Source organism: Shinella oryzae (assembly GCF_023038235.1).
Taxonomy (GTDB): Bacteria; Pseudomonadota; Alphaproteobacteria; order Rhizobiales; family Rhizobiaceae; genus Shinella; species Shinella sumterensis.
This window is the reverse complement of record NZ_CP081987.1, coordinates 279,277-393,429: the sequence shown is the minus strand read 5'-3', so window position 1 is coordinate 393,429 and position 114,153 is coordinate 279,277. Positions and strand designations below refer to the sequence as shown.

The window sequence follows — 114,153 nt, the reverse complement described above, 5'->3', positions numbered from 1 at the left end:
CCACCTTCTTGAGCATGGCCATGGCACGATCGCGCCGCTCCCCGGCCGGAACCTTGGTGTTGATGACCAGCGGCTCCGTGAGGATGTCACCGATCTTCTTGCGCGGATTGAGCGAACCATAGGGGTTCTGGAAGACGATCTGCACCTTGCTGCGCATTTCCGGCGTCAGCGGCTCGCTGGCGATGTCGATCCTGCGCCCGTCGATCAGCATTTCGCCTGACGTGACCGGGTCGATCATCGTCACCATGCGCGCGACGGTGGACTTGCCGCAGCCGCTCTCGCCGACGATGGCGAGCGTCTTGCCCTGCTCGACCTTGAAGCTCACGCCCTTGACGGCGTGAACGGTCTTCGACGGTTTCAGGAGACCACCGGGAATGTGGTAGTCGCGTTTCAGGTTCTTGGCTTCGAGAACTGGGGTCATCGCATGGCTCCCGCGAAAATCTCGGCGTCAGTCAGCTTTTCCGTGATCGTCGGCAGGCGTCCGCCCGTGGCGTTCTCCGGCAGGGCTGCCAGAAGGGCCTTGGTGTAGACGCTTTTCGGAGCCGAGAAGAGCGACAGCACATCGGCTTCCTCGATCTGGCGGCCCTTGTACTGCACGATGACGCGGTCGGCGGTTTCGGCGACGACGCCCATGTCGTGGGTGATGATGATGAGGCCCATGCCGTGTTCGGCCTGGAGCTTCATCAGGAGGTCGAGGATCTGCTTCTGGATCGTCACGTCGAGCGCGGTGGTCGGCTCGTCGGCGATCAGGAGCTTCGGATTGCAGGCAAGCGCCGTCGCGATCATCACACGCTGGCACTGGCCGCCCGACATCTGGTGCGGGAAATGGCCAAGGCGCTCTTCCGGGTTCGGAATGCCGACGGACCGGAAAAGTTCGATGGCCCGCTCCCGCCGCGCCCTGCGCGACAGGTCGGTGTGGATGCGCAGCACCTCCTCGATCTGGTATCCGACGGTGAAGCACGGATTGAGGCTGGCGATGGGCTCCTGGAAGATCATGGCGATGTCCTTGCCGATGATCTTGCGGCGTTCCGCGTCCGACATCGTCCGCATGTCGCGGCCGTTGAAGGTGAGGACATCCGCCGTCACCTTCGCCGTCCAGGGCAGAAGCCCCATGGCGGCGAGCATGGACACCGACTTGCCAGAACCGGATTCGCCGACGATGGCGAGAACCTCGCCCTCGTCGACCTTGAGCGAGACACCGTCCACGGCGCGGAAGGGGCCGGAAGCCGTCTGGAACTCAACGGTGAGATTTTTGACTTCGAGAAGCGACATCACGACCTCTTCAGCTTGGGATCGAGGGCGTCGCGCAGGCCGTCACCCATGAGGTTGATGGCAAGCACGGTGATGAGGATGGCAAGGCCGGGGAACGTGACGACCCACCAGGCGCGCTGAATGAATTCACGCGCCTCGGCAAGCATCGTGCCCCATTCCGGCGTCGGCGGCTGGGCGCCCATGCCGAGGAAGCCTAGGGCGGCCGCGTCGAGGATGGCCGCCGAAAAGGCGAGCGTCGCCTGGACGATGAGCGGTGCAAGGCAGTTCGGCAGGATGGTCAGGAACATCAGCCGCAGCGTGCCCGCACCCGCAACCTTCGAGCCGACGACATAGTCCTTCGACTTTTCGGTCATGACCGCCGCACGCGTCAGGCGCACGAAATGCGGCTGGTTGACGAGCGAGATGGCGATCATCGCGTTCAGCAGGCCCGGCCCCAGAACCGCCACGAGCACGAGCGCCAGCAGCAGCGAGGGAAACGCCAGGATGATGTCCATTATGCGCATGATGAACGTATCGACCTTACCGCGGAAATAGCCCGCGACGAGACCGATAAGAACGCCCGAGACCACCGACAGCGTCACGACGACGAGGCCGATGAACAGCGAGAAGCGCGCGCCGTAGATGATGCGCGACAGGATATCGCGGCCGACGGCGTCCGTGCCCAGTATGTGCCCCCAGGCCCCGCCCTGCTGGAAGACAGGCGGCATGAGGAGAAGTTCGCGGTTCTGGATGCTCGGACTGTGCGGAGCAACGAAGGGCGCGAAGATCGCCATGAACAGAATGAAGAGGAAAACAAAGAGGCCGATGACGGCGCCCTTGTTGCGCGAGAAGTAATACCAGAATTCGGAAAGGCCGGAGGGCGGCGTGCCACCCGTCTTGGTTTCGGCCGTGTTCTGAACGATGCTCATGGGCCGTCTCCTAGTGCCGGATTCGCGGGTTGATCCAGCCGTAAAGCAGGTCGACCACGAGGTTGACGATCATGATGACGCCGGCAATCAGCATCAGGCCACCCTGCACCACGGCATAGTCGCGCTTGAAGACGCTATCGACCATCCACTTGCCGATGCCCGGCCAGGAGAAGATCGATTCCGTGAGAATGGCGCCCGCGAGCAGCACGCCGACCTGCAAGCCGATCGTGGTGATGACGGGGATCATGGCGTTGCGCAGGGCGTGCACCCCGATCACGCGGAACGGCGAGAGACCCTTGGCGCGGGCGGTGCGGACATAGTCCTCGCCGAGCACTTCGAGCATGGCCGACCGTGTCTGGCGCGCAATGACGGCCAGCGGGATCGTGGACAGCACGACCGTCGGCAGGATCAGGTACGTCGCGGCAGACTTGAATGCGCCGGTCTGTCCTGAAAGCAGACTGTCGATCAGCATGAAACCGGTCACGGGCGGGAAGAAGTACATCGCAGAGATGCGCCCGGAGACCGGTGTCCAGCCCAGATAGCCGGAAAAGAAGATGATGAGCAGCAGGCCCCACCAGAAGATGGGCATCGAGTAGCCGACGAGCGCGACGCCCATGATCGACTGGTCGAACCAGGTGCCGCGTTTCACCGCGGCGAACACACCGGCGGGAATGCCGAGCACCATGGCGACGATGATGGCGCAGAGCGCCAGCTCCAACGTTGCCGGAAACAGTTGCAGGAAATCGTCCAGCACCGGGCGCTTGGTCACGATGGACGAACCGAAGTCGCCGGTGAGCAGGCCGGTGAGGTAATCGAAGTACTGGACGTACATCGGCCGATCGAGCCCCAGCTGGTGCATGATCTGGGTGTGCCGTTCCGGCGACATCACGCGTTCACCCGACATCAGCATGACAGGATCGCCCGGCAGAAGTCGAATGAAGGAGAACGCGATGATCGATACCCCGAGGAACGTGGGTATCAGGACGGCAAGCCGTCCGAAGATAAAGCGAAACATGGGAGCCAATCCCTTCTTATTTTTGAAAAACCGGCGGCCCGAATATCTTCGGGCCGCCGGCCATTGCACGCTCTTTGCGGCGTGCCGTTCTTCTATGCGATCTTACTCGGCGATATCGACACCGTCAAAGCGGTGAATGCCGAGCGGGTCCATCTTGAAGCCCGTGACCTTCTTGCTCATGGGAACGACGACGAGCGAGTGGTCCAGCGTGTTCCAGGGCGCTTCGCGCTTGAAGACGATCTGCGCCTGTTCGTAGAGCTTGGTGCGCTCGCCGATATCGGCGGTTTCCTTCGCCTTGGTCACCAGCGCATCGAACTCCTCGTTGCACCACTGCGCGCGGTTGTTGCCGCCCACGGCATCGCAGCCGAGCAGGGTGTCGAGGAAGTTGTCCGGGTCGCCGTTGTCGCCCGTCCAGCCGAGGATGGCCGCGCCGTCGCGGTCCTTGGCGGACGAGAGCTTCAGGTACTCGGCCCATTCGTAGGAGACGATCTCGGCCTCGACGCCGATCTTGGCGAGGTCGGCCTGCATCAGCTCGGCTGCGCGGCGGGCGTTCAGCATGTACGGACGGGCAACCGGCATGGCCCAGATCTTCATCTTGAGATCCTTGACGCCGGCGTCCTCGAGCATCTTCTTGGCTGCTTCCGGATCGTACTTGTCGTCTTCGACGGCATTGTTATACGACCACATGGTCGGCGGGATCGGGTTCTTCGCGACGGTGGCCGCGCCCTGGAAGACGGCGTCGACGATGGCCTGGCGATCCACGGCCATGTTGAGCGCCTTGCGGACCTCGACCTTGTCGAACGGCGGAACCAGCGTGTTGTAGGCGAGGTAGGCGACGTTCAGGCCTTCCTGCTCGACGACCGTCAGGTTCTCGTCCTTCTTCAGGTCTTCCACGTCAGCGGCGTTCGGATAGGCCATGATGTGGCATTCGCCGGCCTTGAGCTTCTGCGCGCGCACGGCAGCGTCCGTGGTGATGGCGAAAACGAGGTCGTCGATCGGCTGCTTGCCGTTCCAGTAGTCCGGGTTGGCCTTGTAGCGGATCGCGGCGTCGGTCTGGTAGGCGACGAAGGCGAACGGGCCCGTGCCGAGCGGCTGCTGGTTCAGCAGTTCCATCTTGCCGTCAGCCTGCAGCTTGTCGGCATATTCCTTGGAGAGGATCGAAGCGAAGTCCATGCCGAGATTGGCCAGGAACGGCGCTTCGGGACGCTTCAGCACGAACTTGACCGTGAGGTCGTCGACCTTTTCGATCTTCTCGATCAGGTCCGGAAAGCCCATGCCGGCGAAGTATTCCCAGGAAGCGCCGGCAACATACTTGTTCCAGGCATTGTCTTCCTTGTACTGGCGCTCGAACGAGAAGATGACGTCGTCGGCATTCAGCTCGCGTGTCGGCGTGAAATACTCCGTCGTCTGGAACTTGACGCCCGGACGAAGCTTGAAGGTGTATTCCTTACCATCGGCCGAAACTTCCCAGCTCTCGGCCAGGCCCGGCTCCAGCTCGGTGCTGCCATGCTTGAACTCGACGAGGCGGTTATAAGCGGTACGCGATGCGGCATCGAAGGTCTGGCCGCCCGTGTAGAGGCCGGGGTCGAAACCTTCCGGCGAGGCTTCCGAGCAATAGACCAGAGTCTTCGACCAGGCGGCCGTTGCCATCATGGAGGCAAGCGCCGTCGCTGCGAGGAGAGTAGTCAGCTTTTTCATAGTGAGCTTCCCAGGTTTGCTTTTTTGTTCTGTTGTCAGGCTCATGCGCATGTCCTGCGCCAGCCTTGGGCTGGATGGAACGACATTTGCCGGCGGATTGCAATAAGTCGGACCACAATTTTGTCCAAACGGAAAAAACCGGAAAAATATCCTTCTCCACAGCCTCGATATGGATCAAGTGCACTGCGGAACCGGGCGTTCCCCTAACGTGTTATGCTTCCGTGCCTGACCGGCAGGGCGTCAATACACCACAGGAGACGCCGGAAGGGCGCGACGCGAACGCATGTTAAATTGTACATAAAACTCAACGGATTGCGCCGATATCACCGCGAAAAAAGGAGAGACACCATGAATTTGTCCGGCAAAACCCTTTGCTGCCAGAGATTGCGGCGCTAGATTGCCGGCGTGGACTCTGGGGGTGGACGCCACGTGATTGCTTTGAACGAACATTTCAGAAGGTATGATTTTGAAAGCGACCTTGAGAAAGCTCTCAACCGCGTCGACTTCTTTCGTATCTTTCACACGATGGCTCTTCGCTACGGCTTCGAGCACTTCGGCGTGCTGCAGCTGACGAACGAGCACGAAACGAGCCTGCTGGCACAGCGGCTGACGCTGCACGATTTGCCCGCCGGCCTTGCCGAAGCCTATGACAAGCGCCATCGCTTCAACGATAGCGATCTCTTCAAGAGCTTCTATGTCTCAACGATCTCCACGGTCTGGCGTGACCGGGATCGCGCGGCGGACCAGGGCAGCCCGCATGACAGTTTTCTCGATCAGATCGGCTTCGACATGGCGTTGTCCGTGCCGGTGCACTCGGTCGCCGGTACGCGCTTCGTCGTGCTGTTTCTCGGCGATGGCGACGACATCGGCCGAGCCGAGCATTTCGAGATCTGCTACGAGGCGACCTGCGCCTTCGATTACTTCTATCGTCAGGTCCTCGCCAACAAGGCGGGTATGGGCCTGACACCACGCGAAACGGAAATCCTGCGTTGGATTTCCTACGGCAAGACCGCCAGCGAGATCGCGCTCATCGTCTCGGTTTCGGAGCACACGGTCAACTCGCACACCGCGACGATCCTGAAGAAGCTCGATGTGGTCAATCGCACGCAGATGGTGGCAAAGGCGATCCGCGAGCAGATCATCCAGTAATCCGTAAGAAAATGGCACAGCGTTTGGGATAGTAGACTTAGGGACTTGTTAATATTCACCGTCTGGACAAGAGTAGCCACGGCGAGACGAGAGCGTTCGCAAACAGGTTCATTCCCACCATGGCAGCACACGTAAATATTCTGCTCGTTGATGACGACCCGGCTGAAAACGTCATTCTTAGCGCCCTGATGCGCAAGGTCACGAGCTACGCAATCACCCTGCACTATGTGGAGACGGTCGACGGAGCGCTGGATTTCATCCGCTCCTCGGGCGTTACATTGGACATGATCCTGATGGACAACCGGCTTCAGCCGCAGGCCGACTTCCGGGAAACCGTGCCGGAACTGCGCCGCGCCGGCTATATCGGCCCGGTGGGCGTCATCTCGTCATCGATCAGCGATGCCTATTTCCAAAAGATCGAAGACTACGGGGTCGACTTCCGCATCGACAAGGCGGAGCTCGATCCGACAGCAATCGAGTTCCTGCTGCGGGAATACGTCCGGCGCGAGGCGAGCGCGGGATAGCGAGCAGTTCGTTATATTGGATTTTAATGTCAAGAGGCGATCCCCACGCCGGAGGAAGCGCCGAAACCAGCAGCCTGAATTCAGGCTGCTGGCTGGCGGGCCGCCGCCGTCGCTTCCAGACCGAGCAGCATGCCGATCTGCGGACGGGCCTTCACCAAATCATCGATCGTGTACTGCTGGAGCACCTCGAAGAAGGCGTTCAGCGCCTTGCGCAGCGCGGCGTTCAGACCGCAGCTATCGACCAGCGGGCATTCGATCTCGCCGGCCTCGAAGCATTCCGCCATGGCGAAGGAATCCTCGGTTACGCGCACCACGTCGAACAGAGTGATCTCGCTGGCGGGCTTGGGCAGACGCACGCCGCCATTGCGGCCGCGAACCGTCTCGATAATGCCTGCGCGCGTCAGCGGCTGGAGGATCTTGAACAGGAAGAGTTCGGAGACACCATAGGCTCGGGCAATCTCGGGAATGCGGCTGAGCCTGTCACCATTCGCCGCGCAGTACATCAACATGCGCACGGCATAGTTGGTTTGTTTCGTCAGACGCATCGGGAACTCCGAATCCGGGTTTCAGTGGGATCACATATAGGGCACTTCGTGGTTTAGAACAATTCCAAAAAGCGGAAAATCACAGTCATGTTATGAAGGGTACAGTTGACTGCGTTTGGCAAGCCTTTAAAGGAGAGTTTTGCAGTAAAGAATAATGCACCAGGAGGACCCGATGCAACTGCTCAAGACTTCCCTCGCCGCCCTTGCCCTCTCGGCCGCAGGCCTCGCCTTTGTGGCACCGGCGCACGCAGACGGCGAAGTCAACATCTATTCCTATCGCCAGCCGGACCTGATCAAGCCGCTGCTCGACGAATTCACCAAGGAAACTGGCATCGCCACCAACGTGCTGTTCCTCGACAAGGGCCTTGTCGAGCGCATCCAGGCGGAAGGCGCCAACTCGCCCGCCGACGTCATCCTGACCGTCGACATCTCGCGCCTCACCGAAGCCAAGGATGGCGGCGTGACGCAGCCGGTCCAGAGCGACGTCATCAACAAGGACATCCCCGCACAGTATCGCGATCCCGATGGCGACTGGTTCGGCCTGACGACCCGTTCGCGCGTCGTCTACGCCTCGAAGGATCGCGTCCAACAGAACGAAATCACCTATGAGGAACTTGCCGACCGGAAGTGGAAGGGCAAGATCTGCACGCGTGACGGCCAGCACTCCTACAATATCGGCCTCATCGCCTCCATGATCGCCCATCACGGCGAGGCCGAAACCGAGAAGTGGCTGACGGGCCTGAAGAATAACCTCGCCCGCAAGCCCGACGGCGGCGACCGCGACCAGGCGAAGGCGATCCTCGCCGGCGAATGCGACCTCGCGCTTGGCAACTCCTACTATGTCGGTCTCATGCAGACCAACGAGAAGGAGCCCGAGCAGAAGGAATGGGCGGCCGCCATCAAGGTGCTCTTCCCGAACGTCAACGACCGCGGCGCGCACGTCAACGTTTCCGGCATGGCCATGGCCAAGAACGCCCCGAACAAGGACAATGCGCTGAAGCTGATGGAATTCCTGTCGGCCGGCACCGCCCAGCAGATCTATGCCGAGCAGGTCTACGAATACCCGGTTCTGCCGGGCGCCGAGCCCTCCGACGTGGTCAAGGCCTTCGGCACACTGAAGGCCGATCCGCTGCCGCTCTCCGAAATCGCGGCCAACCGCAAGAAGGCCTCGGAACTCGTCGACAAGGTCGGCTACAACGAAGGTCCGTCGCAGTAATATCCCTGCCTCCCAAGGCGAATGGAAACGGCGGCCTCTGGCCGCCGTTTCTGTCTCCGATCCTCACTGCAGGATCGTGGGTTCCTTACTGAAGGTCCGGATCCGACTGCCCGGAGATGATCCGTGCGTAGTCGGTAATATCCTTCCTGCGCTCCGGCGTGCCCGGATGCGTCGAGAGGATGCTGGTATCCGACCGGTCACCCAGCTTGTCTTCCAGCAGGCCGAAGAACCGGGCGATCGCTGCCGGATCGTAGCCGGCCTTCGCCATCAGCTCGACCGAGCGCCGATCCGCCTCCGCTTCCGCCGCCCGCGAATAGGACAGCGCCAGAAGGCCGCCGCCCTGCACCAGCACGTCCTCCATCGCCGAGCCGACGTCGCCAGCGATAAGCATGATGAGACCCGTCATGCCCGCAGCGCGATAGAATTGCCGCAGGCTGTGCTCGAGTTCGACATGGCCGATCTCATGGGCCAGCACCCCGACCAGCATTTCCGTGTCGCTTCCCGCCAGTTCCACCAGCTGGTCGGTGATGACAAGCGTCCCGTCCGGCAGTGCGAAGGCGTTCGGGCCGATGATGCCACCATCGCGGAAGTTGAGGTTGTAGGCCTTGGCGCCGCGCGGCGACTGGGCCGCAATCCTCGCGAAACCGTCGATGATTTCCTTGCGGCGCGCCTCCGGCAGTTTTGTCGCAGAAAAGGTCGTCTTGTCGAGCGTCGCCAGTGTCCCCTGCCCCATGAGCTGCGGGACCATGGGCGGCGTCGTCAGGACGGCGACCTCGACCAGGGCGGGAACGCCCCAGCGATAGATGACGCCGCCGAGCGCGAAGGCGACGAGGACGAGGACAATCAGGCGCAAGCGGAACTGCTCCAGCCAGTGTACGAAACCGGCACCGCCCTTGCCCCGCGCGACGAGGTAGCGGTCTATGCCGTCATTGTCCCAGGTCTCGAAGACCGATCCATCGGGAAACGTCACCCTGCGGGGAATGGACCCGACGCGGCTGGATATGTCCAGCCACGAGAGGCCGGCGCCGGCAAGCGCCTTGCCGCCTGCGGCGGGCTGCGCAACGACCTCCCCCGCCGCTTCGACGAGCAGGGCTTCCACGGAGCGGCTGGAGCCGGCGGGATGCCAGTCCCCCTTGGCGATGGCCGCCCCACCGGCATTGGCAACGGTTTCAGAAGCCAAAATCGAAGCCCTCGAAGTCCATGAACTCGGCGCCGACGGCGGAACCCTGCGCCTCGATGGCGCTGAACAGCTCTCCGACATCGCCGACGAAGGTGACGCCGGTGTGTTCATAGACGTACCGCGCCAGGCGCACCGCCGCCCATGGGCGCATCAGGCCGAGGGTCAGGATCGTCACGATGACGTTCGAGACGGCGATCCAGATATAGCGCCCGCGCGACATGTCGCTCAGCAGCCTGTGCCGGCCATCGAAGGTCGTCGCCGACCAGACGATGTTGCGCACGGCGGCTCGATAGAACAGCCCGACCACACCAAACAGGACGAAGAAGCCGATATAGACGACGAGGATGACGTAGTGCCAGATGGAGAAGGTCATCTGGCCGGCTATGGCCGATCCCGCAATCGCATCGACAACCGCTTCGAAGTTCAGGGCGACGAAGCCCCCGACGACGGCAAGGACAGCCACAGCGACGCCGGCCGACATCAGCCATGCCTTGAACAGCGGGCCGAGCTTGGGGTCCGTGTCGAAAGCCTTGCCGCCGTAACGCAGGTTGGCGCCGACATAGCGTGCCACCCAGCGGCTGGCGAGCGGTGTAAGGATGCCAAGCGTGAGAGTGGCGATCACACTACCGAGAATAAAGGCCTTGAAGGCCCCGCCCGGACCGCCGACGAAATCGAAGCGCACGTTGCGGTAGCTCGTCACCCGCGCGCTGAAGCGCATGCCTCTGGCGACCAGCCACGGCAGCGCGATGAGAAAGGCGATGGCCGGCAACAGGGCCAGAAACGGGTTCAAAATGCTGACGAGGTTGAGCACGGCGACCGCGCCGATCACGATCAGGCGGCCGATAAGGATCTGCAGGCCACGCGCGTGATATTCGAAGGAACGGCCGAGCAGCACGGTGTTGCCGTAAAAGTAACGATTGCGCCGAACCTTCGCCCAGGCAGAATAGATGCCGAGCGTGAGGATCGTCAGGAGGACGTTGACGATCCAGATACCGAAATATTCCGAAGCCCTGCCGGTAAACCCGATGCGATGAAACGCGCCTGCCGTGGCGGCGGGCGGCGCAGTGTCTGCCGATGCCATATCCTGTCCCTTCCGAAATGCATGATCACGGGGGTAACGGGCCTGGCTTGCGCCCTATTCTTCGCAAAGCACAAAAAAGCGGCAATGCAAAAGGGCTCCCGCGAGGGAGCCCTTCATTGTCAATCCGGGTGGATCACTTCATCGTCGGCATGACGAACTCGGCGCCGTCCTTGATGCCCGACGGCCAGCGGCTCGTCACGGTCTTGGTGCGGGTCCAGAACTTGATGGAATCAGTGCCGTGCTGGTTCAGGTCGCCGAAGGACGACGACTTCCAGCCGCCGAAGGAGTGGTAAGCGAGCGGAACCGGGATCGGAACGTTGACGCCGACCATGCCGATATTGATGCGGCTAGCGAAGTCGCGGGCCGCATCGCCGTCGCGGGTATAGATCGCGACGCCGTTGCCGTATTCGTGCTTCATCGGCAGGTCGAGGGCTTCTTCGTAGTTCTTGGCGCGAACGACGGAGAGAACCGGGCCAAAGATTTCGGTCTTGTAGATTTCCATGTCCGGCGTGACGTTGTCGAACAGGCAGCCACCGACGAAGTAGCCGTCTTCATAGCCCTGCAGCTTGAAGCCGCGGCCATCGACCACGAGCTTGGCGCCTTCCTCGACGCCCTTGTCGATAAGACCGAGGATACGCGTCTGGGCTTCCTTGGTCACCACCGGGCCCATGTCGGCCTTCTCGTCGGTATAGGGGCCGATGCGCAGGCTCTCGACCATGGGCGTCAGCTTGGCGATCAGGCGGTTGGCGGTTTCCTCGCCGACGGGAACGGCAACCGAAATCGCCATGCAGCGTTCGCCGGCCGAGCCGTAGCCTGCGCCCATCAGGGCGTTGGCGGCCTGGTCGAGATCGGCGTCCGGCATGATGATCATGTGGTTCTTCGCGCCGCCGAAGCACTGCGCGCGCTTGCCGTTGGCGGCGGCCGTGCCATAGACGTAGCGGGCGATCGGCGTGGAGCCGACGAAGGAGATCGCGCCGATATCCGGGTGCGTCAGCAGGCCATCGACGGCGCTCTTGTCGCCGTTGACGACGTTGAGGATACCGGCCGGCAGACCGGCTTCGATCATCAGTTCGGCAAGGCGGATGGGCAGCGACGGATCGCGCTCGGACGGCTTCAGGATGAAGGCGTTGCCGCAGGCGATGGCCGGCGCGAACATCCACATCGGGATCATGCCGGGGAAGTTGAACGGCGTGATGCCCGCGCCGATGCCGACCGGCTGGCGGATCGAATACATGTCGATGTTGGGGCCGGCGCCTTCGGTGAATTCGCTCTTGGAAAGGTGCGGGATGCCGATGACGAATTCGCAGACTTCCAGGCCGCGGATGACGTCGCCCTTGCTGTCCTCGACCGTCTTGCCATGCTCCTTGGAGATCAGGACCGCCAGCTCGTCCATGTGCTTGTTCAGGAGTTCGACAAACTTCATGAAGACACGGGCGCGGCGCTGCGGGTTGGTGGCCGCCCACTTGGGCTGCGCGGTCTTCGCGCTGTCGACGGCGGCCTGGAGTTCCGCTTCGCTGGCGAGCGCGACCTGCGCCTGCACTTCGCCCGTTGCGGGGTTGTAGACGTTGGCGGTGCGGCCGCTGGTGCCGGGCACCTGCTTGCCGTCGATAAAGTGGCCGATCTGGTACATGGGGAGTCCTCCGTTGTTATAAGGAGATGATCGCACTTCAATTTGCACAACACAATCGCCTGAGGTAAGGAACCGTTGTGCAAGAATTGAAGTCGGAGGCCGCATGAACTGGGATGACGTGCGCATGTTCCTGGCAGTGGCCAGGACCGGCCAGATCCTCGCGGCCTCACGGCGGCTCGGCGTCAACCACGCCACCCTCAGCCGGCGCGTCAGCGCGCTGGAAGAGGCGTTGAAGACCCGCCTTCTCATCCGTCGCACCAATGGCTGCGACCTGACGGCGGAGGGCGAGACGTTCCTGCGGGCCGCCGAGCGGATGGAAACGGAGATGCTGGCGGCGCAGGCAAGCATCGGCCGCATCGATACCGCCGTCGCCGGCACCGTGCGCGTCGGTGCGCCGGACGGTTTCGGCGTCTCCTTCCTCGCGCCGCGCCTCGGCAAGCTGACGGCACGGCACCCGGAACTGAAGATCCAGCTTGTGCCGGTTCCCCGCTCCTTCTCGCTGTCACAGCGCGAGGCGGATATCGCGATCACGCTCGAGCGGCCCGAGCAGGGCCGCCTCGTCTCCTCGAAACTCACGGACTACACGCTCGGCCTCTACGCCTCGCGCGATTACCTTGCGGAGAACGGAACGCCGGAAACGGTGGACGAGCTGAAGGCGCATCGGCGCGTGGGCTATGTGGAGGACCTGATCTTCACCGCCTCGCTCAATTTCACCGGCGAGATCATGCGCAGCTGGGATGCGGGCTTCGAGATTTCGAGCGCCACGGGCCAGACGGAAGCCGTTCGATCGGGCGCCGGCATCGGCATCCTGCACGACTACATTGCCCGGCAACACAACGAGCTGGTGCGCGTCCTTCCGGCCAACATCATCCGCCGCGCCTACTGGACCACCTGGCACGAAAGCGCGCGCGACCTCGCCCGCGTGCGCACCGTCGCCGAATTCCTTCAGGAACTCGTGCGGCAGGAGCACGATATCTTTCTTTGACGAAACTGGACCGGTGGGACTGTGCGAAATCAGCACCCAGCCGCCGCCGGCGAACCTGTCTTGATTTTCAGTGCTGGAGAAGAATGGTACGGTTGAGTGGAGTTGAACCACTGACCTCAGGTGCCACAAACCTGCGCTCTAACCAACTGAGCTACAACCGCACACGGCGCGTCCTGCGCGCTTGGTGCGTCACATACGGGCAGCCGCACCTTTTTTCAAGCGTTTTTTACCGCGATCAAACGAAAATGACCGGGCGATGGCTCGGTCATTTCAAACCCTGCGGGCAGAAGCCTCGCGATGGGCGGTTCAGACGGCCTTGAAGGACTTCATGGCCTTTTCGGCGGCCGACTTGCCGGGAGCGGCGACCCGTTCGGCAACCTTCTTGGAGGTTTCCTGAAGGGTCTTGGCCTGCTCTACGGCGACTTCGGCCTGCTTGCGAAGGAAGGCGGTCTGCAGTTCGAACAGTTCCGCGACGGACTTCACGCCGAGCAGGGCTTCCATGTGCGACAGCGAGTTTTCGGCATTGGTGCGAAGCGCGTCGATGGCCTTGAGACCGAGTTCGACGGAGCCGGCCTGCGCGCTCTCAAGCGTCGATTCGACGGTCTTGGTGGCGTCTTCAGCGGCTTCCTTCATCTTGGCATAGGCTTCCTTGGTCTGCGCGGCGCCCTTTTCGGCGAAATCGCGGAAGCTTTCGGAAAACTTGCTCGGGTCGATGGATGCGATGGAGAATACGTCTTCGATCTTCTTGGTCGCCATTGTCTGCGCTCCTTGGATGTGGCCCTCTTTAGAAGCGCCATGTTTCGAGTGAGCTTGATATATGCGATTTCCTTTCGCATTGCAACATAATTGTGCAGCGCACAATAACGGCCGGTGTCGTTAACCCTTTCTCCTGAAAGCGTGGGGCCGCGGGCCGCCGCCGCTGGACCCTTTGCCGCCCGGCCGCTATTAATAAAGCGTTAATGGAAAGCCGGGGTGCCGGATCGAGATTCAGGCCTGAACATGTCCGCAAAACAGTATCCCTTTATCGACGTCGCCGTCCATGAACGGGTGCGCCTGCCGTTCGCACGCGGCGAGGCCGTCGTGCTGTTTTCGCAGGACCTGGACCGCGTGCTCTGGTCGAACGGTCGCGGGGCCACGCTTTTCGGCCATGACAATGTCTACGATCTCCTGGATGCCGGCCCGGATCGCACCGATGTCGCCTTCCGCCAGCTCGTCGCCACCGGCCGCCAGGTCCGCACGCCCGGCGAGCGGCGCACGCTGCTCATGCGCATCGGCAGCGGCTTCCGCAGCGCGAACGTGACCGCGACCGTCGAGGGCATCACGCTGCGTCCGGGCGAGAACGCCATCCTGTTCAGCGCGCCGGTTTCCGACACCGGGCAGAGCGCGGCGGAAGCCGCCGCGGCGATGATCGCGGGTCTGGACGATCCGGACACCCATATGGCCGTGCTCGACGGTGACGGCGCCGTTATCGCCGCCTCGGAAAAATTCGAGGCCCTGGCGATCAGCCCGGAGACGCGTCGCACCCTGGTGGAGGCCACCGGCCGCAGCGCCGACCATCTCGTCAAGCGCCCCATCGCCACGGGCCGCGGCCATCTTCCCGCCGCCATTGGCCGCATCTCCAGCGACCCGGCACTGCACCTACTGTTTGCCGTCGAGACGATCCTCGGCCATCTCGATCCCGATGAGGCCGGTGCCGAACCGCACGTAGAGGCAACAGACGGCGCAGCTATCGAAGCCGTCCCGAACGAAGCACCCGCCGACCTCGTCGCCGAAGAGGTTTCGGAGCAGCCTGTCGCTGCCGAGGACGATCGTCCTTCGAACGAGTCTCTTCCCGAAGCGACAATCGTTGCGCTTGAAAATACGGAAGCCATAACGGCTGAACCCGTGATCGATGAGACACCGGCGGAGACGGCGGACGAACAACCGACCGCGCTCGAAGGCGATGACCCATCGGCCTCGGACGTCGATCCCTCCGGCTTTGTCTTCAACCGGCAGGGCCGGCCCGTCCGCTTCGTGTGGAAGATCGATGCCGAAGGCCGGTTCAGCGAGATCTCGGAGGAATTCGCCGCCGCCGTCGGCCCGCGCGCCGCTGGCATTTCCGGCGAACGCTTCAGCGATGTGGCCGCCCGGCTCGATCTCGATCCCGATGGCAAGATCGGCGATCTTCTGCGCCGCCGCGACACATGGTCGGGCAAGACGATCCTCTGGCCGGTCGAGGGCACGAACCTCGTGGTACCGGTCGATCTGGCCGCGCTGCCGACCTATTCGCGCAACCGCGAATTCGACGGCTTCCGAGGTTTCGGCATCGTGCGGATCGCCGATGCGGTGGCCGACCCCCATGCGCGTGGCCTCACGCTTGCGACCGTCACCACGCCCACCGAACAGGACACGCTGGTGGAAGAGGTCCTGACCGAAGAAACCGGGGTGCTGCTGGAGAAGGCGGCCGACGAACTGGAGGCGGACAGCGATCCGGCACCGGCGGACGATACGCAGCTCCCTGCCGAAATCACGCCTGAAGCCAGCGAGGACGATGACGTCATCTCAGCCGCCGCACCGGAACCGGCGCCCGAGGACGAGGATGCGTTCCGTGGTGAGCGTCCGGCGCTTCGCCTGGTCGAGACGCCGGCCCGGCGTCATTCCGACAAGGTCGTGCAGTTCGAAAGCCGCCGCATGCGTGGCGGCCTTCTCGATGGCCTCTCCACCGGCGAGCAGGCCGCGTTCCGCGAAATCGCCCGCCAGCTCGGCGAGACCTTCGGCAAACGCAAGCCGGAAGACCGCCCGACAGACGATGCGTCGCCGGACGCGACGGACGACGAGACCGCGGACCGTGAGGACATGGCCGGCATCGACGAGACAGCCGAGGCAATAGTTCCCGCCGAAAACGAGACGGAAATGCCCGGCCTCGAAGTCGGTCCGCACGCCGACGACATGCTGCACGAGGAGCCGGCGAGCGAGCGCAGCGGCTTCGCCCCCTCGCGCCGGCAGATGGACTATGGCCTGACCGCCGCCGTGGTGGATGCCCTTCCCGTTGCCCTGCTTGTGCATGTCGGCGACCGGCTCATCCACGCCAATCCCGAATTCTTCCGCCTGACCGGTTATGCGGATCTCGGCGATCTGGAAGCCTCCGGCGGCATCGACATCCTGCTTGCGGGCCGGGACGAGGAGGCCGAGCACCATGACGGCGCGATGATGTTGCGCCACGCCGATGGGGAGAGCACCAGCACCGTTCGCGCGCGTCTCCAGTCCATCCGCTGGGAGGATGGCACCGCGCTGATGCTGGCGCTGACGCCGATACAGGAAAAGCCGGTGCTCTCGCTGGTCGAGACCGCGCCTGCACCTTCGGACACCGAAGCCAAGACTGAGGAACAGGCCGCCGTATCCGCCTTGCGCGTCGAGGTCAGCGAGCTTCGTTCCATCCTGGAAACGGCAACTGACGGCGTGGTGGTCGTCGGCCAGGACGGCGATATCCGCTCTATGAACCGCTCGGCCAGCGCGCTCTTCAACTATGACGAGGACGAAACGCGCGGGCGGCCGTTCGCCATGCTGTTTGCCCATGAAAGCCAGAAGGCGGTGCTCGATTATCTCACCGGCCTTTCCGGCCATGGCGTGGCGAGCGTGCTCAACGACGGGCGCGAGGTCATCGGCCGCGAGGCGTCCGGCGGCTTCATTCCGCTGTTCATGACAATGGGGCGCCTCTCCTCCTCCGCCGGCTTCTGCGCCGTGATCCGCGACATTACCCAATGGAAGCGCACGGAAGAGGAGCTGCGCAACGCCAAGCGCGCCGCCGAGACCGCGAACGCCCACAAGAGCGATTTCCTCGCGCGCGTCAGCCACGAGATCCGCACGCCGCTCAATGCCATCATCGGCTTTTCCGACATGATGGCGACGGAGCGCTTCGGACCGATCGGCCATCCGCGCTACATCGAATATGCCAACGACATCGGCCGCTCCGGCCGCCATGTGCTCGATATCGTCAACGACCTGCTCGACATTTCCAAGATCGAGGCGGGCGAGATGGAGATGGAGTTCACCGCCGTCGGCCTCAACGAGACGATCTCGGAAGCTGTGGCGCTCGTGCAGCCGCAGGCCAATGCCCAGCGCGTCATCATCCGCACCTCGCTGTCCACCAACGTGCCGCAGATCGTCGCGGACCTGCGCTCGATCAAGCAGATCGCGCTCAACATCCTGTCGAATGCCATCCGCTTCACGCCGTCTGGCGGACAGATCGTCGTTTCAACGGCCTATGAGGCGAATGGAAGCGTTGTGCTGCGCATTCGCGACACCGGCGTGGGCATGACGCGCAGCGAACTGGAGCAGGCGATGAAGCCGTTCCGGCAGGTGACGACGGGCGCGCGCAAGCGCGGCGACGGTACCGGGCTCGGCCTGCCTTTGACCAAGGCGATGGTGGATGCCAACCGGGCGAACTTCGCCATCAACTCCACCCCGAACGAAGGCACGCTGGTCGAGGTGATCTTTCCCTCGCCGCGTGTGTTGGCAGACTGACCGGATTGGTCTAGACCGGCACAAACGCCTTTCGGCCCTTCCGCGATGTTTTTCGGGACGCGCCGCATCGTCGAGGGAACGCAGTGCAGGTCCTTACTGAAAACGTACCGGCGCGCAGCCTGCGCCGCCGTTCCGGCGCCGCCCGACATCCGGTCCTTTCCGCCTCCGCCGTCCTGGCAGCGGCCATCGTGCTGATGCCGGCCATCGCCATCGTGGTGATCGCCGCAACCGGCGGCACCGACAACTGGCCCCACCTCTTCAGCAACGTCATTCCGCGCGCCACACTGCGCACCGTTACCCTGCTGGCCGGGGTCGCCACCATCGCGGCCGTCGTGGGCGTGGTGACGGCCTGGCTGGTGGCGAGTTGCGAGTTTCCCGGCCGCCGCGTGCTGTCCGGCCTGCTCGTGCTGCCGCTCGCCATTCCCGCCTATCTCGGCGCCTATGCGTTTGCCGAGTTCTTCTCCTTCACCGGGCCGATCCAGAGCGCCTATCGCGCGCTGTTCGGCTTCCAGACCAGCCGCGATTACTGGTTCCCGGAAGTGCGCACCACCGGCGGCGCAATGCTGGTGCTGTCGAGCGTGCTCTACCCTTACGTCTATCTCTCCGCGCGCTCGATGTTCCTGATGCAGGGCCGGGCGGCGGCGGATGTGGCGCGCACGCTCGGCGCGGGGCCGCTGAAGGTGTTCGCGCGCATCCAGATCCCCATGGCGCGGCCGGCGATCATGGTCGGACTGACGCTGGTGGCCATGGAAACACTGAACGATATCGGCGCGGTCGAATATCTGGGGGTCCAGACCCTGACCTTCTCGATCTTCGACACCTGGCTCAATCGCGGCAGTCTTGCAGGCGCCGCGCAGATCGCCTGCATCATGCTCGTCTTCGTCATCTGCCTGATGATGGTGGAGCGCGCCGCGCGCCGGCGGCAACGCTTCGCCAGCCAGAAGACGACGGCGGCGGTGCATGATTCCGTCCGGCTCAAGCTTGCGGGCTGGAAGCGCTGGGCGGCGAGCCTCGCCTGCCTGCTGCCGCCCGTCATCGGTTTCGCCATTCCCGTTTTCGTGCTCGGCGGCTATGCGCTGCGCCGCCTTGAGCAGTTCGCCTCTTCGCGGCTTCTCTCGGCGCTCTGGCACAGTGTGCTGGTTTCCGGATCGACCGCCATCATCGCCGTGCTTCTGGCCTTCCTGCTGGCCTATGCGGCGCGCACCACGCGCTCGCGGCTGAACGCCGCTGCCGGCCGCTTCGCCTCCTTCGGCTATGGCGTGCCGGGAACGGTGCTGGCGATCGGCGTGCTCATTCCGCTCGCCAATTTCGACAATGCGCTGGATGCCTTCCTGCGCGCGAATTTCAGCATCTCGACCGGCCTCCTGCTGTCCGGCACCGGCTTTGCCATCATCTATGCCTGCACCGTGCGCTTCCTCACCATGGCCGAAGGCACGATCGATGCGGGGTTCCATAAGCTTTCGCCGCATCTCGACATGGCGGCGCGCACGCTGGGGCGCACCAGCAGCCAGACGCTCTGGAGCGTGCTCGTGCCGATGATGCGGCCGGCGACGCTGACGGCGGCGCTGCTTGTCTTCATCGAATCCATGAAGGAGCTTTCGGCCACGATCATGCTGCGGCCGTTCAACTTCAACACGCTCGCGACCCTGGTCTACGAGGACGCTTCACGGGCGAAGGTGGAAGATGCGGGCGTGCCGGCCATGATCATCGTCGCGGTCGGGCTCATCCCGGTCTTTCTGGTGTCGCGCTCGCTCGACAAGGCGAACGGATAAAAAAAGGGCGACCCAAAGGCCGCCCCGATAGTTTGCATGCTGTCCAACGAAAGCCAGGGTGAACGGCATCATGCCATCGGGGTCGGATCAACCGATACGCCCGTCATCGGGCGCGCTCAAGTTGGTACGACCTTGTGCCAGCCCGCCTTAACAAATCCTTACCTGGCCGGTTCCGGCACAAAGCTTTCGTTCACAACTTCGCAATCTTGGTTAATTTGACGGGCGTCAAATCCTTAACGCGGGCGACGCTCACGATTTGAGCGCCTCGAGATCGGCAAACAGGTCGAGCGCTTCGGGATTGGCGAGCGCTTCCTTGTTCTTGACGGGCCTGCCATGCACGACCTCGCGCACCGCAAGCTCGACAATCTTGCCGGATTTGGTGCGCGGAATGTCCGCGACCTGGATGATCTTCGCCGGCACGTGGCGCGGGGATGCGCCGGTGCGGATCTTTGTGCGGATGGTCTTTTCCATTGCCTCGTCCAGCACCCTGCCCGGCACCAGGCGCACGAAGAGAACGACGCGCACGTCGTCATCCCAATCCTGCCCGATGCAGAGCGCCTCGACGATCTCCTCGAGCTGCTCGACCTGATTGTAGATCTCCGCCGTGCCGATGCGCACGCCGCCCGGATTGAGCGTGGCGTCGGAGCGCCCATGGATGACGATGCCGCCATGGCTCGTCCATTCGGCAAAATCTCCGTGGCACCAGATATTGTCGAAGCGCTCGAAATAGGCAGCCTTGTATTTCGCCCCGTCGGGATCGTTCCAGAACATAACCGGCATGGAAGGGAACGCCTTGGTGCAGACGAGCTCGCCCTTCTCGCCCCGCACCGGCTGACCGTCCTCGTTCCAGACATCCATTGCAAGGCCGAGGCCGGGGCCCTGAATCTCGCCGCGCCAGACCGGCTTCAGCGGTATGCCCAGCACGAAGCAGGAGACGATATCCGTGCCGCCGGAAATGGAGGCGAGCTGCACATTCGGCTTGATGCCCTCATAAACGAACGAGAACCCTTCCGGCGAAAGCGGCGAGCCGGTCGAGGTGAGAAGCCGCAGGCTCGAAAGGTCATGCGTCGTACGCGGCGTGAAGCCGCCCTTGCGCACCGCGTCGATATATTTCGCCGATGTGCCGAAGACCGCAAAGCGCTCGTCCTGCGCATAGTCGAAGAGCACGTTGCCGTCAGGATGGAAGGGCGAGCCGTCGAAAAGGCAGAGCGTGGTGCCCAGGGCAAGGCCGGACACCAGCCAGTTCCACATCATCCAGCCGCAGGTGGTGAAATAGAACAGCCGGTCGTTCTCCACGAGGCCGCAATGCAGGTGGTGCTCCTTGAGGTGCTGGAGCAGGGTGCCGCCCGCCGAATGCACGATGCATTTAGGCACACCCGTCGTACCGGAGGAAAACAGGATATAGAGGGGATGGCGGAAGGGGAGCCGGGCGAATTCGAGCGGCCTGGCCTCGAAGGGCGCCATAAGGGCATCGAGGGTGCGGCCATCCGGCAGGGCGGCGGTAAGCGCCTCGGCATCGCCGGCATAGTGCACGACGAGCACGGGAACGCCGAGCTTGGCCGCAACCGCCTTCACCTTGGCGGAAACGTCCTGCAGTTTGCCGGCATACCAGTAGGCATCGCAGGCGATGAACAGCTTCGGCTCGATCTGGCCGAAGCGGTCCAGGACGCCCTGCTCGCCGAAATCGGGTGAACAGGACGACCAGATCGCTCCGAGCGATGCCGCCGCAAGCATCGCCGCGATGGTTTCCGGCATGTTGGGCATCATGGCCGCCACGCGATCGCCTTCGCCGATGCCCATGGCGGCAAAGGCCTGCTGGAGCCTGGAGACGCGGGCGCGCAGATCGTCCCACGACCAGCGATAGGAAACCTTGTCCTCACCGCGGAAGATGATCGCGTCGCCTGCGCCGGTCTTCCTCAGCAGGTTCTCGGCGAAATTCAGCCGGCCCTGGGGGAAGAACCGGGCGGCGAGCATATCGTCGCCATTCTCGAGCGCCATCTGCCCCTTGTCGCCGATGACATCGCACCTGTCCCATATCGCGGTCCAGAACGCGCCGCGGTCCGCAACGGACCATGCGTGCAGATCGTCATAGGTCTCGAAATCACGTGCTGCCGCGGTGCCGGCGGCCTTCATGAAGAGCGCCATCGGGCTCTTGGTAAGAATGTCTTGCGAGGGTTCCCACAGGGGCCGTTCCGACGTCATGCTTGTCCTCCACTCCATGGCTTTGGTATATCATGGTGCGCCGCAATATAAAGCGGCGAACGCCGGATCGCGCCGTCTCCGAACGCAATTCCGCCATGGCGGGATTTGATTTCTTGCGCGCGACGGCCTATCCCGATTTCGCCTGAGATGAGAATGCCGCGGGCAGAGGAGCCGCGCCCCATGACCCTTCCCCGTTTGGTCCGATCGAAATTCTGGGTAAGGGCCATTCTGGTCGCGCTTGTCGTGGTCGCGGGACTGCGCATCTGCTTTTCCTTTCTCGTCCAGCCGGAGACGGTGGAGCGGGGCCTGGAACAGGCGCTCGAGAACTGGACGGGCGCGCAGGTCCATGTCGGCAAGGAAACGCATTTCAGCTTCTGGCCCTATCCCCGCGTGACGCTGCGCGACGTGCGCGTCGTGCCCGATGGCAGCGGAGAGCTCATTTCCGCCGAAACCGTCTCGGCGACGTTCGACCTTTTCGGCGCGGTGCGCGGACACCCGTCCTTCAGCGATTTCGAGCTTGTGCGGCCCATCGTACGCCTGCGCCGGGAGGCGGACGGAACGTTCAACTGGCGGCACAGCGGCTGGCTCGTCCAGGCCATCGATGCGACGAAGGCCGCCGGGGGCAAGCCGACATCCGAACCGTCCGATGAACGCATCGGCACGATCACGCTGGTGGACGGCGTGCTGGAGATCGTTTCGGGCGAGAGCCGTCCCTACCGGATCTCCGACATCGACGGCACCGTCACCTGGCCGACCCTGCGGCAACGCCTGACCCTGGCGCTTTCGGGTGTCAGCAACGGCGAGATGACGCGCCTGTCCTTCGATGCCGACCAGCCGCTCGCCCTGCTTGCCGGCCGCGATGCCACCGTTCGCACCAGCCTCTCGGCCGACCCGGGTGCCGTCAGCTTCGAAGGCGCGGCCAATCTTTCCGGCAGCGGCTTCGTCAATGGCACCGTGCAGCTTTCGACGCCCTCGCTCAGCCGCCTGCTCGCCTGGCAGGGCCGGGACATTCCGGCTGTCAGCACCATCGGGGAGATGACCGTCGAAGCGAACATTGCGACGTCCGGCTACGCCGCCAGACTGGAGAACGTCAAGCTGGCGCTCGACGGCACCAAGGCGACCGGCGTGCTCGACCTCAACATGCCACCGCAGAGCGTGCCGCGGATCGGGGGCACGCTCGCCTTCGACCGCATCGACCTGCGCGCCTTCCTCTCGGCCTTTTCGCCGCTTCCCGGCGCCGACCAGAACGCCCCGACGATCGATACCACGTTCATCCATCAGTTCGGCATGGACCTGCGTCTTTCGGCAGGAACGGCAACGTTCTCGCCCTTTGCGCTGAAGGACCTTGCCGCCGGCATGCGCATCGAGAACGGACGCGCGTCCTTCGATATCGGCGACAGCACCCTGCTGGACGGGCGCCTGACGGGGCGTATCGCGCTGGCCGAGGAAGGTTTCCGCGGCGGCGGCAAGCTGCAATTCTCGCTCAGCAATGTCGACATCGGCAGCATCGCCAGCACGCTCGCGCTGCCGGGGCCGCTGCCGTCAGGCATCGGATCGGCGGATTTCGAACTCTCGACGAAGCTGCCGCTGTGGGCAACCACGCCCTCCGACATGTCCGGAAAGTTCCGCTTGCGGTTGGGGTCCGGCACGCTCACGCATTTCAACCGACAGGCCTTCGAGAAACTCGCGGCACAGGGCAACTTCTTCAGCATGTCCGCGGCGGGAGACGGGTCGTTCGATTTCAACCGGGCCGATGTCGAAGCGCGTCTCGACCGGGGGCTCGCCGAACTGACAAAGGCCGAGATCGAAAGCAACGATGCGCTGCTGACATTGTCGGGAATGGTGCCCTACCGGACCGGCAGCCTGGCTTTGGCCGGGCTGCTGAAGGACAGGACGGCCGCAGATGCCACGAACGGCAAGCCGGGCCTCAGCTTCTTCGTCGGCGGCTCCTGGCCCGATCCGGTCATCTCGCCGGCCTCGGTCCTGACGGGACGGCAGCCCCGCCAGTAACGGCTCCCTTCGCCATCTCAGCGGCCGGCGATGGCCGCCTGCTCGTCGCGCTGGCGCTGCACTTCGCGCCGTTTCGTCATGATCGACGCGATGATGACGCCGATCGCGACAAGGCCGATCAGGATGGTGCAGGCCGCGTTGATCTCGGGCGTGACGCCGAGGCGGACCTGGCTGTAGATCTTCATCGGCAGCGTCGTGGCGCCTGGGCCGGAGGTGAAGCTGGCGATGACGAGGTCGTCCAGCGAAAGCGTGAGGGCCAGCATCCAGCCGGACAGCACGGCGGGCGCGATGACCGGCAGCGTCACCTCCAGGAAGGTGCGGACCGGTGTGGCGCCGAGATCCATCGCCGCCTCCTCGATCGAGCGATCGAAGGAGAGGAGACGCGACTGCACGACGACAGTCACGAAGCACATGCTGAAGGTGATATGCGCGAGCGTCACCGTCACGAAGCCGCGGTCGAGGCCGATGGCGACGAAGAGCAGCAGCAGCGACAGGCCGGTGATGACTTCCGGCATGACGAGCGGCGCATAGACCATGCCCGAGAAGAGCAGCCGGCCGCGAAAGCGCGTGTAGCGCGTCAGGGCCAGCGCCGCCATGGTGCCGAGCACCGTGGCGATGGTGGCAGACAGGAGCGCGACGCGGATCGTCACCCACGCCGCATCCATCAGGCCGCGGTTGTTGAACAGCGAGACATACCATTTCGTCGAGAAGCCGGCCCAGACCGTCACGAGCTTGGACTCGTTGAAGGAGAAGACGACCAGCAGCACGATAGGCAGGTAGAGGAACGCGAAGCCGAGAACGACCGAGACGATGTTGAAACGGGACCAGGTGTTCATGGCTTATCTCCCCTGCTCTTCGGCCTTGGCCTGCGCGTTCTGGAAGAACACGATGGGCACGACGAGAATGAGCAGCAGGATCGTCGCCACGGCAGCGGATACCGGCCAGTCACGGTTCGCATTGAACTCGTTCCACAATGTCTTGCCGATCATCAGCGTCTGCGATCCGCCGAGCAGGTCGGGAATGACGAATTCGCCGACGGCCGGGATGAAGACGAGCATGCAGCCTGCCACCACACCGGGCAGCGACAGCGGGAAAGTGATTTTCCAGAAGGCGGTGATCTGCGGGCAGCCGAGATCCTGCGCCGCCTCGATCAGCGTGTTGTCCATCTTCTCCAGCGCGGAATAGAGCGGCAACACCATGAAAGGCAGGTAGGAATAGACGATGCCGATATAGATCGCCCAGTTCGTGCCCAGAATGATCAGCGGGGAATCTATGATCCCCGTGCCGATCAGAAACTGGTTGAGCAGCCCTTCCGGCTTCAGGATCGCGATCCACGCATAGACGCGGATGAGGAAGCTCGTCCAGAACGGCAGGATAACGAGCATCAGAAGCGTCGGACGCAGCGAGCGGGGCGCCTGCGCCATGCCATAGGCGATGGGATAGCCGATCAGCAGGGTGGCAAGCGTGGAGACGCCGGCGATCCACACGCTCGACAGATAGGCATTGAGATAGAGCGCATCTTCGGTAAGCCAGACGAAATTGTCGAAGCTGAACTCCCCGATCTTAGCCCAGATACCGGAAAGGCCGTCCGCCAGCGCAAAAACCGGCTCATAGGGCGGCTGGGCGATGGCGGTGGTGGACAGCGAAATACGAAAGACGATCAGGAAGGGGACAAGAAAGAAGAACAGCAGCCACGCATAGGGGATGATGATGACAAGGCGGCTGAAGATGGCGGAGCCGAGCTTGCTCATGCGCTCAATCCTTCAACACGACGCCGGCTGTCTCGCCGAAGGAAACCCAGACCTTCTCATCATAGGCGATGGGGTTCTCCACCTCGCGCTGGGCGTTCAGCATTGAGGCCTTGACCACCTTGCCGCTGCCGAGCTTGACGTAGAAGACCGTCATGTCGCCGAGATAACCGATATCCCAGACCTCTCCTTCGGCCGCGTTGACGGTGGCGTCGGTTGGGGCGTTACGCGAGACCTTCAGCTTCTCCGGCCGGATGGCGAAGCCGGCGGCGCTGCCGCTCGCCGGTGCGCCCGCCGAGGCGGTGCGCACGGTAAAGCCGTCATTGGTTACCAGTTCGATCTTGCCGTTGCCGCTTGCGGAGACCTTGCCGTCGAGAATGTTCACGTCACCGATGAAATCCGCGACGAAGCGCGAATTCGGCGCTTCGTAGATTTCCGCTGGCGTCGCGACCTGGATCACCTTGCCGTGGCTCATGACGGCGATGCGGTCGGCCATGGTCATCGCCTCCTCCTGGTCGTGCGTGACGACGACGAAGGTGAGGCCGAGATCCTGCTGGAGATCCATCAGTTCGAACTGGGTTTCCTCGCGCAGCTTCTTGTCGAGCGCGCCGAGCGGCTCGTCGAGCAGCAGCACCTTGGGGCGCTTGGCCAGCGAACGGGCGAGTGCCACGCGCTGGCGCTGGCCGCCGGACAGCTGATGCGGCTTGCGCTTGGCGAACTGCTCCAGCTTCACCAGCTTGAGCATCTGGGCGACACGCTCGGCGATCTCGTTCTTCGGCATGCCATCCTGGCGCAGGCCAAAGCCGATATTGCTCTCCACCGTCATGTGCGGAAAGAGCGCGTAGGACTGGAACATCATGTTGACCGGCCGCTTGTAGGGCGGAATGCTCGCAATATCCTGGCCATCGAGAATGATCTCGCCGGATGTCGGCCGTTCGAAACCCGCAAGCATGCGCAGAAGCGTGGACTTACCGCAGCCCGAAGCGCCGAGCAGCGCGAAGAACTCGCGGTGGTAGATGTCGAGCGTGAGATTGTCGACAGCCGTGAAATCACCGAACTTCTTCGTGACATTGCGGAAGGTGATGAACGGCTTTGCGGCCGGGTCGGCCCAGGGCGCAAAGGAACGACGGATATTGCCGAGAGATTTCATGCCTGTCCCCATCTCTTTTTATTGGCAGCACAAATGAAATTGCCCGGAAGGTTCTTCCGGGCAATTTGCACTGGACCGATTACTGGCCGGTCACGACTTTTGTCCACGTCCGCGTGAACAGACGCTGCGTTTTGGAATCGAGCGCCGTGTTGGTGAAGAGCTTCTTCAGCGTCGCGTCATCGGGGTAGATCGTCGGGTCCTTGATGATGTCTTCCGGCAGGAGATCCTGCGATGCCTTGTTGCCGTTGGCGTAGTGGATGTAGGTCGACGCCTTGGCGATCACGTCCGGGCGCATGATGTAGTCCAGGAAGGCGTGTGCTTCCTCGACATGCGGCGCATCGGCCGGGATGGCCATCTGGTCGAACCACATCTGCGTGCCTTCCTTCGGAATGGCATAGCCGATCTCGACGCCGTTCTTGGCCTCGTCGGCGCGGTCGCGGCCCTGGAAGATATCGCCCGACCAGCCGATCGCGATGCAGATATCGCCATTGGCAAGACCGTTGATGAATTCCGACGAGTGGAACTTGCGCACGAAGGGGCGAACCTTCAGCAGCGCTTCCTCGGCCTTGGCGATATCCGCCGGATCATGGCTGTCGGGGTTGAGGCCGAGATAGGCAAGCGTGACCGGAATGATATCGGTCGGCGAATCCAGCATGTTGATGCCGCAATCCTTCAGCTTCTCGGCATTGGCCGGATCGAAGATCGCGCTCCAGCTGTCGATTTCGTCGACCCCGAGCGCTTCCTTGATCTTGGCCTTGTTGTAGCCGATGCCGATCGTGCCCCACATGTAGTTGATCGAGTATTCGTTGCCCAGGTCGAACGGCTGCATGCGCTCGGAGATCATGTCCCACATGTTCTTGAGGTTCGGCAGCTTCGACTTGTCGAGCTTCTGGTAGACGCCGGCCGCGATCTGGCGCTGCAGGAAGGTGTTGGTGGGCACGACGACGTCATAGCCGGTGCCACCGGCAAGCAGCTTCGTCTCAAGGATCTCGTTGGAGTCGTAGACGTCGTAGACGACCTTGATGCCGGTTTCCTTGGTGAACTCGTCGATGATCGAGCTATCGATGTAATCGGACCAGTTGTAGACGTTGACAACCTTCTCTTGCGCGAAAGCGCTGCCGGCCGCCATGAGCGCCGCGAGAGCGGCCGTCGCAAAAAGAGTACGTCTTACCATTGATTTTTCTCCCAGTTTTTTAACTGACCGATGCGTTCGCACGAACGTCTGTCGCCGATTATGGAGTTTTTTCAAGAGGCGACAAGCCGCATTCTACGTAAAGGCCCGACGAATTTTATATCACATTGTTCCCATTTCTATCATATCTCATCCGCATCTCCGACGGAAATCAAGTCAAAACTTACTGGAAGTCGAAAAGGCTGAGGCCCGCCACCATTTCGTCGAGCCCCAGCGGACGCGTGACCGGCGGCTCGGCGCGGGCAAGACAGCCCTGCCGCTCGCATAGCCGACATGCAGTGCCGACGGGCACGGCTGCGTCCCGACGCACCGCTTCCGCGTAAACCGTCTCGTCCGCATGGGCGCCGTCGCAGCCGATGAGCAGCGCCGTGCGGCGCACACGCTCGGCAAAGGCGCCCTGCGGCCCTTCCAGCGTGCGGGAGACGGCAAGAAATGCCGCACCGTCAGGCATTTCCACGCGATCGACGAGAATCTGCCCCGGCTGGGCGAAGGCCGCGTGCACGCCGAGCTTGGGACAGTCGCCGCCAAACCGGGCCTGGGGAAAACCCTGTGCGCCGGCCCGACGGAAACGGTGACCGGCATTGTCGATCTCCAGCATGAAGAACGGCACGCCGGCCCTGCCCGGCCGCTGGAGCATGGTCAGGCGGTTCGCCGCCTGTTCGTAGGACACGCCGAAGCGCGACCGCAGCATGTCGATATCGTAGCGCACGCGCTGTGCGGCGGCGTGAAACGCCTCATAGGGCATCATCAGGGCATGGGCCGCGTAGCGCGCCAGCTCGAAACGCGCGATGCGCTTTGCCTCCGCGGTGGAGAAGGCAAGCAGATCGAGTTCGGCGAAGATCTCGTCCTGAAGCGCCAGCTGCACCGTTTCCATGGCGATCTCGCGCAGCTGGTCGAAGGGCGAAAGGCGCTCCGAAAGGAAGAGGCGCATGGAGTGCCGATCGAAGCGGCGGCGCAGCGTCGGCATGGCATGCACGGGCAGAAGGCGCACGACGACGCCGTGTTGCTTGCGCAGCCAGCCCTTCAGCGCCGCGGCCAGCTCGTCGCCGGGTGCGAGCGCGGCGTGGAACCGTTCGGCGGCCTCATCGATGGCGCCGAAATAGTTGGGACGGTTTTCCAGCTTGTCGCGCACCTCGTCCATCGGCAACAGGGTGCCGGCCAGCATGGTGGCGCGCCCCTCGCGGGCCAGCATATCGGCAAGGTCCGTCAGGCGCGCGGCCTGCTCGCGGTAGGCGCGGTAGAGCTTGAGGATACCGCTCGCCACATTCGGCGCCGCGTCGGCGATTTCCAGAAGCTCCTGGTCTCCGGGCAGTTCGCCAGCCAGCAGCGGATCGGCGAAGACCTCGCGCAACTGGCGCGCGTTGCCGGCGCTTTCGCCCTGGAGATCATCGAGATCGACCTTGTAGACGGAGGCGAGGCGCAGAAGGAGTTGCACTGTCAGCGGTCGCTGGTTGCGTTCGATGAGATTGAGATAGGACGGCGAGATCGAAAGCCCCTCGGCCATCGCCGTCTGGGTGAGGCCGAGCGTGTTGCGGATGCGCCGGACTTTGGGGCCCGCAAAGATCTTGTTCTCTGCCATATGTCAAATCCTTTACACGCGCGTCTGCGCATCAGACTTTACAATTTTTACTTTTTTACATCGCCGATCTGTCAAAGACAACACATCATTACTCGATTTACAGCCTGATTTACCGGATTTTCCTCGCCGGATTGTGCGCTGCGATGTAAATACTGTCACATCAAATCGGGCAACAAGGAGCTGCGGCCCGATCCGGAAAACATCGCATTGGAGGATAGCATGACCGATTTTTACAATCTTGTTCCGAGCGCGCCCAGGGGCCGGTTCGATGGCATCGAGCGCCCCTATACAGCCGAGACGGTCGAGAAGCTGCGCGGCTCCGTCCAGATTCGCCATACGCTGGCGGAAAACGGCGCGAACCGCCTGTGGAAGCTCATCCACGAGGAAGATTTCGTCAACGCTCTCGGCGCGCTCTCGGGCAACCAGGCCATGCAGATGGTCCGGGCCGGGCTGAAGGCGATCTATCTCTCCGGCTGGCAGGTCGCCGCCGATGCCAATACCGCATCCGCCATGTATCCCGACCAGTCGCTCTACCCGGCCAATGCCGCACCGGAACTGGCCAAGCGCATCAACCGCACGCTCCAGCGCGCCGACCAGATCGAGACCGCCGAGGGCAACGGCCTTTCGGTCGACACCTGGTTCGCCCCGATCGTCGCCGACGCGGAAGCCGGTTTCGGCGGTCCGCTCAACGCTTTCGAGATCATGAAGGCGTTCATCGAGGCGGGTGCGGCCGGCGTCCACTTCGAAGACCAGCTGGCATCCGAAAAGAAGTGCGGCCATCTCGGCGGCAAGGTCCTGATCCCGACCGCCGCCCATATCCGCAACCTCGATGCCGCGCGGCTCGCGGCCGACGTCATGGGCGTGCCGACACTGATCGTCGCCCGCACCGATGCCGAAGCCGCCAAGCTTCTCACCTCCGATATCGACGAGCGCGACCAGCCCTTCGTCGACAAGGACAAGGGCCGCACGGTCGAGGGCTTCTACCAGGTCAAAAACGGCATCGAGCCCTGCATCGCGCGCGCCATTTCCTATGCGCCGCACTGCGACCTGATCTGGATGGAAACGGGCAAGCCCGATCTCGAACAGGCCCGCAAGTTCGCCGAAGCCGTGCACAAGGCCCATCCCGGCAAGCTGCTCGCCTACAATTGCTCGCCCTCGTTCAACTGGAAAAAGAACCTGGATGACGCGACGATCGCCAAGTTCCAGCGCGAGCTGGGCGCGATGGGCTACAAATTCCAATTCATCACGCTTGCCGGCTTCCACCAGCTGAACTTCGGCATGTTCGAACTGGCCCGCGGCTACAAGGAGCGCCAGATGGCCGCCTATTCGGAGCTGCAGGAAGCAGAATTCGCGGCCGAAATCAACGGCTACACCGCGACCAAGCACCAGCGCGAAGTCGGCACCGGCTATTTCGATGCCGTCTCCATGGCCATCACCGGCGGCCAGTCGTCCACCACCGCCATGCATGAATCGACCGAGCACGAACAGTTCCGCCCGGCCGCCGAGTAAACCCAGACCGTCCCCTTTCAAGAACCCCTGATTACAAGAGGAGAAATGCCATGACAGTCCAGACCCGCGTCAAGGAACGTGCTGAAGAACAGGCGTCCGCCATGACATCCGACCAGCAGGCCATGATCCGCATGGTCGCCAACGACCTGCATCGCCTCAACCAGTCAGTCATGAAGGCGGTCGACGCCGGCGTGTCGGTCGAGCTCGTCCGCTCCGCCCGTCACCATGGCGGCGAGGGCAACTGGGGCGACCTGCTGATCCCGGTCATCGTGACGCAGGGTCGCGGCTGACAGGCCTATATCCAGTCAAGAAAAACCCCCGGCGTCCCTGCGCCGGGGGTTTTTCGTTTCGGGGCAGTGTCCGGTGAAGAAGGCTCAAGACGCTGCGCCTTCAACATTGCGCAAAACCGTCAGGCCGCGCGGGCGGTCCGTCCGCCGGAATTGCGCTCTCCCGCTTCGAAACGGAACTGGCCGATAAGTGCCATCAGCTCGTCCGCCTGGCCTGCGAGCTGGCGGCTCGCGCTCGTCGTCGATTCCACCATGGACGCGTTCTGCTGGGTCATCTGGTCCATCTGGTTGACGGAGCCGTTGACCTCCTGCAGCGCTGCGGACTGATCCCGGCTGGCCGTCGCGATCAGGGCGACATGGTCGCTGATGCCGACAATCTGGCGGCTGATCGCTGCAAGCACCGCGCCGGTTTCCTGCACCAGACTCGCGCCCGTGCTGACCTCCTGCGTCGACTTGTCGATCAGGCCCTTGATTTCCTTGGCGGCCTCTGCCGAGCGCTGCGCCAGTTCGCGCACTTCCTGTGCAACGACCGCAAAGCCCTTGCCGGCCTCGCCCGCCCGCGCCGCCTCGATGCCGGCATTGAGCGCGAGCAGGTTCGTCTGGAAGGCGATGTCATCGATCACCTCGATGATCTGCTCGATCTTTCGCGAGGCATCTTCGATCCGCCCCATCGCCTCGATCGCACTGGTCACCACGGCGCTGGAACTGTCGGCGCTCGCTTTGGTTTCGGCGACCCGGCTGTTGGCCTCCTGCGCGCGTTCGGCGGAGGAGCGAACGGTAACGGTGATCTCGTCCACCGCCGCCGCCGTCTGCTCGAGCGAGGCGGCCTGCGATTCCGTGCGACGCGACAGATCGTCGGCGGACCGGCGCATCTCGGCACCGCTGGACTGGATCGCAACCGCATTGGCACGGATGCTGCCGAGTGTGCCCTGAAGGCGCGACAGCGAATCGTTGAAATCCTGCCGCAGCTGTTCAAGCCGGCCGGAGAACGGCACGTCGATCGTCTCGGAAAGATCGCCCTGCGCAAGACGACCGAGGCCGGCCGCCAGCTGGTTGACGGCGAAATCGATTTGCCGGTCCGTTTCGCGCTTTTCCGTGTCCACCTTTTCGCGCTCGGCTGCCGCCTCTTCATTCTGACGCTGGGCGACCGCCTCCATGTCGATCCGACGCTGCGCGTTTTCGCGGAAAACCTCCAGCGCACGCGCGATCTGGCCGAACTCGTTGGCCTTGTCCCGGCTGGGAATATCCGTGTCGAGACGGCCTTGCGCAATCGCGCCCACCGCACCGATCAGCGCGCGCAGCGGACGGGTCGCCCGGCGCACGGCGAGATAGGCAAGACAGCCGAAGAGCAGCATGGAAACGCCACCCGCGATGATCGCGCGAAGCTGGAGGTCATGGATCTTCTGGAAGTAAACCTCCATCGGAATACCGATGAAAAGCAATCCGACATTAGCGCCGGCGGCATTCTTGACGGGGAAGTAGCCGGTCATGAACTCACGGCCGAACAGCTGCGCGGGCCCGAAATAGGGCGCACCCTTGGCGAGCACGGCCTGCGCCGGATGATCCGCGGCGAGTTTCGTGCCCGTCGCGCGGCTGCCGTCTTCCTTCTTCACATTCGTCGAGATGCGGACATAGTCCGATCCCTGTTTCTCAAAAATCGTCGCGACGCCGGCAATGGACGTGGCGGTGCGATCGACAAGATCGTGGTTCGCAAGCTCCGGCATCGCATCGCTGCGCACGCCGGCAAGCGCACCATCCTTCAGCTCGATAGACGCCCCGTCGATCACGGCATCGTAGAGAACCGCCATGTTGCGTGTGGCGTCATGGGCGTCATTGGCCGCATCCTGGAGCACATAGCTTTTCAGATTGTAATGCATGACGCCGACGATGACGGCGGCGCTGAGAAAGATGAAGGCGAAGGTCATCGCCGCATACTGATAGGCGATCGAAGATCGGAATATCTTGCTCATTGTCGGGCTCCTGTTGTCCCGAAATGATAAAAATCAAGATATAAGAAAAGCTGAAAATCCGCCACCACATCCTGTAAATCGGGACGTCCAGGCATAAAAAAGGCCCGGAAAACCGGGCCTTTTTTGGTTAACAGCGGCGGCTCAATCAGGCGGCGCGGTAGGCGCCGTGATCGTGTTCTTCCGTTTCGAGGCGGAACTGCTCGACCAGCATCATCAGCGTGTCGGCTTCGCCCGCAAGCTTGCGGCTTGCCGCCGTCGTGACGTCGACCATCGAGGCGTTCTGCTGGGTCATCTGGTCCATCTGGTTGACGGAGCCGTTGACCTCCTGGAGTGCCGCGGCCTGGTCGCGGCTTGCCGTCGCCATCATGTCCACATGGTGGCTGACGGTGACGATCTGCTGGCTGATCGCGGCGAGCACGGCGCCGGTTTCCTGCACGAGATGCGATCCGGCATTCACCTCGCTCGTCGATTTCTCGATGAGCACCTTGATCTCGCGGGCGGCACTTGCCGAACGCTGCGCCAGCTCCCGCACCTCCTGCGCGACAACGGCAAAGCCCTTGCCCGCTTCGCCCGCACGCGCGGCCTCGATACCGGCATTGAGGGCCAGAAGGTTGGTCTGGAACGCGATGTCGTCGATGACCTCGATGATCTGCTCGATCTGGCGGGAAGCCCCCTCGATGCGCCCCATCGCATCGATCGCGTTGCTGACGACGCCGGCGGAATTGTCGGCGCTGCGCTTGGTGGCGCCCACGACGAGGTTGGCCTCATGCGCCCGCTCGGCGGAGGAGCGCACGGTCGCGGTGATCTGCTCGACGGCAGCCGCGGTCTCTTCCAGCGAGGACGCCTGCGATTCGGTGCGCTTGGAAAGCGCGTCGGCCGATTGCAGCATGTCGGCGCCGCTGCGCTGGATCGACAGGGCGTTGTTGCGGATCTGGCCCAGCGTGTCCTGAAGGCGCACGAGCGAGACGTTGAAGTCCTGTCGCAGCTGCTCCAGACGACCGGAGAAGGGCGTCTCGATCTGGCGCGACAGGTCGCCCTGCGCCAGGCGCCCGAGGCCTGCGGCAAGCGCGTTGACCGCGAAGTCGATCTGCTGGTCCATCGCCTGCTTTTCCGCGTCGTTGCGGCGCCGCTCGGCCTCCGCCTCGGCGCGCTGCTGTTCGCTTTCGGCCTCCACGCGGATCTTGGACAGGGCGTTTTCCTTGAAGACGCCGAGCGCACGGGCCATGTCGCCGATTTCGTCGGCACGGCTCTGGCCGGATATGCCGGTATCGAGGAAACCGTCGGCAAGGCGGCGCATCGCGCCGGTGATCTGCCCGATCGGTCCCTTGAGCGTCAGCACCAGCGCGATGCCGGCAAGCACGGCGATGGCCGCACCGACGACGGTCGCCAGTACCGAGACCTGGTTGGCCTTCTCGCGCTCCGAGCCGGCGCTCGTCTTCTGCTCCTCGGCAAACTGGCTGAGCAGGTTCCAGATGCTGTCGATGGACTGGCCGGCGACATCGAAGTCGGCCGTGCGCTGGGTGCTGATCTTGACCAGCGTGGCGCTGTCGGCGTTGATCTTGTCGATGACGGGCGTCACCGCTTGCCCGACACCATCGAAGAAGGCGAGGCCGTTGGCGCTGCCGCGCAGGGTGTCGATTTCGCTCGTCACGATGGACAGCGACGCCAGCAGCTTGGTGCGATTTTCCTCCGAGGTATCGCCGAGGAAACGGGCCGCGATGATTTCGGCGTCATAGATCGAATTGACCAGCTTGCGCGTGGCGGACAGAACGGCTTCCGACTTGATGATCGGCTCGTCGAGTTCGCCGAAGATGCGGGTCGCTTCGCGCATCTTCTCGCCGGCGCCGCCCTGCAGCTGGATGGCGATCTGGCGGAAGCGGTTGATGCGGCGCGCCACCTCGGGAACGACGACATCGGCCGTATCGCTGGAGGCCAGGTAACCGCCGAGTTCGTCGATCGTGGTGCGGATGGTGGTGGAGACGACCTTCTGGCTCTTCGGCAGGATGGCCGCAATCGAGCGTTCGGTCTTGGAAATCAGCGGGTAGCGCTCCTTGACGAGTTTCAGCTTTTCGTCCGGCGTCGGGGCCTTGGCGAAGTCGCTGAGGAAATCGGCAAAGAACCGGCCTGCATTGGTCAGGCGGTCGGCCTCGCGCAGCATGCTCTTTGCGCTGTTCTCGTCCTGGCGGACGGAGCGCTGCAGCTTGGTCGCCTCTTCAAGGATCTTGATCTGTTCGGCGGCAAGGTAATTGAGGTTCTTGCCCATCGCGTCATGCAGCCTGGTCTCGCGGGTATAGAGCAGCCACAGGCCCTCCATGCGCGCCTCGATATCCTTGGTCTGCTTCTGGGCGTCGAGCAGCTTCGAGGCGTCGACGTCGGGGGTCAGGCCATCCATCGTCTGGCGCAGCAGCGTGACCTGCGCCTTCAGGCGCTGGTTGACCTCGTCGCGGGTCTCCTTGCTGGTATCCTGCAGGAAGCGGTTCATGCTGGCATAGACGTCCTTGAAGCCGCTGAGCGACTGGAGGACGCTGTTGGAAATCTCCATGCGGCCCTGAAGCAGGCCGGTGGCATAGAGACCCGTGAAGCCGACGGCGCAAATGCTCAGAACGAACGGCAGGATGAAGACCAGAACCTTGGTCTGGATTTTGAAACGGGCAAGAATGCGATCAATAAACATGGCGGAACATCCGTTGTCGGCGCGCTCCACCCCTGCTCTCTTCCAGAGCCTCCCCAGGATTCGGACGCCGGATTACCGACTTCATGCGGCTGCAATGCCGCGTATCCGGGGGAGCATTCATTGCCAGCCGCAGGCATCCATCATGGGACACGGCTTCCGGAACCCTATCCAGAGATCATCGACGGCAATCTTTAAAATTCCCTGACTTTTTAAACCGATTTATCCCGGTCCGACCGTCAAAGGGCGATGAGCGCGAGTGCCGTCACCAGAATGGCGGCGAGCGCGCAATTGACGCCGATCGCCAGCAGACGGCGGCGGCTTTCTTCCGTTGCGGCGATGGCGATGGCACGGGCGGGGCGACGTGTGGCAGGCATGCGGCGATACTCCGTTACGTGGAAACAACAGGCAACGCGGATGATCCGGGTCTGCCGGCCCACATCATGTTGTCTCCCATCCCGAGAGCGGGAAACGCCGACATTTCGAGAGCATCCGCCCCGAGGTCTTAACGGACGGTAAAGGACCGTACAGGAATCACGCTTCCTGCCCCGCGGCATGGCCGGAGGCCCAGGCCCATTGGAAATTATAACCGCCCAGCCAGCCGGTGACATCCACGGCCTCGCCAATGAAGTAGAGCCCCGGCACCGCCTTTGCCGCCATGCTGCGGGAATCGAGTGCGGCCGTATCGACGCCGCCGAGCGTCACCTCCGCCGTGCGATAGCCTTCCGACGCCGGCGGCCGGAACCGCCAGTCGCGCAGCTTTTGCACCAGCGCATCGATCCGCTTTCCGGAGAGTTCGGCGAGCGGGCCGTCGATGCCCAGATCGGTGGCGACCAACTGCGCCAGCTTCTTCGGGATATGCTCGGCGAGAACGGTCTGTACCGCCTGCCGGCCGTTCTGCTTGCGGGCGGCGGCGATGATCGCGGCGAAGTCGAGATCGGGGCGGATATGCAGGCCGATCTCCTCGCCCTCGCGCCAATAGGAGGAGATTTGCAGGATGGCCGGGCCGCTCAGCCCGCGATGGGTGAAGAGTGCTGCCTCGCGGAACTCGGTCTTGCCATGGCGTGCCGCCACGTCCACCGCCACACCGGGCAGGCCCTCATGGGCGGCAAGTGTGCCGGGATCGAGCATCAGCGGCACGAGCCCCGCACGGGTTTCGATAACGGGCAGCCCGAACTGCTCGGCGACACGATAGGCAAATCCCGTGGCGCCCATCTTGGGAATGGACTTTCCGCCGGTGGCAACGACCAGCGAGGCGGCCTCGATCGCCCCCTGCTCCGTCGAGATGCGGAAGAACGTCCCGTCATGCGCGATGTCGCCGATCGCAGTGGAAAGCCTGATTTCGACGCCTGCCGCCTTCATCTCGGCCAGCAGCATGGCAATGATGTCCTTCGCGGAATTGTCGCAGAAGAGCTGGCCCAGCGTCTTCTCATGCCAGGCGATACGGTGGCGCTCCACCAGATCGAGGAAATCACGCGGGGTATAGCGGGCAAGCGCCGACTTTGCGAAATGCGGGTTGGCGGACAGGAAGTTCTTCGGGCCGGCATGGATATTGGTGAAGTTGCAGCGGCCGCCGCCGGAAATGCGGATCTTTTCGCCCGGCGCCTTCGCATGGTCGAGAACGAGCACACGGCGCCCGCGCCTGCCCGCCTCGATGGCGCACATCATGCCTGCCGCGCCGGCTCCGATAATGACGACGTCCCGCCGCTCTGCCACGTTGAAATCCTCTTTTTCCCTCTCTTTCGGCCATCGCAGCGGAATGTCAATCCGGGCACGAAAACGGGAAATAGAACGGAAATCACCGTTTTGAAGCGCAGGGGGGAGCTAGCCAAGCATCATTCTGTGTCTATGATGGCGCATCATCAACCAACCCCGGTGTGTCATGCCGTCCAGGAAGAAAGTCGTTACGCCCACCATAGAGAAAGCAGCACGCTCCACCAAAATACCTCCCGCCATCAGCGTGCCACGCGGAGTAAAGACCTGGAAGGACGCCGCAGACTGGCTTCGGGCCCGCGGCATTGAAGACATCGAATGCATCACGCCGGACCTCGCGGGCGTGCCGCGCGGCAAGATGATGCCGTCGTCGAAGTTCACGTCGAACACGTCGCTGGCGCTGCCTTCCGCACTCTATCGCCACACGATTTCCGGCGATTACCCCGAGGAGACCGGCAATTTCCGCTATGAGCCGCGCGACAGCGACCTCAAGCTGGTGCCGGATCTTTCCACCCTTTCCGTGGTGCCGTGGGAAACCGATCCGACCGCGCAGGTGATCTGCGATATCGTCGGCTCGACGGGCGAGAACGTGCCTTATACGCCGCGCAACGTGTTGAAGAACGTCGTGCAGATGTATCGCGAGCGCGGCTGGAAGCCGGTCGTGGCGCCCGAGATCGAATTCTATCTCGTCGCCGTCAACGACGACCCGGATTATCCGCTGCATCCGCCGAAGGGCCGCTCCGGCCGCGCCATTCTGGGCGGACAGGGCTATTCCATTGCCGGCATCAACGAATTCGACGAACTGATCGACGACATCTATCACTTCTCGGAAAAGCAGGGCCTCGAGATCGATACGCTGATCCACGAGGAAGGGCCCGCGCAGCTCGAAATCAACCTGCGCCACGGCGATCCCATCGAACTGGCCGACCAGGTGTTCCTGTTCAAGCGCACGATCCGCGAGGCGGCGCTGAAGCACGGCATCTATGCCACCTTCATGGCCAAGCCCATGCAAGGCCAGGCCGGCTCGGCCATGCATATCCACCAGTCGGTGGTGGAGCTCGACACGGGCCGAAACGTCTTCTCCAACCCGGACGGATCGCCCTCGAAGGAGTTCTTCCACTTCATCGGCGGCATGCAGGCCTATGTGCCGAAGACGCTGGTCATGATGGCGCCCTATGTGAACTCCTACCGACGCCTGACGCCCGACATGTCGGCGCCGGTCAACAATGCCTGGGGCTACGACAACCGCACCACGGCCTTCCGCGTGCCGGTGTCGGACGCGGCCGCCCGCCGTATCGAAAACCGCCTGCCGGGATCGGACGCCAATCCGTATCTCGCGCTCGCGGCCTCGCTCGGCTGCGGCCTGCTCGGCATCATGAACGGGATCGAGCCGAGCCCGCCGACGGAGGATACCGCCAACGAGGGCACGATCGATCTGCCGCGCGGCCTGCTCGAGGCCGTGTCGTTGCTCGAATCCGATCCCGCACTGGCGGAGGTCCTCAGCGCGGAGTTCATCGGGCTCTATGCCGGCGTCAAGCGCGGCGAGTTCGAGACCTTCATGCAGGTGATCAGCCCCTGGGAACGCGAGTTCCTGCTGCTCAACGTCTGAGCGGCCGGCGGTCCGGGCCGCCCGACACTTGAGCCCCGAAAGCGGCCGGCGCCCCGGTGCGCCGCCGCAGCCTCCTGCCCCATGAGTGTGCGCTATGCCCTGGCAAAGCCCGATTTCCCCCGGCGTCTCCTGGTATGAAGCAAGCGTCGGAGACCGCCCCGAATATGCGCCGCTCGACGGCTCGGTCGAGACGGATGTCGCCATTGTCGGCGGCGGCTTCACCGGTCTCCAGGCCGCCTACAACCTTGCCCTCAAGGGCGTGCGCGTCACGCTGATCGAAGCGCACCGCTTCGGCGACGGCGCGTCCGGCCGCAATGGCGGCCAGCTCGGCACTGGCCAGCGCACCGATGCGGAGGAACTGGAAGCCGAACTGGGCTATGAGCGCGCCAGGGCGCTGTTCGACCTTGCAGAAAACGCCAAGCATCACATCCACAATTTCGCCGCCGCGCAGAACCTCGACATCGACTACGTGCCCGGTCAGCTCAATGTCAGCCACAAGACAAGCTATGAGAAGGACTTCCGCGATCATATCGAGATCGCCGCGACCCGCTTCGGCTATCCGCACATGCATTTCATGGACCGGGCGGAAACCGAGGAACGCGTCGGCTCGAAGCGCTTCTTCTTCGGCATCCGCGATACCGGCACCGGCCATATCCATCCGATGAAGCTCATCGTCGGCGTCGCGCGGGCGGCGCAGGAGGCGGGCGCCAATCTCCACGAAAGAACCCCCGCCCTCAAGATCGAGCGGTCCGGCGGAAAGGCGGTGATCACGACGGCGCGCGGCACCATCCGGGCCGACAGAGCCCTGATCGCCTGCAATGCCTATATCGGCGATCTTGAGCCGAAGACGGCGGCGCATGTCATGCCGATCCGCTCCTTCATCGGCGCGACCGTGCCGCTCGAAAAATTTCCGTCGATCATCCCGGGCGGGGAATCCATCGCCGACACGCGCTTCGTCGTGCGCTACTTCCGCAAGACGCGCGACGGCCGGCTGCTGTTTGGCGGACGCGAGGCCTACACCTCCGACAATCCGGACGACATGACGCCGCCCATCCGCCGGCAGATCGAGGAAGTCTATCCGCAACTCAAGGGCATCGAACTCACCCATGCCTGGGGCGGCTCCGTCGGCATCACCATGCCCCGCAAACCCTATGTGCGCGAGGTCATGCCTGGTATCACGACGATCGGCGGCTATTCCGGCCACGGCGTCATGCTGTCAAACTACTGTGGCAAGCTCTATGCCGAGGACGTGACCGGCGGCAGCGCGGAGCTCGACCAGTTGAAGGCCCTGAAAATCCCGGCCTTCCCCGGTGGCTCGCGGTTCCGCTCGCCGCTTCTGTTCCTCGCCATGACGTGGTACGCGCTACGCGACAAGCTCTGATCGAGTCGAAGCGTCGAATTTGTTGCGTTGCACGCTGGCGTTTTTAAATCGATTAGATTATAACACCCGCCAACAGAACAGATCGAGATATCCGATGAGCAGCCAGATCATTCCCGTTGAGCCCTTTGACTATGTCGTCTTCGGCGGAACCGGCGATCTTGCGGAACGCAAGCTCCTTCCGGCCCTCTATCACCGGCAGCTCGCCGGCCAGCTTTCCGATCCCACGCGCATCATCGGCGCGTCGCGAACGGCCTTCACGGATGCGGAATACCGCAAGTTCGCGGTGGATGCGCTGAAGGAGCACCTGAAGCCCGGCGAATTCGAGGACGAGCAGGTCAAGATCTTCTGCGATCGCCTGTTCTACGTCTCGGTCGACGCGAAGTCCGACGCCGGCTGGGACAAGCTGAAGGAGCTGCTCGACGAGGGCAAGGAACGCGTGCGCGCCTTCTACCTGGCCGTCGCGCCGGCGATCTTCGGCGATATCTCCGAGAAGATCCGCGATCACAAACTCATCACCAAGCAGACGCGCATCGTTGTCGAAAAGCCGATCGGCCGCGACCTCGCGTCGGCGGACGAGCTGAACAACACGATCGGCAAGGTGTTCCGCGAAGAGCAGATCTTCCGCATCGACCACTATCTCGGCAAGGAGACGGTGCAGAACCTGATGGCGCTGCGCTTCGCCAATGCGCTCTACGAGCCGCTGTGGAATTCCGCGCATATCGACCACGTCCAGATCACGGTCGCCGAATCCGTCGGGCTGGAAAGCCGCGCCGGATACTATGACAAGGCCGGCGCGCTGCGCGACATGGTGCAGAACCATATCCTCCAGCTGCTCTGCCTCGTCGCCATGGAAGTGCCCTCCTCCATGGACGCGGAAGCCGTGCGCGACGAGAAGCTCAAGGTTCTGCGCGCGCTGAAGCCGATCGACCAGTACAATGTCGAGCGCCTCACGGTGCGCGGCCAGTATCGCGCCGGCGCGTCCGCCGGTGGCCCGGTCAAGGGCTATCTGGAAGAGCTGGACGGCGGCGTCTCCAACACGGAAACCTTCGTTGCCATCAAGGCCGAGATCGGCAACTGGCGCTGGGCGGGCGTGCCCTTCTACATCCGCACGGGCAAGCGTCTTGCCGCGCGCATGTCGGAGATCGTCATCACCTTCAAGCCGATCCCGCATTCGATCTTCGACCCCTCGGCCGGCCGTATCGAGGCGAACCAGCTCATCATCCGCCTGCAGCCCGACGAAGGCGTCAAGCAGTCGCTGATGATCAAGGATCCGGGTCCGGGCGGCATGCGCCTGCGCAACGTCTCGCTCGACATGAGCTTCGCGCAGGCCTTCGACGCCCGCAACGCCGACGCCTACGAGCGCCTGCTGCTCGACGTCATCAGGAACAACCAGACGCTCTTCATGCGCCGTGACGAAGTCGAGGCCGCATGGCGCTGGGTCGACCCGATCCTCAAGGCCTGGGAAGCGACCGGCCAGCAGGTGCAGGGCTACACCGCCGGCACCTGGGGGCCCAGCCAGGCCATCGCCCTCATCGAGCGCGACGGCCGCACCTGGCATGAAACGTAAGGAAGGCCGATGAGCGCGAGACTGCATGAATTCAAGGACGGCGCGGCGCTGGCCGAAGGTCTGGCGGATCGCGTGTCCGCAGCCCTTGCCGATGCCGTGGCCGCCCGTGGAAAGGCCACCATCGCCGTATCGGGCGGTTCCACGCCGAAGGCCTTCTTCAAGTCGCTTTCGACCCGCGAGATCGATTGGGCGAAGGTGACGATCACGCTTGTCGACGAGCGGTTCGTGCCGGCGGACAATCCGCGCTCCAATCATCTGCTCGTTGCCGAGAACCTGCTTCAGGGCAAGGCGCAGGCGGCGAATTTCCTGCCGCTCTACCGCCAGGCCGACAGCGCCGACGAGGCGGCCCGGATCGTCTCGCGGGATGCAGAAGCACTCGGCGCACCGTTCGACGTCGTCATTCTCGGCATGGGAACGGATGGCCATACCGCCTCGTTCTTCCCCGGCGGCAACAATCTGGCCACCGCGATCTCGGCTGAAACGCCGCGCGGCGTCATCACCATGGAAGCGGAAGGTGCCGGGGAAACCCGCCTCACCTTCACCTTCGCCAGCCTTCAGGATGCCCGTCTTCTGGTGTTGCATATCGAGGGACAAGGCAAGAAAGACGTTCTTGCCGCGGCGGAAGGTGACGGGCCGGAAACCGATATGCCGATCCGCGCCGTTTTGCGGCGTGCGGCAACGCCGGTCGATATCTACTGGGCGCCTTAGAGTGTTGCCCGACGCCGGAGATTTCTTCGGCTTTCAATGCTCTGGAGCGCGCTTAGCCGGCTGAAGCCGAACATGCCCGGCGCATGGCGCCATTGACCCGCGGATCGTGCAGCTTTCGCGCTCGCCCTGCCGTGTAAAAATGCAATCGAGGAAGTCAGGATAATCCCATGTCCGCCGACAAGCGCATTGAAGCCATTACCGCCCGCATCGTCGAACGCTCGAAGCCGCACCGCGAAGCCTACCTCGGCCGCGTGCGGGCTGCCGCTGCCAGCGGCGTGCACCGGTCCGTGCTCTCCTGCGGCAACCTCGCCCACGGCTTTGCGGTCTGTTCCCCCGCCGAGAAGGACGCGCTCGCCGGCGATCGCGTTCCGAACCTCGGCATCATCACCTCCTATAACGATATGCTCTCGGCGCACCAGCCGTTCGAGACCTACCCGGCGCTGATCCGCGAGGCCGCACGCGAAGCAGGCGGCGTTGCCCAGGTGGCAGGCGGCGTGCCGGCGATGTGCGACGGCGTCACCCAGGGCCAGCCGGGGATGGAGCTCTCGCTGTTCTCGCGTGACCTCATCGCCATGGCGGCCGGCGTGGGCCTGTCGCACAACATGTTCGATTCGGTCGTGTATCTCGGCGTGTGCGATAAGATCGTGCCGGGCCTCACGATCGCCGCGCTGACCTTCGGCCACCTGCCCGCTGTCTTCATTCCCGCCGGGCCCATGACCTCCGGCCTTCCGAACGACGAGAAGGCGCGTGTGCGACAGCTTTTCGCCGAGGGCAAGGCCGGCCGTGCGGAGCTGCTGGAGGCCGAATCCAAGTCCTATCACGGCCCTGGCACCTGCACCTTCTACGGTACGGCCAACTCCAACCAGATGTTGATGGAGATCATGGGCTTCCACATGCCGGGCGCCTCCTTCATCAATCCGGGCACGCCGCTGCGCGATGCCCTGACGAAGGAAGCCGCCAAGCGGGCGCTCGCCATTACCGCCCAAGGCAACGAATTCACGCCGGCGGGCGAGATGATCGACGAGCGCTCCATCGTCAACGGCGTTGTCGGGCTGCATGCCACGGGCGGTTCGACCAACCATACGCTGCACCTCCTCGCCATGGCGCGCGCCGCCGGCATCCTCCTGACCTGGGAAGATATTTCCGACCTGTCGGATGTCGTGCCGCTGCTTGCCCGCGTCTATCCGAACGGCCTTGCCGACGTGAACCATTTCCACGCCGCAGGCGGCATGGGTTTCCTGATCCAGGAACTCCTGAAGCACGGCCTGCTGCATGACGACGTGCGCACCGTCTACGGCCAGGGGCTCAACGCCTATACGGTCGATGCCCGGCTCGGCGCCAACGGCACCGTTCTGCGCGAGCCCTCTCCGAAGGTCAGCCACGACCCGAAGGTGCTTGCCAGTATCGAGACACCCTTCCAGCCCACTGGCGGCCTGAAGATGCTCACCGGCAATATCGGCAATGCCGTCATCAAGATCTCCGCCGTGAAGCCCGAGCGCCATGTCATCGAGGCGCCCGCCAAGGTCTTCCATGACCAGCTTGAGCTGAACGCAGCCTTCAAGGCCGGCGAACTCACGGGCGATTTCATCGCCGTCGTGCGCTTCCAGGGCCCGAAGGCCAACGGCATGCCGGAACTGCACAAGCTGACGACGGTGCTCGGCATCCTGCAGGACCGCGGCCAGCGCGTGGCGCTTCTGACCGACGGACGCATGTCCGGCGCATCCGGCAAGGTGCCGGCCGCCATCCATGTGACGCCCGAGGCCGTGGACAACGGCCCGATCGGCCGCATCCGCGACGGCGACATCATCCGCCTCGATGCGACCCACGGCACGATCGAGGTCCTGGTGGATGCCGCCGAATTCGCCGCCCGCCCGCAGGCGGCGGCCGATCTTTCCGGCAACGAATTCGGCATGGGTCGCGAACTCTTCGCCCCCTTCCGCGCGATTGCCGGCCCGGCGGACCATGGAGCGAGCGTGCTGTTCGCTTAAGTGGCGCCTCCTTCGGTCAGGCCTGAGCCACAAACTCAACGTCATCCTCGGCCTTGAGCCGAGGATCCACAGCCACAGGCAGTGGTCTGCGCTTGGACTTGATGCTCGGGTCAAGCCCGAGCATGATGGAGGGGGAGGTCGCGCCAAGCTCGATATCTGGCAGACATAAGAAGAGGAGCGTTTCGCCCCTCTTTTCACATCAGCCGTAGATATCCAACGTCCGGTTCTGGTGGTTGCGGTGCGTGGAGTAGACAAAGATGCGCTGCAGGTCCTTGTCGGAGAGCAGGCGCAGGAAGCGGGCTTCCACGACATCATTCGGATAGACGCGCTGCGTGAGGCAGCCGATCATCGGGATGCGGGCGCTGACGATGTCGAGGTAGAAATTGCGCGGAAGCTGGAACTTCGTCGTCATGGTGATGACGGCCCCGCTGCGCGACAGCTTGACGATGACACCGCGGCGAGAGACGAGATTGACGAGGCCACCCGTCTCGGTGAACTCGATGCGGGCCTCGTTGCAGGTGTCCTCCATCGGGAAGGTCTTTTCCCGATCATACATGAAGGACTCTTCCTTGTTCAGGTAGCTTCCCCGCGATACGTCACCGTAAAATCCCATCAGACTGCTCGCCCCGGCACTGCATTACCGGGAAATGCTACGGCGACAACGCTTAACATCGCGTTGAACGGCAGGCGAAAATCCTGCCATTCCAAAGGGCATCCGGTGCATTTTTTTGCAGACGCCGCGCCTCAAAGAGCCCTGTAGCTTTGCCCCGCGGCATTGAAGAGATGCAGCTTCGCCCTGTCCGCCGTGAAGCGGATCGTGTCGCCGCGCTTTACGTCGAGAATGCCGGGGATCTTGGCGATGATCGGCTCGCCCGGCACAAGACCCTCGATGTAAAGCAGCGTGACCTCGCCGAGCGCCTCGACGATGGATACCGTGCCCGCGAACAGGAAATCGTCGCCGGTCGAAATCTGCAGGTCTTCCGGGCGCACGCCGAAGCTCGCCGCCTTCCCAACCTCGGACGCCGCCGTCGCAATGTCGACGGTGACGGTGCGCCCGCCGGTCAGTTCCAGCGCGGTCGCCGCGCCGGCAGAAGTGATCTTGGCAGGAATGACGTTCATGGCGGGCGAGCCGATGAACCGGGCGACGAAGAGATTGGCGGGGCGCTCGTACAATTCGAGCGGGGCCCCGACCTGCTCGATGCGGCCGGCCGACAGCACGACGATGCGATCGGCGAGCGTCATGGCCTCCACCTGATCGTGCGTCACATAGATCATGGTCGTGTCGGCCATCTGCTCGTTGAGCTTGGCGATCTCGATGCGGGTGGCGACGCGCAGCGCCGCATCGAGGTTCGACAGCGGCTCGTCGAAGAGGAAGACCTTCGGATTGCGGCAGATGGCGCGGCCGATGGCGACGCGCTGGCGCTGGCCGCCCGAGAGCGCCTTGGGCAGTCGGTCGAGATAGGTGGTGAGCTGAAGGATATCGGCTGCCGCGCGCACGCGGCGATCGATCTCCTCCTTGCTTTCGCCGGCGATCCGCATGCCGAAGGCCATGTTGTCGTAGACGGTCATATGGGGGTAGAGCGCGTAGGACTGGAACACCATGGCGATGCCGCGCTTCGACGGCGGCACATCGTTGACGCGCTCGCCGTCGATCATCATGTCCCCGCTGGTGATCTCCTCCAGACCGGCGATCATGCGCAGCAGGGTCGACTTGCCGCAGCCGGACGGACCGACGAAGACGATGAACTCGCCCTGCTTGATGTCGAGATCGATGCCATGGATCACATCCACGGCACCGTAGGATTTGCGGATATCCTTGAGCACCAGCCCTGTCATGTCTCTACCTCCCCTGTTGTTCTGACCGGTCACACGAAGCGGGCGAAGAATCCGCTCCAGGCCGGAAGTTCGATGTATTCGTCATGCATGACGCTCGCGAAGCCATGCCCTTCCAGCGCCTCGAGCGTGCCGGACGGAATATCCGCCATGCGCGCGACCGGGCTCATGTTGAAGGCACAGAAAATCTTCTCGTTGCCGTGCGAGCGCACGAAGGAGAGGATGACGCCTTCCGCCATCTGAAACTCGATCTCGCCCTTGACGAGCGGCACGTGCTCCTTGCGGAAGGCGAGAAAGCGGCGGTAATGCGAAAGCACGGATGCATCGTCGCCCGCCTGCACGTCGACGGCGCGTTCCAGATGCGCGGGCGGTACCGGCAGCCACGGCTTGCCGTCGCTGAAGCCGCCGGTCGGGTCGTTGGTCTCCCAGACCATCGGCGTGCGGCAACCGTCGCGCCCCTTGAAATCGGGCCAGAACTGGATGCCGTAGGGATCGCGAAGATCCTCGTAGGCGATCTCCGCTTCCGGAAGGGCCAGTTCCTCGCCCTGATAGATGCAGACGGAGCCGCGCAGCGAAAGCAGCAGGCTCGACAAGAGCTTGGCATGCGCTTCATGATCATTCACGCCAGTGCCCCAGCGGCTGATATGGCGCACGACGTCGTGGTTGGAGAAGGCCCAGCAGACCCACCCTTCCGGGGCCGCCTTTTCCAGCGCATGCTGCGTGTCCGCCACGAAGGCCGGCGTCAGCGGTTCGGGCGCCAGGAACTCGAACGCGTAGCACATGTGCATCTTGTCGCCGCCGGAGGTATACTCGCCGGCGATCTCCAGACCGCGCTGGCTGTCGCCCACCTCGCCGACCGCGGCAATCGCCGGAAACTCCTCCATCAGCGCGCGGAACCGCTTGAGGAATTCCAGGTTCTCCGGCTGGTTCTTGTCGTAGATGTGTTCCTGGTAATTGTAGGGGTTCACGGCCGGCGCGGTCTGGGCATTGCGCCGCTCGGGCGCGAGCGCCGGGTTGTCACGCAGTTCCTTGTCGTGGAAGTAGAAGTTGATCGTGTCGAGACGGAAACCATCGACGCCGCGTTGCAGCCAGAAGCGGGCGACCGAGAGCAACGCATCCTGAACCTCGGGATTGTGCAGGTTCAGGTCCGGTTGCGAGGTCAGGAAGTTGTGCATGTAATATTGCAGGCGCGTGGGGTCCCACTGCCAGGCGGAGCCGCCGAAGATCGACAGCCAATTGTTCGGCGGCGTACCGTCGGGCCGCGAATCCGCCCAGACATACCAGTCCGCCTTGGGGTTCGTGCGCCGCGAGCGGCTTTCGACGAACCAAGGATGCCTGTCGGAGGTGTGCGACAGGACGAGGTCGATCATCACGCGGATATCGAGACGGTGCGCCTCTTCGATCAGCGCATCGAAATCCGAGAGCACGCCGAAGATCGGGTCCACGTCCTGGTAATCGGACACGTCATAGCCGAAATCGCGCATGGGCGAGGTGAAGAACGGCGATATCCAGATGGCATCGACGCCAAGCGATGCGACATGGGAAAGCCGCTCGGTGATGCCGCGGAGATCGCCGATCCCGTCACCATTGGTATCCTGAAAGGAACGCGGATAGATCTGGTAGATCACCGCGCCGCGCCACCAGTCCTTGTCCGGCTGGAGAAGCGTTGAACCCGACGTCGTCATTCTCATATGTCCTGTCTGGGCGTCCCGGCCCGATGCTGTGGCAGCGCCGGCCGGTCCGCATATTGCTGGAAATGGTTGTCAGCCGCCCTTCACCGACCCCGCCAGCAGGCCGCGCACGAGGTAGCGCTGCAAGCTGAAGAAGACGATGAGAGGCACGATGATGGTTATGAAAGCCGAGGCCGTGAGGATTTCCCAGTTGCCGCCGCGCGAGCCGAGCAGGTTCACCAGGCGGCCGGTCAGTACCAGCTCGTTGTTGCCGGTGCCCAGGAAGACCATGGCGACCAGCAGGTCGTTCCAGGTCCACAGGAACTGGAAGATGGCGAAAGAGGCAAGGGCCGGGAAGGACAGCGGCAGGATGATCTTCACGAAGATGTCGAAATCGCTCGCCCCATCCACGCGGGCCGATTCCATGATCTCGCGCGGCAGCCCGGCCATGTAGTTGCGCAGCAGGTAGACCGCGAGCGGCAGGCCGAAACCCATATGGGCAAGCCATATGCCCACATAAGTCTTGGCCGGCACGCCGAAGAAGGCGCCGACACCGTTGTAGAGCTTCAGGAGCGGGATCAGCGACATCTGCAAGGGCACGACGAGCAGACCGACGATGACGGCAATCAGGATCGCGCGCCCCGGAAAGGGCATCCAGGCCAGCGCATAGGCGCAGAAGGCCGCCACGAGGATAGGGATGATCGTCGCCGGGATCGCCACCGTCAGCGAGTTGATGAAGGACGCGCCGATGCCCTCGGCATTGAGCACCTCGCGATAGTTGTCGAGGGTGAAGCGCGGCGGCACTGCGGCCGTAAAGAAGATGCGCTGGCCGCGCGTGCCTTCCATCCGCGTAGGCGAGACGATCTCGTAGCTGCCGTCCTCGTTGACAGTCAGCGTCTGGCCGTCGCCGATATCAGCGGCGGTGCCGACCTCGAAAGCCGCGGGCTGCATGGGCCTGACGCCGAAGGCGGACACCTTGCTCGTGCCGCCTTCGATGAGGTTGCCGGCGATCACGAACTTGCCGTCCTTCTCGACCTGCGCATCGGGCAAGGCCGCGCGGCCGGTCAGGTTTTGCGAGGACGTGGAGAGCGCGGTCCACCAACCGGAGACGGCAAGCTGGTCCTTGTCACGTAGCGACGAGATCAGCAGACCCGCGGTCGGAAGGGTCCAGAGCGCCACGAGCAGCAGAACGGACAGGTGAACGACGATGATGAGGGGCGAACGGGACGTGGCAATCATCTCAGCGCTCCATTTCCCGGGTGGCGTTGCGGATGTTCCAGATCATGATCGGGATGACGAGGACCATGATCACGACGGCGATGGACGCACCGCGGCCGAAATCGCCACCGCCGCGGAACATCCAGTCGAACATCAGGTTCGCGAGAACCTGCGTCTGCCATTGGCCGTTGGTCATGGCGAGCACGATGTCGAAGACCTTGAGGACGAGGATGGTGATCGTCGTCCAGACGACCGCGATCGTGCCCCAGATCTGCGGCACCATGATCTTGAAGAAGATCTGGAAGCCGTTCGCGCCGTCGATGACGGCGGCCTCGATGGTCTCTTCCGGGATGCCGCGCAGCGCCGCCGACAGGATGACCATGGCAAAGCCGGTCTGGATCCAGATGAGGATCACCATCAGGAAGAAGTTGTTCCAGAAGGGAATGGTCATCCACGCCTCGGGCTGGCCGCCCATGGCCACCACGATGGCGTTGAGGATGCCGATCTGCTCGGACCCTTCCGAGCGGTAGTCGTAGACGAACTTCCAGATGACGGCGGCACCGACGAAGGAGATCGCCATCGGCATGAAGATCAGCGTCTTTGCGATGTTGCCCCACCAGATGCGGTCGGTCAGCGCGGCGATCACGAGGCCGAAGAAGGTGGACAGCGCCGGCACGACGAGCAGCCACAGGAAATTGTTGAAGATCGACTGGCGGAACTCGCCGTCGCCCAGCATCCAGCGGAAATTGCTGAGGCCGACAAACTGCTGGCCGGAACGATCGTGGAGGGAGAGACGTACCGATTCGAAGACGGGATAGACGAGGTAGATGCCGAGCGCGAAGAGCGCGGGCGCCATGAACAGCCATGGCCGGATGGCATTGGTGATCCGGAGGTTCTTCGAGGCCTGCGGCCCCGTCAGCCCCTTGGACGGGAAGATATTGTCGAGAAGCCAGTTCGTTCCGAAGAAATAGACGACACAGGCGAGAACGCCCCCGACCATCGTGAAGATGGCGAATAACAGTTGCTGCATGGCGATCCCTCCCCTGGAATGCATTACTTTCGCATGCTCAGGCGCGTCTGCCGCTCCCTTCTCCCCTCGGGGGAGAAGGGGGCAGACGGTCAACCCGGCAACCTATTTGATGGCGTCCCAGGCCTTCTGGATGCTTTCGGCAACGTCGGGAGCCGACTTGCCGCCGACGAAGTCGATCATGCCGGTCCAGAACGCGCCCGCGCCGATCTTGCCCGGCATCAGGTCCGAACCGTCGAAGCGGAAGGTCGTCGAATCCAGCAGGATTTCACCCTGTTTTTTCATCGGGCCGTTGGCATAGGCTTCCTTGTTGGCCCCCTTGAACGGCGTGAGGAAGCTCGACTGCGCCATCCAGACCTCATGCGCGATCGGCGTCTTGAGGAATTCGATGAAGGCGCGCGAGGCCGGCGTGTCCCTGGTGATCATGGCGAGCGTTCCCGCGCCGAGGACGGGGTTACCGAGTTCCGGCTTGCTGGCATAGGGCGGCATGTAGAAGAAATCCGCATCCTCGCCGACGACGGTGCCTTCCGGGAAGAAGGACGGGATGAACGATGCCTGGTGGTGCAGGTAGCATTTCGGCGGCGAGGCGAAGAGGCCCTTCGGGCTGTCGCGGAAGTCGGTGGAGGCAACGGCGGCGGCACCGCCATCGACGAACTTGTCGTTCTTGGCGAACCAGCCGAATTCATCGATCGCGCCGATGACCGCAGCATCGTTGAACGGGATCTCGTTCTTCACCCATTTGTCGTAGGTCTCCGGGCTCTGGGTGCGCAGCATAAGGTCCTCGACCCAGTCGGTCGCCGGCCAGCCGGTGGCCCCGCCCGAACCGAGGCCGATGCACCACGGCGTGCCGCCGTCGGCGACGATCTTCTCCGTCAGCGCCTTCAGGTCCTCCATGGTCTTCGGCACCTCGTAGCCGGCGTCCTCGAAATTCTCCGGCACATACCAGACCAGCGACTTCACGTCGATCTTGTAGGGGAAGGCATAAAGCGCGGCATTGCCGTCCTTGCCCTTGAAGGTCGAAAGATCGACCCAGGACTGGCCGGCGGCATAATTGTCCAGAAGCCATTTCTGCGTCTCGTCGCCGAGCGGCGTCAGGTAGCCCTTCGAGGCGAGGTCGGCGATCAGGCCCGGCTGCGGGAGGATCGCGACATCGGGCGGGCTGCCGGCCTGCGTGTCGATGACGATCTGCTGTTCGTAGTTCTCGGACGAGGAATACTTGACCTCGATGCCCGTCGCCTCGCTGAAATAGGCAAAGACGGCCCTGAACAGCGTTTCGTCCTCGCCGCGCCACGGACCGAAGATCGTCAGCGTCTGTCCCTTGAGGTCGTGGCCCTTCTTGAAGTCCTCGAAACTCTGCCAGTTGAACTTCGCGTCCTCGCCGGGCTTGAATTTCAAGTCGGCCGCGACGGCGCTGCCTGCCAAAACGAGGGCGAGCGCAGCCGTCATCAACAGTGTCTTTTTCACCTGATTTGCCTCCCTAAACAAACCGCCCTCTCCCAGGGCCGGCATTTCCTAAACAGCTCAAAATTCAAAGCGCTTTGGATTTCCTTTCATCCCACTTCCCCGTCGCCCTCGTCAAGCCCCCTGCAAGCTGCGCGAACACAGCGCCGAGATGATGCAGCGCAGCGTCATTTTGCGCTGCAAAACGACCGAAACCGCTTTTTTCATGTGTTTTTCTGATGTTACATGCTCCGCGTCGCGCGGCATCCAAAGCGCTTCGAATAATTCTGGAAAGCCAAGCACGTGAACCTCAAGCAATTATCGCAATTGCTGGGCCTCTCCCAGACTACCGTCAGCCGGGCGCTGAACGGTTATCCGGAGGTCAATGCCGAAACGCGCCAGCGGGTGCTCGATGCGGTGCGAGAAACGGGATACCGCCCCAACCGCGCCGCCCAGCGCCTGGCCACCGGCCGCGCCGGCTCGATCGGCCTTGTCATGCCGACGGCCGACGGCATCGAATCCGACGTGCATTTCGGCGAATTCCTGGCGGGCCTCGGCGACGAAGCGGTCAGGCACGATTTCCATTTCGTCATCAATCCGAGCCACCCGGAAGACGAAGTCGCCACCTGCCGCAGGCTTGTGGCAAGCGGCAATGTGGACGCGCTGTTCCTGGCGTATATGCGGGAGAAGGATCCGCGCATCGCCATGATGAAGTCGCTGAAGACGCCGTTCATCGTGCACGGGCGATCGATCGGCATAGCGGATGACTATCCGTATCTGGACATCGACAATACGGGCGCGTTCTACGATGCCGCACGCCTGCTGACGCAACTCGGCCATCGACGCTTCGCGCTCATCAATGGCCCGGATTATCTGGCGTTTTCCGTCAGGCGCCGGAAAGGCGTCGCGCGGGCGCTCGCCGAGCTTGGGCTTAGCCTGCGCGAGGAATGCGTCACGCATGCGCAGATGACCGACGAACACGGTTTTCGCGCAATGCAGGCTTTCCTGCGGCTTGAGGCACCGCCGACGGCGGTGCTCTGTTCCAGCACGGTTCTTGCGCTCGGCGCCGTCAGGGCGATCAACCAGGCGGGGCTGAAGATCGGCGCGGATATTTCCCTGATCGCCCATGACGACGTGCTGCCGATGCTGAAACCGGAAAATTTCATGGTGCCGCTGACGACGACGCGCTCATCGCTGCGCGCCGCCGGCCAGCGCATCGCCCGCCGGCTGATCGCCCAGATCCTCCAGCTGGAAACGCTGCCCCAGCAGGAACTCTGGAAGGCCGATCTCATCGTGCGCGCCTCGACGGGCGCCGCGCCGCCCGATAGATGAAGCAGCAGAAATGAAAAAGGCGTCCGCGGGCGCCTGTCTTCCTGTCGGATCAGAATTTCGGCGGGGTCCGTCCGGCCTTGCGATAGGCCGCGATCACGGTGTTGGCCATGAGCATGGCGATGGTCATCGGGCCGACACCACCGGGCACCGGCGTGATGACCCCCGCCACCTTGGCGCATTCCTCGAATGCGACATCGCCGACTAGGCGCGACTTGCCCTCGCCCTTCTCGGGTGCGGCGACGCGATTGATGCCGACGTCGATGACGGTCGCACCGGGCTTTACCCAATCGGCCTTCACCATTTCCGGCCGGCCGACGGCGGCGACGAGGATATCGGCATTGCGGCAGACGGCGGCGAGGTCTTTGGTTCGCGAATGGGCCGTCGTGACGGTCGCATTGGCGGCCAGCAGCAGCGCCGACATCGGCTTGCCGAAAAGATTGGAGCGGCCGATCACCACGGCGTTCAGCCCCGACAGGTCATCGCCGTGGACGCGCCGCACGAACACCATCGCGCCGGCGGGCGTGCAGGAAACGAGGCCGCCGTCGAGATCGCCCGTCGCGACCTTGCCGGCATTGACGACGTGCAGGCCATCGACATCCTTCTCCGGCCGGATCGACTGGATGATCGGATCGGAGTCCAGGTGTTTGGGGAGCGGCAGCTGCACGAGGATGCCATGAATGCTTTCATCGGCATTCAGCGTCTCGACGAGACGGGCGAGCTCTTCCTGCGTGGTTTCTTCCGGCAACGTGTGCTGGATCGAATTGAAGCCGCACTCCTTGGCCATGCGGCTCTTGGAAGAGACGTAGGCGTGGCTCGCCGGATCGTCACCAACGATGACGACGGCGAGGCCGGGCTTGACACCTGCTTGCGCCTGAAGAGCAGCGGTCGCGGACTTCACGGCGTCAATCACGGAAGCGGCAACCTGCTTCCCATCGATAATGGTTGTCACGTTTCTCTCCCTGCAATGATGCGCTCACCCTAACGGCGCGCCGGCACGGTGCGATGGCCTTTTAACGCCCTATGCTGTCGAAAACACATAAATTCAAGCGCCGAGGCTGCGAAAGAAGACATGCCGCGCGAGGTGAATGCATTTTTTCGTCACACGGAATGGCACATGCCGTCCCGCCATTCTGGTTATCAGGACCGGATTGGCGGAAGCAACCATGTAATAAGTCATTGTTTTTAAAAGCATTATGGAAAGGTTTACAGTGTGTGAAAACGCGAGCCGGCCTTTTCACGAATTCCTTAAACGGCCTTTCAGGCAGAGTTGCTACATGACGACGATCAATGCGAGCCCCGAGACAAGCATGACGCCCGACCGTATCCGTTCCGCTGACCGCCAGAGCCCGGCGAGCCGCAAGGCTTCCGTCGCGCGCGTATCCCGGCAAGGCCGCGTCCGTGGCGCCAACCCTGTTCCCGCCGCCATCGCTCCGGCACGGCGCGATATCCTGGGCCTCGACATCTGCGACCTCGGATGGGCCGAAGCGCTGGCTTTCGCCGGGGAACGGGCCACGATGCCGTTCGGGCAAAGCATCATCGTCTTCGCCAATACCGACAGTGCCAACCGGATGATGCGCGATCCCGATTATCGCGCGGCGCTCTCGCGCCAGACCGTGCTGCCGGAAGACCGGGGGATCGACCTCGCCGCCCGGCTGCTGCATGGCCAGCGTTTTCGCGCGCGGCTGGCCGGCACGGATTTCGTACCGGCCTTGCTCACCTATATCGCAAAGCCGATGCGTATCGCGCTGGTGGGCGGGCATGCGGCCACCCTGAAAAAGGCTGCCGAGGCGCTCAGCCGACATGCGCCGTGGCACAGCATCCTGCCGATTGCCGACGATGCCTTCGATCGCCAGCAATCGGACGCGGTCATGGAGCGTGTGGGCGCCGCCAATGCCGATATCCTGCTGGTCTCGATGGATAGGCCAGCCCAGGAAAAATGGATCGACCGTCATGTCGGCCCGGGTCATGCGAGACTGGTTCTGGGTGTCGAGCGCCTGTTCGAAACGCTGTCGGGCGAAGCACGGCGCGCGTCGCCACGCAGGTTCGGGCTCGGTTGGCTCTCCCTCCCGGCGTGGGGCGCATCCCGCAAGCGGGAGACGGAAACCGTTGGTCCGCTCTTCCTCTACCATGTGCTGCGCTACAAGTTCTCCGGTGCGAAGGCCGAAAGCAAAAGGCCGGAAATGGCAAAGGCCGGCTCGCTCTGAGCGGCCGGCCCGGTCACAGCCCTTTCGAGGGTCGGTTCAGTGGCCGCCGCTCTTTTCCGCCGGTTCGGCAGCGGGGACCTCGCCCTTGACCAGGGTCTTACCACCCTTGGGCGTCGGATCCTCCACTGCGGCGGTCGTCAGATAATCGATCTGCTCGATATAGACCTCCTGAATGACGTCGGCACCGAAGCGGCGGTTGAGCCCCTCCTTGACGACCCCGCGGAAGGCATCGAGATCAAAATGCCCGGCATCGGCCACGTCGATCATCTTCTTGCCGACGAGCAGCGTATAGAGTTCATCCGTGATCATGTCCGGCAGCGGCACGACCTGCTTGGCCGCCAGGTCCTTGTTCGCCTTGTAGGCGAGCTTGGTCAGGAGATAGCCGCTGACGCCGGCCTCGCCGATCACCGGAATGGTGGTCGTGTATCCCGTGACGAATTCCATCGCCGCTTCGTGTTCCGCGGCGGCGGTGTCGACCTTCGGGGCTGACGCCATCTTCAGCGAGAAATAGACCGAGGCGAGCGTGACGAGAAGCACCCAGACGCCTGTGCCGACGAGCTTGATCATGTACCGTAACCCAGGCGGAATTGTTCCTGCGAATAGGTGCCGTCGGCCTCGAGATCCTGCACGGCGTTCTTCAGGATGCTGACGACCTCACGCACGGCCTCGAGATGGGCCGAGACGCGCTGCGCATTGGTGGCGAGCTTTTCGCGCACGCGGCCGAGTTCGCGCGAGAAGGTCTGCGGCACCTCGTCGGGCCGCACGTCGCGCGACAGCATGGCCAGCTCATAGAGGCAACGGCTCTTGTGCGCATTCGAGGTCGACAGGTCGAAATGGGGATCCGTACCGATATTGTCATTCTCGTTGTCGATGATCGTCTCGAGCCTGCCGAGAACGGTGCGGATACGCAGTTCGTTGTTCGCCTGTTCCATTGTGTTGCTCTCCGCTTATGCTTTCTTGTCGTCTTCCTTGATGCCGGGCGTCAGGTCAGCAAAGGCCTGACGCTGCATGGACTGAACCATGCTTGCGGCGATCCGGTCGTTATCGTTCGTGTCCCTGGGATGCGAGGTGACCCCGCTCTTGCGGGCCAGGCTTTCGGCGAGCCCGATGCCGCCGCCCTTGGCAAGCGCTTCGCCGAGCTGGTCGGCCATCATGCCGCGCCACATCTCGCCGGCCGTGCCCTTGCCGTAAATCTCTTCGCTCTCTTCGGGCATCATCGACTTCACGAAGTTCTGAAGCACCATCGTCTCGAACTTGCGCAGATGCTCGGGAACGGCTTTGCCGCCCACAGCCTCGACACCCTTTGCCGCCTGGCTTGCAACCGAATCACGGTTGAGAATGCCGACGGCGGCCTGGAAGCCGGCGCCGGCCTCGGCAAGGCTCGTCGCCTCGAAAGCGGCGCGGTTTGACTTCAGCTTGGCCTGCGCTTCCTGGACCTGCGTCGGATCGGCCGCGCGCACGACATCGAGCACCAGATCACTGGGGGGTGAAATTGCCACGTCTCAGAACCTTTCGGGTGATCCTCAACTGCCGATCCCGTCCTCATGGCGGTCCACCGGCTCTTGACCATTCCGGACAGGTGCGCGCGCCGCATCACGGCGGCATCGGCGAACCTCTTCATCGTCCTGATGCGACTATCGCTGCTCAACCTTACGGGAGGCTGGTGCCGGATGACGAAGCCGTGACGTTGCCGCCCACGTCCTCCAAGTTCGCACAAGCTTGATCAGGCGACGTTAAATCACGCCTTTTTACAGGTACTTATGCTTGTCAGCCCGGCTCGCCCTTATAGGCGAGATGCTGGTCGATGAGATCGTAGATCGAATCGTCGGCCGCCACGCGCTCCTCGTCGTCGCGCGCCTCCTTCATGCGGTCTTCCATGCGGTCGCCCTTGGTGCGTTCGCGCACCACCCGCATTTCATGCATCTGCTGCACGTTCGACAGCATCTGGTCCTGCTGCTGGAGCTTGTTGTAGTGGCCGGAATAGTGGCGCGAGAAGGTGCGGTGCACCGGATTGAGCGAATTGATCGCATCGACCACGGCATCCATCGTTTCGGCGATCTCGCGGCGCTGGCTGGTCGTGGTGGCGAGGTCGATCTCCGCCATCTTCTCCAGATGGCGCTGCACGGTCACCAGACGCTTGAGCTTGTCGGAACGGTTCTGCGCCATCATCCCCCCTGGAAGACCGGCATGAAACCGGCCACGAAGATCTGCAGGAGCGAAGAGATGCCGAAATAGAGCAGCAGCATGCCGCCGATGATGAGATAGGGCAGCGAGATGAAGTAGATCGGGATCTGCGGCGCCAGCTTGTTGATGAGACCGATCGAGACGTTGAAGACCAGGCCGTAGAGAATGAAGGGGCTAGCGAGCCGCAGCATGATCATGAAGGTCTGGGACAGCGTGTCGGTGAGCGTGATCAGGGCGCTCTGCGGATTGAAGCCTGCGCCGAGCGGCATGACGGTGTAGGAATCGACCAGCGCCCGCACCACGACGTGATGGAAATCCAGAAGGAAGAGGATGAGCAGGCCCGCGAAGGAAAGCAGGTTGGTCAGCTGGTTTTCGGCTGCATCTTCCAGCACGTCCTGCGTCGGCGGCGCATTGAAGCCCATCATCATCGTCAGCACCGTGCCGGCGAACTGGAGGCCGAGCACATAGTACCGGGCGATCAGGCCGATCACCACGCCGGTCAGCGTCTCGAAAACGATGAGTTTGAGATAGGCGTCAAGCGAGCCGGAGGCGCGCGGATAGATCGTGTCCCACATGATCGGCAGGATCGCCATGGAAACGGCCACGGCGATGGAGAGGCGGATCTGCATGGAGATGCGCGCCGAGGAGAAGCCCGGCAGCAGCATGAAACACCCGCCGACACGGCAGAAGGCGGCGAACAGCGCCAGCACCGTGCCCTGCGGGTCCGTGATCATGAAATGGAGCCGAGAATCTTGATCTCGATGCCCTTGGCAAGCTCGACATGCGAGAGAACCGGCAATGTGGCGAAGAGGCGCTCGATGATCATGCGCACATAAGAGCGGGATTCGGGCGACGTGACCAGTACAAAGGGTGTGCCGCGGTCAAGAAACTCGCGGATAACCCGGGTGGCCTGCTCGGAAAACTCCTCAAGCTGGCGCGGGTCGATGTCGAATTCGACGATTTCGCCCTTCGTGTCACGCTTGAGCGCCTGGTGGAACACCATGTCCCATTTGTTGCCGAGGCGCAGCACCGGCAGAACGCCGTTCTCGGCAAGGTCGCCGCAGATCTGCTGCGACATGCGGATGCGCACATGCTCGACGATCTGCTCGGTCTTGCGGACATGCGGGGCAAGTTCCGCCACGGCTTCCAGGATGAGGTGCAGGTTGCGGATGGAAACGCGCTCGGCCAGGAGCAGCTTCAGCACGGCCTGAAGGCCGGAATAGGACATGTGCGAGGAGCAGATCTCGTCTGCGAGCTTGCGGTATTCCGGGTCGAGCCGCTCGATCAGCACCTTCACATCCTTATAGGAGAGAAGCTGCGGCAGGTTGTTTCTGATGACTTCCGACAGGTGCGTAAGAACGACCGAAACGTTATCGATGGGATGGAAGCCCTCGCGACGCAGGTCATCGGCAAAGGTCTCGAGGATCGAGACGGCCGGCATGCCGAACGCGGGTTCGCGGATATCGTCGCCCGGCACGCTCGGCTTGCGGCCACCGCCGGTGACGACGAGCACTTCGCCGACGCGCACGATGTTCGAGGCGATCGTCGTGCCGTGAATGCGGATCTGGTAGGACTTGTCGGGGATGGCGATGTCGTCCGAGACCTTGATCTCTGGCACCACGAAGCCGTACTGGGCGGCGAACTTCTTGCGCATCTTGCCCACGCGGAACGCCAGTTCCTGATGCGCGCCGAGAAGCCGCGTGGAAACCTGCTTGCCGAGAAGCAGTTCGATTTCGGCGGTCTTCAGAACGGACTTGACCGAATCCTTCTCCTGGTCGCGCGTCGCCTGGACCTGCTGGGCCTCGGCCTCGCGCTTGACCCGGTTCTCCTCCTCGATGCGGCGCGGGATGATCCAGCTGCCGAAGGCCATGACACCACCAAGCGCCATGAACGGCAGGAAGGGCAGACCGGGAATGATCGCGAGGAGGAACATGAGCGCGGCAGCGACGAGCAGTGCGCGCGGATAACCGGACAGCTGGTTGATGACCGCCTGGTCCGTGGACCCCGCGGTGCCGCCGCGCGACACGATGAGGCCGGCTGCGAGCGAGACGATCAGGGCGGGGATCTGCGAGACGAGACCATCGCCGACGGAAAGCTTCACGAAAACGTCGGCGGCTTCGGAAAGCTCCATGCCGTGGCGGAAGTAGCCGATGATGATGCCGCCGAAGACGTTGATGGCCGTAATGAGGAGGCCGGCAATGGCATCGCCGCGCACGAATTTCGAGGCACCGTCCATCGAACCGAAGAAGGAGCTTTCCTCCTCCAGTTCGCGCCGTCGCAGCTGCGCCTGCTTCTCGTCGATCAGGCCTGCCGAAAGGTCGGCATCGATCGACATCTGCTTGCCGGGAATGGCATCGAGGGTGAAGCGGGCGCCGACTTCGGCGATACGCGTCGCACCCTTGGTGATGACGATGAAGTTCACCACGATCAGGATCATGAAGACGATCAGACCGATGACGAAATCGCCGGACATGACGAGGCTGGCAAAGCCGGCGATCACGCCGCCGGCGGCGTCATGGCCTTCATTGCCGTGCGAAAGGATGACACGCGTCGTGGCGATATTGAGCGCCAGGCGGATCATCGTCGCGATCAGCAGGACTGTCGGGAAGGACGAGAAATCGAGCGGGCGCTGGATCCACAGCGCGACCATGAGGATGAGCACGGAAAAGGCGATGGAAAACGCCAGGCCCATATCGATCATGAAGACGGGGATGGGCAGGAAGAGGATCGACAGGATCGTCAGGATGCCGACGGCGAACGCGATATCGCGGCCGCTCGGGCTGACCTTCGGAATGCTGATTGCCGGTACTTGCGCCATCTGAAAGATTCCCGTCTCGTCATGAGAGGCTGCGCCGCGTCACACGCGTCGCCCATTTTCGCCGTCAGACGTACAGGGCGAAGCTTGCGCGAGGGTGGCAGGAGGCGGGAAAGCGCGCGAACGGCTCGGGCGGAGCCGCGCTAGAACCCGGTCTGGATGCGGGAAAAGACGAGATCGGTAAAGATGGAAATCTGAGCGCCGATGAAGGGCGCCGAAATGGCGAGCGTGACCATGATCGCCAGGATCTTGGGGACGAAGGTCAGGGTCATTTCCTGCACCTGCGTCAGCGCCTGAATGAAGGCGATGACGACGCCCACGAGCATGGCGGCAAGAACGGCCGGGCCGGACGCCACGATGACCGTCCAGATGGCTGACTGCGCAATATCGAGGGCGTCTGCCTCATTCACGGATGGGGTTCACTTTACGGTTACGCCGGGCCCGATAACCATCTTCTCGCCCGAATCAAGCGTCGCGACAATACCGTCGTTATATAGCGTGACTTCCTTGACGACGCCAGAAATCGCGCCATCATTGCTCGTGACCGTGCGCCCGATCACGGAGTTGGCCTCCTGGAGGGAGGTGCGCTGCAGCATGCTCTCCAGGTTCTTGTTCGTCTTGATGGTCTGCTCGACCTGCGAGAAGGTCGCAAGCTGCGCCATCTGCTGGGTCGCGTCCATCGGCTCGGTCGGATCCTGGTTCTTCATCTGCGCCACGAGCAGCTTCAGGAAGCTCTCGTAGTTCAGCGTTGCCGTCTTGGTGTCCTTCGCCGATTCGGCGCCGGTCACCGTCGGCATGTAACCGGACGACGTGTTGTTGTTGACAGCGTCTACCATGGTGCGATCTCCCTGCGGATCTGCTCGATCGTCGCCGGCGTCATTTCCTGGTTGTTCAGGATGCGATCCTCGATCGGGTAAAGCCCGCGGATCGCCTTGAGAGCCTCGAAGGCGCGGCCCTGGGTGACAAGCGCATCCACCCGCTTCAGCTCGGCCAGCACTTCCTCGTTCTTGAAGCACGAAAGAAGCATGATCACCGACTTGCGGAACATGGCGATCGACTGCTCGGCGCCTTCCGGATTGATCAGCGACATCTGCGCGATGAAATAGAGCTGACGGAGCGGCGTGGTCGCCTGTTCCGGCTGCAGGACATGGTTTTCCAGAAGGAAGGTCACATCGTTGAGAAACTCGATCGCCACCTTGCGATCGACCCTCAGAACCGCGCCATTGACGAAAATGCGCTCACCGGACTTCAGCGATATACGCAGCGTACTTTTCATTTGAGGCCATCCTTGATGATGGTGGTAATGTCGATAATGCCCTGGAAATTCTCGGACTCGCGTTTGCGGATCTTTTCGATTTCCTTGAGAATCCAGATGGCTATGGAAATGAGGTTGGCCCTGAGCTCGTCTTCCAGCTCGTTTTCCGGGTTGCCGAGATCCTCGATGAAGCGGATCCAGACGCGCCTAGTGAAATAGACGGCTTCCACCGCCTCCTTGCCGTAGGAACCGGCGGCCACTGCGGCTTTCAAAAGCGCAATCGACCGCTCGAGCACCTGCCGTTCCCGATCCTTCGAGACGGCAACGCCCTCTTCCATGATCTCGGCATATGAAAACTGGTACATTCAGACATCCTTCATGTGTGTCCGTACCCTCTGGTTCATCAGAGGTAGTTCAGCAGACTGAGATTCTGGATTCTCGAAGTCAGCGTGTATGCAAGGGAAAGCTGCGACTCGAGCGTCGTGACGCGTGTCGCGGCCTCGTATGTGTCGATGCCCTCCATGTCCTTGATGCTTGTGGTCAGGATGGTGATCTGCGCGTCGAGCGAGGTATTGGCCTGGGTGACACGCGACTGGGAGATGCCGAGCTTGGAGCGCTCGCCATCCACGCCGGAGATGGCGCGGCCCATGTAATCGATGGCGGAATCGCTGACGACCTTGCGCGAGGCCTCACTAAGGCCAATCGACAACAGTTCCTGGCCGACGACCAGTCCGAGCGCCAGATACCGCATGCCAGAGGCATTGACGTTGGTTGAACTCTGGACGGTCTCGGCCGCGCTGATACGGCTCTGCATGTTCTCATCGGACGCGTTCGACCAGTCGGTCTGCCAGTCCGGCCCCATGAAGCTCGTTTCGAGATCGGCGATGAAGGCCTGCATGTCGGCCGGCGCAATCGTGGAAACGCCGGGATCCGTCTGCGTGAAGCCGAAATGCGCGAGGAAGGCCTGATCGAACGCGACCTTCGCATCGCTCGGCGGGGTCTCCTGGAGATAGTCCTTGAGCGGCGTGACGTCGGAATTGATGCCGGCGAACAGATATTCGCCGCTGAACGAGGTGTTGGCCGCGGCCGTGAAGGTGGACAGCGCGTTGCCCATGTTCTGCTGCGCCAGCTCCAGCTGATCGGAAGAGGTCATGCCGGAGAGCGCGATGAGCACTTCCATCGCATCGTTGGCGGCCGACGACATCAGACCAAGCGCCTCCTGCGAGGCGGCGAGGCGCTGGGTGGTCAGCGCATTGGTGCTCTTCAGCGATTCCATGCGCTGGAGGTCGCGGTGCAGGTCGAGGGTACGCGAGGTCTTGGCGCCGAGAACCGCGCCGACATCCGCATGACGGCCGGTGACCGTCTCCTCCTGAAGCTGCACCATTTCCTTCTGCGCGCTTGCGACCGTGATGCGCATCGCATTCTGCAGGGAAACGTTGGAAACGAAAGAAGCCTTCATGCCTTAGCCCGCCGCTTGGAGAAGAGCGGTGATCATTTCATCGACCGCCGCGACCAGTTTCGCCGATGCCTTGTAGGACTGCTCCAGATCGAGGAGCAGTGCGAGTTCCTCGTCAAGGCTGACGGATGTCACGCTCTGCAAGGCCTCCTGCGTGCGTGCGAGCAGCGCATTCTTGTCGTCAGCGGCCGTCGTCGCCGCGCTACGCAGCTGCTCCAGCCAGCCTACCGAACCGCTCGAGAAAGCCAGCAGCGAAGCGTTCGTATCGATGGCCGCAGCCGGATCGAACGTGACCGGTGTCTCGAATGCAGCCGCATAATTGTTCAGCAGCACCGAGAAGCTGGCATTGTTATCGATGTTGAAGGTCTCGTTGATGCCGTCGCGCAGCAGCTTGGCATTACCGCCCTGATTTGTGATGACAGCCGGATTGACCTTGATGACCGTCGAGAGGCCGGGCACCACCGTGTCGACGGTGAGATCGTCACCGACGGCCACGCCGTTGCGGATGAACAGGCCGTCCATCGCGCCGCCGACCGTGTCCTCGGAGAACATGTTGATCAGGCTGCGGGCGGTTTCGTCGAGCTGGGCCTGGAAGGTCGGCGCGGCATGGTCGCGAATCTGCAGCAGGCCAGCGATCGTGCCGCGCGCGCTGGTGTTGCCGGCCGCGCCCATCTGCACCGGCACGCCGTCGATCAGGACCTGGTTGCCCGTCACGGTGGCGGTATAGGTGGTCGTGGGAACGAAGCTGACGGTGCGCGCCTCGGTCTCGAACAGCACCGTTCCATCGCTGGTGTAGAGCGCCAGGTCGTTGTTGGTGCGGTTGACGGTGGTGACACCGACGAGGCCGGAAATCTGCGTCAGCAGCTTGTCGCGCTGGTCGAGCGCGTCGTTGACGTCGGTGCCGGCCGCCGTGCCCTGCCGGACCTGGTCGTTGTAGGTCTTGAATTCCTTGAGAAGGCGGTTGAGGTCCTTGACCGCGGTGTCGATGTCGGCGTCAGCCTCCGACCGCAGTTTCTGGAGCGCTTCGGACGTGCTGTTCAACGACGTCGCGACGTCGATGGCATCCGCCACCACCGTTTCGGCAAGCGAGACTTCGTTCGGCTTGTCGGCGAAGGTCTGGAGATTGTCACGCAGCTTGGCGAGATAGGTGGAGGGGGCGAGTTCGTAGTCCTCGCCACCCAGCATCATCTTCATGCGCGAGAGGCCGGCCAGAACGGTATCCTGGGCCGAAGCCTTCGAAATGCTGAGCAGGTTCTGCTTCAGCAGCGCTTCGTTCTGCGCGCGCTGCGTTTCGACGACGGTGGCACCGGAGCTCGCCGTGGCGAGGATCGCCGCACGGCGCGCATAAGCCGGGTCGCTTGCATTGGCAATGTTCTTCGAAACGACGGCCGATTGCAGGCCTACGTTGGAAAAACTTGACTGAGCAGTCTTCATAGCTGCTGTAAGCGACATCAGTTCTACCTAACTTTCGAGTGCACGCCGAACCGTCATGCGACCTTATCTCTTGAGGTTGACGAGGACTTCCATGAGTTCGGAACCGGTCTGGAAGACCTTCGAATTGGCCGTGTAGTTGCGCTGCGATTCGATCATGCTCGTCAGCTCTTCGGCGATATCGACGTTCGAATCCTCCAGCGCGCCGGACAGGATCGTTCCGAAGCCGCCGTTACCGGCATAGCCCATGACGATGACGCCCGAATCGTTGCTCTGGGAGTAGACGTTGCCGGCGAGCGGCTTGAGGTTGTCGGGGCTCTGCACGTTCGCCATGGCGAGACGGTACTTCGGGGCGAGGTCGCCGTTTTCGTACTTGAGATAGACGATACCGTCGTCGCTGATCTCGTAGCCGGAAACACCGCTCGGACCGATGCCGTCGATATCGCCCTTGGCCGCGAAGGCCGACGCGAGCTGCGTGCTGCCGCCCGTCGCGCCGCCGATCGAAACCGTCAACGACTTCAGGACGGCGCCGTCGATCGGAAGTTCGTCCAGGACGAGGTCCGCAGGGCTTGCCGGCGTCTCGAGCTTGCCTTCCGCATCGAAGGTCAGGGCCTGGGGCGTGGCGTCGTCGACGCTGGCGACGATGGACGGCGGAGACGCACCGCTCATCATGTCGTAGATGTCGCCCGTCTCCGGATCGGTATAGGTGACCGTGACTTCCCATTCGCTGGTCGGCGGCGGGCCTGCGGTCGTGCTGACTTTCGTGTAGTTGAAGTCGAGCTTGCGCGTGTTGCCCAGGCTGTCATAAGCGACGAGCGACGTCGCCTTCTTGTAGCCATCAGCCTCGTTCGACGGCAGGTTGACATGCAGGTAGCCCTTTTCGGACGCCTTCACGTTCAGCTCGCCGGATGCGAGGTTGATCTTTTCGAGACCTGCAAAGCCGTTGATGACAACGGTCGGGTCTTCCGTCGAGGAATAGGGATATCCCATCAGCGTGAAGCCGGCGGAGTTCTTCAGCGTGCCGTCGCTCATCGGGGTGAAGGCGCCGGCGCGCGTCAGATACTCGACACCATCGGAACCCTGGACGATGAAGAAGCCCCGGCCGTTGATGGCAAGGTCGGTCGCCGACGTCGTGTAGGTGAACGTTCCCTGCGAGGAGATGGAGTAGCGGACATCGGTGGTCACACCGCCCGAATTGTACGCGCCGCCGGTCGTGGGAAGAATGAGCGAAGAGAACTGCGTCGCGGCCTTCTTGTAGCCCGTCGTGTTCGCGTTCGCGATGTTGTCGGCAACCGTGCTCAGGCGGTTCGCCTGAGCGTTCATGCCGGAAACACCCGTTCTCATCGTGCCGTAAAGACTCATGTCAAATCCCCGTTCGTCTCGTCTTAGCGACCCTATGGGACGGGCCTTGCGTGAAGCTGGCTGCCGGGGTCCGCCTGCCCCGCCCGCCGGCGGTGATCTTCAGCCCTGCCAGTCGATGCAGTAGCCAAGGAAGCGCTTGGAATCGATCGGGTCGAAACCAAGCTTCTTGCGCAGCTTCTTGCGCAGTTTGCTGATGTGGCTTTCGACGACGTTCTCTTCGACGTCCTCATCGAAGATGCCGTAGATCGCGTTGAAGATCTGCGACTTCGAAAGGCGTCGGCCGCGGTTGGCGACCAGGTATTCGAGGATGCGGCGCTCGCGGCGCGGCAGGGCGAAGACGTCGCCGGAAATTTCCGGGTCGCGGCCATCCGAGAAGACCCGGATCGGGCCGATGTCGGTGTGGTTGGCGAGCGCCTTCAGGCGACGACGGATGGCCGCCGCACGGGCCAGGATCTCACGGGGGTGAACCGGCTTGCGCACGACATCGTCGACACCGCTGTCGAAGAAGGCAAGCGTGGTTTCCAGGGACGGCGTGTCGCTGACCGCGATCACCGGCGCCTGCGAACGATCACGGATCGCCCGCGGCAGCTCCATGGAGAGCTGGCACTGGCCGATCAGGAACGCTTCGACCGCGTCGATATCGGAATCGGCGGCGGTGTTGACCCACTCGCCGAATTCACGGGGATCGAACCCCGTCGAGGGCACGCCCTCGCGACCAAAAAGAGAAGTATAGCCGTCTTTAACGAGCTCGCGCTCATCAACCACTACGATCATTCGTCCGCCTCCGAATCAGTGTGGTGCTTCGTTAAGGCAGTGGTACGAATCGGGCGAATCAGCAGCAACTAGAGAAAGTGAGTGGGTGGAATTAACAGTTGATTAACCAATGCGTGCCGATTTGCTCTAGATGTAGTGGCTAATGAGCCATTTTACCACTACTTTCTCGTGGAAAAGTTAACAAAGGTTAACGCGCGTCCTTGCCCTGCCCAAAACGCGGCACATTCCCGCCACATTCCGGCACACATCGCCTCATGGCAACTATTCAACTTTTAGTCGAATTATTGACAGAACTGTTTCGCGTTCTGCGTCCAGCTCCCGTAGCCGGTTGCAACCAGGTTTGCGATCACCCGGCAGACATAGCGCTTCTGCGCAGGGTCGTTGTTGGGACCGGCGTGGTAGCGTGCAACGGCCATCGTCCACGTTTCGTGGCGGGCATGCAGCCGCGCGAGGAATGCGGCTGCGTATTCGACATTCTTGCGCGGATCGAACATCTCCGCCGGCGAGGTGAAGTGCTCGCCGTGGAAATGGTGGTTGATCTGCATGCAGCCGAGATCGATCAGCTTTGCACCGCGCCCGCGGGCAGCCTGGAAAACCTCGAGCGCCTCCTCCCGGCTGCGGCCGAAATAGGCCTTGCCTTCGATGTTGAGGGCGAAAGGCTGGAGCGACCCCTTCCGGCCGGTCTCCGTCAACCCGACCGAATAGAGGATGCCGGCCGGAATGTCGTATTTGGCGGCCGCGGCCAGGATCTCCCGCTCGCAGCTGCCGACGGCAGCCTGCGCGTCAGAGATAGACGCCGCCAGGCCGATGAGACTGGCCACCAGAAAGGCCAGGCGCGTTGTCCGTCGTATTGTCCTCACGGGAGCCTCCCTGCCCTGCAAACGAGCCCGAACCTTCACCACCGCTCCGGCGGCCGTCTTCGCGCGCCTGCGGCTGGTTGGAGAATTGTGGCTGCTGATCGCCACCGCCCTGCGTATTGGCGCTGCGGTCGACAGGCGAAAGCTGCACGCTCACCTGATCCACCGCAAAGCCCTGTCCGCGCAATGCGCGCACGATGGCGTCCTGATCGTCGTTGAGTTGGCGATAGGCCTCGCCCGTCTCCACCTGCAGGGAAACGACCAGCGCATCGCCATGCAGGCGCAGCGTCGCCGTCACGAGGCCGAGCTCGATCGGGTTCATCTGGATCTTCAGCGTATTGACGACCTTGCCCGTGGCGGCCTGCTCGTGGCCGATGCCGCTCGTCGCGCTCAGCGAGGTCGCCCATTCGGGGTCCTGTGTGATCGCCGTCGTTACGGCGGCCGCGTTGCTGGTCTGCGCCAGGCCGATATAGCGGCGCGCCTCGACAACGGTGACGGCCTCGCCCCTCGGACCGGTCGGATTGGCGTCGCGCAACGTCGCGCGGTCACCCGAACCGGAAAGGCTCAAATCGAGGTCGCGTCCCTTGCCATCTGCGCGCATGATCCGGAAAAGCTTGTCCGTTTCGGACTGCGGCAGCTCGCCGCCATCGGTGTCGGCGAGGGCCGAAGCGTCGCCCTTTGCGGCGCCGTCGGCGGAAGCCGCGACCTTGCCGGATTTCACGCCCGGTTCGCCCCGTCCCTCGTGGGCCGGGCCGGAAATGGATTTCGCGGCACCCGCCAGGGCTGCCTGCGGCATCGCGTTCTGCGCGCCGAGCAGTTCGAGCAGATTGCCGACATCGGTCTTTTCTGCGCCTTCGGCTTTTGCCTCAGGATGCTCTTCATCCTCGACCGGCACGATTTTCCCGTCGTCTTCGGTGGTCCGCACCTTGCGGCCGGACGCGGCAGCGCCCAGAAGGGCTGCAACCTTCTCCTCGAAGGACACATCCTCCTGCGGTTTGCTGTGCGTTTTGGCGGGCACCGTCATATCGTGGCGGCCCACCTTCACACGGGGATCGGCAGCCTCGTCTTCGCCCCGCTCGCCTTTGCTCGATATGGATATCCGAGCGCCCTTGTGACCGCTCTGGCCCTCGCGCCCGTGAAGGCTGGCGATCGCGTGGGAAAAGCCGTTCTCGTCCGCGCCGCCGGCGCCGTTGCCGTCGCCCGCCTTGCCCTTGCCGGGAACAGACCCCGACACGATGCCCAACACACCGCTACCGATCGTGCTCATGTGCCTTCTCCCTCCAGTAGCTTGTCGATCTCGTCCAGCTTCGACCGGCCGTCCGATACGAAGCTGTCGAAGGCGGGATCGACACTCGCCCGCTCTTTCTGGTCTTTTGCGTCTTTCTGCGGCTCGCCCGCAGCGCTGTCGGCCACGGCCGCGTCGTCCGTCGGCATTTCGCTCGGCCGTGCAGCCGTCTCCGCCGCGTCAAGGCTGTCATAGGACGCGTCCTCGCCCTCCGGCACCGTCGTGACGAGAGGCTCGGCCTTCTGGGCGGACGCGACCGGCGCGCGCAGAACCTCTTCGGCGACGGCGCGCGCGGCCTCCTTCAAGGCGCGGTCCTTGACCGAAAGCTTGTCATCGGGAATGGCGACGATCGTCTCCATGGCCGAGGCGACATCGCCCGAGGGCACAGACGCCAGGCCCGAATAGAGATCCGCCAGCACTTTCGGCACGCTCTCGCCGTCTCCCGACAGGATCTGGGCGCGTTCGGCCGCCAGCGACGCGAGCTTTTTCTGGCCGGAGATCGCGGCAAGCCGCGCCATGCGCAGATACACCTCCCGCTGGCGCGGCACGTCCATGAACGACAGGACCTCCAGAATATCCTTCTCGTCGAGCTTGTCGAAATGATCGACCGCCAGCGTCACGAACAGATCGGCGAACTGGCTGGCATAGGGCGAGCGCAGGTATCGACGGGCATAGCGGTTGGCATAGGCCATGCTGCGGTCGACCCAGCCGGCCTGGCTGGCAATATAGATGGAGCGGCGCAGCGCCGCCTCCTCGACGATGGTGCCCGGCGCGACGAGCCGCGCCCAGTCGAAGTAGCTCAGCGCCAGCGCCGGGTCCTTGCGCAGCACGGAGTTGGCCGAAATGAGCGCCAGATAGGGCCCCACCCGCGAGCGCTTGTATTCCGGGAAGATTTCGGCCAGCGACTTCACGCTCTGGCTGCCGGTTCCGCTGAGATAGTTGCGCAGCGCGTCTGTAAGACGGGAATCGAAATGGCCGTCGACATCCTTCCTGATCAGGAATTCCAGCGTATCGGGATTGCCGCCGCTCATGGCATAGACCAGCGCGGCATCGACATTGCGGGGATCGTCGAAAATCGTGGATTCCGCCGTGCGCAGGCGCTCGTCGATGGTCGTCAACAGGAAGCGCTGCATCTCCATGGCCGAGTGGTCGCCGAGCACCACCGTATCCTGCACGAACTGCAGCGACCGGATCATCTTGTAGGGCGCCAGGTCGTCAGGGCTCTGGGCGCGCGCGGGCACGACGGCCGAAAGGCCAGCCGCCAGAACCGTTCCCACCAGAAGGAGGCGCGCGAATGGCTTCATCGTCTCAGCCACCCTCGGCCTGAATGAGGATTTCGATGCGGCGGTTGGCGGCGGCCATCGGATCGTCTGCCACCTTCAGCCGGCGATCGGCAAAGCCGGTAACCTGGCTGACGCGCTTTTCCTCCAGCCCGCCGCGGACCAGCATGTAATAGGCGCTCTGCGCGCGATCCATCGACAGCCGCCAGTTGTCGTTCTTGCCGCCGGCAAAGGGTCTCGCATCCGTATGACCGCGAATGGCGATCGCACCCGGCCGTCCTTCGAGGATCTTGCCGATCTTCTCCATGGCGAGCACCATCTCCTGCCGCGGCACGGCCGAACCGATGTTGAACATCGGCGTATCGAGCTGGTCGGTCAGGCTGACGAGAAGGCCGCCTTCCGTGGGCGTGACGGTCAGGCCTTCGGCAAGCTTGCCGATCGTGCCGATCTGGCTGGTGATCTGCTGCTTCAGCTCTTCCGCCTGCTTTTCCTCCGTCGCCTTGGCTTCCTCAGCCTTGGCGGCCTCCTCGGCCTTCGCCTGCGTTTCGGCATCCGCCTGTTTCAGCGCATCTTCCACCGTGCGATCGGTATCGACGGCAGCCATCTGCGTGGCGGACTGGTCCTTGTTCGGGCTTGCTTCGCTGCCGGCATCGGTCGCCTGCGAGATTTCCACCTGCTGCGTCCAGAAATCGGGATCGAACGGGTCGCGGTACGCCTCGCCGCCATTCGCGCCCGTGGCGGGACCCGAATTTGCGGCGCCGCCGTCGCCCTTGGCGCTCACATTCGCCTGCTGGCCGACCTCCTGCGCGATTTCGGACAGGACGGAATAGGGATTGTTGAAGAAGTCCGCCTCGGAATACTGCGTCTCCTCGCCGGCCGTCGTCTTCTTGTCCTTGCCGTCTTCCGCGGCGTTGCCGCTTTCCTGCTTCTGACCCTGTTCCTTGGACTTGTCCTGCGTGGCCTCGCCTTCGGCCGTATTGGCAGGCTTCTTGACCGATTTCTCGGCCGGTTTGTCGTCGGTCAGCTTGATCGGATTGAAATAGGAGGCGACCGAGGCTTTCGTTTCCTCATTGGCCGCATTGACGAGCCACATGACGAGGAAGAACGCCATCATGGCCGTCATGAAGTCGGCATAGGCGATCTTCCAGGCGGCGGAATGATGATCCCCGTCATGGTCGCCGTGGCGTTTGACGATGATGATCTCGTTCTTGCCGTGGTGATGATTTTCGCCGTCGCTCATCCAAGCACCTTGCTGACGGTGTCGGCCCAGGCGGCCATCCGCGTTACCAGAACGGCGTCACCGAATTCCACCGTCAAATCCACATCCTGCACTTCGATGTGCCGGAAGACCGGCATCGGCTCGTTGAAATGCGATTTCAGCTGGTCGAAGAGGTCCGCCGGCCCCTTCACCGTGATCGTCACGCCCTCGCCTTCCTGCAGGCCTTCGGCGATGACGCGGGCGAGATCGGAAACCGCACCCTGCGTCAGCACCTGGCTCATGACCGGTGCCAGCACCTGGGCGGCCTGGGCGGCAACGCTGTCGGCCACCGCGGCGGTGAAGGCGGAAAAGCGCTCGGCCAGCGCCTCGGCATATTCCTGTTCGTATCGCACCTTGAGCGATTCGAGCGCCGCCTGATGCGCGCTTTTCAGGGCCGCCAGCTCGGCCTCGTGCCGCGCCAGAAGCTCCGCCTCGGCAGCCGATCGGCCTTGTTCGAACGCGTCGGCCCGCTCGGCCTCGACGTCTACGGCAGGCAAGGCAGGCGCGATTGCAAAGGGCTCCGTCGCTGCGCCGTCATCCCGCTGCGCGAAGCTCGACGGCTTGAAAAGCGGCGCCGGCGGGCGGGCGGGTGCGCTGAAATCCTTGAGATAACGGGCGAGATGCACACTCATGCCGGCACCCAAGAAACCGCATCGTGCCCGACGAACGTGCAAAAGGCCCGGCGGGGGGACCGCGGACCGCTTGAACGCTCGCTCTCGAAAACACTTGTACCTGACAACACCGGTGACCTGTCTCCTGGACATAGCGCCCTCCGGGAGGCGGAAAGCGCACAATCTTCCTGATCGTGCCATCGAGCCTAGGGGTTCAAACTTGTGCGAGGATGAAGGGTGCTGGGCCGCGCCAGGGCAAATAGCGCGACCCAGCCGCCCGTCCGGCCGATGACCTGCGGCCGGGCGGATGGAAACCTCTTGGGCTCTTACTGGCGGAAGAGCTGGAGGATGTTTTCGGCGCTCGAATTGGCGATGGACAGCGACTGGATGCCGAGCTGCTGCTGGGTCTGCAACGCCTTGAGGCGGGTCGATTCCTCGTTCATGTCGGCGTCCACCAGGCGACCGATGCCCTTGTCGATCACGTCGCCGAGCGTGGCAACGAAGCTTTCCTGCATTTCGATGCGCTTGGTGATGGCGCCGAGCGTGGACGCCGCGTTGGTCAGGTCCTTGAGTATGAAGTCCGTGACGCTGATCATCGCGTCCAGTTCCTCATAGGTCGTGTCGTTGGTGATCTCGATCTCGGTGCCGGTGTCGGGCGTGGCCGAGTCGATCGTCTTGCTCATGTCGATCAGGTAGTAGTCGCCCGTGAGCGCCGTCGGATCGGATGCCAGCGTCGAGGCGTCGATCGCCTTTGTCAGATAGCCGTCGGCGGGGTTCTCGACATCGATCAGCACGGAATTGGCGGTGTCGAAGTCCAGCGTGGCGACCTTGACGTTGCCGTCGGCCGAGCGAACGAAGGAGGCGACGACGGACTTGATGCCGAGCGCATCGGTGCCGGCGTTGTAAAGCCAGTTCTCGCCGGAGAAGGACGCGGACTGCGCGGCCGAGACCAGCTGGTTCTTCAGCTCCTTGATTTCATCGTTGATCTTCGTCTTGTCCACGCCGGGCTCGCGGGCGGCGACAAGCTTCGCCTTGATCTCGCTGAGCACGTCGATGACGTTTTCCAGCGCCGTATAGGCGGTATCGACCTTGGCGGCGCCGAGGCCGAGCGCGTCGGCGACGGTAGAGATGGCGCGGTTGTCGGACCGCATGGTCGTGGCGATCGACCAGTAGGCGGCATTGTCGGCGGCGGTTTCGACGCGCAGGCCGGAGGAGACGCGCGCCTGCGTCGTCTGCATGTTGGTGTCGATGGAACGGAGCGTCTGCAGCGCCGCCATGGCGGCGGAGTTGGTCAGAATACTGGTCATTGGCACTTGCCCTGAAATGAAGTGTCGGGGACATGCCGGAGTGAGGCGGGACCGGTAACGCGGAGGGGCTTCATGCATCCGACGCGCTTGTTTGCCCTGGCGTCGGTCCAACGTTCTTAAGCATTGGTTAACGGGGAAAGGTTAACAAATGGTTAATGCCGTTAAGGAAAGCTTAAGGGAGATTACGGAAGCGTAAATTCGAACGATGTCAGGACGTTCTACAGCGCACGCGCGTGTGCAAAACAAAAACGACGCGACCGAGGTCGCGCCGTTTGTGTCGTTGGATGCTGCCGGGGCAGCGAGGGCTCAGGCGTTGCTTTCGGCGTAGGCCGCGATCACCGCGAGCAGGACGTCGTTCTGCATGGCAGCGACCTGCTGGTCCGTGAAGGACTTGATCTGGGTTTCGCCGAGTTCTTCCACCTGCTCCACGGTAAGACCGGAGACCGCCTTGACATTGATCGCTGCGATCTCGTCATCCGCGAAGGTTGCGAGGGCGGTCTTCGTGAAGGCGCCGATCGCCGTGGAGGAGAGAACTGCGATCTGGTCCTTCGTGAGGGCGGTCGCCTGCGCGTCGCTGAACTCACCGATCTGCGTTGCGGTCAGCGCTGCGGCCTGCTTGGTGGTCAGCGCCGCGACCTGGGCATCGGTCAGAGCCTGGATCTGCTCGACCACCAGAGAAGCGACCTGCGCGGTCGTCAGGGCCTTGACCTGCGTTTCCGTCAGATTTGCGATCTGCTCGGTGGGATCGAGTGCAGCGACCTGCGTCGTGGTCAAGGCGGCAAGCTGCTTGTTGTCGAGGTAAGAAACGTCGATGGCCTTGATCCGATCGGCATCGAGGCCGGCAATCTGCTTCGTCGAAAGTGCCTTGACCTGGGCTTCAAGCAGTTCCTTGACCTGCGCGTCGGGGTCGAGCGCGTTCAGCTGCGTAACGTTCAGCGCCTGGATCTGCTTGTCCGTCAGCGCCTTGAGCTGGGTGGCATCGAGACCGGCGATGTGCTGGTCGCTGAGGCCGGCGAGCGACTTCGGCTTGATCAGGGCGATTTCGGCATCCGTGAAGGTCTTGAAGTCTTCAGCGGAGATGGCGGCGAGAGCCGTGGCGCTCAGAGCGGCGACCTGGGTTTCCGTCAGGTTGGTGGCGAGGTCACCGGTGAGCGCGGCAGCCTGTGCTGCCGTGATCGAAGCGACCTGCTTGGTGGTCAGGTCGTCGATGAGGGTCGCATCGATCGTGGCGATATGGGTGGCGGTCAGGCCGGTGAAAGCCTTGACGCTAATGGACTGAAGCTGGGCGGCATCGAAATTCTTGATCTGGTCCGCATCACCGAGAGCGGTGATGGCAGCGGCGTTGAGGCCGGCGATCTGCGGAGTTGTCAGGTTCTTGACCTGCTCGTCGCCCAGGGCGCCAAGCTGGGCCGGCGTGAAGGCCGCAACCTGCTTCGGCGTCAGGTCCGCGATCTGCGTGTCGCCGATCTTGGTGACATCCAGGGCCTGAAGCTGCGCCGTCGTCAGAGCCTTGACCTGGGTGGCGTCAAGCGCCTGCACCTGGGTAGCGCCGTCGAGGTCGCCGATCTGGGCAACCGTCAGTGCAGCGATCTGCTTGGCGGACAGGTCCGTGATCTTGGTGCCGAGATCGGTAACGTCGAGAACCTTGACCTGTGCGGCAGTGAACGCCTTGATCTGCGTGGCGTCGAAGGCGCCGAGCTGGGTGGTGGCATCGAGAGCGGCGACCTGCGTATCCGACAGCGCAGCGATCTGCTTGGCAGTGAGGTCCGTTGCCTTGGCGCCCAGAGCCGAGATATCGATCGACTTGACCTGAGCGGCGGTGAAGGCCTTGACCTGCGTGGCGTCGAGGGCAGTGAAGGCGTCGGCGTCGAGCGCGGCGACCTGCGTGGCGGTCAGAGCGGCGATCTGCTTCGTGCCCAGCTTGCCGGAGGTGACGAGCGTCGTTGCGTCCGCATCGGAAAGGGCGGCGATCGTCTTGGTGCTGATTGCGGCGATTTCGTCGTCGGCAAGCGCGGCAAGACCACCGGTCAGCGCGATGATGCCGCTGATGGCCTTTTCGTCGAGCGCCTTGATATGCGTCTTCGTCAGAGCCGTGACCTGGGCGACGTCGAAGGCGTCGTCGTTTTCAGCGTAGATTGCCGAAACCTGGGCGGCGGAAAGGTTCGAAACGCCGGTGCCGATCGCGGTGATCTGTTCATCCGACAGGCTCTTGACAGCCGAGACGGAGATGGCCTTGAACTGAGCGGCCGTGAAATCCTTGACGCCATCCTTGTTCAGGGAGGCGAGCTTTTCGCCGTCGAGCGTCTTGATCTGCGCTGCGGACAGCGACTTTACGTCGTCAGCCGTCAGGCCGGCGAGAATAGTCTTGTCGAGAAGGGCGAACTGGGCGGGCTTAAGGGCGGAAATAATCGACATCGTGTCTACCTCGGTGCTTGGCCAAATGTGATTCTTCGCAAGACACAGCCGCAGCATGAGGACAACGGTCTCTCATGCTTGCTCCAAGGATCGCTCCGGACGTGTGAACGCCAGGAATCCTGCAAGACGAAGAATGTTTAAGGAGGACATGGCTCGCACGAGCCTGCGCATCGGGGCGTCATGCTTCCGGGCGCTTCGAATGAGCCCGATCCCTATGCCAGCAGCCGCCAGTTTCCGCGACTGGTGCCAGTGTTAGAATACAACCTTTAATTTCCGATTAACGGCGCATGCCATGATCCCAAAAACGAACAGGGGCGGCCAGCCCGAAGCAAGTCTGGGCGGCTATGACGGCAAGACCCTTCAACTGCCCAAATCGGGCTGAAAGGCCGATGCCGACAGGATGCCATGACTGCCAATTCCCCCGTAGACGCCGTGCCGGGCAACCCGCTTCTCGAACTCATGGCGCGCGCCCGCAACCAGCAGCTTGCGCTTGCCGACCTTTTCCAGTCTGCGGAGAACCTTTCGGCGGCCGGGCATCGACCCGCGGCCGCGGAGATCTACAAGCTCTGGATCGCGTTCAACGACAAGAATCCCCTGCTGCATCTCGCCTATTTCAACTACGCCGTCACGCTTTCGTCGCTTGGCGATACCGCTGGCGCCATGCATGCGCTGCGCGCCGCGATCCGCATCGAGCCGCAATTCGGCCAGGCCTATATCAATCTTGGTCGGACGCTCGAGGATTGCGGCCTGATCGGACCGGCCGTCGAGCAGTGGCAGGCCTATGCGGATGCGACCGCCGACGTCACGCCGGACAGGATCACCCACCGGCTGCTCAGCCTGCAGCATATCGGCCGCGTGCTGGAGGGGGCGGACAGGCTGGAGGAAGCCGAAGCCGCGCTCTGGCAGGCGATGGAACTTGCGCCGACACGGCCGGAAGCGGCGCAACACTGGATTTCGCTGCGCATGCGCCAATGCAAATGGCCGGTGTTGCAGCCTTCCCTTTATGTCACGCCGAAGCAGTTCATGGAGGCGATGTCGGCGATGTCGATCGCCTGCTATGCCGACGATCCCCTCTTCCAGATGGCCAAGGCCTATCGCTACGCCCGCACGACCGTTGGCCGTCCGGCGGACCTGGCCGCGTTCAGCCCCAAGCCGGTGCGGCAGAAAACCGGCACCGGGAAGCGGCTGCGCGTCGGCTACCTCTCCTCGGACCTGCGCCAGCATGCCGTGGGCTTCGCGCTGAGCGAGGTGCTGGAGCTGCATGACAAGGCAAGCGTGGAAATCTACGCCTATTATTGCGGCGATCCGGCGCCTCTCGATCCCACACAGGCGCGTATCCAGCGGGCCGTGGATCACTGGCGCGACATCGCCAAGCTGAACGACCTTGACGCCGCGCGGATGATCGCCGACGACGAGATCGACGTGCTGATCGACGTCAACGGCTATACGAAACACGCGCGCACCGCGATCTTCGCCTACCGGCCGGCACCAGCGATCGTGAACTTCTGCGGCTATCCTGGCACCATGGCGAGCCCCTACCACCAGTACATGATCGCGGACGAGCGCATCGTGCCGCCGGAAAACGAGCTTTATTATACCGAGAAGGTTCTGCGCATCCCCTGCAACCAGCCGGTGGACCGCGCGCGCCTCGTCAATCCCCGTCCCACGCGGGCGGAAGCGGGGCTGCCGGAAGATGCGTTCGTCTTTGCAAGCTTCAACGGCATGCAGAAGATCACCGCCCCCTGCTTTGCGCGGTGGATGACGATCCTTGAAGCGACCCCCGGCAGCGTGCTGTGGCTGCTCGCCGGCGACGACGTAGCCAACGAGCGCCTTCGCAGCCGCGCGGCAGAAAGCGGTATCGCGCCGGACCGCATCATCTTCGCCGGCAAGGCGCAGAACCCGGATCACCTGGCCCGCATCGGACTTGCCGATCTTTTCCTCGACACCTTCCCGTACGGCGCGCATTCGACCGCCGCGGACGCCATTACGCAGGGTCTGCCGGTGCTGACCGCGGCGGGCAAGAGTTTTGCCGCGCGCTTCTGCGCCAGCATCGTGGCGGCCGCCGGGATTCCCGATCTGATCTGCAACGGGCCGGACGATTATGTGCGCGCCGCCATCGCGCTGGCGCAGGATCCGGGACGGCTTTCGGATATCCGACGCTCCCTCGAGGAGCAGCGCGAGACCTGCGCATTGCGCGATACCCCAGCGCTTGCGCGCCGGCTCGAGGCGATCTTCTGGCAGATCCAGGGCGAGGCGGAACGCGGTGAAACGCCGATACCGGACCTGCGCAACCTCGACATCTACCACGAGATCGGCACCCAACTGGCCGCCGCGGAAATCGAGTTCGAGGATGACGCAAGCTACCGCGCGCGCTACCGGGCCGAGCTCGCCGCACTCGACGCCTATGCGCCGCTTCAGCCGGATGCGCGCCTGTGGCCCGCGAACGCAACGACCTGAAACGGGGACGGCGGATGCGGGCGAAGGACAGGATACTCGTCGTCGGCGCCGGGCTTTCCGGTGCCATCATCGCCCGGGAACTGGCGCAGGAGGGGTTTCAGGTCGAGGTCATCGATGCGCGCGACCATGTCGCCGGCAACTGCCATACGCAGCGCGATCCCGATACCGGCGTCATGGTGCATGTCTATGGGCCGCACATCTTCCACACCGACGACACGCAGGTGTGGGACTATGTCAACGGCTTCCAGACCTTCCGGCCCTACAAGAACCGGGTCAAGACAGTGAGCGGCGGGCAGGTCTATTCACTGCCCATCAACCTGCACACGATCAACCAGTTCTTCGGGACATGCTTTCGCCCGGACGAGGCGCGCGCCTTCGTGGAAGCGCAGGCCGATACCTCCATCACGGAGCCCAGGAGCTTCGAAGAGCAGGCGCTTCGCTTCGTCGGCCGCGATCTCTACGCGGCCTTCTTCGAGGGCTACACCCGCAAGCAGTGGGGCTGCCCGCCCGCGGACCTGCCGGCCGCCATCCTCAAGCGCCTGCCGGTGCGCTTCAACTACGAAGACGACTATTTCTCCCACGCCCATCAGGGCATGCCGGAAGACGGCTATACCGCCATGGTCGACAACATCCTCGATCACCCTGCCATCACGGTGAAGCTGGAGACCCGCTTCGACCGGACGCAGAGCGATGGCTTCGCCCATGTCTTCTACTCCGGCCCGCTCGACGGCTATTTCGACTACGGCCATGGCCGGCTGGGCTATCGAACGCTGGATTTCGAGCGCTTCACCCATCAGGGGGATTACCAGGGCTGCGCGGTGATGAACTATGCCGACCTCGCGGTGCCCTATACCCGCATCACCGAGCACAAGCATTTTTCGCCGTGGGAGGTTCACGAAGGATCGGTTTGCTACCGGGAGTTCTCGCGTGCCTGCGGTCCCGACGACATCCCATACTACCCGATCCGGCTCGTCGAGGAGAAGGCGCTGCTTGCCGACTACGCGGCGCTCGCCGAGCGCGAGACCGGCGTCACTTTCGTCGGGCGGCTTGGCACCTATCGCTATCTCGACATGGACGTCACCATCCGGGAGGCGTTGGATACGGCGTGCCTTTACCTCCAACGGAGGGCAACGGGCGGCGTGATGCCGGCCTTTCTTCACGCGCCACTCTGACGGGCGCCCCGAAACGGCAAAGGCCCCGGCTGAGCCGGGGCCTTCGAAACTGCGTCAAACTTTCTATCCGTCTTCCGATTAACGGAAGAGCGAGAGAATGCCTTCCGACGAGGAGTTGGCGATCGAGAGCGACTGGATGCCAAGCTGCTGCTGGGTCTGAAGGGCCTTGAGGCGGGTGGACTCTTCGTTCATGTCGGCATCGACCAGGCGGCCAACGCCCTTGTCGATGGCGTCCGTCAGCTTGTTGGCGAAATCTTCCTGCAGGTTGATGCGCATGGAGATCGAGCCGAGCTGCGAAGCAGCCTTCGTCATCTGCTGGAGGCCGGCTTCCACGAGCGACAGGGCGTCGGCCATGTCGGCGTCCGTGTAGTCGGTGATCGTCATGTTGACGATGGTCGTGGCAGCATCCCAGTCGGCGGAAGCAGCCGTTACGCCGAGATCGTCGATAACCGAGCCGAGGATACCGCCGGCGCTGGCCGTATGATCGTCGGTGTCTACGGTCGAGAACAGAACGTTGGAGTTCGTGCCGGCGCTAACGTCCGGCAGATCCTGCAGGGTGTAGGTCGTGGTGCTGACCTTGACTGTGCCGTCGGCGCTGCGGATGAAGCCGGAGACGACGGTCTTGTCGGCAACGTTGGTCGGGTCGGTGTTGGTGTTGTCGTATACGAGCCAGTTCTGGCCGTTGAATGCGGCGCCGCTGGCGATCGAGACGAGCTGCTGCTGCAGCTGCGTGATTTCTTCCTGAACCTTGGCCTTGTCGACGCCCTGTTCGGTGGCGGCGGTTACCTTGGCCTTGATTTCCTTGACGACGTCGATGGCGGCTTCCATGCCGGCATAAGCGGTATCAACCTTGGCGGCGCCGAGGCCGAGAGCGTCCTGAACAGCGGAGAGAGCCATGTTGTCCGAACGCATCGTGGTCGCGATGGACCAGTAGGCGGCGTTGTCGGAGGCTTCGCCGACGCGCATGCCCGAGGAAACACGATCCTGCGTGGTTTCCATGGAGCTGCCGATCGAACGCAGGGTCTGGAGAGCGGACATAGCCGCGACGTTGGTAAGAATGCTGGTCATGAGATGCGTGCCCCTTGAGTGGCTGACTGAGGAAGGGCATTCCGGATGTTAGCCGGGGAACGGTGGTCAGCATCATGCCTGCTAACCGGTTAAGTTTCTTGGTTAACCCACCGTTTCGATGGGCCAAGAAAACCGCAATAAAGTTAATGAAGTCTTGAGCGCGGAAAAAAAATGCAAAAAGCCGCCCCCGTCACCGGGAGCGGCCTTTTCGAAGGTGGGGCGCGGGTCAGCCCTCCGCGCCTTCCTCCATCCGTCTATTAACGGAAGAGCGAGAGGATGTTCTGCGAGTTGGAGTTCGCGATCGACAGCGACTGGATCGCCAGCTGCTGCTGGGTCTGCAGGGCCTTGAGGCGCGTGGACTCTTCGTTCATGTCGGCGTCGACGAGGCGGCCTACGCCCTTGTCGATGGCGTCGGAAAGCTTCGAAGCGAAGTCTTCCTGAAGCGTGATGCGCTTGGACAGCGAGCCGAGCGTCGAGCCGACGGTCTGCATGCTGGACAGGGCGGTTTCGACCGTGTCGAGGTGGGTGGCCATGGCGGCGTCATCTTCGGTGCCGTCGAGTTCGATGGCCAGGACGTTGGCGAGGATGCCCGAGGCGTCGTCGACCGTGCCGGTGGCCGGGTCATAGGCGCCGAAGAGCGAGCCGGCCTGGGCGTCGTAGGTCGCGGTCGTGACCTTGACGGTGCCGTCGCTGCCGCGAACGAAGCCGGTTACGACAGTCGCGTCGTCCGCACCGCCAGCCAGCCAGTTTTCGCCGTTGAACGTGGCGCCGGCGCCGATGCTCTTCAGCTGTTCCTGGAGCTGCTTGACTTCTTCCTGGACCTTGACCTTGTCGACGCCCTGTTCGGTTGCCGTGACGAGCTTGGCCTTGATTTCCTTGACGACGTCGATTGCGGCTTCAACACCGGCATAGGCCGTGTCGACCTTTGCGGCGCCGAGGCCGAGGGCGTCCTGAACGGCGGAAAGGGCTGCGTTGTCGGAACGCATGGTGGTCGCGATCGACCAGTAGGCAGCGTTGTCCGAAGCCGCGCCAACACGCATGCCGGACGAGATGCGGCCCTGCGTCGTTTCCATGTCGTTGTTGATCGTGCGCAGCGTCTGAAGAGCCGACATTGCAGACGTGTTGGTGAGAATGCTCGACATTGTAGTTGTCCCTTTGAACGAAATACTGGTGGGGACATACCGGACTGAAAAAAACTTACCGGTTACGACGGTCGGCCTCATGCCAACTCGGTGCTTCAACGCAGTGAAGGGAAACCAAACCCGTCGTGTTGAGGCAAAAGTCGCAGCCAATCCTTGCCAACTCCTTAAGTCGGAAGGAAGCATTCAACCCGTTGAAAAACAGGGTAAATAGCCGGTAAAGCGCTATGGTTAAGAGGGTCTAACTGAACGACCGCACGAGGCTGCCGACAAGCAGGTTCCAGCCGTCGATCAGCACGAAGAACAGGATCTTGAAGGGCAGCGAGATCGACGTCGGCGGCAGCATCATCATGCCCATCGCCATGGTGATGGTGGCGACGATCAGGTCGATCACGAGGAAGGGCAGCACGACCAGGAAGCCGATCTCGAAGCCGCGGCGGATCTCCGAGATCATGAAGGCGGGAATGACGACGCGCAGGTCCGCGACATTGTCCTGGACGACCGTCTGGCCGCGTTCTTCGGCGAGCGAAATGAAAAGTTCGATGTCCTTGTCGCGCGTATTGGCGACCATGAATTCGCGGAACGGCTCGGCGATGCGTTTGGCAGCCTCCGTCTCGTCGATCTGATTGGCGATCAGCGGTTCGACGCCGTTCTGCCATGCGCGGTCGAAGGTCGGGGCCATGACGTAGAAGGTCATGAACAGCGCAAGCGAGACGAGAATCATGTTCGAGGGCGTGGTGGCAAGGCCCATGCCCGAACGCAGGATCGAGAAGGCGATGACGAAGCGCGGAAAGCTTGTCACCATGATCAGGATACCGGGCGCGACCGACAGAACGGTCAGGATGCCGAAGGTGCGGATGATCCAGGACGCCGCCGAACCGTCGATGGGCGCATTGAGGAGACCACCCGGCAGTTGCAGCTGCTGCTGGGCATAGGCCGCACCGGTCATCGCCATCATGGCGACAAAGGTCAGGAGGACGCGAATCATTCGATCACAAAGGTTCGGAACATAACGTTGGTTACGCGCCCTTCGGACCTGAGGTCAACCCGCTCCTGGAGGTCATCCCGGAGATATTGGAAGCCGCGTGGTCCCTGCACCTGCTGGAGCGACACCGTGCGCATATAGGCCAGGATATCCTGGTGGATTTCCTCCGCCAGGGCGACATCCGGCGCGTCCTTGAACATCAAGGCGACTTCGAGCCGCACGCGGTTATCGGAGGGATAGGCGAGATTGCTGGTGATCGGGTCGAGAAGCACGATGCCGTTCGCGGGCGTGGAGATGTGCGGCACCTCCTGCCCCTCCGCGCCCTTCCCGCCGCCACCGTGGCCGCCCCCACCATGACCGCCCTCGGCGGCAGCGGCTGCCGGCTCGGCCTTGGCGACCTCCTCCGCGGGCGGTGGGGCGAGCATGTTGCCCACAAGCCAGCCGCCGCCGCCTGCCAGGAGCGACAGCACGGCGATGACCGCGATGGTGATGACCGGAGAGGACTTCTTCTTCTCTGTGCCCTGATCGTCGTCCGCCATGTGTTTCTTTCCGTATTCGAGCGTCAGATCGGCGAGAACAGGTCGAGCGCCTGCTGGCCCCATGGCGGCTGCTGCACCTCGGTCAGGCGGCCGCGGCCGCCATAGGAGATCCGGGCCTCGGCAATCCGCTCATAGGCGATCTGGTTGTTGGCATCGACATCCTGCGGCCGCACGATGCCGGCGACGTTGAGAATACGCAACTCATGGTTGACGCGCACTTCCTGCGAACCGCTGATGAGAAGGTTGCCGTTCTCGATCACGCCGGTGACGACGGCGGCAACGAGCAGGTTCAGCTTTTCCGAGCGTTCGGTCGAGCCGTCACCCTTCGTGCTCGTCGATGACCCGAATTTCAGATCGCCTTCGGCATCCACGCTGCTCGAGCTGGTCTGGCCGGTGAGGCCGAAATTGATGCCGCTCTTGTTGGTGCGCGAGCGGTCGGTCTTGTTGTCGAAGCTCGCCTTGTCATTGACGCGAATATTGACCGTCAGGATGTCGCCGATCTTGAAGGCGCGCGAATCCTTGAAGAGAGCCGACTGCTGGTCGCTCCAGATCGAGTAGCCGGAAACCGCCGTGCGGGGCTGCTTGGGATACATGGCCATCTGCGGCGTGGCGGCATAGTTGAGGCCGCTGCCGATGGGGCTCATCGCCGGCGCCTTGCCGATCTCCTTGATCGCCTGGTTTGAGCAGCCGGACAGGGCCAGCGCCACGGAAAGTGCGACGGCTGTCTTCTTCATGACGGGTCCTTTGACGTGTTCGCATCGCTCGCAGACGCGATGATGCGGGTGAGCATGGCGGCCTTGTCGGCCGGCATTTCCCCCAGAATGGTGCTCGATTGGCGCGGCGGCAGCTTCATCACGATGGCCGAAGCGATCTCGGGATCGAGTTCGGCCAGCTGCGAAGCCGCCGCGTCCGGCTTCATCTTGCGGTAGATTTCGACGAGGTTCGCCTCGGCGGACTTCAGGAAGTCGTTGCGCCGCTTCAGCCAGTCCTCGTATTCGGCCCGACGCGCCTCCAGCGTCTTGATGCGCTCGTCGACGCCCTTCTGGAGGTCCTCGAGTTCCTTCTTCTGGAGAAGGTAGCGCTGGTCGCGCGCGGCATCGGCGATGTTCGTGCAGAACTCGCGAATCTCGTCGGCGCTTGCCTTCGTCGTCATGATGACCGGGCGCTCCTCGGCGTAGGCGCCGGGAATGGCCAGCAGCACGACCGCGGCGAATGGCAAGGCCAGTCGCCGCAGAAGAGTGGATGTGGTCGTGCCTGTCGTCATTGCAGTACCAGTTCTGCCTGGAGGGCCCCTGCGGTCTTGATGCTCTGCAGGATGGAGATGATGCCATCGGGCTTGACCCCGATGCTGTTGAGGCCGGAGACCAGCGAGCGGAGGCTGGAGCCGTCGATCATCGCGACGTTGCCGCCTTCCTGCTGGACGAGGATATCCGTGTTCGGCTGCACCGCGGTCACGCCGCGTGAGAACGGCTCCGGCTGCACGACCTGCGGCATCTCGTTGACCTGCACGGTGAGCGTGCCATAGCTGACGGCGACGGGCGAGATGCGCACATCCTGGCCGATCACGATGGTTCCGGTCCGCTCGTTGATGACCACGCGCGCCGGCACGTCCGTCTCGACGACGAGGTTTTCGATATCCGCCATCAGGCGGGCGAGATCGGCCATCTTCGGCTTTGCGATATAGACCGACTGCGAATCGCGCGATTCGGCGATCGGCCCGCCGTACTGGGCGGCTGCATAGCGGTTGATCGCGTCGGCCATGCCGACGGCCGTGGAGAAATCGGGGTTGCGCAGTTGCAGCACGAGGTCGGCCGCGTCCTTGAAACGCGAAGGCAGCTCACGCTCGATGATGGCGCCGTTCGGCACGCGGCCGGCCGTGGTCACGCCCTGCTGGACGGTCGCGGCATCGCCGGCGGCGCTGACGCCGGTCACCACGATCGAACCCTGCGCGACGGCATAGATCTGCCCGTCGGCGCCGGAAAGCGAGGTCATGACAAGGGTGCCGCCACGCAGCGAAGCGGCGTCGCCGAGCGAGCCGACCGTCACGTCGATCCGGCTGCCGGGGCTGGCGAAGGGCGGCAGGTTCGCGGTCACGAGAACGGCGGCGATGTTCTTGGCGCGCGTCTGCGTGCCCACCATCGAGATGCCGAGGTTCTGCAGCATCGCGCGCATGGACTGTTCGGTGAAGGGCGAGGAGCGCATGCTGTCGCCGGTGCCCTGGAGACCGACGACGAGGCCATAGCCGATCAACTGGTTGTCACGGCCGGCCTGCAGCGAGGCCACATCCTTGATACGGGCGGCCGGCAAAGCCGGTCCCGCCGCGAGCATGACGCAGGCGAGGACGGCGACGGCACGAAGAAACAGGGCGCGCATCATTTCACCACCACATGGACCGTGCCGTCATCCATGACGGTGCCGGAGACGATCACGCCGGTATCCTTGTTGCGGACCCGCACCAGTTCGCCGACCGAGCCGTCCTGAAGCGGCGTTCCGGCGGCGCGCAGGACGAGCGATCCGTTGTCGAAGACCAGGCTGATCGTGGTGCCCCGCGCGACGGCGAAAGGTTCGCGAAGCGCCGACGTCAGGATCACGCGGCCGGGAAGCAGGGTCCGCTTGCTCACCAGCCCGCTGACCGCGCCGATGCTTTCCGCATAGCCCTTGACGATGTTCGGGTTGGTGACCTCGACCTCTTCGAGCTGGCCTGCATCAAGCGCCTCGCCGGGATAGATGATGCGCTTGGGCACGACGGCCATGCGGGCATCGGCAAGGGCCGCGTCTGCCACGAGGAGACCGGCCAGCACGGCGGATACGGTGAGAACCGCGCGGCGCAGTGTTGGAAGGGTCTTTCCCGTACGAAGGGCTTCTGTCAGGCGAAACATCATGTTCCCCGGGGTTCCGGTTGCTATCTCAGGTTCTTGCTGACCACGGCGGCCATTTCGTCGGCGGCCTGGATGATCTTGGAGTTCATCTCGTAGGCGCGCTGGGCGGAGATGAGGTCGGTGATTTCCTTGACCGGGTCGACGTTGGAGCTTTCCAGGTAGTTCTGCTGGATGTAGGCGAAGCCGTCCTCGTTGGGCGTGCCGACATTGGCGGCGCCGGAGGCGGCGGTTTCGCGGAAGAGGTTTTCGCCCATCGGCTCGAGACCGGCCTCGTTGACGAAGTTTGCCAGCGTGATCTGGCCGAGTTCCTGCTGCTGGCCCGCCACCGTCGCGAAGACCTGGCCCGACTTGTTGACGGTCACTTCCGTCGCATCGACGGGCACCGTCATGCCCGGCACGACCGTGTAACCGTCGAGGGTCACGATCTGGCCGTCGGCATTGGTGTTGAAGGCGCCGGCGCGGGTGTAGAGGGTGGTGCCATCGGGCGCCTCGATCTGGAACCAGCCGCGGCCGATCAGCGCCATGTCGAAGGAATTGCCCGTGGAAACGAGGCCGCCCTGGAGATGCAGGTTGCGCACGGCAGCCGTCTTGACGCCGAGGCCGACGATGACGCCTTCCGGCACCACGGCCTGGTTGGCCCGGTTCGGAACGCCGGCGGCACGCTCCGTCTGGTAGAGCAGATCGGAGAACTCGGCGCGCGCACGCTTGTAACCCGTCGTGTTGATGTTCGCGATGTTGTTGGCGATGACTTCGAGGTTGGTCTGCTGCGCGTTCATGCCGGTGGCGGCAATGGCAAGGGCTTTCATGTCCGGTCCTCAGATCTGCATTCTTGCGATTTCGAGATAGGCGGTGACGACCTTGTCGCGGAAGGCGATGGCGGTCTGCAGCGTCTGCTCGGCGTTCATGACGGCATCGACGACCTCACGGGTCGATGCCTTGCCCTGGATGGCGTCGAATGACTTGGTCTCGCTGAGCTTCAGCGCGTTGGTCATGTCGGTCGCCATGTCGCCCATGACCTGGGCGAAACTCATCTGGCCGGTGCCCTGCGCGGCGGCGCCCGAAACGAGGCCGGAGGCCGTCTTGTCGACGCCCGACAGGGCATCGTTCGGGAAAAGCGAGCTGACGCCCTTTACGCTGTCGATCATTGCGAGGCCCTCAGAAGGTCGATGGTCGCGCTGATGAGGTCGCGCGATTGCTTGATGCTTTGCAGGTTGGCTTCGTAGGAGCGGTTCGCCTCGCGCATATCGGCCATCTCGACCAGCACGTTGACGTTCGGCATCTTGACGTAGCCCTTTTCATCCGCAGCCGGATTGCCGGGGTCGTATTCGGTGGTGAACTCGCCCTCGTCGAAACCGAGACGCGATACCTCAACGGTCGAGGAGCCGCTCAGGCGGTCCAGCTCGGAGGTGAAGGTAACGGTCTTGCGGCGGAACGGATCGGCGCCGGGCGTGTCACCCGTCGAGCGTGCGTTGGCCAGGTTTTCCGAAACGATACGAATGCGTGTCGACTGCGCCTCCAGACCGGAGGCTGCTACTTTCAGGGAGGCTACAAGAGGATCCATTTCTTACCTTCTGACTGTCATCAGCATCATGCGATGAAAGGCCTTGACGAGGCCGGCATTCAATTCGAAGTCACGCTTGACCTGACCCTCTTTCATGAGCTCATCGGCAAGTCCGACGGTATTGCCGGATTCCTGCACGCCGATCTCTTCGGTGGGCTTGGTCGTGATGACGCGGCTGGCCATTTCGGTTTCGGTGAAATGGCCGGGATGCGTTGCCGCCATGCGGGCGCTCGTGGTTTCGAGCACCGATTGAAAGGGTGTGACGTCCTTCGCCTTGAAACCGGGTGTGTTGGCGTTGGCGATGTTGCCTGCAACGACACTCTGGCGGGTCGCGAGCCATTCGGCCTGTTTCGATGCCAGTTCAAACAGTTGTATCGGTTGCATGACAAGCTCCATCCTTGTTCATGGCGAACCTAGGGAACCAATCTTGCGCGGGACTTGCACTCGCGGGACCTGCCGCGCAAGTGCCTGATTTTCAGGGGAATTAAGTGATCCGCCACCGAACGGCAAACGGCCGGCGGGCGCTTGATGCGCCGCCGGCCGAATCGAAAAGGCAGGTTGGTCCGCCCGTCAGTTCCGCTTGATGATGTCGCCGTTCGAGGTGACGATGACCCAGGCGCCGTCGCGCTGCTCCAGCGTCGCGAGACGGCTGTTGTCCGGCAGGATGGAGCCGACGCGCACGATATACATGCCGCGCGCATCCTCGATCAGTGCCCGGCCGTTGGCCACATGCATGAGCCGGAAGCCGGAATTCGCCGGCAACGGCTGGTTCAGGCCCGTCTCGACCGGTACACCGAGCGTCTTCTCCTTGCCGAGCGCCGACGTGGTAGCGGTGGCAACCGGATCGAGACTGTCGAGGGCCCGCGTCTTGTCGTCGTCCACCATGGCGGCCGGCGAAACGCTCATGACCTCCTTTGCGGCCGTCTCGGGCAGATTGCGGGTCGATCCCTGCCAAAGGGTCGGCACGGAGAATTTCCCCGGATTGAGGAAGACATACCAGGGAAAGAAGGCCGCGCCCGCCGCAAGCAGGACGCCGGTGGCGACGAGCACCTTGTCGCCGGCGCTGTAACTTGCCTTTTCCATCCGCTTCAGCGGCTGCACAGGTTGATCCGCATCGAAATCCGTCACTGTCATCCCCTTCGCACGGCCGGTGCGCCGCCCTGCTGGGCGGCCGCGTTCTTGAGCGCGGTCGCCAGGTCGGTGAATGCATCGCCGGCCGGCCGCTCGCCCGGCGTCTGTTTCAACACTTCGTAGATGATTGGCACCTGCTTGATCGCCATGTCGAGATCGGGATCGGCACCGGGACGATAGCCGCCGATGAGGCGCAGGTCGCGCGTCTCCTCGAAACGATGGATCAGCGATTTCAACCGCCCCACGAGCTTCTCCTGGTCCGGCGTCCAGGCCTTGCGGGCAAGACGCGAGATCGAGGCGAGCGGGTTGATGGGCGGATAGCGCCCCTCTTCCGCAAGGCTTCGCTCCATGACGATATGGCCGTCGAGAATGCCGCGAGTCGAGTCGGCGATCGGATCGTTGTGATTGTCGCCGTCGACGAGGATCGAGATGATCGCCGTGATACTGCCGGTGCCTTCCGCGCCCGGGCCGGCGCGCTCCAAAAGGCGCGGCAGCTCGGTAAAGACCGAGGCCGGATAGCCCCGCGCGATGGGCGGTTCGCCCGACGCCGTCGCCACTTCGCGGATGGCGTGGGCAAAGCGCGTCACGCTGTCGATGATCAGCAGAACGTTGTCACCCTGATCGCGATAGTGCTCGGCGATGGTGACGGCCGTCAGCGGCGCCATCTTGCGCAGCATCGGGCTTTCGTCGCTGGTGGCGACGACCGCCACCGACTTCGCGAGATTGTCGCCGAGCGTATCCTCGATGAATTCGCGCACTTCACGGCCGCGTTCGCCCACCAGCGCGATGACGACCTTGTCGAAGGCATCCGCCCGCGCCAGCATCGACAGAAGCGTCGACTTGCCGACACCCGAGCCGGCGAAGATGCCGAGACGCTGGCCAAGGCAGAGCGGCGCGAAGATATCGATGGCGCGAACGCCCGTGCTGAAGCCGGTTTCGACGCGCTTGCGCGTCATCGACGGCGGCGCGGAATTGGAAATCGACCGGCGGACATCGCCCTGGACCAGCGGACCAAGGCCATCGATGGGCTCGCCGAGCGCATTGATGGTGCGCCCGCACCAGGAGGCGGTCGGCGCGACGCGGAAGGCGCCCTTGCGGATGACCGTGTCGTGGATGCCGATCGGCTCTCCCGGTTCGATCGGGCAGACCACCACCGAATCCGTATCGACGCGCACGACCTCGCCCAGATGAACGCCCGTCGCGCTCTTGTGCGCGACGAACTCACCGAGCCGCACATGGCGCGACAGGCCGCTGACGGTGTAGTTGCCGGCGGCGATGGTCTGGACGTGGCCGCCATGGGAAACCGAGAATTCCGGGGACGCGTAGCGCCGCACCAGCCCGGCCAGCGCATTGAGCTTGCGCGCGCCGTCGGCCGTGCCGGGAACCTTCGCCGTGTTGCCTTGGGATGCCATGGTTTACTTGCTGCCCCCGAGCGTGCGGACCGCCTCGTTCATCGAATCCTCACTGCCGCGCATCAGCGCCGCGATGTTCTCGAAGGCGCGCGTGACCTGGATGAGCTGCGTCATCTCGCCGATGGCGTTGACGTTCGATTCCTCCACGTAACCCTGCATCACGCCGGCATCGACGCGGTCGAGGATCGGCTGTGGGGCCCGCGCCGGGATGATGCCGCTGTTGCCGGCGCGCACGAAGCCGCCCGACAGATCCGCCTCAAAAATACCGAGGGCTGCGACCGGCCGGCCATTCTGGTTGAGCTGGCCATCTGCGCTGAGTGTGATCGGGCCGGCATTGCCGTCGATCTGGATCGGACCGCCGCCGGCATCGAGCACGGGATAGCCGTTTAGCGTGACGAGCTCGCCCGCCTCCGTCAGGGTGAAGCGCCCGTCGCGGGTGAGCGTCGCGCCGGCCGGCGTTTCCACCTGGAACCAGGCGTCGCCCTTGATGGCGAAATCCAGCGCGCCGTTGGTCTGCGTCATGCCGCCGTTGCGGGTCGAAAGAAATTCCTCGCCCTGCGAAACGAAGGCGACATCGGCGTTCTTCTGGTCGCTGACGACCTGGTTGAACTTCACTTCGGTGGCGCGGAAACCGACGGTCGTGGAGTTCGCGACGTTATCGGCAAGCGTTGCCATGCGGCGGTCGAGTGCAATCTGGGACGAAAGCGAGACATAAAGCCCGGTCTGCATGCTCAGCGGCCTCCGAGTTTCAGGTTGTTGATGGAAAGAAGCAGGTCCGTCGAAATGCCTGTCAGGCTGGACGGCTGGAAGACGGTCAGCGGATCGTAGCTGCCGGAAGGGTTTTCGAGTTCCCACATCGCGGTGAAGCGCTCGAGGAGCTTGCCGACCTTCGCGGGATCCTTGAGGTCGTCGAGATCAAGGATATCCTCGTAATATGCGGCCTGGCGGTCCACATCGGTGGCGGCGAACTCGGCAGGAAGCTGGAATGCCGTGCGCACGACCTGCGCCAGCGCATCATCGGCGATGATGGAATAGCCCGACGTGATGGACGAGGCCATGCGTTCGAAATAGAGCGCGAGCCGCACCCCGGTATTGTCCTCGCCGGCGCTGACCTCCAGCGTCTGGCGCATATACTTGTCGGCAATGCCTTTCTGGGCGCGCTCGAAGGTGGTCGCCAGCTCGCCGTGGCGGGCGAAGTTCAGCGATTCGGCCAATGCCTTGTAGCGTGTGTCCGAAAGCTGGTTCGCGAAGGCGCCCTTGTCGTCAACGCCCTCCGTCAGCACCTTGCGCATGAAAGCCTTGGCATAGGCCATGTCGTCGAGGCCGTGCGCCTTCATGACATAGTTGTAAAGGCGGCTGTCGGCGAAGAAGTCGTCGACCGACTTCACGTCGCCGATCTTCGACAGATAATATTCGGTCTCGCGCTTGACGTCCGGCTGCTCCGACACGCGCGTGAGCGATGTCTGAAGGTCCGAGGAAATCAGCTTGTAGCTCGTATAGGTGGTCGTCACGATGGCCCGCCGATCATGGTTCACGAGGGCGCGAAGGCCCGTTCTGAACCATGATCCTGCGGGGTTTTGCTTGCGCGAACCTGATCCACGAACCCGCCCTCAGGTACAGCTTCACGCAAGGCTGGAACCGTATTTCCGAAGGGTCAGAACTGTGTCGGGACACCTGCGCTTATGAACATTGTAATCGGCCTCATCGTCACCATCGGCTGTATCCTCGGCGGCTTCATGGCCATGGGCGGCCATGTCGAGGTGCTCAACCAGCCATTCGAGCTCCTGATCATCGGCGGAGCCGGGGTCGGCGGCTTCATCGTAGCCAACACGATGAAGGTGATCAAGGAAACCGGCAAGGCGCTCGGGGAAGCCTTCAAGCACAAGGTGCCGAAGGAACGCCATTATCTCGATACGCTGGGCGTGCTCTACAGCCTGATGCGAGACCTGCGCACCAAGTCGCGCAACGAGATCGAAGCCCATATCGACAACCCGGCAGAATCGCCCATCTTCCAGTCCGCGCCGACGGTTCTCGCAAACAAGGAACTGACGGCCTTCATCTGCGACTACGTTCGCCTCATCATCATCGGCAATGCCCGCAGCCACGAGATCGAGGCGCTGATGGACGAGGAAATCCAGACGATCACGCGCGACAAGATGAAGCCCTACCAGGCGCTCTCCACCATGGGTGACGCCTTCCCGGCCATCGGCATCATCGCCGCCGTTCTCGGGGTCATCAAGGCGATGGGCAAGATCAACGAATCCCCGGAAGTGCTCGGCGGCCTCATCGGCTCGGCGCTCGTGGGCACCATGCTCGGCATCTTCCTGTCCTATTCCATCGTCACACCCATCACCACCAACATCAAGGTGGTGCGCGAAAAGCAGAACCGCCTCTATGTGATCGTCAAGCAGACGCTCCTCGCCTACATGAACGGCTCGGTTCCGCAGGTTGCCCTGGAATACGGCCGCAAGACCATCTCCTCCTACGAGCGCCCGTCCATCGACGCCGTGGAACAGGAGATGATGAATCCCGGCGGCGGCGGCGATACGAAGGCGGCCTGATCGATGAGCACAGCGACCGTAACCGCAGCCCCGTCCATGGATCCGATCGTTCTTGCCCGCCTCACCGGCAAGCTCGGCGACCGCGAGACCATCTCCAAGCTTTGCGCCAGGCTCGGCGACGTGTTCTCCGAATTCCTGCCGGACATGCTGGAAAGCGAACTCGGCTTCGAAGTCGCCGTGTCCTATGCCGGCTTTACGATGGGCAAGTTCGGGGAACTGACGGAAGGCCTCGGCGGCGCCATGGCCTTCTGCGATGCGTCGCTGCGCGACTGGTGCGAGCATTTCACCCTGATCTGCGACAGCCCGCTCATCATCACGCTTGTCGAAAACATGCTCGGCGCCGTGAGCGATTCCATCGAGGACCCGCAGCCCCGGCCGCTGTCGAAGATCGAACTCGACGTTGCGGCCATGATGTTCGACCGCATCTCCGGCGTCCTGAAAACCGCGGTTTCCAGCGCGACCAGCTTCGAACCCCTGCTCGGCGCCGCGCACAACGCGGAACTGCGCAAGCCCGTCGAAGACGGTACGCAGAACGCGCATGTCGCCATGGTCAACATGGCCGTCGGCATCGGGCCCGTTCTTTCGACCTTCCATGTCGTCATTCCGCAGGCGACGCTGCTGAAATCCGTCATCGCGGCGCCGAGGCCGGCGAATGTGGCAAAGACCCGCGCCGAGTGGAGCGAGCAGCTCAGCGAGCAGGTTCGCCGCTCGAAGGTGACGCTGGAGGCGCGCATTCACCTGGAGCCGCAGACGCTCGACACGATCAGCCGCCTGCAGCCGGGCGACGTCATCCCCTTCAACGAAGCGGGCGACGTGCGCGTCGACGTGAACGCCAACGGCCGCAACCTCTATGTCTGCGAGTTCGGGCGGTCGGGCGCCCGCTACACGGTTCGCGTCAAGGATACCTACGGCTCGGAGGACGACATCCTCCAGCACATCATCGGATAGTTCGCATCCGGCTTCGGCCGGCGGCTAGCCTCAGGCAAGTTTCGAATGGAATAGTGATCTTATGGCACCCAAGAAGACACCCATCGCTGACGACATCACGCCTTCCATCAATGCGGGCGACCAGGAGCTGGAACAGGCGATCGACGACCTGCGCGGCGTTCTCCAGCAGGACGCGACGTTCGACGGCGGCGTTCCTGCCACCCTCGACGACGATCCGCTGGCGGCCTTCGGCGGTGATTTCGGCGGCGGCGCGGCAAGCAGCGATTTCGGTGCAACCGATTTCGGCGGCTCGGATTTTGGCGGCTCGGATTTCGGCGCCGGCAGCGACTTCTCCACCGAGGTGAAGGAAACGCCGCGTCCGGGCAGCGCCATGCAGTCCAACCTCGACCTCATCATGGATATCCCGATCGATCTGCAGATCGTACTCGGCTCGTCGCAGATGCAGGTCTCCGGTCTCATGAACCTCAGCGAAGGCGCGACGATCGCGCTCGACCGCAGGATCGGCGAGCCCGTCGAGGTGATGGTCAACGGCCGTGTCATCGGCCGCGGTGAAATTACGGTTCTGGAAAACGACGACACCCGTTTCGGGGTGAAACTCATCGAAGTGAAGAGTACACGCAAAGTCTGATACCCGCTGAAGGGGTCAGGGGGACAATCCATGATGGATTTCGAAAATTTCGGCACGTCCACGGCGCTTGGTTCGCCGCTGTCGCCGGTGGAAAAAGCCGCAGCGGTGCTGCTTGCCATGGGCAAGGGTGTCGCCGGCAAGCTTCTGAAGTATTTCACCCAGAGTGAACTGCAGGCCATCATCGCCGCGGCTCAGAACCTGCGCGCCATTCCCCCGCACGAACTGATCGACCTCGTCAACGAGTTCGAGGACCTGTTCACCGAAGGCGCGGGCCTCATGGACAACGCCAAGATGATGGAAGGCATCCTCGAGGAAGGCCTGACGCCGGACGAGGTGGATGGCCTGCTTGGCCGCCGCGCCGCCTTCCAGGCGTTCGAAACGACGATCTGGGATCGCCTTCAGGATGCCGATCCGGTCTTCGTGGCGCGCTTCCTGCTCAACGAGCACCCGCAGACGATCGCCTATATCCTGTCGATGATGCCGTCCTCCTTCGGCGCCAAGGTGCTGCTGGAAATTCCGGAAGACCATCGTGCCGACATCATCAACCGTACCGTCAACCTGAAGGACGCGAGCCCCAAGGCGACCGCGATCGTCGAAGCGCGCGTCATCGAGATGATCTCGGCGCTGGACGCGGAGCGCAACTCGGTCGGCTCGAACAAGGTGGCAGACCTCATGAACGAACTGGAAAAATCCCAGGTCGACGAGATGCTCGCCTCGCTCGAAACGGTCTCAACCGAATCGGTCAAGAAGGTTCGCCCGAAGATCTTCCTCTTCGAGGACGTGCTCTACATGCCGCAGCGCAGCCGCGTGTCGCTGTTCAACGACGTGTCCGGCGATATCATCACCGCTGCCCTGCGCGGCGCATCGATGGAACTGCGCGAATCGGTGCTTTCCGCCATCGGCGCGCGCCAGCGCCGCATGATCGAATCGGACCTCGCCGCCGGCGACCAGGGCAATCCGCGCGAAATCGCCATCGCCCGCCGCTCCATCACCCAGGAAGCGATCCGCCTCGCCGCAGCCGGACAAATCCAGTTGAAGGAAAAGGAACAGGAAGCCCAGGCCGCCTGATCCGCCTTGACAGGCCGATCCTGCAAGCCGAGCGTATTTCCGGCCCGAATCTCCTTTGGGGTTCGGGCCGCCTGCTTTTCTGGCAGGCTGATCAAGCCGGAGCGCGCGAGTGGCTGACGACGACGACAAGGACAGCAAAACAGAGCTTCCGACCGAGAAGAAGATTCGCGACGCCATGGAGAAGGGCAACACGCCGTTCTCCCGCGAGGTCACGATCTTCGCCTCGACGCTCGCCATTTATGTCTACCTCGTCTTCTTCCTGCCCGGCGGCGTGGCGCGGATGAACGAGACGCTGCGGGACTTCTTCGAACAGCCCGAAGCCTGGAACCTGAAATCCGGTACGGATGTCATCGCCATCTTCCGCCATCTCGGCTGGGAAGCGGGCGGCCTTCTCCTGCCCATCCTCATCATGATGATGGTCTTCGGCGTTGCCTCGTCGGTCTTCCAGAACCTGCCGAGCCCCGTACTGGAGCGCGTGCGGCCGCAGATGAACCGGCTGAGCCCGATCAAGGGCCTCACCCGCCTCTTCGGCAAGCAGGGGCTTGTCGAATTCGCGAAGTCGCTGATCAAGATCATGCTCGTGTCGCTGGTCGTCGGCATCATGATGCAGACCAACTACTTCTCGTCGCTCGACACGATGTTCTCCGAGCCGGCAACCCTGCTCTATATGATGGGTTCGGACGTCAACAAGGTCCTGCTGATCATTCTCTTCGCCACCGCCATCATTGCCGCCATCGACTTCGCCTGGACGCGCCATCACTGGTTCACCGAGCTCATGATGACGAAGCAGGAGGTGAAGGAGGAAATGAAGCAGGCGCAGGGCGACCCGATCGTCAAGGCACGCATGCGCTCCATCCAGCGCGACCGTATCCGCCGCCGCATGATCACCGCGGTGCCGCGCGCCACCCTCGTCATCGCCAACCCGACTCACTTCGCGGTCGCGCTGCGATATGTCAGGGAAGAAGGCGACGCGCCGGTCGTGGTGGCCAAGGGCCAGGACCTCATCGCCCTCAAGATCCGCGAGATTGCGGAGGAGAATGGCATACCCGTTTTCGAAGATCCGCCGCTCGCACGCTCAATGTTTGCGCAAGTCTCGGTGGATAGTGTCATTCCGCCGGTGTTCTACAAAGCAGTGGCGGAGCTGATTCACCGGGTTTATGCAGCTTCGCCCCAGACCAGACGGGTAAATTAAATCCGATGAGAAAATGCACCTATTCCGCAGAACGCGAGAAGATTGTTGCCGAAGCAATCTGCCCGGTCGCCACTGAGCTCAGACTGCTCGATGCCGCCGATCTCGTGTCGTTGTTGCGTTTCGAGTGCTACGGGAACCTGGCCGATCTGGTCTCTTCGGCCGCCGAACTCTATTTCCTGCCCGGCACCATCAATTTCGGCGCCGGCGGCGACTATCGCCTCGACTGGGATACGGAGCCGGAAGTGACGCTGGACATGGAGATCCGTCCGCAGGGCGTGACCGTCTATGCGCGCCTGATGCTCCAGAAGGATGTCGCGGGCGTCGAAGTCACGCACGTCGCCTTCAGCGACCCTGCCGCGGACCCCAATGACAACACGGATTTCCTGCGCAGAAGCCTTCAGGAAGCGCGCTACGTGAAGGGCGACGCGGCGTCTCATCACGCCCATTAAACGCACGGCAGAGGCCACGACCATGCGCCTGCATGGTCGCTTGGCATCGTCAGGTGATGTAGCCGAGCCGGATGGCCTTCGCGATGGCCTGGATGCGGTTGACGGCGTCGAGTTTCGTCGTCGCCGTTCCGAGATAGGCGTTCACCGTGTGCACGGAAAGGCCCATCTTCTCGGCGATCACTTCGGAAATGCAGCCGTCACCCGCCATCTGGAGGCAGGCGATCTCGCGTTCGCTCAGGGCCTCCGCGGGCGTGAGCTTCTTCTCGTCCGCGGCCAGCATGTCGATCAGGATCTGGCAGCTCTGCATGTGCAGGTCCACCGTCAGGTCGCCGGATGGTGCGATGAAGTTGCCGATGAAGACGACGTAGCCGTTGCCCTGAGCGCCGAGCCTGACGGGAAAGGCAATGCCCGACCATGGCAGGACCCCGGCCGGCAGGCGCGCGGTGAAGAGCTCGGCCCCCGCCACGGCGAACTGGTTGCCGCCGGCGCCTTCCCAGATAAGGGGCAGCATGGAGGCTTCCAGATGCGCCAGCATCGCCGCATCGTAGGCGCCCAGCAGCTGGTCGGCCTTGCGGTCGACATCCTGGGCCCAGTTGTGCAGCGCCAGCCTGAACTTGCGTGCGGTGGGCAGGCCCTGGCCGGAGAGGCGCAGCACGGCGAAATGCTCGGCGCCGAGCACCGTCTGCATGACCTGGAGGCGGGAGACGAAATCGGCGGCACGCACGGATTTCGGCGGCCGGGCCAGGCGGATTTCGGCTTCGGAGATGAGCGGGGCGGAGAGCTGGATTTCCATGACGCTCCTCCTCACACCAGGCTGTGACGAACGGCCCAGGCGATCGCCTCCGACCGGGTCTTCGTGGCCGTCTTGCGCATGACGCTGGTGATGTAGTTGTTGATCGTGTTGCGCGAGATGCCGAGAATGACGGCGATCTCGCCGCTCGTCTTGCCCTCCGCGATCCAGTAGAGGCATTCGATCTCCCGGTCCGTCAACTCCATATCCCGGTCCTGCCGGAGGATGGCGCCTTCGCAGCAAACGCTCGCGAAATAGCCTGTCATGATGCCGACATCGCGCAGCTTGCTCTGGGAGAGGATGAAATGCTCCGGAAAGAGGAGAAGGAGCGACATGCGCACCCGCCCGACATGGAATGCGATGACGCAATATTCACGGCTCACGCCCCTCGGCACCGCCACGTTGTCGGCCAGATGGTGGAAGCACGGCTTGAGGAGGGAAAAGCACTTTTCCAGCTCGCTCATCCGCGACTGGGATGCCCCCACCGTCCGGGCGATGCCGCGCACCATGTCGAACGGCCAGTCGGACGCGACGACGACATCGAGGCCCGCTTCGGGCGAGGCGTCGTGCCGGACGAGAAGATAATGCGACGCGCTGACGTAATCGGTTAATGCCTTCAGTCCCGGCGAAAGGCCGGCGGGATCCGCGCAGCGCCCAAGCTCCTGAAGAAGAATTTCACGCGCACTCTTACGCTCACCAGATTCGGCGGAGAATCCATAAGATTCCCAGGCCGCTGCATCCGACCGCATCGTTTCCATGATAGCCCCCTGTTCCGATCCCGATTGGAAGGCCCCGCCTCCTTATCGCCACAGTTCGGAACCGTCCGAATCTGTTTTTCGATCAGGCCGCATCGACGGGAATCACCAAGCGAATCAGTAACTAAAGTGTACATCGACCTCCTTCAAAGACCATGGCCCCCTTCTCGGGATTTACTTTTGCCGGCTTCTGTGAATCGCCTTCGCGCAAGTGATTTGCTTTTTGCGGCGCGGCGCCGGCAGGAATGAACTGAATGGTTAACTATTTGTTAACCATTCATTATTTTCAACGGGCCGCCCTCGCCCATATTTCGGGAAACCCTAAATCAGGAAAATACGGTGATACAGACCCGGCGCCAGCAGCTACCGCAGCGCAAAACTTTTTTTGCGTTCACGCGTCCGTGAATGCCGTCGTCCCAAAATGGGCGCAATCTTGGAGGGCAATACCGCGAGATCGGTGCCGAAAATGTTGCCCTTGAGCAACACTTTGCCGTCAAAAATCACACAAATGCCGGTACGAAAAGCAGAACGCGACCCGGTTGGGGCCGCGCTCTTGGAGACGTTTTCGTGTGAGTAGGCGGTCAGGCGGCTTCTTTTTCCGCGGACCACTTGCGCAGGATCTTTGCGGCACGCTCTTCGCTGATCTCGACCATGCGGCTGAGGCGACGTTCCGGGCCTTCCTTGACGCGACGGTTGAAGGTACCCTCGCCGTCGTCGCCGGCGTTGAGAAGATCGTCCGTGCTGTCGAAGCCGAAGTCCGCGCCGAAGCCATCCATGAGGGTGGCGCCCGGGCCGCCGATGCCGGCGGCAGGAGAGAAGTCCGGCAGTTCGAGGCCGGCCGCATCGCTTTCGAGCGCATTGGCCCCCGCACCGCCGCCCGTCACCGAGCGGACCGCCGGGCGCAGGCCGAACCATACGACCAGGAAAGCCACGCCAACGAAGGCAAGGGCGTTGATGATGCCGCCGAGATTGCGCGTGAGCACTTCCATGACGCCCGGGCCCGGCACCGCATCGTCCAGCAGCTGGTGGTCGAGGAATTCCATCGCGGTGATGGTGACAACGTCGCCACGATCGGCATTGAGGCCGGCTGCGGAGGAGACGATCTTCTGCATGTCCGCGAGATAGGCGTCGATCTTCGCCTGGTCGGCGGGTTCGCCCACCATGGCGGCAATGCGGGCGCGGTTGACGACCACGGCGACGGACAGCTTCTCCACCGCCACGCCGTTGCGCACGGTGGCGACCGTCTTGCTGTTGATCTCGTAGTTGGTCTGCTCTTCCTTCTTGTCCGCCTCGTCGCTCGACTGCGGACCGTCGCCATTGCCCTGCGGGCCGCCCTGCGGAATGTTCTGCTCGACGGTCGCGGCCTTGTTGGTGGCCTGCTGGCTGGACTTCTGGCTTTCACGCGTCACACGCACGGAGCGCTCGACGCGCGATTCCGGATCGTAGACGGTTTCCTGGATCTGCTGCGTATCGGTGTTGAGCGCGGCGGTCACGCTGGCGCGGAAATTGTCCATGCCGAGAAAGGGTGCGAGCGCCTTCTCGATATTGCGTTCCATCTCACTCTGCACGGTCTGGACGGCGGTCAGCGAACGATTGAGCATGCCCTTTTCAGGATCGTCGCCGGACGCCAGGAGCTGGCCGGCCGAATCGAGAATGGTCACGCCATCCACCTCGAGGCCCGGAACGGATGCAGCGACCAGGTGACGGATCGCGGCCGCCGATTCGCGGCCGGCCTGGGCGCTGGCGCGGATCATGACGGAGGCTGTCGGAACCTGGTCGGCTTTGCGGAAGTTGCCGCGCTCAGGCATTACGATATGGACGCGGGCTGCGGCGATGCCGCTGATCTGCTGGATGGTGCGGGCGATTTCACCCTCGAGGGCGCGAACACGCGTCACCTCCTGCATGAAGGAGGTGAGACCGAGAGAACCGACCTTGTCGAAGAGTTCGTAACCGGAATTGGCGCTGCTCGGCAGGCCGCGCTCTGCGAGATAGAGCCTGGCCTTGCCGGTCTGGCCGACAGGAACCGCGATGCTGGCGCCGTCCGTTCCCGTGTTGAAATCGATGCTGGCCTCGGCGAGAGCCATGCTGATCTGGTTCACATCGGACTTTTCCAGACCGACATAAAGCGTCTCGTAGGCGGGCTTGTTCACAAGGATACCGGCGGCGAGCACCAGGCCGATTGACACCACCGCGGCCCCTGCGAGCATCGCGAGTTTCGCCTGCCCCAGCGAAGCCAGGTTCTTGTAGACTTTCGTCAACTGTTCCAACAGATTCATTCTGTTCCCGCACGGACTAGTCGCCTGCCTGCCGGACAACATGCCGGCGCGTTCAGACGCATTTTCAATCTCGTGGAACGGGACCGGCATTTCCGCACGCCGATCTGCTCCATGGAATACGCGGACCTGACTGATCCGGGATGGAGACTAGACGGCGAAACTTGCGCGAACATGGCGGTGCTGCGCCTGCGAAGAGTGCGGGAAAACAAAAACGGCGCCTGTCCGGCGCCGCTACAAGTCAAGAATTCCCGTTTCGGATCAATCAGAAGGCTTCGAAGTCGCCGACGGCCTTGCCGAGCGGCTGGGAGTGCCCGTGCCGGGTTCCGTTGCTCAGCGCCTTCTGCATATCCGCAAGCTTCACGAGATTGAGCGCCGTGGTGACATCGACGATCCAGCCGCCGGGCATGCTGCCGGTGATCGTATCGATGAATTCCGCAAGCCCCCGCGTCTTCTGGACGGCGAGGTCCAGGCCCTGCAACACCATCATGCGCTCGGCGTCGTCGGCGGAGGCCTCGCCATGCACGGCGGCGAGCTGCGGCTCGATGCGCTCGATCAGGTAGGCGACGTCGTGCAGCTCGGAAACGATCCGCATGAGGACATCAGGAAGGGCTTCCTCCATCGCATTCGCTGTCGTCAGATACTCGGCTTTCATGGGGACCCTTCTCCCGTCGACGCCCGGCGGCGTTGTTGCCACTGCCGGTACGCAATCCTGTCACACTTGTATTTCCTTGCGACGCCCCCGCCGCTCAGAAGAATTCGATCGAGCTTTCCGCCGGCTTCGCGACAGGTACGGGACGCTGTTCCAGCGCCACCGTCTTCTGCGTCTCCACGCCCGTCAGCGCATATTGCCGGGCGCGGCCCGACGACGGCCAGTATTCCAACTTTCGGCCATATTCGCCACCCGTACTTTCACCGACGATCCTGATGCCTTCATCCGTCAGGAACTGCCGTGCGAAGAGCGCATTCTGCTCCCCGACATTGGAGAAGCGCGCGATCGTCCTTGCCCCGCCGAAGATCTTTGCCTCCAGCCGGTCGCGTCGCGCGCCCTGCTTGAGCAGGCCGTTGATCAACAGCTCCATCAGGTGGACGCCGTAGCGTGTCGCGTCGCCGCCCGAGGCGAGCGCCCCGGCAGAGCCCGGCAGCAGGAAATGGTTCATGCCGCCGACGCCAACGACCGGATCACGCATGCAGGCGGCCACGCACGAACCGAGGATGGTGGTCAACACCACATTCGGATCGTTGACGACCTTGTACTCGCCCTGGATGACGTGGACGCGGCGGGCCGCGGCATCTGATATCATTTCAATGCCCCGAACACGGCTTCGATCGCCGCCTTCATCTTTTCGATGGTGAATGGCTTGGCCAGGACGTTGTTCGCACCGAGCGCGGCCGCCTTCTGCACCAGCGCGCGGTCGCCCTGCGCAGTGAGGATGATGAAGGCCGCCTTCTTGGTGGTGGGGTTGGACCGCACCGCCTGGAGGAACTCGATCCCGTCCATCTTCGGCATGTTGAAGTCGGAGATGACGAGATGGTGCGGCTGCTGGGTCATGATGGCCATGCCCTGCGCGCCGTCGCCGGCCGCCGTGATCTGTTTGAAGCCGAGCTGCTGCAGGGCATCACCCAGAAGCAGACGGCTGGTCACCTGATCGTCGACGATCAGGACTTTTATTTTTTCAGCGAGAGACATTGTTCGCTTCCTTCTCTATGGCCGCAGTGATCTTCAGGATTTCCTCGCCGATGGAGGAGAGTGGAAATTGGTGTTCCACGGCGCCCAGCTCGAAAGCGACCCTGGGCATTCCATAAACCACGCAGGTTTTCTCATTCTGGCCGATGGTCCGCGCCCCGGCGTGGCGCATCTTCAAAAGTCCCGCCGCACCATCCCGGCCCATGCCGGTGAGGATGGCGCCGACAGCGTTGCGGCCGGCAAGTTCCGCAACCGAATCGAACAGCACATCCACCGAAGGTCGGTGACCGTTGACAGGATCGCGGTCCACGAGACGGCAACAGGGGGCGTGCGGATTGGCGACCTGGAGGTGACGCTCGCCACCGGGTGCCAGGTAGATCTTGCCGATTTCCAGGCGCGCGCCGTCCGTGGCTTCCTGCACGACGGGCGCGCAGAGCCTGTTCAGCCGGTCGGCGAAGCTCTTGGTGAAGGTCGACGGCATGTGCTGGGTGATGACGGTCGGCGGGCAGTTCACCGGGAACTTCTGCAAGACCGTGATCAACGCTTCGACACCACCCGTCGACGCGCCGATGGCGATGATCTTGCGGCCGGGCTTGTAGGTGCTGGGGCTGGCATGCGCCGCGACCGGCGCGATGGGCGGCGGATCGGTGCGCAACCGGCGCTGCGAGCGGGCGGCCGCCTTCACCTTCTCTGCGAGGTCGCCGAAGGGACGAACCTCGCCCGGTTGCGGCTTGCCGACACAATCGAACGCGCCGATCTCCAGCGCCATCAAGGACGCTTCGGCACCGCGATGGGTCAGGGTCGAGACCATGATCACCGGCATCGGGCGAAGCTTCATGATCTTGTCGAGAAACTCCAGCCCGTTCATGTTCGGCATCTCGATATCGAGCGTCACGACATCGGGATCGAGCTGCTTGATCGCGTTGCGGGCTTCCATCGCGTCGCCGGCCTGGCCGATGACGGTCACGTCGGGATCGGCGTTGAGCACGGCCGTGATCAGGCCGCGCATGGTCGGTGAATCGTCGACGACAAGTACGCGTGCGGGTGCCGTCATGCGCCCCTCCCCCTGTTCTTGCCCGTGTAGCGGTAGGTCGTGATGCCGATATTGTCGAACTGACCCTTCGCGTCGCCTGAAACGCGCTCGGAATGGCCGATGTAAAGATGGCCGTTTACGGCGAGCATGTCGGCGAAGCGGGACCATATCCGCACCTGCGTCGGCTCGTCGAAATAGATGACGACGTTGCGGCAGAAGATGACGTCGAACGGCCCCTTGAACGGCCACTGGGCCATCAGGTTCAGTTCGTTGAAGGTAATGAGCCGCTTCACCCGGTCGTCGATCTGCCATTTCTGGCGGCCGGCGATTTCGGTCTCGCGGAAGAACTGCTTGCGCATCGCCGGTTCGACGGTTTCGAGCGCCGTCGCGTCATAGGCGCCGGAGCGGGCGATCGCCAGGATCTTGGGGTCGATGTCGGTCGCCAGGATGCGGAAATCGTAATCCGCCGCATTCGGCATCATGGAGAGAACCGTGAGCGCAATCGAGTAGGGTTCCTGCCCATCGGAGCAGGCCGCCGACCAGATGCGCACGCGGCCACCGTTGCGCGCACGGGCAAGAAGCTCCGGCAGCACGTCGCTGCGAAGATGCTCGAAATGATGGTTCTCACGGAAGAAGCGCGTGAAATTCGTCGTCAGATGCGACAGCATCTCCTTGCGCGGGCCGGCGCCCTCCGGAGAGGAGACAAGCGCGCAATATTCCCGGAAGCCCTTGAGGCCGAGCTGGCGGATATGCTTCGACAGGCGTGAATAGACGAGCGAGGCCTTCGTCTCGTTGAGATAGATGCCGGCATCCGCATAGATCATCGCGGCGATCTCCGAGAGGTCGCGACGCGTCAGCGGATACTCGCCGCTTGCGAGGCATTCGTCCGGAGATTGCCTTGTATCGATGGCCGGAGAATAGGTCATGCGGCTTCACTTTCGATATGCGGGAACAGGACGCCGAGATCGATGAGGCAGATCATGCGGCCTTCGATCGCGAGAATGCCGCGCGCATAGGCCTTCTCCGTCTCGTTCGCGATGTCGGGCGTGGGCTGGATGTTTTCGTCCGTGATGGTCAGGATGTCCGACACCGCATCCACGAGCAGCCCAACCGTCGCCGGTCCGACCTGCGCGACGATGATGACATGGCGGACGGTCGGCTCGGTGCGCTTCATGCCGAGACGCTGCGACATGTCGATGATGGGCAGCACTGCGCCACGCAGGTTGATCACGCCGAGCACATGCGGCGGCGCGTGCGGCATCGGCGTCGCGGGCGTCCATCCACGGATTTCCCGCACGGACATGATGTTCACGCAGAATTCCTGGTCGCCGATCCGGAAGGCGATCAGTTCATGTCCGTCAATGAGATTCTTGACCGCGTACGTCATGGCGTCTTAACCGGTGGCAGCAAGCGAGATGTCTTGGCGAAGGGGCTGGCCGCGGGACGCGGCGACAACGGCGTCGACGTCAAGGATAAGAGCCACACGGCCGTCGCCCAGGATGGTCGCAGCTGCGATGCCGGGAACGTGGGTATAGTTGGCCTCGAGGCTCTTGATGACGACCTGGCGCTGACCCTGGATCGCATCGACCATGAGGGCGCGCTGGCCACCGCCTTCCGATTCCACGAGGAGCGCAACGCCGTCGATCGGGTTGGCCTGCGTAGAACGGAAATTGAGGATCCGGCCGACATCCACCAGCGGGCAGAACGAATTGCGGATCGAGATGAGCCGCTGCGAGGCGCCGAACGAATGAATGGCGGAGGCTTCCGGCTGGAGCGTCTCGACGATGGCCGTCAGTGGCACGACGAGCGTCTGGCCGGCCACCGTCACCACCATGCCGTCGAGCACGGCGAGCGTCAGCGGCAGGCTCATGGTGAAGACCGAACCCTGTCCGGGCTTGGACGAGATGGAGATGCGCCCGCCGAGCGCCTGGATGGAGCGCTTGACGACATCCATGCCGACGCCGCGGCCGGAGAGGTCCGACACCTTGTCGGCGGTGGAGAAACCGGCGTGGAAAATCAGGTTGTCGATTTCCTCGTCGGACAGGTTCGCATCGGCCGCGATCAGGTCGTTGTCGATCGCCTTCTGGCGGACCTTCTCGCGGTTGATGCCGGCGCCGTCATCGGCAAGCTCGATGACTATGCGGCCCGAGCGGTGTTTCGCGGTCAGGCGGACCGTGCCTTCGGGGTTCTTGCCGAGCGCCTCGCGCTTCTCCGGCATTTCCAGGCCGTGGTCGACGGCATTGCGGATCATGTGCGTCAGCGGCTCGGCGAGCTTGTCGATGACGGTCTTGTCGACTTCGGTGTTCTCGCCCTCGGTGATGAGGCGAACGGACTTGCCGGTGATGTCGGCGATTTCGCGGACGGTACGGGCCATGCGCTGGAACACCGGCTTCACCGGCTGCGCGCGGATCGCCATCACCGAATCCTGGATCTCGCGGGTAAGCTGCTGCAGCTCCTCGAGGCCCATATTGATGGAGCTGACGCCGTTGTTGTCGTTCTCGACGACGCTCTGCGAGAGCATGGCCTGGTTGATCACCAACTCGCCGACGAGGTTGATCAGGCGGTCGACGCGATCGAGGTCGACACGGATGGTCTGGCCGGCAGCCGATGCCTGGTTTGCCTGCGCAGCCGTGGCCGCTGCGGCTGCCGCCTTGGCGTTTTCGGCAGCGCGGCTTGCGACCTGTGCGACCTTGCTGGCGGTGTCGGCGGCGGCAATGGCGGCCGCCGTGTCGCTTTCGTTGGCAACCGGCTCTTCCTCGCCGCCGGCGGCCGGGCCGTCCTCGAGCAGCGAAAGATCGAAAGGAACGGCCTGCATCGGCGGCTCGTCATCGTCGGCCGCTTCGCCCACGATCTCTTCCTCGATCGTGCGGACATCGAGTTCGCAGTCCCATTCGGCAAATTCGAAGACGGAGCGCACGCCGTCCTCGCCCTTGTCGGTGGTGACGGACACCTTCCAGGAGAAATAGGCCTCCTCCGGGTTCATCTTGTCCAGCGGCGGCAGCCGGTCCATGTCGCAGTAGACGCTCATCTCGCCGAGGCGGGAAAGATCGCGCAGCAGGAGAACGGCTTCGTTGCCCTTGGCATACAGTTCCCGGTTCGGCCGGAAGATGATCTGGCAGGTCGGAACGTATTGCGCAGCCGGCTCCTCGTCGAAATCGCCGAAGGAGAACGGGATCGGCTGGAAACCCTCGTCATTGACGTCGGGCTTTGCGACGACCGGTGCGGGTTCGGCCGGCTTCGGCGCGGCGGCAACCGGCTTCGGTGCAGCGGGTTCCGCAACATGCGTCTCGCCGTGTGCGAGTGCCTCCAGTTCCCGGATGAGCGTGCGGCTGCGCGCTTCGTCGACACTGCCTCCGTCACGGGCGGCATTGGTCAGGTCCGCCAGCACGTCGGCGGATTTCAGCATGACCTTCAGGACATCCTGGGTCGGTTCCAGCTTGTTGGATCGAACGCAATCCAGTGTCGTCTCGAACACATGGGCGAACGAGACGAGATCGTCGAGACCGAAGGCGCCGGCACCGCCCTTGATCGAGTGGACCGCGCGGAAAACGGCGTTGACCGTTTCGGGATCGCGGTCGCCGTCATTCAGCTTCAAAAGCCCGGATTCCAATTCCGCGAGCTGCTCTTCGCACTCCTGGAAGAAGATCTCTTTGATTTCGTTCATATCCATCGGCAGGAATCCCGGACTTCGTGAATTAGGCGGTTACGCGCTCGATTGCGTCGATCAGCTTGGTCGGGTCGAACGGCTTGACGATCCAGCCCGTGGCGCCGGCCTGGCGTGCGCGGTTCTTCTTCTCCGCATCGCTTTCCGTCGTCAGGACGAGGATCGGGATCGCGCGGAACTTCTCGTTGCGGCGAACGCCCTCGATGAAGCCGAAGCCGTCAAGGCGCGGCATGTTGATGTCGGTCACGATGACATCGGGATTGGAGGTTTCCAGAACTTCGAGGCCCTCGACACCGTCTTCGGCCTGGATGGTCTCGAAGCCCGCATTGTTGAGCGTGACGAGAAGCATGTTCCGGATTGTCCGGGAGTCATCCACGGTCAGTACTTTCTTCTTCATTGCCTAGCCTCCTGTGCCAGCAAGTGATCAATGTTCACGCCGATAAGCTGCATGGTTTTCATGAACGGCTCGGACACCTTGGCGAAGGTGAACGGCTGCTTGTCTTCTTCCCAGCTCTTCGCGCCGGCCATGAGGACCTGCGCGCAGAGCGCACCGACGCGCTCGACGGCCGAAGCGTCGATGACGAGGGGGCCGCCCTTGAGGCCCATGAGTTGCGCATGCAGCGCCGTCGCCTCGTTGAGATCGAGAACCGGGGCAAGGCTTAGACTTTTCTGAGCGGCTTTCTTGCTCGCCATTACGGTGTTCCTTGTCTGCGTCTGAGCGAAACCGAGATTGTGTTGCGCGGTGCGGGCGGCTGGTTTTCCTCCGAGGACCGGCTGCGCGCCGTGGAGAACCAGTGACGGGGACGTCTGCTCGTCATCTCAACCTCCATGGCCGACGGCCCGCGCCGTCAGCAGATCGAGCGGAGCGGCCGGTGCCGGGATTTCCCGCGCAACGGCACGCGGCGCGGCTTGTGCAAAACGCTCGGCGCGCTCCTCGCGGGGTGCGGCGACGCGGAACGCGCGGATCGTGCGGCCGAGCTCCAGGATGACCGTATGAAGATCGCCGCCCATGGCGCCGACGCGGCCGGCATCCCCGGCATCGGTTTCGAGCGCGCGGCCCGCGCGGTCGATGCCGGCGGCCACGCCTTCCAGGCCCTCGGCATCGACGGCGCTTTCGCGCACGATGCCGGTGATCGCCTCGTTGATGCCTTCGACCTGCCGGACGATGCTGCCGATGGCATCCTGGGTGCGGTGGACGTGCTCGACGCCCGCCTCGACCTGCGCCTTCGTGCCGGTCACCAGCTGCTTGATCTCACGTGCGGCATCGGCGGAGCGCTGGGCAAGCGCGCGCACTTCCTGCGCCACAACGGCGAAGCCGCGGCCGCTGTCGCCGGCGCGCGCGGCCTCGATGCCGGCATTGAGCGCGAGAAGGTTCGTCTGGAAGGCGATCTCGTCGATCACGCCGATGATCTGGCCGATCTTCTCGGCGGAAGCCTCGATATCGGCCATGGCCGACATGGCCTCGCCGACGATGCTGCCGCTCCGGGTCACCGAATCCTGCGTCGCCAGCGCCGCGGACTGCGCCTTGCGGGTTTCGGCAAGCGTCTGGCGAACGCGTTCGACGATGCCGCCAAGCGCGTTTGCGGTCTCCAGCAGGGTGGCCGACTGCTCGTCCGAGCGGACGGAAAGCGCGTGGGCGCCATCGGCAAGCGTGCCGGCAAGACGATCGCCTTCGGCAGCGCGCGCGGCGGCCGAGGAAAGATGCGCCTGGATTTCGGTGAGCGCTGCGTTCAGCGTCTCGGCCATGTCGCGCCAGGCATCGGGCATCTCGCCTGAGACGCGGCCCGAAAAATCCAGCTGGGAAAGGCCTCGGATCGTATCGCCGAAGACCCGGTCGAGTTCGGCGCGGTCTTCGCGGCGCTGCTCGGCGAGCGCCTTGTGGTGGCTGTGGCGCAGTTCGTTGAAGCGGAGCGACACACCGATCTCCGCATCGATCATCGCCGTGCGCAGGAAGGCGGAAACGAGCTCGGACAGTTCCTTGCGACGGGCCTTGCCGGCGCCGGGCAGGATGGATTTCGGCCAGTATTCCTCGATCAGCCCGTTGACGACCGTCTCCATGACGACCGCGTGGCCGGCGATGCGCCAGCGCGGATCGAGGCCCATCTGGCTTTCGCTGTCGGAGAGAACCTTGACCCGCTCGGCATAGAGCCCGTCGAAACGGGCATCGGTCAGCACGTTCCAATGCGCGCTCTGGAGATCGTGGAGGCGATCGATCTGGCGCTCGCTCTGGAAATGCCTGGCGGCATCGGGGAATGTCTGAAAACGCTGGAAAAGATCGCGCAGCGCGGTTTCGACGTGACGCTCGAGGGTCTGGCGGTGGCGGCGCAGCGCATCGCCGTGGGTGGTTTCCATCCCGGCAAAACGCAAACGGTCGCGCAAGCTGGCTGCCTGTCCCGTTCGAGCCTGTTCTGCCGGCATTTCCTGCACCAATCCGCTCCAAACCAAAAATGCCCGGCCGCCGTTTCGGGCGGTCGTCTGAACTGTCACATGGGGAGAAGGCCGGCCCGCGGGCCGTGGCCACGCGGCGGCGTGCCGCCGGAAGTCCGGCGCACGAGCATGCCGCCCGTCGATCCATGATCAAATTCGGTGAGACTCGAATACCGGCTCAACCCGGTACGACGGTTCGGCATCATGCCTGGGTGAGAAAAGGCGATTTTCCCATTCCGACGTGTAGAGCCATGTTTATGGTTAATTCCTTGCCTGAAGGTTAATAGTTCATTGGCAGCTTCTGGCTTTGCTAAAATTAACATGGTTTCATCTCACACCAGCCCCGCGCAAGCCCGCGCGCGTACAACAAGTCCTCAACTGGCAATGACGTCAGAAGGAACGGACAATGATTGTTCTGGTGCTGGGTGCCACTGTGATTGCAGCAACGACGCTTGCGGCAATCTATCTTCTGATCGACATAGACGCGACGCGCGCGCCTGGAAAAGTACGGGTCTTCTGAGCGGCGACATTTCGCTGCCAGCCCCTTGCTTTCCTTGCAGAGACTGCCAGATTCAGTCCCGACAGACTTCAGCTGTCATAGGGAGCACATCATGGGCATCGAAAGCATTCTCGTATTTCTGATCGTCGGCGCCATTGCCGGCTGGCTCGCAGGCCTTATCGTGTCGGGCTTCGGCTTTGGCCTTATCGGCAACATCGTCGTCGGCATCGTCGGCGCCTTCATCGCCGGTTTCCTCTTTCCCGCCATCGGCGTCAGCCTGGGCACCGGCATCCTCGCCGCCATCCTCCATGCGACGATCGGTGCGGTGGTCCTGCTCGTGCTGATCAAGGTGATCAAGCGGGCCTGATTTTCCCTTGCTAAACAAAAGGCCGTGGCGGGACACCGCCACGGCCTTTTGCATCAGTTGACGCTCACCGGTTTGGAGCGCATGCGCGATACGGTTTCGCGCTCGGCGCGCTTGCAGCGCATCGGCGGCAGGCCGCGATCCATCAGCGCCATATCCTCCAGCACCATGTCGCCCATCCTCTTGAAGGCGACGTCGAGCGCGCCGGCCCGGTGGGCGGAACGCACGAAGCCCTTGAGACGGCGCACCGGATGGTCGAGCGGCAAGGGCTCCTCGGGATAGACATCGCTTGCCGCCACGATATGCCCGGAGCCGACGGCCGCCATCAGCGCCGGGAAATCCACCACGTCGGCGCGGCTGAGCAGGATGAAGGCCGCGCCCTTGCGCATCGAGGCGAAGGCGTCAGCGCCCAGAAAGCCCTTGTTGTCGCTGGTCACCGATGCCACGACGAAAACGAAATCGCTCATGGTGAGGACATCGGCAAGGGACGCCGGTTCAGTGTTGGCTTCCCGCAGCAGCGACGGCGGCAGCCAGGGATCGAACACGCGGATCCTAGCGCGGAAGCCGGACAGGACGCGGTTCAGCGCACGCCCGAGATCGCCGAAGCCGACGATACCGATCTCCGACCCGGACAGGAGCCGTGCCGAGGCATTGCCCTCCCCGCCCCACAATTCACGGCCCTCGCGGAAATCCACATCCGCGTCGATCACGCCACGCGCGAGGTTCAGCGCCATGGCAAGCCCGAGCTCGGCGACCGGCTCGGCAAAGACCTGCCCCGTCGTCACCACGTGGATACCGCGCGCGAACAACACCTCATAGGGCATGTTGTTGATGAGATTGCTCTCGACATTGAGGATGGCGCGCAGCGCCGGCATCCGGGCCAGCGTCTCGGCCGACAGCGGCGGCTGGCCGATAATGTAGCGCGCCTGCGCCAGCACCGCGTCGCCGAGCCCGGCGATATTGTCGGGATCGGCCTCGACGATGCGGTAGGTCCGGTGCAGTTCGGCGCGCGCCGCGGGTGTAAAGATAAGGTCCAGTGTGCGCGGCTCGGGCGCGCTGATCAGCAATGGCAGGCTATTGTCGGTCATGTCTCCTCCGGATCGTTCCGCACGAGTGGTAGCACGAGAACCGAAGGGCGGCGACTAGTAGCCGAGGCCACGCAGCGCGCGGATGCTGGACGGTGGAAGCACGGTGCTGCTCGACGAAATGCCGTTCTTCTCGCAGACATAGACATCGCGCGGGAGCCAATGGCGGCTACCGCTGCGGCGCACATCCACCTTTTGCTCACAGACGATGTCACCCTTGTTGCTATAGGCATCGGTCGCATCGCTCGGCACCACGCCGGGCAGGTTTTCGAACACCTGCGCCTGCGCGACGGGCGGGGACGCCAGAACGGCTATCATGACGAGGGCGGCGCTTATCTTCATCGTCTTCCCGGCAAAGCCGGCCTTTCGCAATCCATAAAGAGATACCGCTGGCCGGCAACATGCGCTATAGGCCTGCGGATTATTCGACAGCTAAGACATAGATGGGGTTTTTCATGGCAAGTGCAATCCGGTATCATGAAGGCGACATTTCGGCGGCGGATGCCGCGCGCTATACCGGCGCCATCGCCATCGACACGGAGACGCTCGGCCTCATTCCGCGCCGTGACCGTCTCTGCGTGGTGCAGTTGTCTCCCGGCGACGGCACGGCCGACGTCATCCGCATCGCCGCCGGCCAGAAGGATGCGCCGAACCTCGTCGCCATGCTGGCCGATCCGTCCCGCCAGAAGATCTTCCACTATGGCCGCTTCGACATCGCGGTGCTGTTCCACACCTTCGGCGTCACCACCACGCCGGTCTTCTGCACCAAGATCGCCTCGCGCCTCACGCGAACCTATACCGACCGTCACGGCCTGAAGGACAATCTCAAGGAAATGCTCGACGTCGACATTTCCAAGCAGCAACAGTCGTCCGACTGGGCCGCGGAGACGCTCTCGCCCGCGCAGCTCGAATATGCCGCCTCGGATGTGCTGCATCTCCATGCGCTGCGCGACAAGCTGAATGCCCGCCTCGTGCGTGACGGCCGGCTTGCCCATGCCGAAGCCTGCTTCGCCTTCCTGCCGACCCGCGCCAAGCTGGACCTGCTCGGCTGGGAAGAGACGGACATTTTCGCGCACAGCTGAGCCTTTCCGGCGGCCAAAAGCCCCGGAAATCAGGCGTTACACGCTTAACGGCCGGTTAACGAGGCCGGTCTATCCTCCGGGAGACTGGAGGCTGCCATGTTGACACCGTTGCAGAGCGCGCAAGCAGGCGCGGCCGTATCGGCCATGCAATCGATCGCCGAGACGCTCGAGGAGCGCCGGCGCGAAGAAGCAGAGAAGGCGAGCGGGCGCAAGGACGACGACGTCCTGAAGCGCCAGCAGGCGCAGGTCGCGTCCGATGATACCGCGCGGCAGGCCAACGCGCGCATCAACGAGCACTTCTTCGGCAACAATGCCCGCGGCCAGGATACGCTTGCCAAGCTAATCTCCCGCTTCAGCGCGATGCTGGGCATCAGCCAAGGCGACAGCGAGACAGGCCGGCAATTCGCCCAGCGCCTCAGTGATCAGCTTGAGCTGATCGGAAAGATTTCCCTGCCGGCGAAGGGCAGCAACCAGAACGTAACGCTCACCGCGCTCGGCACGAGCCTTTCGGCCGTACAGCTGGCGATCAAGGGAAATGCGGACGATGCCGCCGCCAACCTCGTCGCCCGCCTTGCCGCTGCGGCGGGTGTCGCGCAGGGCGAGGATGAGCCGGACGCGGATTTCGAGCAGCGCCTCTCCAACCTGCTGACACGCCAGCGCGGCGAATTGCCGGAGACCGTTTCGACGCTCGAACAGAAGAGCGGGCTCGATGACCTCGGCCTCAAGGCCACCGATCTCATCGCCGCCATCCGCAACCCCTACGGCACCGAAGCCCAGCGCGTGAAGGATGCGCTTGCGCAGAAGGCGCAGGATGAAAAGTCCCTCACGCCCGAGATGCGCAAGGTCCTCGCGCGTCTGGAGGATACGGCCGATCCGAAATCCATCGAGGAGCTTAAACTCGAACGGGTGCGGCCCGACCCGACCCGCGTCGAGGATGCGGAGGTCCGCAAGGAGCGGGAAGAGACGATCCGCGCGCTGGAAGCCGGCGAAAAGCTCGACGATGTGAAAGACCTTCAGGAGGCCATCGGCCGCGCCCACGCGGAGGCGACGAAACCGACGCCCGAGACCAAGACGTCGGGCGACGCGACGGCGGACGCGCTGGACACGATCCAGCTCTTGGCCGCCGGTGCGCAGGCGAACGACGGTCCGGAAAAGACGACGTCCTCCTCGAATGCCTCTTCTTCTGAGCACACAAGCGACCAGGTCGAAACGACGGAAGACGCGGTGCGAAACCTCGATGCCGCCGGCAATGAGGAGAAGGCCGAGCGGGAAGATGCCCGGAAGGAAATCTTCGCTCTGCGCGTGGACGACAACGGCATTTACGACCTGATCACGCGCCAGCTCGTCGCCTGAGGCTCACGCCTTCTTGCGTACGATCCCCAGCCGCGCGATGACCTCGGGCGGGATTCCGTAACGGCTGATCGCGTCCTTCTGGCTGCGCAGCCCGCACATTTCGCGCTGAATGAAGAACGCCCAGACCTTGTCGGCGGCATCGTCGAGCAGGGCGTCGCGTTCCTCGGGCGGGCATC

At 63.2% G+C, this 114,153-nt stretch carries 109 protein-coding genes and 1 tRNA gene (2 of these 110 cut by a window edge); 27 read left to right on the top strand and 83 right to left on the bottom strand.

Features of this window, described 5'->3' with window-relative positions; all coding sequences use genetic code 11:
* From K6301_RS01935 to K6301_RS01910, 6 genes are all read right to left on the bottom strand, one after another.
* Positions 1-421: the 5' portion of a dipeptide ABC transporter ATP-binding protein gene (locus K6301_RS01935; protein ID WP_247218915.1), read on the bottom strand. Its footprint begins 410 nt before the window's first position; 421 of the gene's 831 nt are visible here — the first part of the coding sequence; the start codon lies at positions 419-421; the stop codon falls past the left edge of the window.
* Positions 418-1,272, bottom strand: coding sequence for an ABC transporter ATP-binding protein (locus tag K6301_RS01930; RefSeq protein WP_247218914.1), 855 nt, complete (start codon positions 1,270-1,272; stop codon positions 418-420). The genes K6301_RS01935 and K6301_RS01930 overlap by 4 nt, the downstream gene beginning before the upstream one ends.
* Positions 1,272-2,180, bottom strand: coding sequence for an ABC transporter permease subunit (locus K6301_RS01925; RefSeq protein ID WP_247218913.1), 909 nt, complete (start codon positions 2,178-2,180; stop codon positions 1,272-1,274). The genes K6301_RS01930 and K6301_RS01925 overlap by 1 nt, the downstream gene beginning before the upstream one ends.
* 10 nt (positions 2,181-2,190) lie before the next feature.
* Complete coding sequence (locus tag K6301_RS01920; protein ID WP_134649749.1) at positions 2,191-3,195, bottom strand: ABC transporter permease subunit; 1,005 nt, start codon at positions 3,193-3,195, stop codon at positions 2,191-2,193.
* Between the two features lie 102 nt (positions 3,196-3,297).
* Positions 3,298-4,893, bottom strand: a complete 1,596-nt coding sequence (locus tag K6301_RS01915; RefSeq protein WP_247218912.1) for an ABC transporter substrate-binding protein — start codon at positions 4,891-4,893, stop codon at positions 3,298-3,300.
* 240 nt (positions 4,894-5,133) lie between these two features.
* Positions 5,134-5,415, bottom strand: coding sequence for a hypothetical protein (locus tag K6301_RS01910; protein WP_247218911.1), 282 nt, complete (start codon positions 5,413-5,415; stop codon positions 5,134-5,136).
* Positions 5,416-5,418: 3 nt separating this feature from the next.
* Here K6301_RS01910 and K6301_RS01905 point away from each other — a divergent pair, with 3 nt between their 5' ends.
* Both K6301_RS01905 and K6301_RS01900 read left to right on the top strand, forming a co-directional pair.
* Entirely contained in the window at positions 5,419-6,042 is a 624-nt protein-coding gene (locus tag K6301_RS01905) for a helix-turn-helix transcriptional regulator (RefSeq protein WP_247218910.1), read from the top strand.
* Between the two features lie 119 nt (positions 6,043-6,161).
* The gene (locus tag K6301_RS01900) at positions 6,162-6,566 is read left to right on the top strand and encodes a response regulator (RefSeq protein ID WP_247218909.1); all 405 of its coding nucleotides are present in this window, start codon (positions 6,162-6,164) and stop codon (positions 6,564-6,566) included.
* Between the two features lie 80 nt (positions 6,567-6,646).
* On the opposite strand, the gene rirA is transcribed toward K6301_RS01900, so the two are convergent.
* The gene (rirA, locus tag K6301_RS01895) at positions 6,647-7,111 is read right to left on the bottom strand and encodes an iron-responsive transcriptional regulator RirA (protein WP_241600607.1); all 465 of its coding nucleotides are present in this window, start codon (positions 7,109-7,111) and stop codon (positions 6,647-6,649) included.
* Between the two features lie 172 nt (positions 7,112-7,283).
* Between rirA and K6301_RS01890 the strand changes: the two genes are divergently transcribed.
* Entirely contained in the window at positions 7,284-8,327 is a 1,044-nt protein-coding gene (locus K6301_RS01890; protein ID WP_247218908.1) for a Fe(3+) ABC transporter substrate-binding protein, read from the top strand.
* An 85-nt stretch (positions 8,328-8,412) separates the two neighbouring features.
* Here K6301_RS01890 and K6301_RS01885 read toward each other — a convergent pair whose 3' ends face one another.
* The 3 genes from K6301_RS01885 to K6301_RS01875 all read right to left on the bottom strand — a co-directional run bounded on the left by K6301_RS01885 (position 8,413) and on the right by K6301_RS01875 (position 12,218).
* Positions 8,413-9,507 (bottom strand): M48 family metallopeptidase, encoded by a 1,095-nt coding sequence (locus tag K6301_RS01885; RefSeq protein ID WP_247218907.1) that lies wholly within the window; start codon positions 9,505-9,507, stop codon positions 8,413-8,415.
* Entirely contained in the window at positions 9,497-10,588 is a 1,092-nt protein-coding gene (locus tag K6301_RS01880; protein WP_247218906.1) for a YjgN family protein, read from the bottom strand. The genes K6301_RS01885 and K6301_RS01880 overlap by 11 nt, the downstream gene beginning before the upstream one ends.
* A gap of 133 nt (positions 10,589-10,721) precedes the next feature.
* Entirely contained in the window at positions 10,722-12,218 is a 1,497-nt protein-coding gene (locus K6301_RS01875; RefSeq protein WP_247218905.1) for a CoA-acylating methylmalonate-semialdehyde dehydrogenase, read from the bottom strand.
* Between the two features lie 103 nt (positions 12,219-12,321).
* On the opposite strand from K6301_RS01875, the gene K6301_RS01870 reads away from it, so the two are divergent.
* Complete coding sequence (locus tag K6301_RS01870) at positions 12,322-13,203, top strand: LysR family transcriptional regulator (protein ID WP_247218904.1); 882 nt, start codon at positions 12,322-12,324, stop codon at positions 13,201-13,203.
* Between the two features lie 84 nt (positions 13,204-13,287).
* On the opposite strand, the gene K6301_RS01865 is transcribed toward K6301_RS01870, so the two are convergent.
* Together K6301_RS01865 and K6301_RS01860 are read right to left on the bottom strand one after the other, a co-directional pair.
* Positions 13,288-13,364 (bottom strand) — tRNA-His (locus tag K6301_RS01865).
* Positions 13,365-13,509: 145 nt separating this feature from the next.
* The gene (locus K6301_RS01860; RefSeq protein WP_160870003.1) at positions 13,510-13,959 is read right to left on the bottom strand and encodes a phasin; all 450 of its coding nucleotides are present in this window, start codon (positions 13,957-13,959) and stop codon (positions 13,510-13,512) included.
* Positions 13,960-14,202: 243 nt separating this feature from the next.
* Between K6301_RS01860 and K6301_RS01855 the strand changes: the two genes are divergently transcribed.
* Both K6301_RS01855 and K6301_RS01850 read left to right on the top strand, forming a co-directional pair.
* Positions 14,203-17,706, top strand: coding sequence for an ATP-binding protein (locus tag K6301_RS01855; RefSeq protein WP_247218903.1), 3,504 nt, complete (start codon positions 14,203-14,205; stop codon positions 17,704-17,706).
* A 194-nt stretch (positions 17,707-17,900) separates the two neighbouring features.
* Positions 17,901-19,478 (top strand): ABC transporter permease, encoded by a 1,578-nt coding sequence (locus K6301_RS01850; RefSeq protein ID WP_247220452.1) that lies wholly within the window; start codon positions 17,901-17,903, stop codon positions 19,476-19,478.
* 249 nt (positions 19,479-19,727) lie between these two features.
* Here K6301_RS01850 and K6301_RS01845 read toward each other — a convergent pair whose 3' ends face one another.
* Entirely contained in the window at positions 19,728-21,680 is a 1,953-nt protein-coding gene (locus K6301_RS01845) for an acetoacetate--CoA ligase (RefSeq protein ID WP_247218902.1), read from the bottom strand.
* A 180-nt stretch (positions 21,681-21,860) separates the two neighbouring features.
* Here K6301_RS01845 and K6301_RS01840 point away from each other — a divergent pair, with 180 nt between their 5' ends.
* Complete coding sequence (locus tag K6301_RS01840) at positions 21,861-23,690, top strand: AsmA family protein (protein WP_247218900.1); 1,830 nt, start codon at positions 21,861-21,863, stop codon at positions 23,688-23,690.
* A gap of 17 nt (positions 23,691-23,707) precedes the next feature.
* On the opposite strand, the gene K6301_RS01835 is transcribed toward K6301_RS01840, so the two are convergent.
* The 5 genes from K6301_RS01835 to K6301_RS01815 form a co-directional block, all read right to left on the bottom strand.
* Positions 23,708-24,526: an ABC transporter permease gene (locus tag K6301_RS01835; protein WP_134649734.1), complete on the bottom strand. Its 819-nt coding sequence runs from the start codon at positions 24,524-24,526 to the stop codon at positions 23,708-23,710.
* 3 nt (positions 24,527-24,529) lie between these two features.
* A complete protein-coding gene (locus K6301_RS01830) occupies positions 24,530-25,441 on the bottom strand; it encodes an ABC transporter permease subunit (RefSeq protein WP_134649733.1) in 912 nt (303 codons plus the stop codon).
* 4 nt (positions 25,442-25,445) lie between these two features.
* Positions 25,446-26,588 (bottom strand): ABC transporter ATP-binding protein, encoded by a 1,143-nt coding sequence (locus tag K6301_RS01825; protein WP_134649732.1) that lies wholly within the window; start codon positions 26,586-26,588, stop codon positions 25,446-25,448.
* A gap of 79 nt (positions 26,589-26,667) precedes the next feature.
* Positions 26,668-27,777, bottom strand: a complete 1,110-nt coding sequence (locus K6301_RS01820) for a polyamine ABC transporter substrate-binding protein (protein WP_281505881.1) — start codon at positions 27,775-27,777, stop codon at positions 26,668-26,670.
* A gap of 166 nt (positions 27,778-27,943) precedes the next feature.
* A complete protein-coding gene (locus K6301_RS01815) occupies positions 27,944-29,359 on the bottom strand; it encodes a helix-turn-helix domain-containing protein (protein ID WP_247218898.1) in 1,416 nt (471 codons plus the stop codon).
* A 219-nt stretch (positions 29,360-29,578) separates the two neighbouring features.
* Between K6301_RS01815 and aceA the strand changes: the two genes are divergently transcribed.
* Together aceA and K6301_RS01805 are read left to right on the top strand one after the other, a co-directional pair.
* Positions 29,579-30,868 (top strand): isocitrate lyase, encoded by a 1,290-nt coding sequence (aceA, locus tag K6301_RS01810; protein WP_247218897.1) that lies wholly within the window; start codon positions 29,579-29,581, stop codon positions 30,866-30,868.
* Positions 30,869-30,918: 50 nt separating this feature from the next.
* The gene (locus K6301_RS01805) at positions 30,919-31,158 is read left to right on the top strand and encodes an SMc00767 family acetate metabolism repressor (RefSeq protein WP_134649728.1); all 240 of its coding nucleotides are present in this window, start codon (positions 30,919-30,921) and stop codon (positions 31,156-31,158) included.
* A gap of 119 nt (positions 31,159-31,277) precedes the next feature.
* Here K6301_RS01805 and K6301_RS01800 read toward each other — a convergent pair whose 3' ends face one another.
* The 4 genes from K6301_RS01800 to K6301_RS01785 form a co-directional block, all read right to left on the bottom strand.
* A complete protein-coding gene (locus K6301_RS01800; RefSeq protein ID WP_247218896.1) occupies positions 31,278-33,125 on the bottom strand; it encodes a methyl-accepting chemotaxis protein in 1,848 nt (615 codons plus the stop codon).
* A gap of 145 nt (positions 33,126-33,270) precedes the next feature.
* Positions 33,271-35,799 (bottom strand): methyl-accepting chemotaxis protein, encoded by a 2,529-nt coding sequence (locus K6301_RS01795; RefSeq protein ID WP_247218895.1) that lies wholly within the window; start codon positions 35,797-35,799, stop codon positions 33,271-33,273.
* Positions 35,800-36,035: 236 nt separating this feature from the next.
* Positions 36,036-36,173, bottom strand: a complete 138-nt coding sequence (locus tag K6301_RS01790; protein WP_160870023.1) for a hypothetical protein — start codon at positions 36,171-36,173, stop codon at positions 36,036-36,038.
* Between the two features lie 157 nt (positions 36,174-36,330).
* A complete protein-coding gene (locus tag K6301_RS01785) occupies positions 36,331-37,512 on the bottom strand; it encodes a BaiN/RdsA family NAD(P)/FAD-dependent oxidoreductase (RefSeq protein ID WP_247218894.1) in 1,182 nt (393 codons plus the stop codon).
* A 166-nt stretch (positions 37,513-37,678) separates the two neighbouring features.
* Between K6301_RS01785 and K6301_RS01780 the strand changes: the two genes are divergently transcribed.
* The 5 genes from K6301_RS01780 (at position 37,679) to edd (ending at position 44,762) form a co-directional block, all read left to right on the top strand.
* A complete protein-coding gene (locus K6301_RS01780) occupies positions 37,679-39,118 on the top strand; it encodes a glutamine synthetase family protein (RefSeq protein ID WP_134649724.1) in 1,440 nt (479 codons plus the stop codon).
* A 94-nt stretch (positions 39,119-39,212) separates the two neighbouring features.
* Positions 39,213-40,499: an NAD(P)/FAD-dependent oxidoreductase gene (locus tag K6301_RS01775; RefSeq protein ID WP_247218893.1), complete on the top strand. Its 1,287-nt coding sequence runs from the start codon at positions 39,213-39,215 to the stop codon at positions 40,497-40,499.
* A 94-nt stretch (positions 40,500-40,593) separates the two neighbouring features.
* Complete coding sequence (zwf, locus tag K6301_RS01770; protein ID WP_134649722.1) at positions 40,594-42,066, top strand: glucose-6-phosphate dehydrogenase; 1,473 nt, start codon at positions 40,594-40,596, stop codon at positions 42,064-42,066.
* Between the two features lie 9 nt (positions 42,067-42,075).
* Positions 42,076-42,774: a 6-phosphogluconolactonase gene (gene pgl / locus K6301_RS01765; protein WP_247218892.1), complete on the top strand. Its 699-nt coding sequence runs from the start codon at positions 42,076-42,078 to the stop codon at positions 42,772-42,774.
* Between the two features lie 167 nt (positions 42,775-42,941).
* Positions 42,942-44,762: a phosphogluconate dehydratase gene (gene edd, locus K6301_RS01760; RefSeq protein WP_247218890.1), complete on the top strand. Its 1,821-nt coding sequence runs from the start codon at positions 42,942-42,944 to the stop codon at positions 44,760-44,762.
* A gap of 199 nt (positions 44,763-44,961) precedes the next feature.
* On the opposite strand, the gene K6301_RS01755 is transcribed toward edd, so the two are convergent.
* The 7 genes from K6301_RS01755 to K6301_RS01725 form a co-directional block, all read right to left on the bottom strand.
* Entirely contained in the window at positions 44,962-45,375 is a 414-nt protein-coding gene (locus tag K6301_RS01755) for a hypothetical protein (RefSeq protein WP_134649719.1), read from the bottom strand.
* Positions 45,376-45,506: 131 nt separating this feature from the next.
* Positions 45,507-46,598 carry an ABC transporter ATP-binding protein gene (locus K6301_RS01750; protein ID WP_247218888.1) on the bottom strand — a complete coding sequence of 364 codons (1,092 nt, stop codon included), beginning with the start codon at positions 46,596-46,598 and terminating at the stop codon, positions 45,507-45,509.
* Between the two features lie 29 nt (positions 46,599-46,627).
* Entirely contained in the window at positions 46,628-48,280 is a 1,653-nt protein-coding gene (gene bglA, locus K6301_RS01745; protein ID WP_247218886.1) for a beta-galactosidase BglA, read from the bottom strand.
* A 78-nt stretch (positions 48,281-48,358) separates the two neighbouring features.
* The gene (locus K6301_RS01740; RefSeq protein ID WP_247218885.1) at positions 48,359-49,504 is read right to left on the bottom strand and encodes a carbohydrate ABC transporter permease; all 1,146 of its coding nucleotides are present in this window, start codon (positions 49,502-49,504) and stop codon (positions 48,359-48,361) included.
* A 1-nt stretch (position 49,505) separates the two neighbouring features.
* Complete coding sequence (locus tag K6301_RS01735) at positions 49,506-50,513, bottom strand: carbohydrate ABC transporter permease (protein ID WP_247218884.1); 1,008 nt, start codon at positions 50,511-50,513, stop codon at positions 49,506-49,508.
* A 102-nt stretch (positions 50,514-50,615) separates the two neighbouring features.
* Positions 50,616-51,956 (bottom strand): ABC transporter substrate-binding protein, encoded by a 1,341-nt coding sequence (locus K6301_RS01730; protein ID WP_425475383.1) that lies wholly within the window; start codon positions 51,954-51,956, stop codon positions 50,616-50,618.
* A gap of 129 nt (positions 51,957-52,085) precedes the next feature.
* The gene (locus K6301_RS01725) at positions 52,086-52,253 is read right to left on the bottom strand and encodes a hypothetical protein (RefSeq protein ID WP_247218882.1); all 168 of its coding nucleotides are present in this window, start codon (positions 52,251-52,253) and stop codon (positions 52,086-52,088) included.
* Between K6301_RS01725 and K6301_RS01720 the strand changes: the two genes are divergently transcribed.
* Entirely contained in the window at positions 52,254-53,282 is a 1,029-nt protein-coding gene (locus K6301_RS01720; RefSeq protein WP_247218881.1) for a substrate-binding domain-containing protein, read from the top strand.
* A gap of 49 nt (positions 53,283-53,331) precedes the next feature.
* On the opposite strand, the gene folD is transcribed toward K6301_RS01720, so the two are convergent.
* Positions 53,332-54,231: a bifunctional methylenetetrahydrofolate dehydrogenase/methenyltetrahydrofolate cyclohydrolase FolD gene (gene folD / locus K6301_RS01715; RefSeq protein WP_247218880.1), complete on the bottom strand. Its 900-nt coding sequence runs from the start codon at positions 54,229-54,231 to the stop codon at positions 53,332-53,334.
* Between the two features lie 325 nt (positions 54,232-54,556).
* On the opposite strand from folD, the gene K6301_RS01710 reads away from it, so the two are divergent.
* On the top strand, positions 54,557-55,486 hold the full coding sequence (locus K6301_RS01710; RefSeq protein ID WP_247218878.1) for a WecB/TagA/CpsF family glycosyltransferase: 930 nt from the start codon (positions 54,557-54,559) through the stop codon (positions 55,484-55,486).
* A gap of 36 nt (positions 55,487-55,522) precedes the next feature.
* Here the strand turns inward: K6301_RS01710 and K6301_RS01705 are convergent, their stop codons facing one another.
* The 21 genes from K6301_RS01705 to K6301_RS01605 all read right to left on the bottom strand — a co-directional run bounded on the left by K6301_RS01705 (position 55,523) and on the right by K6301_RS01605 (position 75,776).
* Positions 55,523-56,053 (bottom strand): hypothetical protein, encoded by a 531-nt coding sequence (locus K6301_RS01705; protein WP_247218876.1) that lies wholly within the window; start codon positions 56,051-56,053, stop codon positions 55,523-55,525.
* Positions 56,050-56,418 (bottom strand): hypothetical protein, encoded by a 369-nt coding sequence (locus K6301_RS01700; RefSeq protein ID WP_134649710.1) that lies wholly within the window; start codon positions 56,416-56,418, stop codon positions 56,050-56,052. The genes K6301_RS01705 and K6301_RS01700 overlap by 4 nt, the downstream gene beginning before the upstream one ends.
* A gap of 15 nt (positions 56,419-56,433) precedes the next feature.
* A complete protein-coding gene (locus K6301_RS01695) occupies positions 56,434-56,985 on the bottom strand; it encodes a rod-binding protein (RefSeq protein ID WP_247218874.1) in 552 nt (183 codons plus the stop codon).
* 268 nt (positions 56,986-57,253) lie between these two features.
* Positions 57,254-57,655, bottom strand: coding sequence for a hypothetical protein (locus K6301_RS01690; protein WP_134649708.1), 402 nt, complete (start codon positions 57,653-57,655; stop codon positions 57,254-57,256).
* A complete protein-coding gene (gene fliR, locus K6301_RS01685) occupies positions 57,652-58,404 on the bottom strand; it encodes a flagellar biosynthetic protein FliR (RefSeq protein ID WP_247218872.1) in 753 nt (250 codons plus the stop codon). Before fliR ends, K6301_RS01690 begins: the two co-directional genes overlap by 4 nt.
* Entirely contained in the window at positions 58,401-60,488 is a 2,088-nt protein-coding gene (gene flhA, locus K6301_RS01680) for a flagellar biosynthesis protein FlhA (RefSeq protein WP_134649706.1), read from the bottom strand. The genes fliR and flhA overlap by 4 nt, the downstream gene beginning before the upstream one ends.
* 140 nt (positions 60,489-60,628) lie before the next feature.
* Positions 60,629-60,895 carry a flagellar biosynthesis protein FliQ gene (gene fliQ, locus K6301_RS01675; protein ID WP_134649705.1) on the bottom strand — a complete coding sequence of 89 codons (267 nt, stop codon included), beginning with the start codon at positions 60,893-60,895 and terminating at the stop codon, positions 60,629-60,631.
* A gap of 9 nt (positions 60,896-60,904) precedes the next feature.
* Positions 60,905-61,321 carry a flagellar hook assembly protein FlgD gene (flgD, locus tag K6301_RS01670; RefSeq protein ID WP_281505874.1) on the bottom strand — a complete coding sequence of 139 codons (417 nt, stop codon included), beginning with the start codon at positions 61,319-61,321 and terminating at the stop codon, positions 60,905-60,907.
* A complete protein-coding gene (gene flbT, locus K6301_RS01665; RefSeq protein ID WP_134649703.1) occupies positions 61,315-61,761 on the bottom strand; it encodes a flagellar biosynthesis repressor FlbT in 447 nt (148 codons plus the stop codon). Before flbT ends, flgD begins: the two co-directional genes overlap by 7 nt.
* Positions 61,758-62,105, bottom strand: coding sequence for a flagellar biosynthesis regulator FlaF (flaF, locus tag K6301_RS01660; RefSeq protein ID WP_134649702.1), 348 nt, complete (start codon positions 62,103-62,105; stop codon positions 61,758-61,760). Before flaF ends, flbT begins: the two co-directional genes overlap by 4 nt.
* Before the next feature lie 38 nt (positions 62,106-62,143).
* Positions 62,144-63,199, bottom strand: coding sequence for a flagellar hook-associated family protein (locus K6301_RS01655; RefSeq protein ID WP_247218870.1), 1,056 nt, complete (start codon positions 63,197-63,199; stop codon positions 62,144-62,146).
* Between the two features lie 3 nt (positions 63,200-63,202).
* On the bottom strand, positions 63,203-64,648 hold the full coding sequence (gene flgK / locus K6301_RS01650; RefSeq protein WP_247218868.1) for a flagellar hook-associated protein FlgK: 1,446 nt from the start codon (positions 64,646-64,648) through the stop codon (positions 63,203-63,205).
* A 45-nt stretch (positions 64,649-64,693) separates the two neighbouring features.
* A complete protein-coding gene (locus K6301_RS01645; protein WP_247218866.1) occupies positions 64,694-65,989 on the bottom strand; it encodes a flagellar hook protein FlgE in 1,296 nt (431 codons plus the stop codon).
* A gap of 99 nt (positions 65,990-66,088) precedes the next feature.
* On the bottom strand, positions 66,089-66,763 hold the full coding sequence (gene rem / locus K6301_RS01640) for a transcriptional activator Rem (protein ID WP_134649698.1): 675 nt from the start codon (positions 66,761-66,763) through the stop codon (positions 66,089-66,091).
* A 281-nt stretch (positions 66,764-67,044) separates the two neighbouring features.
* Entirely contained in the window at positions 67,045-67,584 is a 540-nt protein-coding gene (locus tag K6301_RS01635; RefSeq protein ID WP_425475362.1) for a transglycosylase SLT domain-containing protein, read from the bottom strand.
* A complete protein-coding gene (locus K6301_RS01630; protein ID WP_247218864.1) occupies positions 67,547-68,887 on the bottom strand; it encodes a flagellar hook-length control protein FliK in 1,341 nt (446 codons plus the stop codon). Before K6301_RS01630 ends, K6301_RS01635 begins: the two co-directional genes overlap by 38 nt.
* Positions 68,884-70,209 carry a chemotaxis protein MotC gene (motC, locus tag K6301_RS01625; RefSeq protein ID WP_247218861.1) on the bottom strand — a complete coding sequence of 442 codons (1,326 nt, stop codon included), beginning with the start codon at positions 70,207-70,209 and terminating at the stop codon, positions 68,884-68,886. Before motC ends, K6301_RS01630 begins: the two co-directional genes overlap by 4 nt.
* 4 nt (positions 70,210-70,213) lie before the next feature.
* Positions 70,214-71,425, bottom strand: coding sequence for a MotB family protein (locus K6301_RS01620; RefSeq protein ID WP_247218859.1), 1,212 nt, complete (start codon positions 71,423-71,425; stop codon positions 70,214-70,216).
* On the bottom strand, positions 71,422-72,075 hold the full coding sequence (locus tag K6301_RS01615) for a hypothetical protein (protein ID WP_247218857.1): 654 nt from the start codon (positions 72,073-72,075) through the stop codon (positions 71,422-71,424). Before K6301_RS01615 ends, K6301_RS01620 begins: the two co-directional genes overlap by 4 nt.
* A 305-nt stretch (positions 72,076-72,380) precedes the next feature.
* A complete protein-coding gene (locus tag K6301_RS01610; protein ID WP_241600455.1) occupies positions 72,381-73,361 on the bottom strand; it encodes a flagellin N-terminal helical domain-containing protein in 981 nt (326 codons plus the stop codon).
* 306 nt (positions 73,362-73,667) lie between these two features.
* Complete coding sequence (locus K6301_RS01605) at positions 73,668-75,776, bottom strand: hypothetical protein (RefSeq protein ID WP_247218855.1); 2,109 nt, start codon at positions 75,774-75,776, stop codon at positions 73,668-73,670.
* A gap of 405 nt (positions 75,777-76,181) precedes the next feature.
* On the opposite strand from K6301_RS01605, the gene K6301_RS01600 reads away from it, so the two are divergent.
* Together K6301_RS01600 and glf are read left to right on the top strand one after the other, a co-directional pair.
* Positions 76,182-78,233 carry an O-linked N-acetylglucosamine transferase, SPINDLY family protein gene (locus K6301_RS01600; protein WP_247218853.1) on the top strand — a complete coding sequence of 684 codons (2,052 nt, stop codon included), beginning with the start codon at positions 76,182-76,184 and terminating at the stop codon, positions 78,231-78,233.
* A 14-nt stretch (positions 78,234-78,247) separates the two neighbouring features.
* Complete coding sequence (glf, locus tag K6301_RS01595; protein WP_247220449.1) at positions 78,248-79,405, top strand: UDP-galactopyranose mutase; 1,158 nt, start codon at positions 78,248-78,250, stop codon at positions 79,403-79,405.
* 78 nt (positions 79,406-79,483) lie between these two features.
* Here the strand turns inward: glf and K6301_RS01590 are convergent, their stop codons facing one another.
* From K6301_RS01590 to K6301_RS01515, 16 genes are all read right to left on the bottom strand, one after another.
* Complete coding sequence (locus K6301_RS01590; protein ID WP_247218851.1) at positions 79,484-80,473, bottom strand: flagellin N-terminal helical domain-containing protein; 990 nt, start codon at positions 80,471-80,473, stop codon at positions 79,484-79,486.
* A gap of 257 nt (positions 80,474-80,730) precedes the next feature.
* On the bottom strand, positions 80,731-81,615 hold the full coding sequence (locus tag K6301_RS01585) for a flagellin N-terminal helical domain-containing protein (RefSeq protein WP_247218849.1): 885 nt from the start codon (positions 81,613-81,615) through the stop codon (positions 80,731-80,733).
* 238 nt (positions 81,616-81,853) lie between these two features.
* Positions 81,854-82,600 carry a flagellar type III secretion system pore protein FliP gene (gene fliP, locus K6301_RS01580; RefSeq protein ID WP_247218847.1) on the bottom strand — a complete coding sequence of 249 codons (747 nt, stop codon included), beginning with the start codon at positions 82,598-82,600 and terminating at the stop codon, positions 81,854-81,856.
* Complete coding sequence (locus K6301_RS01575) at positions 82,597-83,136, bottom strand: flagellar basal body-associated FliL family protein (protein WP_247218845.1); 540 nt, start codon at positions 83,134-83,136, stop codon at positions 82,597-82,599. Before K6301_RS01575 ends, fliP begins: the two co-directional genes overlap by 4 nt.
* A gap of 23 nt (positions 83,137-83,159) precedes the next feature.
* Complete coding sequence (flgH, locus tag K6301_RS01570) at positions 83,160-83,870, bottom strand: flagellar basal body L-ring protein FlgH (protein ID WP_247218843.1); 711 nt, start codon at positions 83,868-83,870, stop codon at positions 83,160-83,162.
* Complete coding sequence (locus K6301_RS01565; RefSeq protein WP_247218841.1) at positions 83,867-84,400, bottom strand: MotE family protein; 534 nt, start codon at positions 84,398-84,400, stop codon at positions 83,867-83,869. The genes flgH and K6301_RS01565 overlap by 4 nt, the downstream gene beginning before the upstream one ends.
* Entirely contained in the window at positions 84,397-85,509 is a 1,113-nt protein-coding gene (locus K6301_RS01560) for a flagellar basal body P-ring protein FlgI (protein WP_247218838.1), read from the bottom strand. Before K6301_RS01560 ends, K6301_RS01565 begins: the two co-directional genes overlap by 4 nt.
* Positions 85,509-86,018 (bottom strand): flagellar basal body P-ring formation chaperone FlgA, encoded by a 510-nt coding sequence (flgA, locus tag K6301_RS01555; protein ID WP_247218837.1) that lies wholly within the window; start codon positions 86,016-86,018, stop codon positions 85,509-85,511. The genes K6301_RS01560 and flgA overlap by 1 nt, the downstream gene beginning before the upstream one ends.
* Positions 86,019-86,038: 20 nt before the next feature.
* Positions 86,039-86,821, bottom strand: a complete 783-nt coding sequence (gene flgG / locus K6301_RS01550; protein WP_247218836.1) for a flagellar basal-body rod protein FlgG — start codon at positions 86,819-86,821, stop codon at positions 86,039-86,041.
* Between the two features lie 9 nt (positions 86,822-86,830).
* Positions 86,831-87,160 (bottom strand): flagellar hook-basal body complex protein FliE, encoded by a 330-nt coding sequence (gene fliE, locus K6301_RS01545; protein ID WP_134649679.1) that lies wholly within the window; start codon positions 87,158-87,160, stop codon positions 86,831-86,833.
* Positions 87,157-87,576, bottom strand: coding sequence for a flagellar basal body rod protein FlgC (gene flgC / locus K6301_RS01540; RefSeq protein WP_134649678.1), 420 nt, complete (start codon positions 87,574-87,576; stop codon positions 87,157-87,159). Before flgC ends, fliE begins: the two co-directional genes overlap by 4 nt.
* A 3-nt stretch (positions 87,577-87,579) precedes the next feature.
* Positions 87,580-87,960 carry a flagellar basal body rod protein FlgB gene (flgB, locus tag K6301_RS01535; protein WP_134649677.1) on the bottom strand — a complete coding sequence of 127 codons (381 nt, stop codon included), beginning with the start codon at positions 87,958-87,960 and terminating at the stop codon, positions 87,580-87,582.
* Positions 87,961-88,146: 186 nt separating this feature from the next.
* On the bottom strand, positions 88,147-88,710 hold the full coding sequence (locus tag K6301_RS01530; RefSeq protein WP_247218835.1) for a flagellar protein: 564 nt from the start codon (positions 88,708-88,710) through the stop codon (positions 88,147-88,149).
* Positions 88,707-90,119, bottom strand: a complete 1,413-nt coding sequence (gene fliI, locus K6301_RS01525) for a flagellar protein export ATPase FliI (protein WP_247218834.1) — start codon at positions 90,117-90,119, stop codon at positions 88,707-88,709. Before fliI ends, K6301_RS01530 begins: the two co-directional genes overlap by 4 nt.
* Before the next feature lie 3 nt (positions 90,120-90,122).
* On the bottom strand, positions 90,123-90,848 hold the full coding sequence (gene flgF, locus K6301_RS01520) for a flagellar basal-body rod protein FlgF (RefSeq protein ID WP_247218833.1): 726 nt from the start codon (positions 90,846-90,848) through the stop codon (positions 90,123-90,125).
* Between the two features lie 2 nt (positions 90,849-90,850).
* Positions 90,851-91,630, bottom strand: a complete 780-nt coding sequence (locus tag K6301_RS01515; protein ID WP_247218831.1) for a DUF1217 domain-containing protein — start codon at positions 91,628-91,630, stop codon at positions 90,851-90,853.
* A gap of 171 nt (positions 91,631-91,801) precedes the next feature.
* Here K6301_RS01515 and motA point away from each other — a divergent pair, with 171 nt between their 5' ends.
* From motA to K6301_RS01485, 6 genes are all read left to right on the top strand, one after another.
* Positions 91,802-92,680, top strand: coding sequence for a flagellar motor stator protein MotA (gene motA / locus K6301_RS01510; RefSeq protein WP_134649673.1), 879 nt, complete (start codon positions 91,802-91,804; stop codon positions 92,678-92,680).
* Positions 92,681-92,683: 3 nt separating this feature from the next.
* Positions 92,684-93,628 carry a FliM/FliN family flagellar motor switch protein gene (locus K6301_RS01505; protein WP_247218829.1) on the top strand — a complete coding sequence of 315 codons (945 nt, stop codon included), beginning with the start codon at positions 92,684-92,686 and terminating at the stop codon, positions 93,626-93,628.
* A gap of 61 nt (positions 93,629-93,689) precedes the next feature.
* The gene (gene fliN / locus K6301_RS01500) at positions 93,690-94,256 is read left to right on the top strand and encodes a flagellar motor switch protein FliN (RefSeq protein WP_247218827.1); all 567 of its coding nucleotides are present in this window, start codon (positions 93,690-93,692) and stop codon (positions 94,254-94,256) included.
* A 30-nt stretch (positions 94,257-94,286) separates the two neighbouring features.
* The gene (fliG, locus tag K6301_RS01495) at positions 94,287-95,324 is read left to right on the top strand and encodes a flagellar motor switch protein FliG (RefSeq protein ID WP_134649670.1); all 1,038 of its coding nucleotides are present in this window, start codon (positions 94,287-94,289) and stop codon (positions 95,322-95,324) included.
* A gap of 109 nt (positions 95,325-95,433) precedes the next feature.
* Positions 95,434-96,516 carry a flagellar biosynthesis protein FlhB gene (gene flhB, locus K6301_RS01490; RefSeq protein WP_247218825.1) on the top strand — a complete coding sequence of 361 codons (1,083 nt, stop codon included), beginning with the start codon at positions 95,434-95,436 and terminating at the stop codon, positions 96,514-96,516.
* A 5-nt stretch (positions 96,517-96,521) separates the two neighbouring features.
* A complete protein-coding gene (locus tag K6301_RS01485) occupies positions 96,522-96,965 on the top strand; it encodes a hypothetical protein (RefSeq protein ID WP_134649668.1) in 444 nt (147 codons plus the stop codon).
* A 49-nt stretch (positions 96,966-97,014) separates the two neighbouring features.
* Here the strand turns inward: K6301_RS01485 and visR are convergent, their stop codons facing one another.
* The 13 genes from visR to K6301_RS01420 form a co-directional block, all read right to left on the bottom strand.
* On the bottom strand, positions 97,015-97,758 hold the full coding sequence (gene visR / locus K6301_RS01480) for a transcriptional regulator VisR (RefSeq protein ID WP_247218823.1): 744 nt from the start codon (positions 97,756-97,758) through the stop codon (positions 97,015-97,017).
* A gap of 11 nt (positions 97,759-97,769) precedes the next feature.
* The gene (gene visN / locus K6301_RS01475; RefSeq protein ID WP_134649667.1) at positions 97,770-98,513 is read right to left on the bottom strand and encodes a transcriptional regulator VisN; all 744 of its coding nucleotides are present in this window, start codon (positions 98,511-98,513) and stop codon (positions 97,770-97,772) included.
* Between the two features lie 578 nt (positions 98,514-99,091).
* On the bottom strand, positions 99,092-100,786 hold the full coding sequence (fliF, locus tag K6301_RS01470) for a flagellar basal-body MS-ring/collar protein FliF (RefSeq protein WP_247218821.1): 1,695 nt from the start codon (positions 100,784-100,786) through the stop codon (positions 99,092-99,094).
* A 262-nt stretch (positions 100,787-101,048) separates the two neighbouring features.
* Positions 101,049-101,438: a chemotaxis protein CheT gene (gene cheT / locus K6301_RS01465; RefSeq protein WP_247218819.1), complete on the bottom strand. Its 390-nt coding sequence runs from the start codon at positions 101,436-101,438 to the stop codon at positions 101,049-101,051.
* Between the two features lie 94 nt (positions 101,439-101,532).
* A complete protein-coding gene (gene cheD, locus K6301_RS01460; protein WP_247218816.1) occupies positions 101,533-102,087 on the bottom strand; it encodes a chemoreceptor glutamine deamidase CheD in 555 nt (184 codons plus the stop codon).
* Entirely contained in the window at positions 102,084-102,473 is a 390-nt protein-coding gene (locus K6301_RS01455; protein ID WP_134649663.1) for a response regulator, read from the bottom strand. Before K6301_RS01455 ends, cheD begins: the two co-directional genes overlap by 4 nt.
* Positions 102,460-103,524 carry a protein-glutamate O-methylesterase CheB gene (cheB, locus tag K6301_RS01450; RefSeq protein ID WP_247218814.1) on the bottom strand — a complete coding sequence of 355 codons (1,065 nt, stop codon included), beginning with the start codon at positions 103,522-103,524 and terminating at the stop codon, positions 102,460-102,462. The genes K6301_RS01455 and cheB overlap by 14 nt, the downstream gene beginning before the upstream one ends.
* Positions 103,521-104,429, bottom strand: a complete 909-nt coding sequence (cheR, locus tag K6301_RS01445; RefSeq protein WP_247218812.1) for a protein-glutamate O-methyltransferase — start codon at positions 104,427-104,429, stop codon at positions 103,521-103,523. Before cheR ends, cheB begins: the two co-directional genes overlap by 4 nt.
* The gene (locus K6301_RS01440) at positions 104,426-104,890 is read right to left on the bottom strand and encodes a chemotaxis protein CheW (protein ID WP_247218810.1); all 465 of its coding nucleotides are present in this window, start codon (positions 104,888-104,890) and stop codon (positions 104,426-104,428) included. Before K6301_RS01440 ends, cheR begins: the two co-directional genes overlap by 4 nt.
* 6 nt (positions 104,891-104,896) lie before the next feature.
* Positions 104,897-107,173 (bottom strand): chemotaxis protein CheA, encoded by a 2,277-nt coding sequence (locus K6301_RS01435; RefSeq protein WP_247218808.1) that lies wholly within the window; start codon positions 107,171-107,173, stop codon positions 104,897-104,899.
* 25 nt (positions 107,174-107,198) lie between these two features.
* On the bottom strand, positions 107,199-107,564 hold the full coding sequence (cheY1, locus tag K6301_RS01430) for a chemotaxis response regulator CheY1 (protein ID WP_134649658.1): 366 nt from the start codon (positions 107,562-107,564) through the stop codon (positions 107,199-107,201).
* Positions 107,561-107,860, bottom strand: coding sequence for an STAS domain-containing protein (locus tag K6301_RS01425; RefSeq protein WP_134649657.1), 300 nt, complete (start codon positions 107,858-107,860; stop codon positions 107,561-107,563). The genes cheY1 and K6301_RS01425 overlap by 4 nt, the downstream gene beginning before the upstream one ends.
* Before the next feature lie 126 nt (positions 107,861-107,986).
* Positions 107,987-109,585 (bottom strand): globin-coupled sensor protein, encoded by a 1,599-nt coding sequence (locus tag K6301_RS01420; RefSeq protein ID WP_425475382.1) that lies wholly within the window; start codon positions 109,583-109,585, stop codon positions 107,987-107,989.
* A 620-nt stretch (positions 109,586-110,205) separates the two neighbouring features.
* On the opposite strand from K6301_RS01420, the gene K6301_RS01415 reads away from it, so the two are divergent.
* Positions 110,206-110,460: a GlsB/YeaQ/YmgE family stress response membrane protein gene (locus K6301_RS01415; protein WP_247218806.1), complete on the top strand. Its 255-nt coding sequence runs from the start codon at positions 110,206-110,208 to the stop codon at positions 110,458-110,460.
* Between the two features lie 53 nt (positions 110,461-110,513).
* On the opposite strand, the gene K6301_RS01410 is transcribed toward K6301_RS01415, so the two are convergent.
* Complete coding sequence (locus K6301_RS01410) at positions 110,514-111,545, bottom strand: hydroxyacid dehydrogenase (RefSeq protein WP_247218804.1); 1,032 nt, start codon at positions 111,543-111,545, stop codon at positions 110,514-110,516.
* Between the two features lie 54 nt (positions 111,546-111,599).
* Positions 111,600-111,884 (bottom strand): hypothetical protein, encoded by a 285-nt coding sequence (locus tag K6301_RS01405; protein ID WP_247218802.1) that lies wholly within the window; start codon positions 111,882-111,884, stop codon positions 111,600-111,602.
* 113 nt (positions 111,885-111,997) lie between these two features.
* Between K6301_RS01405 and K6301_RS01400 the strand changes: the two genes are divergently transcribed.
* Together K6301_RS01400 and K6301_RS01395 are read left to right on the top strand one after the other, a co-directional pair.
* Positions 111,998-112,624, top strand: a complete 627-nt coding sequence (locus K6301_RS01400; protein WP_134649652.1) for a ribonuclease D — start codon at positions 111,998-112,000, stop codon at positions 112,622-112,624.
* 96 nt (positions 112,625-112,720) lie between these two features.
* A complete protein-coding gene (locus K6301_RS01395) occupies positions 112,721-113,977 on the top strand; it encodes a hypothetical protein (RefSeq protein ID WP_247218800.1) in 1,257 nt (418 codons plus the stop codon).
* 3 nt (positions 113,978-113,980) lie between these two features.
* Here the strand turns inward: K6301_RS01395 and K6301_RS01390 are convergent, their stop codons facing one another.
* Positions 113,981-114,153 carry the 3' portion of a DUF6665 family protein gene (locus tag K6301_RS01390; RefSeq protein ID WP_160870072.1) on the bottom strand. Its footprint extends 163 nt past the window's final position, so 173 of the gene's 336 nt are visible here — the last part of the coding sequence; the start codon falls outside the window, past its right edge; its stop codon occupies positions 113,981-113,983.

Bases quoted from the DNA above. Each gene is read 5' to 3' on its own strand.
- K6301_RS01730 (WP_425475383.1), bottom strand. From the start codon at position 51,956: ATGACGGCTGCGCTCGCCCTCGTTTTGGCAGGCAGCGCCGTCGCGGCC.
- K6301_RS01600 (WP_247218853.1), top strand. From the start codon at position 76,182: ATGACTGCCAATTCCCCCGTAGACGCCGTGCCGGGCAACCCGCTTCTC.
- flgB (WP_134649677.1), bottom strand. From the start codon at position 87,960: ATGCAACCGATACAACTGTTTGAACTGGCATCGAAACAGGCCGAATGG.
- cheR (WP_247218812.1), bottom strand. From the start codon at position 104,429: ATGACCTATTCTCCGGCCATCGATACAAGGCAATCTCCGGACGAATGC.
- aceA (WP_247218897.1), top strand. From the start codon at position 29,579: ATGACCGATTTTTACAATCTTGTTCCGAGCGCGCCCAGGGGCCGGTTC.
- K6301_RS01870 (WP_247218904.1), top strand. From the start codon at position 12,322: ATGAACTGGGATGACGTGCGCATGTTCCTGGCAGTGGCCAGGACCGGC.
- fliF (WP_247218821.1), bottom strand. From the start codon at position 100,786: ATGAATCTGTTGGAACAGTTGACGAAAGTCTACAAGAACCTGGCTTCG.
- K6301_RS01505 (WP_247218829.1), top strand. From the start codon at position 92,684: ATGAGCACAGCGACCGTAACCGCAGCCCCGTCCATGGATCCGATCGTT.
- K6301_RS01750 (WP_247218888.1), bottom strand. From the start codon at position 46,598: ATGACAGGGCTGGTGCTCAAGGATATCCGCAAATCCTACGGTGCCGTG.
- K6301_RS01880 (WP_247218906.1), bottom strand. From the start codon at position 10,588: ATGGCATCGGCAGACACTGCGCCGCCCGCCGCCACGGCAGGCGCGTTT.
- K6301_RS01815 (WP_247218898.1), bottom strand. From the start codon at position 29,359: ATGGCAGAGAACAAGATCTTTGCGGGCCCCAAAGTCCGGCGCATCCGC.
- K6301_RS01425 (WP_134649657.1), bottom strand. From the start codon at position 107,860: ATGGCGAGCAAGAAAGCCGCTCAGAAAAGTCTAAGCCTTGCCCCGGTT.
- K6301_RS01920 (WP_134649749.1), bottom strand. From the start codon at position 3,195: ATGTTTCGCTTTATCTTCGGACGGCTTGCCGTCCTGATACCCACGTTC.
- K6301_RS01590 (WP_247218851.1), bottom strand. From the start codon at position 80,473: ATGACCAGCATTCTTACCAACGTCGCGGCTATGTCCGCTCTCCAGACC.
- K6301_RS01565 (WP_247218841.1), bottom strand. From the start codon at position 84,400: ATGACGACAGGCACGACCACATCCACTCTTCTGCGGCGACTGGCCTTG.
- flgC (WP_134649678.1), bottom strand. From the start codon at position 87,576: ATGGATCCTCTTGTAGCCTCCCTGAAAGTAGCAGCCTCCGGTCTGGAG.
- K6301_RS01615 (WP_247218857.1), bottom strand. From the start codon at position 72,075: ATGAGTGTGCATCTCGCCCGTTATCTCAAGGATTTCAGCGCACCCGCC.
- K6301_RS01415 (WP_247218806.1), top strand. From the start codon at position 110,206: ATGGGCATCGAAAGCATTCTCGTATTTCTGATCGTCGGCGCCATTGCC.
- K6301_RS01775 (WP_247218893.1), top strand. From the start codon at position 39,213: ATGCCCTGGCAAAGCCCGATTTCCCCCGGCGTCTCCTGGTATGAAGCA.
- K6301_RS01690 (WP_134649708.1), bottom strand. From the start codon at position 57,655: ATGATGGCGCAGAACCGTTCCGACAAGCTCAAGCGTCTGGTGACCGTG.
- K6301_RS01455 (WP_134649663.1), bottom strand. From the start codon at position 102,473: ATGTCTCTCGCTGAAAAAATAAAAGTCCTGATCGTCGACGATCAGGTG.
- flgK (WP_247218868.1), bottom strand. From the start codon at position 64,648: ATGTCGCTTACAGCAGCTATGAAGACTGCTCAGTCAAGTTTTTCCAAC.
- K6301_RS01655 (WP_247218870.1), bottom strand. From the start codon at position 63,199: ATGAAGGCTTCTTTCGTTTCCAACGTTTCCCTGCAGAATGCGATGCGC.
- K6301_RS01800 (WP_247218896.1), bottom strand. From the start codon at position 33,125: ATGAGCAAGATATTCCGATCTTCGATCGCCTATCAGTATGCGGCGATG.
- flgF (WP_247218833.1), bottom strand. From the start codon at position 90,848: ATGCAGACCGGGCTTTATGTCTCGCTTTCGTCCCAGATTGCACTCGAC.
- K6301_RS01790 (WP_160870023.1), bottom strand. From the start codon at position 36,173: ATGCCTGCCACACGTCGCCCCGCCCGTGCCATCGCCATCGCCGCAACG.
- fliI (WP_247218834.1), bottom strand. From the start codon at position 90,119: ATGGCATCCCAAGGCAACACGGCGAAGGTTCCCGGCACGGCCGACGGC.
- flgD (WP_281505874.1), bottom strand. From the start codon at position 61,321: ATGGTAGACGCTGTCAACAACAACACGTCGTCCGGTTACATGCCGACG.
- cheT (WP_247218819.1), bottom strand. From the start codon at position 101,438: ATGAAAGCCGAGTATCTGACGACAGCGAATGCGATGGAGGAAGCCCTT.
- K6301_RS01530 (WP_247218835.1), bottom strand. From the start codon at position 88,710: ATGACAGTGACGGATTTCGATGCGGATCAACCTGTGCAGCCGCTGAAG.
- bglA (WP_247218886.1), bottom strand. From the start codon at position 48,280: ATGACGACGTCGGGTTCAACGCTTCTCCAGCCGGACAAGGACTGGTGG.
- flgA (WP_247218837.1), bottom strand. From the start codon at position 86,018: ATGATGTTTCGCCTGACAGAAGCCCTTCGTACGGGAAAGACCCTTCCA.
- K6301_RS01930 (WP_247218914.1), bottom strand. From the start codon at position 1,272: ATGTCGCTTCTCGAAGTCAAAAATCTCACCGTTGAGTTCCAGACGGCT.
- K6301_RS01605 (WP_247218855.1), bottom strand. From the start codon at position 75,776: ATGTCGATTATTTCCGCCCTTAAGCCCGCCCAGTTCGCCCTTCTCGAC.
- K6301_RS01855 (WP_247218903.1), top strand. From the start codon at position 14,203: ATGTCCGCAAAACAGTATCCCTTTATCGACGTCGCCGTCCATGAACGG.
- K6301_RS01845 (WP_247218902.1), bottom strand. From the start codon at position 21,680: ATGACGTCGGAACGGCCCCTGTGGGAACCCTCGCAAGACATTCTTACC.
- flhA (WP_134649706.1), bottom strand. From the start codon at position 60,488: ATGGCGCAAGTACCGGCAATCAGCATTCCGAAGGTCAGCCCGAGCGGC.
- K6301_RS01705 (WP_247218876.1), bottom strand. From the start codon at position 56,053: ATGATCAAGCTCGTCGGCACAGGCGTCTGGGTGCTTCTCGTCACGCTC.
- K6301_RS01630 (WP_247218864.1), bottom strand. From the start codon at position 68,887: ATGAGCACGATCGGTAGCGGTGTGTTGGGCATCGTGTCGGGGTCTGTT.
- flgG (WP_247218836.1), bottom strand. From the start codon at position 86,821: ATGAAAGCCCTTGCCATTGCCGCCACCGGCATGAACGCGCAGCAGACC.
- K6301_RS01805 (WP_134649728.1), top strand. From the start codon at position 30,919: ATGACAGTCCAGACCCGCGTCAAGGAACGTGCTGAAGAACAGGCGTCC.
- K6301_RS01900 (WP_247218909.1), top strand. From the start codon at position 6,162: ATGGCAGCACACGTAAATATTCTGCTCGTTGATGACGACCCGGCTGAA.
- K6301_RS01420 (WP_425475382.1), bottom strand. From the start codon at position 109,585: ATGCCGGCAGAACAGGCTCGAACGGGACAGGCAGCCAGCTTGCGCGAC.
- K6301_RS01645 (WP_247218866.1), bottom strand. From the start codon at position 65,989: ATGAGTCTTTACGGCACGATGAGAACGGGTGTTTCCGGCATGAACGCT.
- motC (WP_247218861.1), bottom strand. From the start codon at position 70,209: ATGAAGCCATTCGCGCGCCTCCTTCTGGTGGGAACGGTTCTGGCGGCT.
- K6301_RS01395 (WP_247218800.1), top strand. From the start codon at position 112,721: ATGTTGACACCGTTGCAGAGCGCGCAAGCAGGCGCGGCCGTATCGGCC.
- K6301_RS01410 (WP_247218804.1), bottom strand. From the start codon at position 111,545: ATGACCGACAATAGCCTGCCATTGCTGATCAGCGCGCCCGAGCCGCGC.
- K6301_RS01875 (WP_247218905.1), bottom strand. From the start codon at position 12,218: ATGTACCAGATCGGCCACTTTATCGACGGCAAGCAGGTGCCCGGCACC.
- K6301_RS01830 (WP_134649733.1), bottom strand. From the start codon at position 25,441: ATGAGCAAGCTCGGCTCCGCCATCTTCAGCCGCCTTGTCATCATCATC.
- zwf (WP_134649722.1), top strand. From the start codon at position 40,594: ATGAGCAGCCAGATCATTCCCGTTGAGCCCTTTGACTATGTCGTCTTC.
- K6301_RS01440 (WP_247218810.1), bottom strand. From the start codon at position 104,890: ATGACGTACGCGGTCAAGAATCTCATTGACGGACATGAACTGATCGCC.
- K6301_RS01485 (WP_134649668.1), top strand. From the start codon at position 96,522: ATGAGAAAATGCACCTATTCCGCAGAACGCGAGAAGATTGTTGCCGAA.
- K6301_RS01735 (WP_247218884.1), bottom strand. From the start codon at position 50,513: ATGCAGCAACTGTTATTCGCCATCTTCACGATGGTCGGGGGCGTTCTC.
- glf (WP_247220449.1), top strand. From the start codon at position 78,248: ATGCGGGCGAAGGACAGGATACTCGTCGTCGGCGCCGGGCTTTCCGGT.
- edd (WP_247218890.1), top strand. From the start codon at position 42,942: ATGTCCGCCGACAAGCGCATTGAAGCCATTACCGCCCGCATCGTCGAA.
- rem (WP_134649698.1), bottom strand. From the start codon at position 66,763: ATGATCGTAGTGGTTGATGAGCGCGAGCTCGTTAAAGACGGCTATACT.
- K6301_RS01795 (WP_247218895.1), bottom strand. From the start codon at position 35,799: ATGTTTATTGATCGCATTCTTGCCCGTTTCAAAATCCAGACCAAGGTT.
- K6301_RS01740 (WP_247218885.1), bottom strand. From the start codon at position 49,504: ATGATTGCCACGTCCCGTTCGCCCCTCATCATCGTCGTTCACCTGTCC.
- K6301_RS01700 (WP_134649710.1), bottom strand. From the start codon at position 56,418: ATGGAACAGGCGAACAACGAACTGCGTATCCGCACCGTTCTCGGCAGG.
- K6301_RS01905 (WP_247218910.1), top strand. From the start codon at position 5,419: ATGGCTCTTCGCTACGGCTTCGAGCACTTCGGCGTGCTGCAGCTGACG.
- flgH (WP_247218843.1), bottom strand. From the start codon at position 83,870: ATGAAGAAGACAGCCGTCGCACTTTCCGTGGCGCTGGCCCTGTCCGGC.
- K6301_RS01780 (WP_134649724.1), top strand. From the start codon at position 37,679: ATGCCGTCCAGGAAGAAAGTCGTTACGCCCACCATAGAGAAAGCAGCA.
- K6301_RS01575 (WP_247218845.1), bottom strand. From the start codon at position 83,136: ATGGCGGACGACGATCAGGGCACAGAGAAGAAGAAGTCCTCTCCGGTC.
- K6301_RS01915 (WP_247218912.1), bottom strand. From the start codon at position 4,893: ATGAAAAAGCTGACTACTCTCCTCGCAGCGACGGCGCTTGCCTCCATG.
- K6301_RS01435 (WP_247218808.1), bottom strand. From the start codon at position 107,173: ATGGATATGAACGAAATCAAAGAGATCTTCTTCCAGGAGTGCGAAGAG.
- fliG (WP_134649670.1), top strand. From the start codon at position 94,287: ATGATGGATTTCGAAAATTTCGGCACGTCCACGGCGCTTGGTTCGCCG.
- pgl (WP_247218892.1), top strand. From the start codon at position 42,076: ATGAGCGCGAGACTGCATGAATTCAAGGACGGCGCGGCGCTGGCCGAA.
- cheY1 (WP_134649658.1), bottom strand. From the start codon at position 107,564: ATGAAGAAGAAAGTACTGACCGTGGATGACTCCCGGACAATCCGGAAC.
- K6301_RS01925 (WP_247218913.1), bottom strand. From the start codon at position 2,180: ATGAGCATCGTTCAGAACACGGCCGAAACCAAGACGGGTGGCACGCCG.
- fliE (WP_134649679.1), bottom strand. From the start codon at position 87,160: ATGATCGACAGCGTAAAGGGCGTCAGCTCGCTTTTCCCGAACGATGCC.
- K6301_RS01755 (WP_134649719.1), bottom strand. From the start codon at position 45,375: ATGGGATTTTACGGTGACGTATCGCGGGGAAGCTACCTGAACAAGGAA.
- K6301_RS01405 (WP_247218802.1), bottom strand. From the start codon at position 111,884: ATGAAGATAAGCGCCGCCCTCGTCATGATAGCCGTTCTGGCGTCCCCG.
- motA (WP_134649673.1), top strand. From the start codon at position 91,802: ATGAACATTGTAATCGGCCTCATCGTCACCATCGGCTGTATCCTCGGC.
- flaF (WP_134649702.1), bottom strand. From the start codon at position 62,105: ATGTACCAGTTTTCATATGCCGAGATCATGGAAGAGGGCGTTGCCGTC.
- fliP (WP_247218847.1), bottom strand. From the start codon at position 82,600: ATGATTCGCGTCCTCCTGACCTTTGTCGCCATGATGGCGATGACCGGT.
- cheD (WP_247218816.1), bottom strand. From the start codon at position 102,087: ATGATATCAGATGCCGCGGCCCGCCGCGTCCACGTCATCCAGGGCGAG.
- K6301_RS01825 (WP_134649732.1), bottom strand. From the start codon at position 26,588: ATGAAATCTCTCGGCAATATCCGTCGTTCCTTTGCGCCCTGGGCCGAC.
- K6301_RS01585 (WP_247218849.1), bottom strand. From the start codon at position 81,615: ATGTCGAGCATTCTCACCAACACGTCTGCAATGTCGGCTCTTCAGACG.
- K6301_RS01850 (WP_247220452.1), top strand. From the start codon at position 17,901: ATGCCGGCCATCGCCATCGTGGTGATCGCCGCAACCGGCGGCACCGAC.
- K6301_RS01710 (WP_247218878.1), top strand. From the start codon at position 54,557: ATGACGACGATCAATGCGAGCCCCGAGACAAGCATGACGCCCGACCGT.
- K6301_RS01620 (WP_247218859.1), bottom strand. From the start codon at position 71,425: ATGAGCGACGGCGAAAATCATCACCACGGCAAGAACGAGATCATCATC.
- K6301_RS01860 (WP_160870003.1), bottom strand. From the start codon at position 13,959: ATGGCGACCAAGAAGATCGAAGACGTATTCTCCATCGCATCCATCGAC.
- K6301_RS01890 (WP_247218908.1), top strand. From the start codon at position 7,284: ATGCAACTGCTCAAGACTTCCCTCGCCGCCCTTGCCCTCTCGGCCGCA.
- rirA (WP_241600607.1), bottom strand. From the start codon at position 7,111: ATGCGTCTGACGAAACAAACCAACTATGCCGTGCGCATGTTGATGTAC.
- cheB (WP_247218814.1), bottom strand. From the start codon at position 103,524: ATGACGGCACCCGCACGCGTACTTGTCGTCGACGATTCACCGACCATG.
- visN (WP_134649667.1), bottom strand. From the start codon at position 98,513: ATGGAAACGATGCGGTCGGATGCAGCGGCCTGGGAATCTTATGGATTC.
- K6301_RS01400 (WP_134649652.1), top strand. From the start codon at position 111,998: ATGGCAAGTGCAATCCGGTATCATGAAGGCGACATTTCGGCGGCGGAT.
- fliR (WP_247218872.1), bottom strand. From the start codon at position 58,404: ATGATCACGGACCCGCAGGGCACGGTGCTGGCGCTGTTCGCCGCCTTC.
- K6301_RS01840 (WP_247218900.1), top strand. From the start codon at position 21,861: ATGACCCTTCCCCGTTTGGTCCGATCGAAATTCTGGGTAAGGGCCATT.
- visR (WP_247218823.1), bottom strand. From the start codon at position 97,758: ATGGAAATCCAGCTCTCCGCCCCGCTCATCTCCGAAGCCGAAATCCGC.
- flbT (WP_134649703.1), bottom strand. From the start codon at position 61,761: ATGAAAAGTACGCTGCGTATATCGCTGAAGTCCGGTGAGCGCATTTTC.
- K6301_RS01610 (WP_241600455.1), bottom strand. From the start codon at position 73,361: ATGACCAGTATTCTGACCAACTCCGCCGCCATGGCGGCGCTGCAGACG.
- fliN (WP_247218827.1), top strand. From the start codon at position 93,690: ATGGCACCCAAGAAGACACCCATCGCTGACGACATCACGCCTTCCATC.
- K6301_RS01835 (WP_134649734.1), bottom strand. From the start codon at position 24,526: ATGAACACCTGGTCCCGTTTCAACATCGTCTCGGTCGTTCTCGGCTTC.
- K6301_RS01560 (WP_247218838.1), bottom strand. From the start codon at position 85,509: ATGCGCGCCCTGTTTCTTCGTGCCGTCGCCGTCCTCGCCTGCGTCATG.